Annotated in this window: 102 protein-coding genes and 2 riboswitches (1 of these 104 only partly in view); of the genes, 49 read left to right on the top strand and 53 right to left on the bottom strand. The window is 67.1% G+C overall.

Annotated elements, in window-relative coordinates:
• Positions 1–94, bottom strand: a riboswitch (cobalamin riboswitch); it reaches 68 nt to the left of the window's first position.
• Between the two features lie 76 nt (positions 95–170).
• Genes cobT through cobO form a run of 3 tightly spaced genes read left to right on the top strand, consistent with a single transcriptional unit; the run spans position 171 to position 2,425 of the window.
• A complete protein-coding gene (gene cobT / locus L1087_RS09510) occupies positions 171–1,181 on the top strand; it encodes a nicotinate-nucleotide--dimethylbenzimidazole phosphoribosyltransferase (protein WP_234558680.1) in 1,011 nt (336 codons plus the stop codon).
• Positions 1,182–1,184: 3 nt separating this feature from the next.
• Entirely contained in the window at positions 1,185–1,883 is a 699-nt protein-coding gene (locus L1087_RS09505) for an adenosylcobinamide-GDP ribazoletransferase (RefSeq protein ID WP_234558679.1), read from the top strand.
• Positions 1,862–2,425, top strand: a complete 564-nt coding sequence (gene cobO, locus L1087_RS09500) for a cob(I)yrinic acid a,c-diamide adenosyltransferase (protein ID WP_234558677.1) — start codon at positions 1,862–1,864, stop codon at positions 2,423–2,425. Before L1087_RS09505 ends, cobO begins: the two co-directional genes overlap by 22 nt.
• Here cobO and L1087_RS09495 read toward each other — a convergent pair.
• From L1087_RS09495 to L1087_RS09480, 4 genes are all read right to left on the bottom strand, one after another.
• A complete protein-coding gene (locus L1087_RS09495) occupies positions 2,422–4,332 on the bottom strand; it encodes a cobyric acid synthase (protein ID WP_135261090.1) in 1,911 nt (636 codons plus the stop codon). The two genes, cobO and L1087_RS09495, sit on opposite strands and share 4 nt — an antisense overlap.
• Before the next feature lie 270 nt (positions 4,333–4,602).
• Positions 4,603–5,595 (bottom strand): pyridoxal phosphate-dependent aminotransferase, encoded by a 993-nt coding sequence (locus tag L1087_RS09490; protein ID WP_038042524.1) that lies wholly within the window; start codon positions 5,593–5,595, stop codon positions 4,603–4,605.
• 464 nt (positions 5,596–6,059) lie between these two features.
• Positions 6,060–6,194: a hypothetical protein gene (locus L1087_RS09485; RefSeq protein ID WP_234558675.1), complete on the bottom strand. Its 135-nt coding sequence runs from the start codon at positions 6,192–6,194 to the stop codon at positions 6,060–6,062.
• A gap of 318 nt (positions 6,195–6,512) precedes the next feature.
• Positions 6,513–8,018 (bottom strand): alkaline phosphatase, encoded by a 1,506-nt coding sequence (locus tag L1087_RS09480; protein WP_234558673.1) that lies wholly within the window; start codon positions 8,016–8,018, stop codon positions 6,513–6,515.
• A 122-nt stretch (positions 8,019–8,140) separates the two neighbouring features.
• Here L1087_RS09480 and L1087_RS09475 point away from each other — a divergent pair, with 122 nt between their 5' ends.
• Genes L1087_RS09475 through L1087_RS09465 form a run of 3 tightly spaced genes read left to right on the top strand, consistent with a single transcriptional unit; the run spans position 8,141 to position 11,134 of the window.
• Positions 8,141–8,740 (top strand): protoglobin domain-containing protein, encoded by a 600-nt coding sequence (locus L1087_RS09475; protein WP_234558670.1) that lies wholly within the window; start codon positions 8,141–8,143, stop codon positions 8,738–8,740.
• Positions 8,741–8,744: 4 nt separating this feature from the next.
• The gene (locus tag L1087_RS09470) at positions 8,745–10,073 is read left to right on the top strand and encodes a cobyrinate a,c-diamide synthase (protein WP_234558668.1); all 1,329 of its coding nucleotides are present in this window, start codon (positions 8,745–8,747) and stop codon (positions 10,071–10,073) included.
• A 29-nt stretch (positions 10,074–10,102) separates the two neighbouring features.
• Complete coding sequence (locus L1087_RS09465) at positions 10,103–11,134, top strand: LLM class flavin-dependent oxidoreductase (RefSeq protein ID WP_234558666.1); 1,032 nt, start codon at positions 10,103–10,105, stop codon at positions 11,132–11,134.
• Between the two features lie 114 nt (positions 11,135–11,248).
• On the opposite strand, the gene sat is transcribed toward L1087_RS09465, so the two are convergent.
• The 7 genes from sat to L1087_RS09430 are packed head-to-tail and all read right to left on the bottom strand — an operon-like array spanning position 11,249 to position 17,565.
• On the bottom strand, positions 11,249–12,301 hold the full coding sequence (gene sat / locus L1087_RS09460; protein WP_038042518.1) for a sulfate adenylyltransferase: 1,053 nt from the start codon (positions 12,299–12,301) through the stop codon (positions 11,249–11,251).
• Positions 12,302–13,024 carry a uroporphyrinogen-III C-methyltransferase gene (gene cobA, locus L1087_RS09455; RefSeq protein ID WP_135343900.1) on the bottom strand — a complete coding sequence of 241 codons (723 nt, stop codon included), beginning with the start codon at positions 13,022–13,024 and terminating at the stop codon, positions 12,302–12,304.
• Complete coding sequence (locus L1087_RS09450; protein ID WP_038043582.1) at positions 13,017–13,757, bottom strand: sulfite exporter TauE/SafE family protein; 741 nt, start codon at positions 13,755–13,757, stop codon at positions 13,017–13,019. Before L1087_RS09450 ends, cobA begins: the two co-directional genes overlap by 8 nt.
• 3 nt (positions 13,758–13,760) lie before the next feature.
• Positions 13,761–14,429, bottom strand: a complete 669-nt coding sequence (locus tag L1087_RS09445; protein ID WP_234558664.1) for a phosphoadenylyl-sulfate reductase — start codon at positions 14,427–14,429, stop codon at positions 13,761–13,763.
• Complete coding sequence (locus L1087_RS09440; protein ID WP_234558662.1) at positions 14,417–15,067, bottom strand: precorrin-2 dehydrogenase/sirohydrochlorin ferrochelatase family protein; 651 nt, start codon at positions 15,065–15,067, stop codon at positions 14,417–14,419. The genes L1087_RS09445 and L1087_RS09440 overlap by 13 nt, the downstream gene beginning before the upstream one ends.
• Entirely contained in the window at positions 15,064–15,822 is a 759-nt protein-coding gene (locus L1087_RS09435) for a uroporphyrinogen-III synthase (protein ID WP_234558660.1), read from the bottom strand. The genes L1087_RS09440 and L1087_RS09435 overlap by 4 nt, the downstream gene beginning before the upstream one ends.
• Before the next feature lie 12 nt (positions 15,823–15,834).
• On the bottom strand, positions 15,835–17,565 hold the full coding sequence (locus L1087_RS09430; protein ID WP_234558658.1) for a nitrite/sulfite reductase: 1,731 nt from the start codon (positions 17,563–17,565) through the stop codon (positions 15,835–15,837).
• Positions 17,566–17,688: 123 nt separating this feature from the next.
• Positions 17,689–17,798: riboswitch (TPP riboswitch) on the top strand.
• Between the two features lie 94 nt (positions 17,799–17,892).
• On the opposite strand from L1087_RS09430, the gene thiE reads away from it, so the two are divergent.
• The 5 genes from thiE to thiC are packed head-to-tail and all read left to right on the top strand — an operon-like array spanning position 17,893 to position 21,758.
• The gene (gene thiE / locus L1087_RS09425) at positions 17,893–18,513 is read left to right on the top strand and encodes a thiamine phosphate synthase (RefSeq protein ID WP_038043581.1); all 621 of its coding nucleotides are present in this window, start codon (positions 17,893–17,895) and stop codon (positions 18,511–18,513) included.
• Positions 18,500–18,694, top strand: a complete 195-nt coding sequence (gene thiS / locus L1087_RS09420; protein WP_015717078.1) for a sulfur carrier protein ThiS — start codon at positions 18,500–18,502, stop codon at positions 18,692–18,694. The genes thiE and thiS overlap by 14 nt, the downstream gene beginning before the upstream one ends.
• Positions 18,695–19,480 (top strand): thiazole synthase, encoded by a 786-nt coding sequence (locus tag L1087_RS09415; RefSeq protein WP_038042504.1) that lies wholly within the window; start codon positions 18,695–18,697, stop codon positions 19,478–19,480.
• Complete coding sequence (locus L1087_RS09410) at positions 19,477–20,430, top strand: NAD(P)/FAD-dependent oxidoreductase (RefSeq protein ID WP_234558656.1); 954 nt, start codon at positions 19,477–19,479, stop codon at positions 20,428–20,430. The genes L1087_RS09415 and L1087_RS09410 overlap by 4 nt, the downstream gene beginning before the upstream one ends.
• A complete protein-coding gene (gene thiC, locus L1087_RS09405) occupies positions 20,427–21,758 on the top strand; it encodes a phosphomethylpyrimidine synthase ThiC (protein WP_234558654.1) in 1,332 nt (443 codons plus the stop codon). Before L1087_RS09410 ends, thiC begins: the two co-directional genes overlap by 4 nt.
• Here thiC and L1087_RS09400 read toward each other — a convergent pair.
• A complete protein-coding gene (locus tag L1087_RS09400; protein WP_234558652.1) occupies positions 21,755–21,922 on the bottom strand; it encodes a hypothetical protein in 168 nt (55 codons plus the stop codon). The genes thiC and L1087_RS09400 overlap by 4 nt on opposite strands.
• A gap of 17 nt (positions 21,923–21,939) precedes the next feature.
• Between L1087_RS09400 and thiD the strand changes: the two genes are divergently transcribed.
• Entirely contained in the window at positions 21,940–22,716 is a 777-nt protein-coding gene (thiD, locus tag L1087_RS09395) for a bifunctional hydroxymethylpyrimidine kinase/phosphomethylpyrimidine kinase (protein ID WP_038042499.1), read from the top strand.
• Positions 22,717–22,819: 103 nt separating this feature from the next.
• Here the strand turns inward: thiD and L1087_RS09390 are convergent, their stop codons facing one another.
• From L1087_RS09390 to L1087_RS09355, 8 genes are read right to left on the bottom strand one after another with little or no spacing between them, the layout of a single operon-like run.
• On the bottom strand, positions 22,820–23,578 hold the full coding sequence (locus L1087_RS09390; RefSeq protein ID WP_234558651.1) for an SDR family oxidoreductase: 759 nt from the start codon (positions 23,576–23,578) through the stop codon (positions 22,820–22,822).
• A complete protein-coding gene (locus tag L1087_RS09385; protein WP_234558650.1) occupies positions 23,578–25,185 on the bottom strand; it encodes a long-chain fatty acid--CoA ligase in 1,608 nt (535 codons plus the stop codon). Before L1087_RS09385 ends, L1087_RS09390 begins: the two co-directional genes overlap by 1 nt.
• 24 nt (positions 25,186–25,209) lie before the next feature.
• On the bottom strand, positions 25,210–25,569 hold the full coding sequence (locus L1087_RS09380) for a PaaI family thioesterase (RefSeq protein WP_038042497.1): 360 nt from the start codon (positions 25,567–25,569) through the stop codon (positions 25,210–25,212).
• Positions 25,566–26,009 carry a MaoC family dehydratase gene (locus L1087_RS09375; RefSeq protein WP_234558690.1) on the bottom strand — a complete coding sequence of 148 codons (444 nt, stop codon included), beginning with the start codon at positions 26,007–26,009 and terminating at the stop codon, positions 25,566–25,568. The genes L1087_RS09380 and L1087_RS09375 overlap by 4 nt, the downstream gene beginning before the upstream one ends.
• Complete coding sequence (locus tag L1087_RS09370; RefSeq protein ID WP_038042495.1) at positions 26,009–26,779, bottom strand: SDR family NAD(P)-dependent oxidoreductase; 771 nt, start codon at positions 26,777–26,779, stop codon at positions 26,009–26,011. Before L1087_RS09370 ends, L1087_RS09375 begins: the two co-directional genes overlap by 1 nt.
• Positions 26,779–28,032, bottom strand: a complete 1,254-nt coding sequence (locus L1087_RS09365; protein WP_234558649.1) for a serine hydrolase domain-containing protein — start codon at positions 28,030–28,032, stop codon at positions 26,779–26,781. The genes L1087_RS09370 and L1087_RS09365 overlap by 1 nt, the downstream gene beginning before the upstream one ends.
• 13 nt (positions 28,033–28,045) lie before the next feature.
• Positions 28,046–29,182 carry an acyl-CoA dehydrogenase family protein gene (locus L1087_RS09360; RefSeq protein WP_234558648.1) on the bottom strand — a complete coding sequence of 379 codons (1,137 nt, stop codon included), beginning with the start codon at positions 29,180–29,182 and terminating at the stop codon, positions 28,046–28,048.
• Entirely contained in the window at positions 29,169–29,744 is a 576-nt protein-coding gene (locus tag L1087_RS09355; protein ID WP_135260972.1) for a TetR/AcrR family transcriptional regulator, read from the bottom strand. Before L1087_RS09355 ends, L1087_RS09360 begins: the two co-directional genes overlap by 14 nt.
• Before the next feature lie 164 nt (positions 29,745–29,908).
• On the opposite strand from L1087_RS09355, the gene fbp reads away from it, so the two are divergent.
• Both fbp and L1087_RS09345 read left to right on the top strand, forming a co-directional pair.
• Positions 29,909–31,000 carry a fructose-1,6-bisphosphate aldolase/phosphatase gene (gene fbp / locus L1087_RS09350; protein WP_234558647.1) on the top strand — a complete coding sequence of 364 codons (1,092 nt, stop codon included), beginning with the start codon at positions 29,909–29,911 and terminating at the stop codon, positions 30,998–31,000.
• 88 nt (positions 31,001–31,088) lie between these two features.
• The gene (locus L1087_RS09345; RefSeq protein ID WP_234558646.1) at positions 31,089–32,672 is read left to right on the top strand and encodes a gamma-glutamyltransferase family protein; all 1,584 of its coding nucleotides are present in this window, start codon (positions 31,089–31,091) and stop codon (positions 32,670–32,672) included.
• An 11-nt stretch (positions 32,673–32,683) separates the two neighbouring features.
• Here L1087_RS09345 and L1087_RS09340 read toward each other — a convergent pair whose 3' ends face one another.
• Both L1087_RS09340 and L1087_RS09335 read right to left on the bottom strand, forming a co-directional pair.
• Positions 32,684–32,839, bottom strand: a complete 156-nt coding sequence (locus L1087_RS09340; protein ID WP_234558645.1) for a DUF1634 domain-containing protein — start codon at positions 32,837–32,839, stop codon at positions 32,684–32,686.
• A gap of 76 nt (positions 32,840–32,915) precedes the next feature.
• Positions 32,916–33,200 (bottom strand): hypothetical protein, encoded by a 285-nt coding sequence (locus tag L1087_RS09335; protein WP_234558644.1) that lies wholly within the window; start codon positions 33,198–33,200, stop codon positions 32,916–32,918.
• Between L1087_RS09335 and L1087_RS09330 the strand changes: the two genes are divergently transcribed.
• Positions 33,199–34,140, top strand: coding sequence for a tyrosine-type recombinase/integrase (locus tag L1087_RS09330; RefSeq protein ID WP_267964839.1), 942 nt, complete (start codon positions 33,199–33,201; stop codon positions 34,138–34,140). The genes L1087_RS09335 and L1087_RS09330 overlap by 2 nt on opposite strands.
• A gap of 20 nt (positions 34,141–34,160) precedes the next feature.
• Here the strand turns inward: L1087_RS09330 and L1087_RS09325 are convergent, their stop codons facing one another.
• On the bottom strand, positions 34,161–34,583 hold the full coding sequence (locus L1087_RS09325) for a PIN domain-containing protein (protein ID WP_234558640.1): 423 nt from the start codon (positions 34,581–34,583) through the stop codon (positions 34,161–34,163).
• Positions 34,562–34,807 carry an AbrB/MazE/SpoVT family DNA-binding domain-containing protein gene (locus L1087_RS09320; RefSeq protein ID WP_267964838.1) on the bottom strand — a complete coding sequence of 82 codons (246 nt, stop codon included), beginning with the start codon at positions 34,805–34,807 and terminating at the stop codon, positions 34,562–34,564. The genes L1087_RS09325 and L1087_RS09320 overlap by 22 nt, the downstream gene beginning before the upstream one ends.
• A 97-nt stretch (positions 34,808–34,904) precedes the next feature.
• On the opposite strand from L1087_RS09320, the gene L1087_RS09315 reads away from it, so the two are divergent.
• The 7 genes from L1087_RS09315 to L1087_RS09285 all read left to right on the top strand — a co-directional run bounded on the left by L1087_RS09315 (position 34,905) and on the right by L1087_RS09285 (position 40,642).
• Positions 34,905–35,492 carry a TetR/AcrR family transcriptional regulator gene (locus L1087_RS09315; RefSeq protein WP_135260456.1) on the top strand — a complete coding sequence of 196 codons (588 nt, stop codon included), beginning with the start codon at positions 34,905–34,907 and terminating at the stop codon, positions 35,490–35,492.
• The gene (paaA, locus tag L1087_RS09310) at positions 35,485–36,456 is read left to right on the top strand and encodes a 1,2-phenylacetyl-CoA epoxidase subunit PaaA (protein WP_038042444.1); all 972 of its coding nucleotides are present in this window, start codon (positions 35,485–35,487) and stop codon (positions 36,454–36,456) included. The genes L1087_RS09315 and paaA overlap by 8 nt, the downstream gene beginning before the upstream one ends.
• Positions 36,457–36,465: 9 nt before the next feature.
• Entirely contained in the window at positions 36,466–36,996 is a 531-nt protein-coding gene (locus L1087_RS09305; RefSeq protein ID WP_038042443.1) for a phenylacetic acid degradation protein, read from the top strand.
• Complete coding sequence (paaC, locus tag L1087_RS09300; protein WP_234558637.1) at positions 36,989–37,747, top strand: 1,2-phenylacetyl-CoA epoxidase subunit PaaC; 759 nt, start codon at positions 36,989–36,991, stop codon at positions 37,745–37,747. The genes L1087_RS09305 and paaC overlap by 8 nt, the downstream gene beginning before the upstream one ends.
• Positions 37,741–38,205: a 1,2-phenylacetyl-CoA epoxidase subunit PaaD gene (gene paaD, locus L1087_RS09295; protein WP_167764555.1), complete on the top strand. Its 465-nt coding sequence runs from the start codon at positions 37,741–37,743 to the stop codon at positions 38,203–38,205. Before paaC ends, paaD begins: the two co-directional genes overlap by 7 nt.
• Positions 38,206–38,271: 66 nt before the next feature.
• Positions 38,272–40,275, top strand: coding sequence for a phenylacetic acid degradation bifunctional protein PaaZ (paaZ, locus tag L1087_RS09290; RefSeq protein ID WP_234558636.1), 2,004 nt, complete (start codon positions 38,272–38,274; stop codon positions 40,273–40,275).
• 43 nt (positions 40,276–40,318) lie between these two features.
• Positions 40,319–40,642: a winged helix-turn-helix transcriptional regulator gene (locus tag L1087_RS09285; protein ID WP_038046472.1), complete on the top strand. Its 324-nt coding sequence runs from the start codon at positions 40,319–40,321 to the stop codon at positions 40,640–40,642.
• Between the two features lie 5 nt (positions 40,643–40,647).
• Here L1087_RS09285 and bfr read toward each other — a convergent pair whose 3' ends face one another.
• From bfr to nadC, 6 genes are read right to left on the bottom strand one after another with little or no spacing between them, the layout of a single operon-like run.
• Positions 40,648–41,124, bottom strand: a complete 477-nt coding sequence (gene bfr / locus L1087_RS09280; RefSeq protein WP_038046473.1) for a bacterioferritin — start codon at positions 41,122–41,124, stop codon at positions 40,648–40,650.
• 17 nt (positions 41,125–41,141) lie between these two features.
• Entirely contained in the window at positions 41,142–42,632 is a 1,491-nt protein-coding gene (gene nadB, locus L1087_RS09275) for an L-aspartate oxidase (protein ID WP_234558635.1), read from the bottom strand.
• A gap of 19 nt (positions 42,633–42,651) precedes the next feature.
• Positions 42,652–43,575: a quinolinate synthase NadA gene (nadA, locus tag L1087_RS09270; protein WP_038042436.1), complete on the bottom strand. Its 924-nt coding sequence runs from the start codon at positions 43,573–43,575 to the stop codon at positions 42,652–42,654.
• Positions 43,576–43,578: 3 nt separating this feature from the next.
• The gene (locus L1087_RS09265; RefSeq protein ID WP_038046481.1) at positions 43,579–43,980 is read right to left on the bottom strand and encodes a type II toxin-antitoxin system VapC family toxin; all 402 of its coding nucleotides are present in this window, start codon (positions 43,978–43,980) and stop codon (positions 43,579–43,581) included.
• On the bottom strand, positions 43,964–44,227 hold the full coding sequence (locus tag L1087_RS09260; protein WP_234553837.1) for a ribbon-helix-helix domain-containing protein: 264 nt from the start codon (positions 44,225–44,227) through the stop codon (positions 43,964–43,966). Before L1087_RS09260 ends, L1087_RS09265 begins: the two co-directional genes overlap by 17 nt.
• Before the next feature lie 25 nt (positions 44,228–44,252).
• On the bottom strand, positions 44,253–45,080 hold the full coding sequence (gene nadC / locus L1087_RS09255) for a carboxylating nicotinate-nucleotide diphosphorylase (protein ID WP_386082990.1): 828 nt from the start codon (positions 45,078–45,080) through the stop codon (positions 44,253–44,255).
• Positions 45,081–45,138: 58 nt separating this feature from the next.
• Here nadC and L1087_RS09250 point away from each other — a divergent pair, with 58 nt between their 5' ends.
• Positions 45,139–47,127 (top strand): thioredoxin domain-containing protein, encoded by a 1,989-nt coding sequence (locus L1087_RS09250; RefSeq protein ID WP_234558633.1) that lies wholly within the window; start codon positions 45,139–45,141, stop codon positions 47,125–47,127.
• A gap of 105 nt (positions 47,128–47,232) precedes the next feature.
• Positions 47,233–48,435, top strand: coding sequence for a thiolase family protein (locus tag L1087_RS09245; protein WP_234558632.1), 1,203 nt, complete (start codon positions 47,233–47,235; stop codon positions 48,433–48,435).
• A gap of 105 nt (positions 48,436–48,540) precedes the next feature.
• Here the strand turns inward: L1087_RS09245 and pxpB are convergent, their stop codons facing one another.
• Positions 48,541–50,091, bottom strand: coding sequence for a 5-oxoprolinase subunit PxpB (pxpB, locus tag L1087_RS09240; protein ID WP_234558631.1), 1,551 nt, complete (start codon positions 50,089–50,091; stop codon positions 48,541–48,543).
• 82 nt (positions 50,092–50,173) lie between these two features.
• Between pxpB and L1087_RS09235 the strand changes: the two genes are divergently transcribed.
• On the top strand, positions 50,174–51,721 hold the full coding sequence (locus L1087_RS09235; RefSeq protein ID WP_234558630.1) for an acyl-CoA dehydrogenase family protein: 1,548 nt from the start codon (positions 50,174–50,176) through the stop codon (positions 51,719–51,721).
• Here the strand turns inward: L1087_RS09235 and L1087_RS09230 are convergent.
• Genes L1087_RS09230 through L1087_RS09220 form a run of 3 tightly spaced genes read right to left on the bottom strand, consistent with a single transcriptional unit; the run spans position 51,694 to position 56,491 of the window.
• The gene (locus L1087_RS09230; protein WP_326490723.1) at positions 51,694–53,406 is read right to left on the bottom strand and encodes an aldehyde ferredoxin oxidoreductase C-terminal domain-containing protein; all 1,713 of its coding nucleotides are present in this window, start codon (positions 53,404–53,406) and stop codon (positions 51,694–51,696) included. The two genes, L1087_RS09235 and L1087_RS09230, sit on opposite strands and share 28 nt — an antisense overlap.
• 52 nt (positions 53,407–53,458) lie before the next feature.
• Complete coding sequence (locus tag L1087_RS09225; RefSeq protein WP_234558628.1) at positions 53,459–55,156, bottom strand: ABC-ATPase domain-containing protein; 1,698 nt, start codon at positions 55,154–55,156, stop codon at positions 53,459–53,461.
• A gap of 9 nt (positions 55,157–55,165) precedes the next feature.
• Positions 55,166–56,491, bottom strand: a complete 1,326-nt coding sequence (locus L1087_RS09220) for an aminotransferase class III-fold pyridoxal phosphate-dependent enzyme (protein ID WP_234558627.1) — start codon at positions 56,489–56,491, stop codon at positions 55,166–55,168.
• Between the two features lie 71 nt (positions 56,492–56,562).
• Between L1087_RS09220 and L1087_RS09215 the strand changes: the two genes are divergently transcribed.
• Genes L1087_RS09215 through fdhF form a run of 5 tightly spaced genes read left to right on the top strand, consistent with a single transcriptional unit; the run spans position 56,563 to position 62,616 of the window.
• Positions 56,563–57,426 (top strand): metal ABC transporter substrate-binding protein, encoded by an 864-nt coding sequence (locus L1087_RS09215; protein ID WP_234558625.1) that lies wholly within the window; start codon positions 56,563–56,565, stop codon positions 57,424–57,426.
• Between the two features lie 7 nt (positions 57,427–57,433).
• On the top strand, positions 57,434–58,477 hold the full coding sequence (gene galK, locus L1087_RS09210; protein WP_234558623.1) for a galactokinase: 1,044 nt from the start codon (positions 57,434–57,436) through the stop codon (positions 58,475–58,477).
• Between the two features lie 36 nt (positions 58,478–58,513).
• Positions 58,514–59,986, top strand: a complete 1,473-nt coding sequence (locus L1087_RS09205; RefSeq protein ID WP_234558622.1) for an NADH-ubiquinone oxidoreductase-F iron-sulfur binding region domain-containing protein — start codon at positions 58,514–58,516, stop codon at positions 59,984–59,986.
• Complete coding sequence (locus L1087_RS09200; RefSeq protein WP_234558621.1) at positions 59,976–60,575, top strand: 2Fe-2S iron-sulfur cluster-binding protein; 600 nt, start codon at positions 59,976–59,978, stop codon at positions 60,573–60,575. Before L1087_RS09205 ends, L1087_RS09200 begins: the two co-directional genes overlap by 11 nt.
• A gap of 1 nt (position 60,576) precedes the next feature.
• Entirely contained in the window at positions 60,577–62,616 is a 2,040-nt protein-coding gene (fdhF, locus tag L1087_RS09195) for a formate dehydrogenase subunit alpha (protein WP_234558620.1), read from the top strand.
• Positions 62,617–62,625: 9 nt separating this feature from the next.
• On the opposite strand, the gene L1087_RS09190 is transcribed toward fdhF, so the two are convergent.
• The 3 genes from L1087_RS09190 to L1087_RS09180 form a co-directional block, all read right to left on the bottom strand.
• Positions 62,626–63,702: a TRAP transporter substrate-binding protein gene (locus L1087_RS09190; RefSeq protein WP_234558619.1), complete on the bottom strand. Its 1,077-nt coding sequence runs from the start codon at positions 63,700–63,702 to the stop codon at positions 62,626–62,628.
• 63 nt (positions 63,703–63,765) lie between these two features.
• Positions 63,766–64,131, bottom strand: coding sequence for a response regulator transcription factor (locus tag L1087_RS09185; protein ID WP_234558618.1), 366 nt, complete (start codon positions 64,129–64,131; stop codon positions 63,766–63,768).
• The gene (locus L1087_RS09180) at positions 64,109–67,015 is read right to left on the bottom strand and encodes an ATP-binding protein (protein WP_135260432.1); all 2,907 of its coding nucleotides are present in this window, start codon (positions 67,013–67,015) and stop codon (positions 64,109–64,111) included. Before L1087_RS09180 ends, L1087_RS09185 begins: the two co-directional genes overlap by 23 nt.
• Before the next feature lie 113 nt (positions 67,016–67,128).
• On the opposite strand from L1087_RS09180, the gene L1087_RS09175 reads away from it, so the two are divergent.
• Genes L1087_RS09175 through L1087_RS09165 form a run of 3 tightly spaced genes read left to right on the top strand, consistent with a single transcriptional unit; the run spans position 67,129 to position 69,980 of the window.
• Positions 67,129–68,274, top strand: a complete 1,146-nt coding sequence (locus L1087_RS09175; RefSeq protein ID WP_135260431.1) for an acyl-CoA dehydrogenase family protein — start codon at positions 67,129–67,131, stop codon at positions 68,272–68,274.
• 10 nt (positions 68,275–68,284) lie between these two features.
• Positions 68,285–69,028 (top strand): electron transfer flavoprotein subunit beta/FixA family protein, encoded by a 744-nt coding sequence (locus tag L1087_RS09170; RefSeq protein ID WP_038042405.1) that lies wholly within the window; start codon positions 68,285–68,287, stop codon positions 69,026–69,028.
• A 10-nt stretch (positions 69,029–69,038) separates the two neighbouring features.
• Positions 69,039–69,980 carry an electron transfer flavoprotein subunit alpha/FixB family protein gene (locus L1087_RS09165; protein ID WP_234558617.1) on the top strand — a complete coding sequence of 314 codons (942 nt, stop codon included), beginning with the start codon at positions 69,039–69,041 and terminating at the stop codon, positions 69,978–69,980.
• Positions 69,981–70,047: 67 nt separating this feature from the next.
• Here L1087_RS09165 and L1087_RS09160 read toward each other — a convergent pair whose 3' ends face one another.
• The gene (locus L1087_RS09160; protein ID WP_038042403.1) at positions 70,048–70,473 is read right to left on the bottom strand and encodes a hypothetical protein; all 426 of its coding nucleotides are present in this window, start codon (positions 70,471–70,473) and stop codon (positions 70,048–70,050) included.
• A gap of 73 nt (positions 70,474–70,546) precedes the next feature.
• On the opposite strand from L1087_RS09160, the gene L1087_RS09155 reads away from it, so the two are divergent.
• The 5 genes from L1087_RS09155 to L1087_RS09135 all read left to right on the top strand — a co-directional run bounded on the left by L1087_RS09155 (position 70,547) and on the right by L1087_RS09135 (position 76,511).
• Positions 70,547–72,112 (top strand): acyl-CoA carboxylase subunit beta, encoded by a 1,566-nt coding sequence (locus tag L1087_RS09155; RefSeq protein WP_234558616.1) that lies wholly within the window; start codon positions 70,547–70,549, stop codon positions 72,110–72,112.
• A gap of 102 nt (positions 72,113–72,214) precedes the next feature.
• The gene (locus L1087_RS09150; RefSeq protein ID WP_234558614.1) at positions 72,215–73,699 is read left to right on the top strand and encodes a PxKF domain-containing protein; all 1,485 of its coding nucleotides are present in this window, start codon (positions 72,215–72,217) and stop codon (positions 73,697–73,699) included.
• Positions 73,700–73,738: 39 nt separating this feature from the next.
• Positions 73,739–74,257: a helix-turn-helix domain-containing protein gene (locus L1087_RS13320; protein WP_038042398.1), complete on the top strand. Its 519-nt coding sequence runs from the start codon at positions 73,739–73,741 to the stop codon at positions 74,255–74,257.
• A gap of 129 nt (positions 74,258–74,386) precedes the next feature.
• Positions 74,387–75,790, top strand: a complete 1,404-nt coding sequence (locus L1087_RS09140; RefSeq protein ID WP_135342965.1) for a hypothetical protein — start codon at positions 74,387–74,389, stop codon at positions 75,788–75,790.
• 58 nt (positions 75,791–75,848) lie between these two features.
• Positions 75,849–76,511, top strand: a complete 663-nt coding sequence (locus L1087_RS09135) for a uracil-DNA glycosylase (RefSeq protein ID WP_234558612.1) — start codon at positions 75,849–75,851, stop codon at positions 76,509–76,511.
• Here L1087_RS09135 and polX read toward each other — a convergent pair.
• The gene (polX, locus tag L1087_RS09130) at positions 76,489–78,216 is read right to left on the bottom strand and encodes a DNA polymerase/3'-5' exonuclease PolX (RefSeq protein ID WP_234558610.1); all 1,728 of its coding nucleotides are present in this window, start codon (positions 78,214–78,216) and stop codon (positions 76,489–76,491) included. The two genes, L1087_RS09135 and polX, sit on opposite strands and share 23 nt — an antisense overlap.
• A gap of 32 nt (positions 78,217–78,248) precedes the next feature.
• On the opposite strand from polX, the gene L1087_RS09125 reads away from it, so the two are divergent.
• Positions 78,249–78,497 carry a hypothetical protein gene (locus L1087_RS09125; RefSeq protein ID WP_015717202.1) on the top strand — a complete coding sequence of 83 codons (249 nt, stop codon included), beginning with the start codon at positions 78,249–78,251 and terminating at the stop codon, positions 78,495–78,497.
• On the opposite strand, the gene L1087_RS09120 is transcribed toward L1087_RS09125, so the two are convergent.
• Together L1087_RS09120 and nifJ are read right to left on the bottom strand one after the other, a co-directional pair.
• Complete coding sequence (locus tag L1087_RS09120; protein ID WP_234558608.1) at positions 78,463–79,461, bottom strand: dihydroorotate dehydrogenase-like protein; 999 nt, start codon at positions 79,459–79,461, stop codon at positions 78,463–78,465. The genes L1087_RS09125 and L1087_RS09120 overlap by 35 nt on opposite strands.
• 9 nt (positions 79,462–79,470) lie before the next feature.
• Positions 79,471–82,977 (bottom strand): pyruvate:ferredoxin (flavodoxin) oxidoreductase, encoded by a 3,507-nt coding sequence (gene nifJ / locus L1087_RS09115; protein ID WP_234558607.1) that lies wholly within the window; start codon positions 82,975–82,977, stop codon positions 79,471–79,473.
• 69 nt (positions 82,978–83,046) lie between these two features.
• Between nifJ and L1087_RS09110 the strand changes: the two genes are divergently transcribed.
• Together L1087_RS09110 and L1087_RS09105 are read left to right on the top strand one after the other, a co-directional pair.
• Positions 83,047–83,184, top strand: a complete 138-nt coding sequence (locus L1087_RS09110) for a hypothetical protein (protein WP_167764554.1) — start codon at positions 83,047–83,049, stop codon at positions 83,182–83,184.
• A 32-nt stretch (positions 83,185–83,216) separates the two neighbouring features.
• Positions 83,217–84,443 (top strand): aminopeptidase, encoded by a 1,227-nt coding sequence (locus tag L1087_RS09105; protein ID WP_234558605.1) that lies wholly within the window; start codon positions 83,217–83,219, stop codon positions 84,441–84,443.
• 147 nt (positions 84,444–84,590) lie between these two features.
• On the opposite strand, the gene L1087_RS09100 is transcribed toward L1087_RS09105, so the two are convergent.
• Genes L1087_RS09100 through hslO form a run of 4 tightly spaced genes read right to left on the bottom strand, consistent with a single transcriptional unit; the run spans position 84,591 to position 88,901 of the window.
• Entirely contained in the window at positions 84,591–85,829 is a 1,239-nt protein-coding gene (locus tag L1087_RS09100; RefSeq protein ID WP_234558603.1) for an O-acetylhomoserine aminocarboxypropyltransferase/cysteine synthase family protein, read from the bottom strand.
• A 57-nt stretch (positions 85,830–85,886) separates the two neighbouring features.
• Positions 85,887–87,416 (bottom strand): cation:proton antiporter family protein, encoded by a 1,530-nt coding sequence (locus tag L1087_RS09095; RefSeq protein WP_234558601.1) that lies wholly within the window; start codon positions 87,414–87,416, stop codon positions 85,887–85,889.
• Positions 87,417–87,449: 33 nt separating this feature from the next.
• The gene (locus L1087_RS09090; protein ID WP_038042387.1) at positions 87,450–87,863 is read right to left on the bottom strand and encodes a universal stress protein; all 414 of its coding nucleotides are present in this window, start codon (positions 87,861–87,863) and stop codon (positions 87,450–87,452) included.
• 12 nt (positions 87,864–87,875) lie between these two features.
• Positions 87,876–88,901: an Hsp33 family molecular chaperone HslO gene (hslO, locus tag L1087_RS09085; RefSeq protein ID WP_234558600.1), complete on the bottom strand. Its 1,026-nt coding sequence runs from the start codon at positions 88,899–88,901 to the stop codon at positions 87,876–87,878.
• 36 nt (positions 88,902–88,937) lie between these two features.
• Here hslO and cysS point away from each other — a divergent pair, with 36 nt between their 5' ends.
• Positions 88,938–90,383 (top strand): cysteine--tRNA ligase, encoded by a 1,446-nt coding sequence (gene cysS / locus L1087_RS09080; protein WP_234558599.1) that lies wholly within the window; start codon positions 88,938–88,940, stop codon positions 90,381–90,383.
• 55 nt (positions 90,384–90,438) lie between these two features.
• On the opposite strand, the gene L1087_RS09075 is transcribed toward cysS, so the two are convergent.
• From L1087_RS09075 to L1087_RS09065, 3 genes are read right to left on the bottom strand one after another with little or no spacing between them, the layout of a single operon-like run.
• On the bottom strand, positions 90,439–92,172 hold the full coding sequence (locus tag L1087_RS09075) for an acyl-CoA dehydrogenase family protein (RefSeq protein WP_234558597.1): 1,734 nt from the start codon (positions 92,170–92,172) through the stop codon (positions 90,439–90,441).
• A gap of 10 nt (positions 92,173–92,182) precedes the next feature.
• Positions 92,183–93,376, bottom strand: coding sequence for a thiolase family protein (locus L1087_RS09070; RefSeq protein WP_038042383.1), 1,194 nt, complete (start codon positions 93,374–93,376; stop codon positions 92,183–92,185).
• Between the two features lie 13 nt (positions 93,377–93,389).
• Entirely contained in the window at positions 93,390–95,681 is a 2,292-nt protein-coding gene (locus L1087_RS09065) for a 3-hydroxyacyl-CoA dehydrogenase/enoyl-CoA hydratase family protein (RefSeq protein WP_234558595.1), read from the bottom strand.
• Between the two features lie 112 nt (positions 95,682–95,793).
• Here L1087_RS09065 and L1087_RS09060 point away from each other — a divergent pair, with 112 nt between their 5' ends.
• Both L1087_RS09060 and L1087_RS09055 read left to right on the top strand, forming a co-directional pair.
• On the top strand, positions 95,794–97,140 hold the full coding sequence (locus tag L1087_RS09060) for a hypothetical protein (protein WP_234558593.1): 1,347 nt from the start codon (positions 95,794–95,796) through the stop codon (positions 97,138–97,140).
• Positions 97,141–97,152: 12 nt separating this feature from the next.
• Positions 97,153–97,707 carry a hypothetical protein gene (locus tag L1087_RS09055; RefSeq protein ID WP_234553799.1) on the top strand — a complete coding sequence of 185 codons (555 nt, stop codon included), beginning with the start codon at positions 97,153–97,155 and terminating at the stop codon, positions 97,705–97,707.
• Here L1087_RS09055 and mfd read toward each other — a convergent pair.
• Together mfd and L1087_RS09045 are read right to left on the bottom strand one after the other, a co-directional pair.
• Positions 97,704–100,640, bottom strand: a complete 2,937-nt coding sequence (gene mfd, locus L1087_RS09050) for a transcription-repair coupling factor (RefSeq protein ID WP_234558591.1) — start codon at positions 100,638–100,640, stop codon at positions 97,704–97,706. The genes L1087_RS09055 and mfd overlap by 4 nt on opposite strands.
• A gap of 25 nt (positions 100,641–100,665) precedes the next feature.
• On the bottom strand, positions 100,666–101,502 hold the full coding sequence (locus L1087_RS09045) for a DegV family protein (protein WP_234558589.1): 837 nt from the start codon (positions 101,500–101,502) through the stop codon (positions 100,666–100,668).
• A gap of 717 nt (positions 101,503–102,219) precedes the next feature.
• On the opposite strand from L1087_RS09045, the gene L1087_RS09040 reads away from it, so the two are divergent.
• Positions 102,220–103,293 carry a glycosyltransferase family 4 protein gene (locus tag L1087_RS09040; protein WP_234558587.1) on the top strand — a complete coding sequence of 358 codons (1,074 nt, stop codon included), beginning with the start codon at positions 102,220–102,222 and terminating at the stop codon, positions 103,291–103,293.
• On the opposite strand, the gene L1087_RS09035 is transcribed toward L1087_RS09040, so the two are convergent.
• The gene (locus L1087_RS09035; protein WP_326490721.1) at positions 103,286–104,431 is read right to left on the bottom strand and encodes a glycosyltransferase family 4 protein; all 1,146 of its coding nucleotides are present in this window, start codon (positions 104,429–104,431) and stop codon (positions 103,286–103,288) included. The genes L1087_RS09040 and L1087_RS09035 overlap by 8 nt on opposite strands.
• A gap of 48 nt (positions 104,432–104,479) precedes the next feature.
• On the opposite strand from L1087_RS09035, the gene L1087_RS09030 reads away from it, so the two are divergent.
• A complete protein-coding gene (locus L1087_RS09030) occupies positions 104,480–105,691 on the top strand; it encodes a glycosyltransferase family 4 protein (protein ID WP_234558586.1) in 1,212 nt (403 codons plus the stop codon).
• Here the strand turns inward: L1087_RS09030 and L1087_RS09025 are convergent.
• Entirely contained in the window at positions 105,630–106,313 is a 684-nt protein-coding gene (locus L1087_RS09025) for a glycosyltransferase family 2 protein (protein WP_234558584.1), read from the bottom strand. The genes L1087_RS09030 and L1087_RS09025 overlap by 62 nt on opposite strands.
• 14 nt (positions 106,314–106,327) lie before the next feature.
• Here L1087_RS09025 and L1087_RS09020 point away from each other — a divergent pair, with 14 nt between their 5' ends.
• Positions 106,328–107,494, top strand: coding sequence for an MFS transporter (locus L1087_RS09020; RefSeq protein ID WP_234558582.1), 1,167 nt, complete (start codon positions 106,328–106,330; stop codon positions 107,492–107,494).
• Positions 107,485–108,669 (top strand): polysaccharide deacetylase family protein, encoded by a 1,185-nt coding sequence (locus L1087_RS09015; protein WP_135260911.1) that lies wholly within the window; start codon positions 107,485–107,487, stop codon positions 108,667–108,669. The genes L1087_RS09020 and L1087_RS09015 overlap by 10 nt, the downstream gene beginning before the upstream one ends.
• Here L1087_RS09015 and mnmD read toward each other — a convergent pair.
• Positions 108,569–109,231, bottom strand: a complete 663-nt coding sequence (mnmD, locus tag L1087_RS09010) for a tRNA (5-methylaminomethyl-2-thiouridine)(34)-methyltransferase MnmD (protein ID WP_234558579.1) — start codon at positions 109,229–109,231, stop codon at positions 108,569–108,571. The two genes, L1087_RS09015 and mnmD, sit on opposite strands and share 101 nt — an antisense overlap.
• Positions 109,232–109,249: 18 nt before the next feature.
• On the opposite strand from mnmD, the gene L1087_RS09005 reads away from it, so the two are divergent.
• Positions 109,250–109,993, top strand: a complete 744-nt coding sequence (locus L1087_RS09005; RefSeq protein WP_234558578.1) for a DUF554 domain-containing protein — start codon at positions 109,250–109,252, stop codon at positions 109,991–109,993.
• The last annotated feature ends 173 nt before the right edge of the window (positions 109,994–110,166 follow it).

Raw genomic sequence — 110,166 nt, 5'->3', positions numbered from 1 at the left:
TACCGTTGCGGCACAGCGCCGGACTTTCACCGGTCTTCCCCCTTTTGCGCCCCAGGACATCCGGGTCCTAGGGCACCCCGGCCGCATGGGCCCTTGCCTGAGGGCCTGAGCCCATTGTGCTTCCGTGGGGTCTTGCTGTCAAGGGTGGCCGTCGCCTAAAGTTGGGGCGTATGAACCACGAAATCCTGCACGCAGCCCAAATGCGCTTGGAGCGCCTCACCAAGCCTCCCCGCTCCCTGGGCCGGCTGGAGGGGGTGGCCCTTAGGCTGGCCGCCCTCCAGGGAAGGGTCCAGCCGGAGCTGGGGCCCGGGGCGGTGGTGGTGGCCGCCGCCGACCACGGGGTGGTGGCGGAGGGGGTCTCCGCCTACCCCCAGGAGGTCACCCGCCAGATGGTCCTGAACTTCCTCCGGGGCGGGGCGGCCATCAACCAATTGGCGGCGGTGGCGGACTGCCGGGTCTACGTCCTGGACGTGGGGGTCAAGGGGGAGCTCCCCGACCACCCCGGGCTCCTGAGGCGCAAGGTGCGCCCCGGCACGGGAAACCTGGCCCGGGAGGCGGCCATGACCCTGGAGGAGGCGGAAAAGGCCCTGGAGGCGGGCCGGGAGGCCGCCCGTCTGGCCATCGCGGAAGGGGCCACCCTGCTGGCGGCGGGGGACATGGGCATCGGCAACACCACCGCGGCCAGCGCCCTCACCGCGGCCCTTCTGGGCCTCCCCCCGGAGAGGGTGGTGGGCCGGGGCACGGGGGTGGGGGAGGAGGGCCTAAAGCGCAAGCGGGAGGCGGTGGCGAAGGCCCTTGCCCGCCTGCGCCCGGGGATGGGACCCTTGGAGGTGGCCGCGGAGGTGGGGGGCTTGGAGCTTTTGGCCATCGCCGGGGTGTACCTGGAAGGGTACCGGGCGGGGCTTCCCCTGGTCCTGGACGGGTTTCCCGTTTCCGCGGGGGCCCTTTTGGCCTGGCGGCTGGAGCCTGGCCTAAAGGAAAACCTCTTTGCCGGGCACCTCTCCCGGGAGCCGGGGCACCGGCCCATCCTCGAGGCCCTGGGGCTGGAACCCCTCTTGGACCTGGACCTGGCCCTGGGGGAGGGGACGGGGGCGGTGCTGGCCATGCCCCTCCTCCGGGCTGCGGCCCGCATCCTGCACATGGCCACCTTTGAGGAGGCGGGGGTTTCCGACCGCCTTTAGCCCATGCGGCGGACCCTGCGCCTGGCCCTTGCCCTCCTCACCGTCTTTCCCCTGGCCCCCAAGGAGGCCCTTCCGGAGGAGTTCCGGCGGAGCACCGCCTTCTTCCCCGTGGCGGGCTACGCCCTGGGGCTTCCCCTCTCCCTCCTGGCCCTCCTCCCCCTCCCCGAGGGGCTCTTCGCCGCCTTGGCCCTGGCCCTCCTCCTGGGGCTCACGGGCTTCCTGCACCTGGACGGCCTCCTGGACGCCGCCGACGCCCTTCTCGGGGCCAGGCCCAGGGAGGAGCGGCTCCGCCTCCTCAAGGACCCCCACCTGGGGGCCTTCGCCTTCGGGGTGGGCGGGGTGTACCTCCTCCTCCTCTGGCAGGCCCTGGCCCTGGTGCGGGATCCCCTTTTCCTCCTCCTCCTTCCCGGCTTCGCCCGCTTTGCCATCCTGCCCTTCCTGAACCGCTACCCCCTCCTGCACCCGGGGATGGCGGGGCTGATCCGTGGCGGCCCGGTGCTTCCCCCCTTCCTCCTGGCCCTGCCCTTCCCCCTCCTCTACCCGGGGCCCGCCCTCCTGGCCCTCCTGGCGGCCTGGGGGGTCGCCCACCTGGCGGCGCGGAGGCTTGGGGGGGTGAACGGGGACGTGCTGGGGGCCATGATCGCCCTTTCGGAGCTGGGGGGCCTGGTAGGCTATGCCCTGTGGAGGAGCCTAAGCGGGTGAAGCCCTACGCCAAGCCGCAAGGGGAGAGGCGGGGCCTCCTTTTGGTCTACACGGGGGACGGCAAGGGCAAAAGCACCGCCGCCTTCGGCCTGGCCCTAAGGGCCCACGGCCGGGGGCTTAGGGTGCGCATCTTCCAGTTCCTCAAGCACCAGGGGGCCCGCTTCGGGGAGCACCGGGCCCTGGAGGCCTTGGGCATCCCCATTGAGGGCCTGGGGGACGGGTTTACCTGGAAGAGCCGGGACCTCGAGGCCTCCAAGGCCCTGGCCCTGGAGGGCTGGGAACGGGCCAAGGAGGCCCTCCTCTCGGGGGCGTGGGACCTGGTCGTCCTGGATGAGGCCACCTACCCCCTGCGCTACGGCTGGATATCCCTGGAGGAGTTCTTGGATACCCTGCGTAGCCGCCCCCGCCACGTGCACGTGGTGGTCACCGGGAGGGGGGCCCCTGAGCCCCTGCTGGCCCTGGCGGACACCGTCACCGAGATGCGCAAGGTGAAGCACGCCTTCGACCTGGGGGTGCCCGCCCAAAGGGGGATAGAGCATTAGAGCCTTAGGGCCCGGCCCGCCACCATGAGGTAGACCTCCTCCGCCGCCTGGGCGAAGAGGGCGTTTACCTCCCCCAAAATGTCCCGGTAGCGCCGGGCCAAGGGATGGGCGGGGACGATGCCCATGCCCACCTCGTTGGAGACGGCGATGACCCGTTTGCCGCTTCGGGGGATGGCCTCCAGGAACCGCTTGGCCTCCCATATGGGATCCAGGCTCCTTTCCAGCAGGTTGGCCACCCACAGGGTCAGGCAGTCCACCACCACCGTGGGGTGGCGGGCCTCGAGGAGGGCGCCGGCCAGGTCCACGGGCTCCTCCAGGGTCTCCCAGGTGGGGGGGCGCTCGGCCCGGTGGCGGGCGATCCTTTCCGCCATCTCGTCGTCCCTGGCCTCGGCGGTGGCGATGAGGGTGGCAAAGGGGCCGGCAAGCTCTTGGGCGCGGCGGCTTTTGCCGCTTCTCGCCCCTCCCAGGAGGAGGACGAGGCCGGGTCTAGGAGGGGGGTCTGGACTTTCCCGTCCGGGGGCCAAGGGCTGGGCCTCTTCCGCAAGCCCCAGGGCCCGGTGGAGGGGCCTCAGGTCCAGGTGCGCTTCCAGGGCGTCCGCCAGCTCCTCCAGGGCCTCCTCCAGCCCCTTGGCCTCCCGGCCAAAGAGGGCCCGTTGCACCCCGGGGTTTTCCATGAGGCCGTGGAGCCAGGTGGCCAGGAGGGGGCCCTCCTGGTGGAAGAGGGGGAGCCCCTGGCCATGGTGGATCTCGTACCCCTCCACCTCGAGGCCGTTCAGGCGGTCCCAGAAGCCCCCTAGGCCTTGGAGGAGGAGCCGCCTACGCGCCACGGTCTTGCGCCTTTCCATCCGCACCTGGAAGGGAAGGAGGCCGAGGCCTGGGAAGGTGCCCTTCCTTTCCACCCCTTCCTCGTCCAAGATAGCCTGTGACAGCATTTCCGCTCCCCCACAGACCGCCAGCGCGGGCCTGCCTTGGGCCAGGTGGTCGCGGATCAGGGGCAGGAAGTTCCTGAGCCAAGGGAGGTCCTCGGCGGGCAGGCGGCTTCCTGGAAGGATCAGGAGCCAGGCCCCCTCCGCCTCCTCCGGGGTGCGGGCCTGGACCAATTGGGCTAGCTCCCCCAAGGGCCAGAACTCGTCCAGGTTAGAGGCGTGGGGGTAGCGGAGGATGGCCACCTTTCCATGGCCCGCGGCCCGGGGCCGGTGCCGGAACCCATCCTCCTCGGGAAGCTCCAACCCCAGCATGGGTAGGGTTCCCAGGACGGGCACGCCGGTCCAGGCCTCCAGGAGCCCGTAGGCGGGCTTTAAGAGCTCCAGCTCCCCCCGGAACTTGTTGAACACAAACCCCAGAAGCCGCTGGCGGTGGTCCTGTAACAGCGCCCAGGTGCCGTAAAGGGCGGCCAGGGAGCCCCCTTGGTCCACGTCCGCCACCAGAAGGGCCTTGGCCTCTGCCCACTGGGCCACCTTCAGGTTGGGAAGGTCGGGCCAGAGGTTGCGCTCCACGGGGCTTCCCGCCCCCTCCATCACCACCAGGTCGTAGTCCCGGAGAAGCCCCTCCAGGGCCTCCCGCACCACCCCTTCCAGGTGGGGGCGCCGCTCCCTCCAGGAAAGCCGGGAGAGCTCCGGGCTCACCTGGCCCAGGAGGACCACCTGGGAGGACCGTTCCCCCATGGGCTTTAGGAGGATGGGGTTCATGCGGGGCTCGGGGGGGACGCCCGCCGCCAGGGCCTGGAGCCACTGGGCGCTGGCCATCTCCCCTCCCGCCACCACCCGGGCGTGGTTGGACATGTTCTGGGCCTTGAAGGGGGCTACCCGGAGGCCCAGGCGCTTGAAGTGGCGGAGAAGGCCTGCGGTAAGGAGGCTTTTCCCTACCCCGCTCCCCGTGCCCCAGACTGCAAGCGCCTTGGCCCTCATTGCGCTCCCGGACTCCCGTTGCCAGGGCCTGCCCTATCCCGCCCGAGGACCAAGCAAGGCTCCAAGGGCTCCCGGTCCAAGGGTTGGCGGGCATCGGGGCTGAAGGGGTAAGGCGCTTTCCACGGCCGCAACGTCCTCTTGGGGCAAGGGGCTAAGTACCCCGTCGTGGCTTGCGCCACCACGGGGGCCCCAAAGAGGCCATAAGCACGCTGCTTTGGCTTTGGTCGGTGGGGCAGCCTTTGCGTGCGGCTACTTAGGTCCGTCATCCCCTCAGTGTACCCGGGCCAAGACCTCCTTTAGGGCTTGCAAAAGGGCCTGAATGGCCTCCTCCCTTTGGGCGGAGAGCCTGAGCCATTCCCCGAGGCCAAAGCTGGTGGCGTCCCGCACCCGGATGCCCTGTTCCCGGAGGGCCTTGGCCACTTCCGTGGCCTTTCCCACCCGCACCAGGAGGAAGTTGGCAGGGCTTTCCCGCACCTCGAGGCCCATCCTCCTAAGCCCCTGGGCCAGGAGGCGCCTCAGGCGGTGGAGCTCCTTCCGGGTTTCCGCCAACCAGGACTCGGCCTCGGGGTCCAGATGCCCCTCCAAAAGCCCCTCACCGTACACGGAAACCGGCCAGGAGGGGGCCAGGTTCTGGAAGTGGCTGAGGTCCAAGGGAGCCACCAGGTACCCGGCCCGCACCCCCGTGAGGCCGTGGGCCTTGTTTGGGCTGAAGAGGAGCCAGGCCTCCCGGGGCAGGGGAGGGGGGTTTTCCAGCAGGGGGTAGTAGGCCAGGTCCAGGACCAAGGCTCCACCTGCCCTCTGCGCGGCCTCCTCCAGAAAGGGGTACACCTCCCCCGTGGGGTTGTTGGGGAGGCAGAGGAAGGCCAAGGAGCTCCTGGGCAACAGCCTGAGGAATGCCTCCGGGGTCTCCGCCTCCCAAAGGGGCAGGTCCAGGGCCCTGGCGGCCCGGGCGTACTCGCTGAAGGTGGGCTTAAGGAGAAGAATGGGGCCCCGCAGGTAGTTCCAGCGGGCCAGGCGGTGGATGAGCTCGCTGGTGCCCGTGCCCACCGCCACCTGCTCCGGCTGGACCCCGTGGGCCTCGGCCAGGAGGCGGCGCAGGCGGCGGTAGAGGGGGTCAGGGTAGCGGCTTGGGTCCTTGGCCCGGATGTACCGAAGGACCACGGGGTTAGGCCCTAGGGCGTTGGCGTTGGTGGAGAAATCGTAGAGGGGTTCGGGGCCATCGTCGGGCCCTCCATGGATGGGTTTCAAGATGTCGTCCAGCATAACCCCATGTTAGGGGGGGGTTCCTGGGGGCATCTTAGATGGGGCAACGATCTCGGGATAGGAAAAGGCGCTGGCTTGGGAATGGTGGACCCAGGTCCCTGGCCCCCCGCCGCGGGAATGGGTGCCTGGCGTTAAGCGATGGGCGGTGCGGATGGAGGTTTGGGCTAGCCAGCCCCCGGGGCTCACCTGAACCCGGCGGTGACCTTGGCCCTGGCGGCTTTTGGCCTCTATCCCTGGTGCGGGGCTTGTCGCCCAAGGGATGCCCAGTGACCCGGTCAAGGAGGGAGGCGAAGGCATAGGGGCCGCTGCTTTCCCTGTGAGCATGGCTTCCTCCCTAACCGTCTTCTCCACCGATGAGATTACCCACGGCCTTGGGTCTGCGGGTCTTCAGACCGTAGTCCGGGTTTACCCATAGGCGGCTTGGGAACAGGTGGCGGAGGTACCCCTCGAGGCGGGGGTTGGATCTATTCCACCGAGGCCCCCAAGGGGGAGTGGACATCAAAGGCACCGGGACCTATCTTCAGGGAAAGTTCGGCAAGGGCCTGCAGGAAATCCGGGTCCTGCCTGGCCCCCTCGAGGCTCACCATGTCCGGGTCCATGGTCTTCAGGAAGGGCCTTGATGCGGCGTAGTCTAGCGTAGCGGAGGTGGAGGCGCACCTGTATGGTTGAGGCTTGGGTCAACGGCGCCTGCGCCCTTGGGGAGGCTTGGGGAAAGGGGTGGGAAGGCCCAAATGGGTTTTGGATGCCCCACAGGGCACTTAAGCACCCGCACGCAAAGGTTGCCCCATCGCATCGGCCAAAGCCAAAGTGGCGTGCTCATGGCCTCTTTGGGGCCCCCGCCGTGGCGCAAGCCATGGCGGGGTACTTAAGCCGCCCCCTCAGGGGCGGCCCGAAAGGAAGGAGGGTCTGCCAAGCCCTTAGGCCCAGACGTCCTCGGGGTGGCGCATGCCCACGGGCCGGGACTTCAGGATCTCCAGGGCCTCCTCCTCGCTCATCACCGGGTTCTGGTAGCGGATCCCCAAAGCCTCCCCCATGAGCCGGAAGACGTGGGTGTTGTCCACCAGGCCCAGGTTCAGGAAGCGCAGCCCCTGCCCGTACAGGGCCAGCATCACCGGGCTCGCCGTGTGCTGCCCAGAGCTCCAGCCGATGTTGGGCCGTTCGGGCTTCTGGGCGTTCTTCTGCACCATGGCCCAGGACATGGTGTTGGCCGGCTGGATGCTGTACCGCACGGCGTCGGGCAGGTAGACCCGCTTGGTGATGGCCTCCACCACCATCTGCGCCTCCTGGTCCGTGATGGCCACCCCCTTCATGGCCCGGTAGGCCTCCTTCACCTGGCCCGCGTCGGGGTTCGTGCCCAAGACCCGGCCCATGTGCTCGAAGCTGGCCTTCTGCCCCTCCAGGAGGTCGATGCCTGCAGAGCTCTCCAGGTAGCTCCGGCCCGTCCCGTACAGGGCCCCCACCCCGGTGGCGTGGTCCGCGGCCAGGAGGAGGAGGGTGTCGGGGTTGCGGTCCACGAAGGCAGTGAGGGCCTCCAAGGCCTCGTCCGCCGCCAGCACGTCCCACAGGGTGGCCGCGGGGTCGTTGAGGTGGTTGCTGTGGTCGATGCGCCCTGCCTCCACCTGGAGGACAAAGCCGTTCCGGTGGGCCGCCAGCCGGGGCAGGGCCGCCTGGACCATCTCCTTGAGGCTCGGCACCCTCACCCCCTGGAAGCGGCGGTCCACCTCGTAGGGCACGTGGCTGTCGGAAAACACCCCAAGGAGCTTGGAGGCGTTGCTCCGCGCCAGCTCCTCCGGGGTCTTCACCACCCCGTAGCCCGCCTGGGCAAAGGCAGCGTACATGTCCTTTTTGTCCTGCCGCCTCTCCGGGTTGAAGAAGCGGTCCCCGCCTCCCAGGTAAACCTCCGCCCCGAAGGCCAAGTACTGTTCGGCGATCTGGGCCTCGGCGTTGCGGTCGGGGTTGGAGACCACGAAGCTGGCCGGGGTGGCGTGGGTGACGGTGGTGGTGGTCACCAGGCCCACCGCCTTCCCCATCTCCTTGGCGGCGGCGAAGAAGGGCTTGAGGGGGGTGCCGTCCGCGTGCACCGCCAGGCCCCCGTTCACCGTCTTCACCCCGCAGGACATGGCGTTGCCCGCGGCGCTGGACTCGGTGACGTAGCTGGTGAGGCTGTAGGTGTTCATGAGGCCGTTGGGGTAGCGGGCGAGGAGCCTCTCCAGGGCCAGCGCCCGCCCTAAGCGCCTCCTGGCGTAGGCCTGTGCGATGGCATAGTCCTCCCACGAGAAACCGTCGTAGACGAAGACGATCAGGTTCCGGTAGCGCCTGCCAAGGCTGGGTACGTTCTGGGGAGCGCCCTGGGCACCTCCCTTGGGGAGAAGGGCCAGGGCACCGGCGGCCAGACTGCCTTTTAGGATATCCCTCCGCTTCATCGCGCACCTCCGAAGGTAGGCTAGGTGCCCATTGTCATCCCCGGGTCAGGGCCTTGGGGTCCTGGGGGGTGCGCCTCGGGGAGGATGCACAGAGGTCTAGGGGAACGGCTAACATGGTACCCATGACCGACAAAAGCCTCGGCCGCTTCTACGCTCTGGCCCAGGAGTTCTGGTCCCAGCTTCCTCCCCAGGCCCGCTTCCGCCCCCTGGAGGATGCCAGGATCTTCGCCCGGCACCGGGAGGCCATGAAGGCCTGGGTGGACAGCCTGGTTCAGGGTTTCTACGACACCCTCTTCGCCCACCCCGCCACCCGGGCCGTCTTCCGGGAAGGGGAGAGGCCCGCCCGGGAAAAGACCCTGAGGGACTGGTACCTGCGCACGGTGGAGGGTCCCTTCAACGGCCAGTACTTCGCCTGGCAGACCCTGGTGGGCCTGGTGCATGTGCGCCGGGGGGTCACCAACGCCATGATGGCCGCCATGTGGAACTGGGTGGTGGAAACCGCAAGCCGCCTGGCCCGGGAACACCTCCCCAAGGATGAGGCCCAGGCCCTGGCGGATGCCTGGCGGAGGCTGGGCTTCACCGTCATGGCCTTGATCTCCGAAAGCTACCTCCACGCCTACCTCGAGGCCCTGGCCCAGGCGGAAGGGATGGAGGTGGGGGCGTTCCTCAGGCGGGCCCAGCAGGAGGCGGCCCGCCTCCTCAGAAGCCTCTCCCCCGGCTAAGGCCATGCGGCGGATTCCCCGGCTGGTCCTGGCCGCCCCCCATTCGGGGGCGGGGAAGACCACCCTCGCCCTGGCCCTCCTCCTGGCCCTTGGGGAACGGGGCCTTAGGGTGCAGCCCTTCAAGGTGGGGCCGGACTACGTGGACCCCACCCACCTCGAGGCGGCCTCCGGGCGAAGGGTCTACAACCTGGATGGTTTTTTCCTGGATCAAGAGGGCCTCCTCTCCCTCTTCCAGCACGGGGCCCGGGGGGCGGACCTGGCCCTGGTGGAGGGGGTGATGGGCCTGTTTGACGGCAAGGACCCCCTGGGCCGGGTGGGCTCCACCGCCCAGGTGGCCAGGCTCCTCGAGGCCCCCGTGGCCTTGGTGGTGGATGCCTCCGGCATGGCGGGCTCCATCGCTCCCCTGGTGCAGGGCTTCCGAAGCTTTGACCCTGGGGTCCAGGTGGTGGGGGTCTTCGCCAACCGGGTGGGTTCGGAGCGGCATGCGGCCCTTCTCCAGGAGGCGCTGGCCCAGGTGGGCCTGCCCCTTCTGGGTTGGCTTCCCCAAGATCCCACCCTGGAAATCCCGGAGCGCCATTTGGGTTTGGTGCTGGCCGGGGAGGTGCGCCCACCCCTGGCCGCCCTGCGCCAGGCCTTCCGGGTGGACTTAGATGGGGTCTTGCGCCTGGCCCAGGCCGCTTCCCCCTTGTCCGAGGCCCCCCCTTTCCTGCCGGAAAGGCGCCCCCCTCGGGTCCGGGTGGCCTACGCCTGGGACCAGGCCTTCCGCTTCTACTACCCCGAGGCCTTGGAGCTCCTGGAGGCTTTGGGGGCGGAGCTCATCCCCTTTAGCCCCTTGGAGGACGAAGCCCTCCCCGAGGCCCAGGCCCTCCTCCTGGGGGGCGGCTACCCGGAGCTCTTCGCCCGGGAACTCTCGGCAAACCGGGCCATGCGGGAGGCCGTGCGCCTCTTCCCAGGCCCCGTGGTGGCCGAGTGCGGGGGGTACATGTACCTCTCCCAAGGGCTTTGGGCCGGAGAGGACTTCTTCCCCATGGTGGGCCTGGTACCCGGGGAGGCCCGCATGGCGGAAAGGCCTGTCCTAGGCTATCGGGAGGTGGAAGCCCTGAGGGATAACCCCCTGGCCCGAAGGGGGGAGGCCTTCAAAGGGCACGAGTTCCACTACGCCCGGATGGGGTCCTCCCCCAGCCCCGCCTGGCGGCGGGTGGGGGGAGAGGAGGTGGAGGGGTACACGGACGGTCGGATCCTGGCCAGCTTCGTCCACCTCTACCTGCCCGCCCGGAGGGTGGGGGTGGAGCGCTTCCTGGCCCTGGCGGAAAGTGCGCCCGAGAACTTTTAAAAACAAAGCGCTTTGCTAACTTAAGCCACATGGAGATTGGCCTCTACACCTTCGGCGAGCGCACCCTGGACCCCGAGCTCGGCCGTCCCCCCACCCCCCAGGAGCGGCTGGAGCGGCTTTTGCAGGAGGCGGAGCTGGCGGACCAGGCGGGGCTTGCGGTCTATGCCGTGGGGGAGCACCACCGGGAGGAGTATGTGGTTTCGGCTCCGGCGGTGGTCCTCGCCGCCTTGGCCGCCCGCACCCGGAGGATCCGCCTGGCCAGCGCCGTGGTGGTCCTGGGCTCCGAGGACCCCATCCGGGTCTTCCAGCAGTTCGCCACCCTGGACCTCCTCTCGGGGGGGCGGGCGGAGCTTTGGGTGGGGCGGGGTTCTTTCACCGAGTCCTTCCCCCTCTTCGGCTACCGCCTTGAGGACTACGAGGCCCTCTTCGAGGAGAAGCTTGCCCTCCTCCTCAAGCTTCGCCGGGGGGAGCGGGTGGACTGGCCCGGAGGACGGTTCACCCGGCCCATCCCCGGCCTCGGGGTCTACCCCCGGCCCCTGCAGGACCCCCTGCCCGTCTGGGTGGCCGCGGGGGGCACCCCGGAGTCGGCGGTGCGGGCGGGGCGGCTGGGCCTGCCCCTGGTCCTGGCCATCATCGGGGGGGATCCCCGGCGGTTCGTGCCCTTCGCCCAGCTCTACCGGGAGACGGCCCGGGCCCACGGCCACACCCCGCGCCTGGCCCTGGCGGCCCACGGCTTCCTGGCGGAGGACGACGGGGAGGCCCTGCGCCTGGCCACCCCCGCCTTCTTGCAGGTGATGAACCGCATCGGCCGGGAGCGGGGCTGGCGGCCCCTGGCCCCCGACCACTTCGCCCGCTCCCGGGGTCTGGGAGGGGCGGACTTCATCGGCGACCCCGAGCGGGTGGCGGAGAAGGCCCTCTACTGGCAAGAGCTCTTCCAGCCCGAAAGGCTTCTCCTGCAGCTCACCGTGGGCACCCTGCCCCACCGCAAGGTGCTCCGGGCCATCGAACTTTTGGGGGCGGAGGTGCTTCCCCGGGTGCAAAAGGCCCTGGCCCCCTCCTAGGGGCTCGCGCGGCCAGCGGGGAGAGGGCATCGGCGGGGGGCCTTGGCCTTCCCGCGGCTTCGCGCCCCAGATGGGAACCCTGGGGGCATATCCTGGCCTGAGAAGGGTGGGACGCTACCGGACCCCTTCCCGCAGGATGGGCACGAGCTCGGGGCGCACCAGCTCGGGGGGCGGGGCCCGGCCCTCCCGCAAGAGGGCCCGCACCTGGGTCATGCTGACGCTTAGCCGCTTCTCCCGGTGCCCCTCGGGGCAGGTCTTTTCCGAGGCCATCCCCCCGCAGAGGGGGCAGAAGAAGACCGCTCCCACGCGCAGGACCTCTATGCCCAGAGGCGGGAGCTGGTCGAAGATGCGGTGGGCGGCGTAGGGGTCGTAGAAATCCCCCACCCCCGCGTGGTCCCGGCCCACCAAGAAGTGGGTGGCCCCGAAGTTCCTGCGCACCAGGGCGTGGAAGACTGCTTCCTTGGGACCCGCGTAACGCATGGGGGTGGCGAGGCCGAAGAGGACCACCCGGTCCTGGGGTAAGAATCCCTCGATGAGGGCTTGGTAAGCCTTCACGATGACCTCGGTGGGGAAGTCGTCCTCCTTTTTGGCCCCCAGGATGGGGTGGACCAGAACCCCGTCGGCCATCTCCAACCCCAGGCGGATTAGGTACTCGTGGGCCCGGTGGGGGGCGTTGCGGGTCTGGAAGGCCACCACCTTCCGCCAGCCCCGCTCCTGGAAGAACCCCCGCACCTCCTCCGGGGTCTTTTCCAGAGGCCCTCGAGGCCGCCACCTGAGGACCTCCACCCTGCCCCCCAGGGCATAGGGCCCTTTGGCCAAGAGCCTCCGCACCCCGGGGTGGGCGGGGCTTTCCGTGCCGAAGACGGCCCGGGCCAGGGCCTCGAGGTCCAGGGCGTAGGCTTCCTCCACCTGGAGCAGGGCCACCTTTTCCCCCCGGTGGACCAAGACCACCTGGTCCCCCCGGCCCACCCGGGGTTTCTCCGGGAGCTGGAGCAGGATGGGGATCGTCCATACCTCTCCCGAGGGCAGGCGCATGGCCTCCGCCACCGAGAGGGCCTCTTCCCGGGTCATGAACCCCCGCAGGGGGTGGAAGGCCCCTGTGGCCAGGTTCTCCAAGTCCAGCCGCTCGTCCTCGCCGATCTCCACCTGGGGTAGGGCGTCCGTCATCTAGACCTCCGCGGCCAACCTCTCCAACCTGTTCCCCGTCGTGCCAAAGGCCCGCACCACCTCCCCCACCACCCAGACCGCTGGAGGGCAGACCTGCACCTCGCCCTCCGCCACCGCCCCCAGGGTGGTCCGCACCCGCCGCTCCTTGGGGGTGGTGGCCCGTTCCACGAAGAGGGCGGGCTCCTCCGGCCTCCTCCCCAGCCGGATCAGCTCCTTGGCCAACCAGGTCCGCCGCTTTACCCCCATGAGGACCACCAGGGTGGGAACCTGGGCAAAGGGCTTAAGGTCCGGGTAGCCCCCTCCTTCCAAGACCCCCGAGACCACGGCGAACCCCGGGCTCAGGCCCCGATGGGTGAGGGGAAGCCCCAAGGCGAGGGGGCTCGTCACCCCGGGGACCACCTCCACAGGGATGCCGTGGGCCAGGAGGAAGAGGAGCTCCTCCCCGCCCCGGCCGAAGACGAAGGGATCCCCCCCCTTGAGGCGCACCACGAAGGGGTAGGCGCGGGCGTAGGCAAGGAGGAGGCGGTGGATCTCCTCCTGCTTGACGCTTTCTCCCTCTTCCTTCCCCACGTAGACCTTCCTCCCCGGGGCCAGGGAGAGGATCCTCTCGTCCACCAGCCGGTCGTGGAGGACCACCGGGGCTTCCCTTAGAAGCTGGTAGGCCTTGAGGGTAAGGAGCTCAGGGTCCCCAGGGCCCGCTCCTACCAGGAAGACCTTACCCATGGGCTACCCCCCGGTAGACCAGCTGTACCCCGATGAAGAGAAGCCACAGGTATAGCGCCAACCGTAAAGGCTTCGTGGGTACCCGGGTGGCCAAAAGGGCACCTAGGGCGGCGCCTAGCACCCCACCGACGCTCAGTAGGAGGAGGAGGCTGGGTTCCACCTGGCCGAAGTACAGGTGTACCCCGCCCCCCAGAAGGGCTAGGGCTAGACCGAAGAGGATATCCGTCCCCACCACCCGTTGGGGGGGAAGGCGGGTGGCGTGGAGGAGAAGGAGGGTGCCCAGGGCCCCGGCCCCGGCGGAGGAGAACCCCACCTCGAGGCCAATGCCGAAGCCTCCTAACGGCAAAAGGCGGGGCTTCTCCTGGCTTACCTGGAGACCGCGGAAGGTGCGGTAAAGGCTGAGTCCTGCTGAAAGGGCCACGGTGAGCCCCACCAGGAAGAGAACCATATCCCTGGCCTCCTTGAGGCGGACCAGGAGCAGGCTCCCCAGAAGCACACCAGGAAGTCCTCCCAGAAGAAGAAGGCCGAGGGCCCTTGCCGAGACCTGGCCCCGCCAGAGGTAGACCAGCCCGGCGGGGACCTTTACGAGAAAACCGAACAACAAGGCGGTGCCCACTGCTACCTCCGGAGACAGACCCAGGGCCAGGATGAGAAGGGGCGCAGTCAGGGTACCGGCCCCCACCCCGGTGACCCCGATCGCCAAGGCGATGAGGAAACCCAGGAAAAAGACCATCATCTACCCCTCCTTTCCGTGCAGGTGGATGCCGCACTCCAGCTTGCCCTTGCCCGCCCAGCGGCCGGAGCGGGGGTCCTCGGGGTTCAGGGGCTTTTGCGTGCAGGGGGCGCAGCCGATGGAGAGATAGCCCTCGTCGTAAAGGGGGAGGTGGGGGATTTCCGCCACCGCCAGGTAGGCGAAGACCTCCTTCAGGGTCCAGTCGTAGAGGGGGCTGACCTTGCGCAGGCGGTGGCCGCTGGGAAGGCGGGCCTCCTCCACCGGTTGCAGGCCGGCCCGGGTGGGGGACTGCTCCCGTCTAAGCCCGGTGAACCAGGTGTCGTAGTCCTCGAGGGCCCGGAATAGCGGGTCCACCTTGCGGATCTGGCAGCAACGGGTGGGGTCGGTCTCGTAGAGCTTCCCGTAGAGGCGTTCCTGCTCCTCTCGAGAAAGGCTTGGGGAGAGGTTTACGAGCTGGAAGCCGAGCTTCTCCTTTAGGGCATCCCGGTAGGCGTAGACCTCCGGGAAGTGGTAGCCGGTGTCCAGGAAGAGGACGGGGATTTCGGGTTTTTCCTCCAAGAGGAGATGGAGCACCACCACGTCTTCTGCTTGGAAACTGCACGTGAAGCAGGGTTTTTGGCCTTCCGCTAGGGCGTGCCGGATAAGGGCCTTGGCGCTTGTTACCTTGTCCATGGCTGAACCTCCGCAAGCACTTCCTCCACCTTTTCCTTGGCCCTGGCCAGGCTGGCTTCCGGATCCAGGTCGAGTTCCTCTAAGGCCAAATCCACAAGGCGGTACCAAAGCCGCTTACGCTCTTCGAAGCAGGGGATCTCCGCTATCCGTGGCCTAAGGTGGCGCAGGTAGGCTACAAGTTCCCCGTACTCTGGACCCAAAAGCCGGAGAAAACGCTCCTTTAGGCGCACTGCCAAGGCAGGGGCAGCCCCAGAGGTGGAAAGGGCCACCACCAACTCCCCCCTTCGCACCACGGCGGGGAGGATGGCGGTGGCGTTTTCCGGGTCATCCACCGCCACCAAAAACACCCTTCGCCTTTCCGCCTCTGCCTTTACCTGGGGATGGATCCCCTTGTCTTGGGGATGGCTTACCACCAGGAAGAAGCCCTCGAGGTCCCCTTGCCGATAACCGCGGGGAAGCCAGCGGATCCTTCCCTCCTTGGCCAAGCCCGCCAGATTCCAATGGTCCTCTTGGGCCAGGACGGTGACCTGGGCCTCGGCCTCCAAGAGGGCCTGGAGCTTGGCCCCCGTCTCCGGGCCGCCGGCGATTAGGAGAACCGGCCTGCCCCTCAGGTTCAGCATGAGGGGAAAGTAGGTCATGCCCCCTCCCGGTACAGGCGTAAGAAGCCCTGGAGCATGCTTCCTAGCCGCTCCTGCTCATCCACGTAGAAGGGCTGCACCCCCCACTCCCTTAAGGCATCCGCGGTAACCCGGCCCACGGCCAGAGCCTTTACCTCGTGCTGGAAGGTTCTCCTCAACTCCGAGGGGTTCCGGGCTCCCTCAAACAGGAACTCCACCTGGATGGCGGCTACAAAGGCTACCGCTTGCACCTCTTTGGCCAAAATGGTCTCCTCCAGAAGGCGGATCCCCTCAGGGTCCGGCAGGTGACGGTAAGGCATGAGGGGGAGAACCTCATAGCCCCTGTCCTCCAACGCCTGTTCCAGGAGGGGTAGGGGCTTGCCGTAAAGCTGGAGGGCGGCCACTCCGGGTCCCTGGGGTAGGAGAGGCAAAAGGCTTGGCGTGGTTCCGTCTCCTACCCCATGAGGGGCAAGCCCTAGGTCCCTGAGTACCCGGGCGGCCTTGGTCCCCCGGGCCAAGCGGAGGGCATTCTCCAGGCTCCCCTTCAGGTCTAGTTCCAAAACCCGCCCTCCTTCCAAAAGCTCCCTTACCCCTATCCCGGTGGTGGCCACGAAGAGATCCACCCCTTCTCCCAGCCGCCGGAGATGGTCCTGGTATTCGGGAACGGATACCTTTTCCGTGGCCTGAACAGGGAGAAGGAGGGGCATTAAGCCTAGCTTTGTCGCCAGAGATTTGAACTCTTCCCTCCTTCTGAGACCGGCATAGGCGATGCGCATCCCCAACCTCCCTTACACCGCGCACTCCCCACGGCCTAGCTGCACCCGGAAGGTTTCCCCTTCCGCCCCCAGGTCCTGGTAGTACTCTGGGGCTTCCTCATAGGAAGGAATGGTCTGGAGGTCCTCGAGAAGGGGCTTGAAGGAGGCGGCTCCCACCCGGTCCAAATAAGCCTGGAAACTTTCGCCCTGCTCCCGCTCCTCCTGGTAGCGCTTCAGGATCCTTTCCACCGCCTCAGGAGTGCGCCGGGCAGGAATCCGAGCCACTACCTGGCCAAAACGGGCCTCCCCCTCCCGGGTGCGGCCTCCCAGGAGGAGGACGTAGTGGGGTACCTCTCGTTCCCCCATCCTGCGGCTTGCCCCGTAGAAGCCGATGTCAGCGATGTGGTGCTGGCCGCAGGAGTTGGGGCACCCGGAGATCTTCAGGCTCAAGGAACGCACCCCCGGGTCGTGGACTAAGGGAAGCGAAGAGAGCTGGGCCTCCAGGGCCTGGGCCAGCCCGCGGGAGTGGGTGATGGCCAGGTTGCAGGTGTCGGCCCCGGGGCAGCGGGTGATGTCCAACACGGTGTGGGCGTAGGGGTGGGCCAGGCCCGCCTTAAGGAGGGCCTCGTAAAGCCCCCCTAGGGCCTCTTCCGGCACGAAGCGCAGGAGGAGGTTCTGGCTGATGGCGCTCCTTACCTCGGCGGCGTAGGTCTCGGCGATGTCGGCCAGGGCCCTCAGGCCCTCCGGGGCGATGTCCCCCAAGGGAAGGCGCACCAAAACCGTGTAGAAGCCTTCCTGTTTTTGCCGGAAGAGGTTGGTGCGGCGCCAGTCTTCAAAGCCTGGGGCGAAGCTGAAGGGCTTCCTGGGGGGGGAGGGGAGAGGAGGGAGCGGGGGGTCCTGGGGCGGTTGCCAGGCCCTCAGGTCCTCCCCGTTGGCGGTGAGCTTAACCAGCCGCCTTTCCTCCCGCACCGCCTCCCGGAAGGCGGCGATGCCCCACCGCTTCACCAGGAACTTAAGCCGGGCCTGGGTGAGGACCTTGCGGTTGCCGTAGCGGTCAAAGAGGCGGATGATGGCCAGCATGGTGGGGAGGAGGTCCTCCTCTGGGGTAAAGGGTTCCAAGAGCTCCGCGCTCATGGGAGCGGCTCCCAAGCCCCCGCCCACGTAAAGGCGGAAGCCCCTTTTGCCCCCCTCCACCGCGGCCACCACCCCGATGTCGTGAATGGGGGTATGGGCATGGTCGGTGGCGCACCCCTCAAAGGCAATCTTGAACTTGCGGGGCAGGTTCTGCCCCACGGGGTGGCGGAGGAAGTAGCGGTAGGCGGCCTCGGCGTAGGGAGTCACGTCAAAGGGCTCCTCAGGGGAAACTCCGGCGTACGGGCAGCAGGTGATGGCTCGGATGGAGTGGCCGCAGGCCTCGCGGGTGGTGAGGCCCACCCTGTTTACGGCTCGGAGGACGTGGGGTACGTCCCTTCGGTGCACGTGGTGGAGCTGCACCGCCTGCCGGGTGGTTACGTGGGTCAGCCGGTTTTCTGCATACCGCTCCGCCACGTCTGCCAGAACCCTTAGGGCCTCTGGGCTCACCCGGCCCACGGGGAGCTTGATGCGCACCATGTGGTGCTCGGGCCGTCCCCGGATGCCGTAGATGCCGTTTTTCAGGCGGAAGACGCGGAAGTCCTCCGGGTCTTCCGCCCCCGCCTCGAGGCGGGCGATCATGGCCTCCAGATGCTGGATCTCGGCCTCCACTTCGGCGCTCAGCCCTGCCATCCTGCCTCCTTTCCCCCCGGCCGGGGGTTGCCCGGAATGATATACCATTGAGTCTATGAAAGTCAAGGGTATATTCCCCGTGCCCCGGCCCACTTTTCCAAGCCCCCCACGTGGTATAGTGAGGGGGCAGGCTAGGGGTGCCCCAAGGGAGGGGCTGAGAGCTGGGTTTCTCCCAGCAACCCTTGGAACCTGATCCGGGTAATGCCGGCGGAGGGAAGCCTATGCGGAAGAATCCCCTTACAAACCGACCTCTCCCCAGGCCGCGTGGGCCCTGGATCTCCGCTTGAGGCTTTACCCGTAGGGCACATGCGCTGGGGAGGTGAAAGCTTGCTGGGAAGGCTCTACCTGGTGGTGACCCCGAGGCCCGGTTGGTCCATGGAGGAGGTACTGGATCGGACGGAACGGGCCCTGGCGGGTGGGGCGGAAGTTTTGCAGCTTCGGGCCAAGGACTGGGAGGCCCGGCCTACCCTGGCCCTGGGGGAGAGGATGCTCTCCCTGGCCCGGCGCTACGGGGTGCCCTTCTTCCTCAACGACCGGCCCGACCTGGCGGCCCTTTTGGGAGCGGATGGGGTGCACCTGGGGCAGGGCGACCTCACCCCGGGGGAGGCCCGGCGCTTCTTCGGGGGGATGGTGGGCCGCTCCACCCACGCTCCGGAGCAGGCCCTAAAGGCCCTCGAGGAGGGAGTGGACTACCTCTCCGTGGGCCCGGTCTGGGAGACCCCCACCAAGCCGGGCCGGCCGGCGGCGGGCCTGGATTATGTGCGCTGGGCCCGGGAGAACCTGGGGGAAAGGCCCTGGTACGCCATCGGCGGCATCACCCTGGAGAACCTGGGGGAGGTTTTGGAGGCTGGTGCGCGCCGGGTTGTGGTGGTGCGGGCCATCCTGGACGCGGAGGACCCGGAAAGGGCGGCCAGGGCCTTCAGGGAGCGGCTTTATGGTGTGGCTTAACGGGGAAGCTAAGCCCCTCGAGGGCAAAACGCTGAGGGAGGTTCTGGAGGAGCTGGACGTGGATCTTTCCCGGGTGGCGGTCCTCCTCAACGAGGAGGCCTACCCGGGGCGGGAGCTTCCTCACCACGTCCTGAAGGAAGGGGATGTGGTGGAGGTGGTCACCCTCATGCAAGGAGGCTAGATGGACACCTGGAAGGTAGGGGATGTGGAGCTAAGGAGCCGCCTCATCCTGGGCTCGGGCAAGTTCCGGGACTTCGGGGTAATGCGGGAGGCCATCCAGGCGGCGGGGGCGGAGGTGGTCACCGTGGCCATCCGCCGGGTGGAGGCCAGGATGCCCGGGCACGTGGGGCTTCTGGAGGCCCTGGAGGGGGTGCGGCTTCTTCCCAACACCGCCGGGGCCCGCACCGCGGAGGAGGCCCTGAGGATCGCCCGCCTGGGCCGGGCCCTCACCGGGGAGCGCTGGGTGAAGCTGGAGGTGATCCCCGACCCCACCTACCTCCTCCCCGACCCCGTGGAGACCCTGAAGGCGGCGGAGGCCCTGTTGGCGGAGGGCTTTTTGGTCCTGCCCTACATCGGCCCGGACCTGGTCCTGGCCCGAAGGCTGGCCCAGCTGGGCACGGCCACGGTGATGCCCCTGGCCGCCCCCATCGGCTCCGGCTGGGGGGTGAAGACCCGGGCCCTTTTGGAGCTCTTCGCCCGGGAGCGGGCCTCCTTGCCCCCGGTGGTGGTGGACGCGGGCCTGGGCCTCCCCTCCCACGCGGCTGAGGTCCTGGAGCTGGGCTTGGATGCGGTGCTGGTCAACACCGCCATCGCCGAGGCCAAGGACCCCGTGGCCATGGCCGAGGCCTTCCGCCTGGGGGTGGAGGCGGGGAGGAGGGCCTACCTGGCGGGGCCCATGCGGCCCAGGGAGGGGGCGAGCCCCAGCAGCCCCACGGAGGGGGTTCCCTTGGGAGGGCCCGGGCGGTGAAGGCGGACGTCATCGTGGTAGGGGCGGGGATCATCGGGGCCCTGGCCGCCTACGAGCTCAGGAAGCGGGGCCTCGAGGTCCTCCTCCTGGACGCGGGCAAGGAGGGGGCGGCCACCTCCGCCAGCGCGGGGATGCTGGCCCCCTACCCCGAGGGGCTCTCCGGGGAGGTTTTGGAGGCGGCCCTCTTCGGCCTGGAGCGCTATCCCGACCTCCTGGCGGAGCTTGGGGGTTTGGGCTTGCCGCTGGGGGCGGACTTCGCCGGGACCCAGGTGGTGGCCCTTTCCCCAAGGGAAGAGGAGGCCTGGGAAGCCCGGGAGCCCCTTGCCTACCCGGTGCGGGGGGGAAGGGGGGTGCGCACCTTCCCCGGGGGGTACGTGCACCCTAGGAGGTTGCGGCAAGCCCTGCTGCGGGCTTTGGAGGCCATGGGAACCCCCCTCCTCCACGCGGAGGTGGAGGAGGTGAGGGAAGGGGAGGTGCGGGGAAGGCGGCGGGGTGCTTCCCCTGAGGAGCCCTTGGCCGCCCGGGCCCGTTACCTTCTCCTGGCCGTGGGCGCCTGGGGCGGCCGGTTCGGCCTGGGGGTGCGCCCCTTGAAGGGGGAGGCCTTGCTCCTGGAGGGGACGCCGCCCCCCCTACCCCTCTTCGCCGGGGACGGCTACCTCCTGCCCCGGGAGGGCGGGGTGTACGTGGGGGCCACGGGGCGGGAGGGCTGGGCCCCGGGGGTGGACCTCTTCGGCCTCAGGTGGCTTGCGGACTACGCCCACGAGCGCTTTCCCTTACTTGAGGGGGCCCGGTTCCGGGAGGCCCTATGGGGCTACCGGCCGGTGGGGGAGCTTCTCGTGGGGGAGGTGCAGGAGGGCGTCTACGCGGCGGTGGGCCACGGGAGGAACGGCGTCCTCCTGGCCCCTTGGACGGCGGCAAGGATTCTGGAGCTTATGGGGGTAAAACCATGACCCAGCTGGAAGCGGCAAGGAAGGGCCTCATCACCGAGGAAATGGCCTACGTGGCGGAGAAGGAGGGGGTTTCCCCGGAGTTTGTGCGGGAAGGGGTGGCGGCGGGGCGGATCGTGATTCCCCGGAACCCCAACCACCGCACCCTTCGGGACTTCAAGGGGATCGGGGAGGGGCTTAGCGTAAAGGTGAACGCCAACCTGGGTACTTCCTACGACTACGTGGACCTCGAGGAGGAGGTGGCGAAGGCCCGGGTGGCCATCCAGTACGGGGCGGACACCATCATGGATCTCTCCACGGGGGGGGACTTGAAGGCCATCCGGGAAAGAATCCTGGAGGTGGCCACGGTTCCCCTGGGCACCGTGCCCATCTACGAGGCCGAGTTCCGCGCCGCCAAGAGGAAGAGCTTCTTCGACATGTCCGCGGACGAGCTTTTCGGGGTCATCGAGGAGCACGGGCGGCAGGGGGTGGACTACATCACCGTGCACGTGGGGGTTACCCTGAGGAACCTGGAGGTCTACCGGAATTCCTCCCGGACCACGGGGATCGTGAGCCGGGGAGGAGGCCTCATGGCCGCCTGGATGCTCCACCGGGGTGAGGAAAACCCCCTCTACGCCCGCTTTGACGACCTCCTGGAGATCGCCCGCACCTACGACATGACCCTCTCCCTGGGGGATGGCCTCAGGCCCGGCTCCCTGGCGGACAGCACCGACCGGGCTCAGATCGCCGAACTCCTCACCATCGGGGAGCTGGTGGAACGGGCGAGGCGGGCGGGGGTGCAGGCCATGGTGGAGGGACCGGGGCACATCCCCTTGAACGAGGTGGCCGCCAACGTCCAGATCCAGAAGAAGCTCACGGGCCACGCCCCCTTCTACATCCTGGGCATGCTCCCCGTGGACACCGCGGCCGGCTTCGACCACATCGCCGGGGCCATCGGGGGAGCCTTGGCGGGCTGGATGGGGGCGGACATGCTCTGCTACCTGACCCCGGCGGAGCACCTGGGCCTGCCCACCCCGGAGCACGTGAAGGAGGGGGTGATCGCCTTCAAGATCGCCGCCCACGCCGCGGACGTGGCCCGGGGGAACCCCAGGGCCTTGGAGCGGAACCGAAGGATGTCCGAGGCCCGCTACCGCCTGGACTGGGAGGGGCAGTTCGCCCTCTGCCTCTTTCCCGAGGAGGCCCGCCGCCTCAAGGAGGAGCGGGGCTCCAGGACCAAGGCCTGCAGCATGTGCGGCCCCTTCTGCCCCATGAACCTGGTGGAGGCGGTCTTACGGGGCAAGGCCCGGATGGAGCTTCGGGGTGCACCCTACGCCCACGACCCCGTGGGCTAGGGCGGGGGGTCGGGATGCTGACGAAAAGCTTCGGCCACGCTCCCCACCTCCTGACGGCACCGGGCGACCTCCAGCGCCAGGGTGAAGGCCTCCTCGTCGCTAAGGGTAAGCCGGAAACCGTAAAGGCGCAGGTGGATATCGGCCACGGCGAAGGCCGTCCGCATTATGCCCGAGGTGAGGCATGCAGGTAGCGCTTACCATCGCCGGCTCCGACTCCGGGGGCGGGGCCGGGGTGCAGGCGGACCTCAAGACCTTCTTCCGCTTCGGGGTCTACGGGGCCAGCGCCCTCACCCTGGTCACCGCCCAGAACACCCTGGGGGTGCAAAGGCTGGAGCTCCTTCCCCCAGAGCTGGTCTATGCCCAGATCCAGAGCGTGGCCGAAGACCTCCCCGTCCACGCCGCCAAGACCGGGGCCTTGGGGGACGCCGCCATCGTGGAGGCCGTGGCCGAGGCGGTGGCCCGCTTCCGCATCGCGCCCTTGGTGGTGGACCCGGTGATGGTGGCCAAGGGCGGGGACCCCCTCCTGGCCCCGGGGGCGGTGCAGGCCCTGAAGGCCAGGCTCTTCCCCCTGGCGACCCTCATCACCCCCAACCGCCTGGAGGCCGAGGCCCTCCTGCAACGGCCCATCCGCACCCTGCGGGAGGCGGAGGAGGCGGCCCGGGATCTCTTGGACTTGGGCCCCCGGGCCGTCCTCCTCAAGGGGGGGCACCTGGAAGGGGAGGAGGCGGTGGACCTCCTGGCCACCCCCGAAGGGGTCCTCGCCTTCCGCGCCCCTAGGGTGCCCACGCGGCACACCCACGGCACCGGGTGCACCCTCTCCGCGGCCATCGCCGCCCTCCTGGCCTTGGGCAAGCCCCTCGAGGGGGCGGTGGGGGAGGCCAAGGCCTACCTCACCCGGGCCCTGGAGACCGCCCCCGGCCTGGGGCACGGACACGGCCCTCTGAACCACTTCGCCTAAGTACCCCGTCGTGGCTTGCGCCCCGACGGGGGGCCCCAAGAGGCCATGAGCGCGCCGCTTTGGCTTTGGCCGGTGGGGCAGCCTTTGTGCGCGGGTGCTTAGCTCAAAGGGCCGTGGCCCCTCCGTCCACGGGCAATACCGCCCCGGTGATGTAGTCCGAGGCCGGGCTTGCCAGGAAGAGCACCGCCCCTCCCAGCTCTCCCGGCCTTCCCGGGCGCCCCAGGGGCAGGGTGGCCTGGAGGTGGGCCTCCACCCGGGGGAGGACCTTTTCCGTCATGCGGGTGGGGAAGAAGCCTGGGGCTAAGGCGTTCACCCGGATGCCGAAACGGCCCCACTTCACCGCCAGGTCCCGGGTGAGGGCCACGAGACCGCCCTTGGAGGCGGCGTAGCCCACCGCGTCCAGGACCTCTGGGGGCTCCCCCTTGAGCCCGGCCACGGAGGCGATGTGGAGGATCTTGCCGTAGCCCCGCTCCCGCATGCGCCGGGCGGCGGCGCGGCTGGCCAGGAAGGCTCCCACCAGGTTGACCTCCAGCACTTCCCGCACCTTCTCCACGGGCATCTCCCAGGAGGGGGCGCCCCAGCTGATGCCGGCGGCGTTGACCAGGATGGTGAGGGGCCCGAGCTCCCGCTCCACCTGGTCCACCACCTCAAGAAGCCGCCCTTCGTCCCGGACATCCCCTTCCAGGTAAAGGGCTTCCCCCAGGTGCTTTTTGGCTTCCTCGAAGAAGCTGGCCCTCCGGGCCAGGACCGCCACCTTAGCCCCGGCCTCCTTGAGGGCCAGGGCGGCCTCGAGGCCCAGCCCCCGGGACCCCCCGGTTACCAGGGCCACTTTGCCGTCCAGGCGAAACTGCTCCAGGAACATCAGCCACCCCCTTGGAAAAGGTCCTTGTACTGCTCCCTCAGGGCCCGCTTGAGGAACTTGCCCGCGCTGGTCCTGGGGATTTCCTCCACGAAGACGAAGGCATCCGGGAGCTGCCACTTGGCGAACCCTGCCCGCAGGAGGTGCTCCCTAAGCTCCTCTTCCGTAGGCTTTTCCCCCCGGGGCACCACCACCGCCAGGGGCCTTTCCTGCCATTTGGGGTGGGGGATGGCCACCACCGCCGCCTCCTTCACCTTGGGGTGGCCCATGAGGGCGTTTTCCAGGTCCACGCTGGAGATCCACTCCCCCCCGGACTTGATGAGGTCCTTGAGGCGGTCCTTGATCTCCAGGTAGCCCTCCTCGTCCCAGGTGGCTATGTCCCCGGTGCGGAACCAGCCGTCCGGGGTGAGGGCGCTTTGGCTCGCCTCCTCGTTCCGGTAATACCCCCCAGTGATCCAGGGTCCCTTCAGCTGGACCTCCCCCATGGCTTTCCCATCCCTGGGCACGGGGCGGCCCGCCTCGTCCGCCACCCGCAGGCGCACCAGGGGGATGGGGAGGCCAGTCTTGGCCTTGAGGCCGATCTTCTCTTCCCAGGGCAGGTCCTCCAGGTGGCTTTTCACGAAGTTCTGCACCACCACCGGGGAGGTTTCCGTGAGGCCGTAGCCCTGGCGCACCTCGATCCCCATGCGCTCAAACCGTTCCACCAGGCTTCTCGGGGCGGCGCTACCCCCCACCACCAGGCGCTTCAGGGTCTTGAGGCGGTGGCCGGTGCCCTCCAGGTGGTCGGCCAGGGCCAGCCAGACCGTGGGCACCCCGGCGGTGAAGGTCACCCCCTCCCCGTCGAAGAGCTCCACCAGGGAGGCGGGGTCCAGCCGCGGCCCCGGCAGGACCTGCTTGGCCCCCACCAGGGTGGCGGCGTAGGGCAGGCACCAGGCGTTCACATGGAACATGGGCACCACGGGGAGGACCACATCCCTTTCCGAAAGGCCGCTCCCATCGGGAAGGCCCGCGGCCAGGGTGTGGAGGACCAGGGCCCGGTGGCTGTAGACCACCCCCTTGGGCAGGCCAGTGGTCCCCGTGGTGTAGGCCATGCCGCAGGCGGCCCGCTCGGGCACCCGCACCGGGTCCACCTCCTCCCCCAGGACCTCCTCGTAGGCCAGATACCCTTCCGGCGCCTTCTCGTCCATCACCACCAGGTGGCGCACGGTCTTGAGCTCGGGCCTCAGGGTTTCCACCAAGGGGAGGAGCTGGGGGTCAAAGAGGAGCACCTTATCCTCCGCGTGGTTCAGGATGTAGGCGATCTCCTTGGGGGAGAGGCGGGGGTTGGCGGTGTGGAGCACCGCCCCCATCCCGGGGACGGCGAAGTAGGCCTCCAGGTGCCGGAAGTGGTTGAACCCCAAGGTGGCCACCCGGTCCCCCACCCCCACCCCCAGGGCCTTTAGGCCCCCCATGAGCCGCCGCGCCCGGCGGTAGACCTCAGCGTAGTCCGTGCGGTGGATCTCCCCCGTGGGGAGGCGGGAAACCACCTCCTTCCGAGGGAAAAGCTCCGCCGCCCGCTCCAGGAAGTCCCAAAGGTTCAGGTCCTCGTCCATCATGGTGCTGGGGAACATCCTTTGCCTCCTTTGGGGGCCAGTTTACCCCCCGTCCACCCGGTAGAAGGTGCCCTTGGCGAAGGCCACCCGCTCCCCCTCCAACCAGGCTTCTCCTGCAGCGTGAAAAAGCCTTTTTCCCGCGTGCACCACGAAGCCCCGGGCCAAAAGCACCCCCTCCCGCACCGGCCTCAGGTAGTTCACGGAGAGTTCGGCGGTGACCACCTTGACCCCCAGGCTCTCCACCGCCTGCCCAAGGGCGCTGTCCAGGAGGGCAGCCAGGATCCCCCCGTGCACCAGGCCTTGGCCCTGCAAGAACTCCTCCCGTACGGGCAGGAGGAGCTCGGCCTCCCCTCCTTCCCGCCTTCGGACCTCGGCTTGGAACCAACGGGCGAAGGGGCTCAAGGCCGCCTCCGGATCAGGGTCACGAACTCCCCCTCTTGCACCACCTCGTCCCGCTGGTTGAGGACCCGGACCCGCTGGACCACGATTCCCCGGTCGGGCTTGGAGGTCTCCCGCTTCTCCAGGATTTCCGTTTCCCCGCGGATGGTGTCGCCGATGAGGACGGGCTTGAGAAACTTGTAGTTGCGGATCTCCAGCCAGGCGATGAGGGTGCCGTCCGTGGCCCCGGTGCGCTGCCGCAGGCCGGTGAACATGGAAAGGACCAGAAGCCCATGGGCGATGCGCTGGCCGAAGGGGGTGCCCTTGGCGAACTCCGCGTCGGTGTGGATGGGGTTGTAGTCCCCGGACACTCCCGCGAAGTTCACCACGTCCGCCTCGGTAACCGTCCGCCCTGCCGTGGTGAAGCGCTGGCCGACCTCAAAGTCTTCAAAGTACAGGGGCATCATGCCACCTCCTTCCTTCCGAACCCTGGGGGCAGGCCCCCCGGCCCCACGAGGGACCGCCCCCCATCCACGTAGAGGGCCTGGCCGGTGATAAAGCTGGCCTCATCTGAAAGGAGGAAAAGGGCCGAGTAGGCCACCTCCTCCGGGCGCCCGGCCCGCTTGAGAGGGGAGGCCTCGATTTCCTGGTCCCGGGACCAGGCGGGCAGGCCCGCGGTCATCCGGGTTTCGATGAGGCCCGGCACCAGGAGGTTCACCCGGATGCCCTTGGGGGCAAGCTCCAGGGCTAGGGTCCGGGTAAGGCCCAAGAGGGCGGCCTTACTGGCGGCGTAGTGGGCGAGGCCAAAGGCCCCCAGGGCCGCCACCGAGCCGGTGAGGACCAGGCCCCCTCCCCGCATGATCTCCCCCGCCTTTTTGCCTATCAGGAAGCTCCCTGTGAGGTTGACCCGCAGGATCCGCTCCCAGTCGAATAGGGAGATATTCCAGGAAAGAGCCGCATGGGCGATGCCGGCGAAGTGGGCCACCCCGTGGAGCGCCCCGAACTCCTCCAAGGCCTCCCCAAAAGCCCTCTCCACCCCCTCGGGATCGGCCACGTCCGCGGGCACGGCCAAAGCTTCGCTTTCGAGGACGGCCACCGCTTCCGAGAGGGCTTCCTCTTCCCAATCCACCGCCACCAGCCTAGCCCCTTCCCGGGCGAAAACCTCCAGGGCCGCCCGGCCGATGCCGTGGGCCGCTCCCGTCACCAAGATGGTCTTGCCCTCTAGCCTTCCCATCAGCGAAGGCTGGCGTAGACGGCGCTCCGGAAGAGCTGGGCGTAGTAGGTGCGCCCGCCTGGATTCTGCATCATCCAAACCCCGATGAGCTTCTCTTTGGGGTCCACGAAGAAGTATGTTCCGAAAAGGCCTCCCCAGTAATAATCGCCAGCGGTTCCGGGGAGGGGGCTTCCGCCATCGGCCAGGCGCACCGCCACCCCGAGGCCGAACCCGTACCCCGGTCCGGGAAGGTAGGGTGCACCCCGTTGCAAGGAGGGCAGGTACAGGGGGCCCAGGTGGTCCTGGGTCATCAGGGCGACGCTTTTAGGGGAAAGAATGCGCCTTCCTCCCAGCTCTCCCCCGTTGAGGAGGGCTTGCAGGAAGCGGTAGTAGTCTAGGGCAGTAGCCACGGCGCCCGCACCCCCCGAGTGGCGCTTTGGGGATCGGCGCACGTCCAGGGCTGGAGGCGTGGGTTGCCTAGTGAAGGGGTCGATGGCAAAGGGTTCCGCGATCCGACTTTGCTTTTCCTGGGGCACGAGGAAACCCGCGTCTGCCATGCCCAAGGGTTTGAAGATCCTTTCCTCTAGAAGCTGCGCCAGGCTCTTGCCTGTCAGGCGCTCCATGAGGTGACCCAGGAGGTCGGTGGAGTTGCCGTACTCCCAGATCGTGCCCGGCTGGAACTGGAGGGGAAGGCGCGACAGCTTGCCCAGAAATTCCTCTGGGGTCTGGTCCACCGCGTCGGCCCCCATCCTGCGGTACTCCTGCTTCACCAGGGAGTCAAAGAAGATGCCGTAAGTGATCCCCGAGGTGTGGCGGAGGAGGTCGTAGACGGTGATGGGACGGGAAGCGGGTACGAGTTCCAAGGTAGGCTGACCGCCTGGCCCTGGTTTTTCCACCCCTACCTTCGCCTCGCGGAACTCCGGAAGGTAAAGGGGGATGGGATCAGTGAGGCTGAGCCGCCCCTCTTCAGCCAAGGCTAGAGCCAAGGCTGAGGTCAGGGGTTTGGTCATGGAATATATGCGAAAAATGGCCTCCCGGGTCATGGGGCTGCGGGTCTGGGGATCGAGGTAGCCCACGGCCTCGTGATAGACCACTTGCCCGTGCCGTGCCACCAGAAACACGGCTCCAGGAAGCCTTCCTTGGGCCACCTCGCCCTCCAAGCGGGCCTTGAAGGCGTTGAGAGCGCCGAGGTCCAGCCCTTCCCGCACTTGGGCCCAAGCCAGGGACAGGAGGATAAGGCCTACCGCCCAAAGCCACCTGCTCGCGCCTTGCATGCCGTTCACCTCCTTAGCTGAAGGCCCTTACCCCCGTGAGGTGGGCCCCGATCACCAGCCTTTGGATCTCGCTCGTGCCCTCGTAGAGGGTGAGGATGCGGGCGTCCCGATAGAGCCTTGCCACCTCATACTCTTCGAAAAAGCCATAGCCCCCGTGGACCTGGATGGCCCGGTAGGCCACGCGGTTGGCGGCCTCGGAGGCGAAGAGCTTGGCCATGCTTGCCTCCAAGGTGTACCTCTCCCCCCGTAGCTTCTTGGCCACCGCCTGGTAGGTGAGGAGGCGGCTGGCTTCCAGGTCCAGCTTCATCTGGGCCAGGTGGGCCTGGACCAGCTGGAAGCTGGCGATGGGCCGTCCGAACTGGTGCCTTTCCTTGGCGTAGCCTAGGGACAGGTCCAAGGCCCGTTGCATCAGCCCCACCGCTCCTGCCGCTAGGGAGATGCGCCCCGTGTCCAGGGTGGCCATGGCGATTTTGAAGCCCTCCCCTTCCTTCCCCAGAACCCGGTCCTGGGGCACCCGCACCCCTTCCAGGAAGACCATCCCCGTATCCGCCGCCTTCAGGCCCAGCTTGCCCTTGAGGGGGGTGGTGCGCACGCCGTCTTTCCGCTCCACCAAAAAGGCGGTGATGCCCTTATTGCCCTTTTCGGGGTCGGTTTTAGCAAAAATGAGAAAGACCTCCGCCACGTTGGCGTGGGAGATGAAGGTCTTCTGCCCTTCCAGCACATAGTGGTCCCCGTCCCGGTAGGCCCGGGTCCGTAGGCTTCCCGCGTCCGACCCGGCCTCGGGCTCCGTGAGCCCGTAGGCGCCAAGGACCTCTCCCCGCGCTAACCTGGGCACATACCGTTCCTTCTGGTCCTGGGTACCGTAGGCCAAGAGAGGGGTGAGGACCAGGCTTTGTTGCACGGAGAGGATGGAGCGTAAGGAGGCGTAGCCTCCCAGCTCCTCCAGGAGGGCGATGTAGGCCCAGAAGTCCAACCCGGCTCCCCCGAGCTCTTCGGGCACGAAGACCCCCAGGAAGCCCAGCTCCCCCATGCGCCGCACCAGGGGCCAAGGGAAGGCTTCCCTCGCCTCGTATTCCGCCAAGGCGGGGCCTGCCTCTTCCAGGAAGCGCCGGGCCAGCTGACGGATTTCCTTGTGTTCAGGAACGTCCATCTTCTAACCCCTTTAGGACAAGCTCAAAGTAGAACCGAGCCACCTCCTCGGCCCGCAATGGTCCTCCCGGGCGGAACCAGCGGATCATCCAGTTGAGCATGGAGAGGATGGCCCGTCCGGCCAGGGCCACGTCCACCTGGCGGAAGGCCCCTTCCTCCATTCCCCAGCGCAGGATCCGGCGCAGGTTGCCCTCGTGCCGGTCGCGCAGGGCCACCGTCTGGGCCCGCCGCTCGGGGGAGAGGCTTTGGATGCCCTGGAGCATGGTGACGAAGAAGGGGTAGTTCTCCTCAAAGAAGCGGGCGTGGCCCTGCATGAAGGCGAGGAGGGCCCTTTTGGGGTCGGGCTCCCCGAGGGCCCTTTCCCCGGCTTCCACCAGGCCCCGCAGGGCCAGGAGGCTCACCTCGTAGAGGATCTCCTCCTTGCTGCGAAAGTGGTGGTAGAGGGCGGCCTTGGAAAGCCCCAGGGCCTCGGCCAGGTCCTGGACGCTGGTGGCCTCGTAGCCTTTTTGCGTGAAGAGCCTTGCGGCTTCCTCCAGGATGCGGTCCTTCGTGGTGGTCACCATAGCTCACCGACCGGTCGGTAAGTCCACTTTATCCCTGGGCGGGTGGGGTGTCAAGATCCCCGCTGGCTTCCATCCACGTTTCCAAGCTTTTCCTGCCTCGTGGCGGAAGCAGGCTTGCCAAAGTGCCCATTAGCGTGGAAGGATGGAAACGAAAGGAGGGGCTTATGAAGGTCACGCTCAGCGTCCTCAAGGCCGACATTGGTTCCGTGGGAGGCCACACCCTACCGAGCCGCAGGGTCCTGGCCAGGGTAGAGGAGGTGGTGCGGGAGGAGGTGGGCCGCCTCCTTCAGGATGCCCATGTGTTTCATATCGGGGACGATATCGTCCTCCTCCTCTCGCACACCCACGGGGTTCGGCACCCCTCCATCCACGAGCTAGCGTGGAAGGCCTTCCGGGAAGGTACCCAGGTGGCCAAGGAGGAGGGGCTTTATGGAGCGGGACAGGACCTTTTGAAGGACGCCTTCACCGGTAACCTCCACGGCCTGGGGCCCCAGGTGGCGGAGATGGAGTTTGAGGAACGCCCCGCCGAGCCCTTCATGGTTCTGGCCGCCGATAAGACCGAGCCCGGGGCCTTCAACCTGCCCCTTTACCTGGCCTTTGCCGATCCCATGTACTCTTCGGGCCTCCTGCTCTCCTCGGAGTTGCGCCCGGGTTTCCGCTTCCGCATCATGGACCTGGCCCAGACAGAGAGGGATAGCTACATTGAGCTGGACGCCCCGGAAAGGCTCTATGACATCGCCGCTTTGCTCCGGGATTCCCACCGCTTTGGGATAGAGTCCATCTGGTCCCGGCGCTACGGGGAGATCGCCGCGGTGGTGAGCACCACCCGCTTGCGCAACATCGCCGGGCGCTACGTGGGTAAGGACGATCCCGTGGCTATCGTTCGCACCCAGAAGATCTTCCCCGCCACGGAGGAGTTCGGCCCCCCCTTTGCCCTGGCCCCCTTTGTGGCGGGGGACACCCGGGGAAGCCACCATCTGCCCCTCATGCCGGTCAAGGCCAACACCCCTGCCTCCAGCTTTTTCTGCGTGCCCATGGTGTGCGGGCTTGTCTTTTCCCTCAGGGAGGGAAGGCTCTCCGAGCCTGTGGATCTCTTTGGGGACCCCGTCTGGGATGCGGTGCGGGCTAGGGTGGTGGAGAAGGCCCAGGAGATGCGCCGCCAGGGCTTTTACGGCCCGGCCATGCTGCCCATGGAGGAGCTGGAGTACACGGGGATCGCCGAGCGGCTTAGGGAGTTGGAACGGGAGTTTTCCTAACGGCAAAGGAAAGACGGAAAGCACAAGCACTTTAATCGTGAAGCTTAGCACATAACTACAGGCCCAAGGCCGCTGTACAGTAAGCCCCATGGACCTCACCCACTATCCCTACCCCTCCCGCCGCCATGTGGTGCTGGGTCGGCGGGGCGCGGTGGCCACCAGCCAGCCCTTAGCGGCCCTGGCGGGGATGGAGATGCTTCTCAAGGGGGGAAGCGCGGTGGACGCGGCCATCGCCATGGCCGCCTGCCTCACGGTGGTGGAACCCACCTCCAACGGCATCGGGGGGGACCTCTTCGCCCAGGTGTGGGACGGGAAGCTGCACGGCCTGAACGCCTCGGGGAAAAGCCCTTTGGCCCTCACCCCGGAAAGGGTGCCGGAGGGGGGGATGCCGGAGCGGGGCTGGCTCCCGGTGACGGTGCCGGGGGCGGTTTCGGGGTGGCGGGCCCTGCATGAGCGCTGGGGGAGGCTTCCCTTTGCCGAGGTGCTGGCCCCGGCCATCCGCTATGCGGAGGAGGGGTTTCCCGTGGGCCCGGAGACGGCACGTGCCTGGCAGCGGGCGGAGGGGGTTTACCTTCCCCTCAAGGGTCCCGAGTTCCGCCCCTTCCAGGAGGTCTTCTTTCCCGGAGGCCGGGCTCCCCGGGCGGGGGAGGTGTGGCATAGCCCCCTCCACGCCCGCACCCTGCGGGAGATTGCGGAAAGCTACGGGGAAAGCCTCTACCGGGGCCCCTTGGCGGAAGCCATCGCCGGGTTCAGCGAGGCCACCGGGGGTCTTCTGACGCGGGAGGATCTGGCGGCCCACAGCCCGGAATGGGTGGAACCCCTGGCCTACACCTACCGGGGGCTTACGGTGCACGAGCTTCCCCCCAACGGCCAAGGCCTCGCCGCCCTCCTGGCCCTGGCCCTCCTGGAGGGGTTCGACCTCAGGCCCGAGGACCCTCTCAGCTACCACCTGCAGATCGAGGCCATGCGCCTGGCCCTGGCGGACGCCTTCCGCCACGTGGCCGACCCCAGGTTCTTGGAGCTTCCTCCCCAGGCCCTCCTGGCCGCAGACTATGTGGCCGAACGCCGGAAGCTCATCGGGGAGCGGGCCCTGCCCCAGGTCCTCCCGGGGCTCAGGCCTGAGGGAACCGTGTACCTTGCGGCGGCGGACGGGGAGGTGATGGTGTCCCTCATCCAGTCCAACTACCAGGGTTTCGGCTCGGGAATCCTCATCCCGGGTACGGGCATCGCCCTGCAGAACCGGGGGCTGGGCTTCTCCCTGGAAGCGGGGCACCCCAACCGGGTGGGACCGGGGAAACGGCCCTACCACACCATCATCCCCGGCTTCCTCACCCGGGAGGGGAGGCCGCTGGGGCCCTTTGGGGTCATGGGGGGGTTCATGCAGCCCCAGGGGCACGTGCAGGTGGTCCTGGCCCTGGCCCAGGGCCTGAACCCCCAGGCCGCCTTGGACCGGCCCCGCTGGCAGGTGGTGCCGGGGCGGGGTGGGGACGAGGTGCTCTTGGAGCCCGGCATCCCTCAGGCCACGGCCCACTTCCTCAAGGACCTAGGGCACCGGGTGCGTTATGAGGTGGAGTACGGCTTCTTCGGGCGGGGCCAGGTGATTCTCCGGGAGAAGGGGGCCTTGGTGGCAGCCTCTGACCCCAGGGCCGAAGGGTTGGCCTTGGGGTGGTAGGGTTAGAGCCATCATAAGAGGCTCGCCAGGAGGATGAGGAGCACCCAGAGGGTGATGAGGGCAAAGCCGTAGTCCTTCTCTTCTAGGAAGAGAAAAACGGAAAGGGCAACCCGGGCTCGAGGGACCCACCCCTGCCGGGGTACCCCCGTGGGCCGCCAGATACCCAAGCCCGCCGAGGAGGACCATAAGCGGAGAGCAAGACTCCTACCCGCAGGGTCCAAGAAATCCGGAGGTCCATCCGTTTCATCCGCCCGCCCCCTGAGCCACCATCTGGACCCCCAGGAAGGCGATCACCAGGGCAAAGACGAGACGGAGCCTAGGGGTGGGGCTCACCGGAAGGATTTTGGCCCCGAGAAAGCCTCGAGGAGGACCCCTAGCATTACCGGGAAACTGATCACCGGATCGATGTAGCCTTGCCTTCGCCTCCTCGCCCTCGAGGCAGCCGTAAAGGGCCGCCCCGGCCAGGGCAGCCACCGTAACCCCGGGGTAACTGCCCCCTTGTGTTCGCGAAAGGTACATTTCGCGCATGTATAATGCCCCCGTGAGCCCAGACCGCCCTCAGTCCGCTATTTGGAAAAGCCTCGGCATTAAAAAGCCCGATAGGGCCCTCGAGGACCTGGCCCCCTATGCGGAGTACCTCCTTTTGGAGCGGGGCTACTCCCCCCGGGGAGTGCGGCGCTACCTCCAGGACCTGGCCTTCTGGTTCCGCTTCCTACAAGCCCACTCCCTCCCGCCGGGCCCCGAGGCGGTCCGGACCCTCTTGCTCCAGGAGCGCTGGGCAGCCCGGCGGGTTCAGGGCTTTTTGGCCGCCCTGAGGAGCTACTACCGCTACCTGGCCCAGGTGCGGGGCGAGGCGGTAGAAGACCCCACCGAGGGCATCGGCCGCCCCAAGGCGGGCCGGAGGCTTCCCCTGCACCCGAGCCCCGAGGAACTCCGGCGCTTCCTCGAGGCCTTCCAGGACGCCAAGGAAGCCAAAATGCTGAGCGCCTTGGCCCGCTTTCTTTACGGCACGGGCCTGCGCATCTCCGAGGCCCTTTCCCTGAAAGGCCGCAACCTGGTTCTGGAAAAGGGCGCTCCCGTGGCGGTACGGGTGGTGGGCAAGGGCAATAAGGAGCGGCTGGTGCCCCTTTCCAAGACCGCCCGGGAGGCGCTCCGGGAGCTGGGCCCGCCCCAGGGGAATGTGCCAGTTTTCACTTTCCTCCAGGGGAAGCGCCGGGGGCGGGTGCCCTCTGCCCGGTACGTGGAAGCCCAGTTCCGGGAGGCGGCCCTGAGGGCGGGCCTGGACCCCCGCCGCTTCACCCCCCACAAGCTCCGCCACGCCTACGCCACCTTGCTGGTGGAAAACGGCGTGGAGCTGGATGCCGTGAAGGACCTCCTGGGCCACGAGTCCATCGCCACCACCCAGATCTACCTGCACGCCTCGCGGGAAAGGCTTAAGGAGGCGGCCTCGAGGCTCCCCGAACTCTGAAACGGCATCCTGTGGGAGCTTCAAGAAGGATCCTGGGGCAGCACCCCTTGCGCCCGGCGGGCTAGGGCCCGGTCCAAGGTGGCTAGGCCCTCGAGGCCCGCCCGGTTCAGGAGAAAAGCGTCCACGAAGCTTAGGGACCCGCGCCCCGCCTCCTCCAAGGCCAGGCGGCAAGCCTCTCCTTCCACCACCTCCACCCCCTCCCGGTCCAAAAGCGCCCAGAGGGCCTGGGCCGCCTCTGCCTTGGGAACCCGGTAGAAGGAAACCAAGGTATAGAAGGCCTCCGCCACCACCAGGGGGTGAACCAGGAGGCGGTAAGCCCCGCCCTCCGCCCCCGCGAAGACCGAAAGGGCCTTCTCCGCCAGGTGGGGAGGTTCCCCGGTGAGGAGGCGCAGGAGAAGGCTCGTGTCCGCCCAGTAGCGCTTCAGGGGTCCCTTGGGCTCCACGCCGCCTCCCGCGCCCTGCGCTCCTCCTCCTCCCCTGGGTAGGCCACCTGGCCCCGGAGCCGCCCCAGGAGGGCCTCCAGGGGTACCCGTTTGCGGGCCCGGAGCACCACCTCCCCTTCCCTTACCTCAAAGGCCACCTCCTCCCCCGGACCCACACCCAGGATTTCCCGCACTCGCTTGGGTAAAGTGATCTGTCCTTTACTGCTCACCCTACTCTTTACCATCCCAGCTTCACTTTACCACGGAGCCCCACCCGCATGGTGATTTGGGACACTTGTCCCTTACGTCTGGGTATGCTACCCTAACAAACGACCGTTAGCCATGGAGCGGCGCGAGCAAATCCTCACCATAGCAGGCCACCTCTTCAGCCAGCGGGGCTACCACGCCACCAGCATGCGGGAGCTGGCTAAGCACTTGAACCTCCAGGGGGGAAGCCTGTACGCCCACATCACCTCCAAGGAGGAGCTCCTCATCGAGGTGGTCCGCCAGGCCGCCGAGCGCTTCCTTAAAGTTCTGGAGGGACTTAAGGGCGATCCTGTGGCCAAGCTGAAAGGCTTGGTACGGGGCCACCTCGGGGTCATCGCCCAGGAGCTGCCCCGGGCCACGGTGTTCTTCCACGAGTGGAAACACCTCTCCCCTCCCCTTCTTGAGGAGGCCAAGGCCTTAAGGCGCCGCTACGAGGAAGGCGTCCAGGCGGTGATCCAGGAGGGAATGGAACAAGGGGTTTTCCGGGTGGATAACCTCCGCCTGGCCACCCTCTTTGTCCTTTCCGCCCTGAACTGGACCTACCAGTGGTACCGGCCCGATGGGCCCCTTTCCTTGGAAGAACTTTCAGAAGCCTATGCCACCCTCATCCTGAGGGCCTTGGGCGTGGAGGCGAGAGAGGAGAAAGGAGGCGAGGATGGTTAAGCTTAAGCTCGGCTACCCAGAGGATCCCGACTACGGGGAAAGGCTTGAGGAGTTTGAAGCCCGCATCGCTCGGGGCGAGAAGATCGAGCCCGGGGACTGGATGCCTGCCGAGTACCGGCGCCAGCTCATCCGCATGATCTCCCAACACGCCCACAGCGAGTGGGTGGGGATGCTCCCCGAGGGCGCCTGGATCACCCGGGCTCCCTCCTTGAGGCGCAAGCTCATCCTCCTGGCCAAGGTCCAGGACGAGGCCGGGCACGGGCAGTACCTCTACCACGCCGCCGAAACCTTAGGGATCACCCGGGAGGAGATGGTGGAGGCCCTTCTTTCCGGCAAGGCCAAGTACTCCAACATCTTCAACTACCCCACCCTCACCTGGGCGGATGTGGGCATCATCGGCTGGCTGGTGGACGGGATGGCCATCAAGAACCAGACCATGCTGGCCCAGTGCTCCTACGGGCCCTACTCCCGGGCCATGGTGCGCATCTGCGCTGAGGAAACCTTCCACCACAAGCAGGGAAAGGAGGCGGTCCTCCTCTACGCCAAGGGCTCGAAGAAGCAGCGCCAGATGGTCCAGGACGCCCTGAACCGCTGGTGGTGGCCCACCCTCATGATGGCCGGGCCCCACGACACCGACTCCCCCCACACCCCCCTTCTCCTCCGCTGGGGCATCAAGACCAAGACCAACGACCAGGTGCGCCAGGAGTTCCTGAACGAGCATGTCCCCGAGCTCCTGGACGCTGGGCTCACCATCCCCGACCCCGACCTCCGCTACGACGAGAAGACGGGCAACTGGATCCACGGCCCCATCCCCTGGGACGACTTCTGGAAGGTGATTGGCGGGGAAGGCCCCATGAACCGGCACCGCCTTGCGGCCCGGAGGAAGGCCCACGAGGAGGGGCGCTGGGTGCGGGAGGCCCTCGAGGCCTACGGCAAGCGCCACCTGGCCCAGGCCGCGGACTAGGGGGGCACCATGTGGGGAACCGAGTGGCCCCGGTTTGAGGTGATGAAGCAGGACACCCCCAGGTCCCCCGTGCAGATGGTGGGCTCGGTACACGCCGCAGACCCCGAGCACGCCCTCCTCGTGGCCCGGCACGTGTTCGTGCGGCGCCCCGCCGCCTACGCCCTCTTCGTGGCCCCAGCCGAGGCCTTCTTTCACGTTTCCCAGGAGGGCCTAAAGGATCTGAAGCCCACCAGAAGGGAGGGAGGAAGCGAAGAACCTTATTGGGTCTTCGCCAAGCGGAGCCACCGCCGGAGCATGGTCTACGGGGACCTGGTGGGCCGTTTCCTGGCGCAAGGCCCCGAGGACGCCATCGCCCAAGCCCTCCTGCAGACCCAGGGGGTGGCCTTCTGGGCGGTTCCCGAGCGCCTGGTGGTGGGGACCGAACCCAAGGAGGAAGTGGTGGAAAGCTGGTTCGCCCCGGCCAAGGAGAAGACCTACCGGCTGCAAAGCTACTACGGGCTCATCACCGCCAAGGGGGTGGAGGTGAACCGGGATGCTTGAGGCCTACCTGAAGGATGCCTTGGTGGCCCGGCTCACCGCCTGGGCTGACGATGAGGCGGTCCTGGCCCAGCGGCTTTCCGAGTGGGTGGGGCATGCCCCCATCCTCGAGGAGGACATCGCCATCGCCAACCTGGCCCAGGACGAGTTGGGCCACGCCAAGCTCTGGCTGGAGCTAAGGCAGGAGCTGGACGGCTCCGACCCCGACCGCCTGGTCTACTTCCGCGATCCCCTGGAGTTCCAAAACGCCATCCTGGTGGAGCTTCCCAAGGGGGACTGGGCCTTCACCATGGTGCGGCAGTACCTCTTTGATGCCTACGAGAACCTCTGGCTCAAGGAGGCGGCGAAGAGCGCCTACCCTCCCCTGGCCGAGGCGGCAAGCCGCATCCTGAAGGAAGAAAGGTTCCACCTGAAGCACTCTTCCCTCTGGGTGGAGCGCCTGGGCCAGGGCACGGAGGAATCCCACCGCCGGACGCAAGAGGCCTTAGAAACCCTCTTCCCCTACGTCCGCCAGCTCTTCCAGCCTCTCCCTGGGGACGAGGCCCTGGTGGAGGCAGGGGTGGTGCCGGACCTCAAGGCCCTCGAGGCCCCCTACCTGGAGGAGGTGACCGCCCACCTGGTGCGTTCGGGCCTAAGGCCCCCTGAGGGAGGGTACGTGCCCAAAAGCCGCCGGGAGCACACGGAATACCTCTGGTCCCTCCTGGCGGAGATGCAGTCCGTGGCCCGCTGGGATCCGGAGGCCAAGGCATGGTAGAGCGGTACTGGGAAGCCCTAAAAGGGGTCAGGGATCCGGAGATTCCCGTCCTCAACATCGTGGAGATGGGGATGGTCCTGGGGGTAGAAGCGGAAGGGGAAAAGGTTAGGGTCCGCTTCCGCCCCACCTTTTCCGGCTGCCCCGCCCTACGGCTCATCCGCGAAGAGATGGAAAAGGCCCTGCGGGGGGCAGGAGCCAAGGAGGTGGAGGTGGTGGAGGCCCGCACCCCCTGGAGCACGGAGGCCATGGCGGCCGAGGCCAAGGAGAAGCTACGCGCTTACGGCATCGCTCCACCCCTGCCCCTGCCCATGGCCGAGGTAGCCCAGGAAGACCCCCCTTGCCCCCGGTGCGGCAGCGGCCAAGTGGTTCTCAAGAACGCCTTTGGGGCCACCTTGTGCAAGATGCTCTACCAGTGCCAGGCTTGCGGGGAGGTGTTTGAAGCCTTCAAGGCCGTCTAGGCCAAGCCCCAGGGAAGGGCCCCGGTCCCTCCGGGGCCCAACACGTCACCACGGGAGGGTAGGTTGATGAAGATCAAGAGCTACTTATTGGGAGAGTGGCGCGAGGGCATGGGCGAGGGCGTGGCGGTGCGGGACGCCGCCACGGGGGAGGTGCTGGGCTTCGTCACCTCCGAGGGCTTGCCCCTGCGGGAGGCCGTGGAGTGGGGGCGGGAGATAGGGGGGAAGGCCCTCCTGGCCCTGGACTTTAGGGAGCGGGGGCAGCGGCTACGGGCCTTGGCCCAGTACCTTTCCGAGCGGAAGGAAGAGCTCTACCGCCTCTACGCCACCACCGGGGGGACGAGGCGGGACGCCTGGTACGACGTGGACGGGGGGATTGGGGTACTTTTCGCCTATAGCTCCCTGGCCCGGCAGCTCCCCGAAGGCAACTTCCTCCCCGAGGAGGAAAACCTTCCCCTGAGCAAGGACTTCTCCTTCCAGGGGCGCCACCTCCTGGGGCCCAAGGGCGGGATCACGGTGCAGATCAACGCCTTCAACTTCCCCGTCTGGGGCCTTTTGGAGAAGTTCGCCCCCGCCTTCCTAGCAGGGGTGCCCACCCTGGCCAAGGCCGCCACCCCCACGGCCCACGTGGCCGAGGGGTTGGTGCGCCTCATGCTGGAGTCCGGGCTTCTGCCGGAGGGAAGCCTCCAGTTCGTGGCGGGCGGCCTGGGGGAGGCCCTGGAGGCCCTGGACCACCGGGATAGCGTCTACTTCACGGGCTCCAAGGCCACCGCCGACCGCCTCCGCCGCCATCCCGCCTTTCTAGAAAGAGGAGCCCTCTTCAACGCGGAAACCGACTCCCTCAACGCCGCCCTTTTAGGGGAAGAAGCGGGCGAGGAAGAGCTACAGCGGCTGGCCCAGGAGATCGCCCAGGAACTTGCCATCAAAACGGGGCAGCGCTGCACCGCCATCCGCCGGGTCTTCGCCCCCAAGGACCGCCTCGAGGCCCTCCTCGAGGCCACCCGCAGGCACCTGGAAGGCCTCCGGCTGGGCGACCCCCGGGAGGAGGGGGTGGACCTGGGCCCCCTGGCCTCCCTGGAGCAGAAGGAGGAGGTGGCGCGGGCGGTGGAAGCCCTTCTGGCAGGAGGGGCCCGCATCCATTGGCAACACCCGGGAAGGCGGGATGGGGCCTTCTTCCCCCCCACCCTGCTCCTGGCGGAGGAGCCCCACGGGGAGGCCTTGCACCGGGTGGAGCCCTTTGGTCCGGTGGCCACCTTCTTCCCCTATGGAAACCGGGAAGAGGCCCTGCGCCTCCTCTGCCTGGGCGGGGGGATGCTGGCCGCCACCCTGGCCACCCCCGACCCCGAGGAGGCCCGCTTCTACCTCCTGGGGCTTTCCGGGGAGGTGGGCCGGCTCCACGTCCTGAACCAGAGGGATGCCCACAGCTCCACCGGCCACGGCTCCCCCTTGCCCCGCCTCCTCCACGGGGGACCCGGACGGGCAGGAGGCGGGGAGGAGCTGGGGGGGCTCCTTTCCGTCAAGCGCCACCTGGCCCGCCTGGCCCTCCAGGCGGACCCCCACACCCTGCAGGCCCTCACCGGGGAGTACGCCAGGGGGGCGGAGCGTCCCACCCAGGTGCACCCCTTCCGCAAGCACTACGAGGAGCTGGAAGTGGGGGAAACCCTCCTCACCCACCGCCGCACGGTGACGGAGGCGGACATCGCCCTCTTCGCCCACCTCTCCTGGGACCACTTCTACGCCCACACCGACGAGGTGGCGGCCAAGGAGAGCCTCTTCGGGAAGCGGGTGGCCCACGGATACTTCGTCCTCTCCGCCGCCGCCGGGCTCTTCGTGGACCCAGCCCCGGGGCCGGTGCTGGCCAACTACGGCCTCGAGGGCCTGCGCTTCACCGAACCCGTGGGCATCGGGGATACCTTGCAAGCCCGGCTCACGGTGAAGGCCAAGCGCCCCCGGGACGAGAGGACCGGGGTGGTGGAGTGGGCGGTGGAGGTCCTGAACCAGGAGGGCAAGACCGTGGCCAGCTATACCGTCCTCACCCTGGTGGCCAGAAAGGCGCAGGGGAATAGGCCCTGAGGAAAAGCCAGGGGAAGGGTGCCCCCTGTGCTACCATGGGGGTATGGCCGAGCCCGAGGCCTTCTGCCCGGTGTACGAGGCCCTCAACCTCCTCCAGGAGAAGTGGACCCTGCACATCATCAGGGCCCTCCTGGAAGGCCCCAAGGGCTTCAACGAGCTCTCCCGGGCCATCGGGGGGGTGAACCCCGCCACCTTGTCCCAACGCCTGGAGCACCTGGTGGGCCTGGGCGTGGTGGAGAAGCGGGTGGAGTCCTACATGCCCCCCCGCACCCGCTACAGCCTCACCGAGGCCGGGCGGGAACTGGAGGCGGTCATCGCCGCCATCGAGCGCTGGGCCCGCAAGCACCTCAAGGCCCCCGTGGGCTAGGGACCCTACCCGGCCTCTCCCGCCAGGTACTGCAGGTAGTTGGCTAGGCCCATCTGCTCCTTAAGCTCCCGCTGGGTCTCCAGCCAGTCCACATGGGCCTCCTCGTCCTTGAGGATCTCCGCCACCAGGTCCCGGGTGCCGTTGTCCCCCAGGGATTGGGCCAGGTTCATGGTCTCGTTGTAGCCCTTCACCGCCTGGAGCTCTCCCTCGTAGTCCTTGAAGAGGATTTCCTCCACGTTCTTGCCGATCCGGATCTCCCCGATGCGGCTCACCTCGGGGAAGCCCTCCAGGAAGAGGATGCGCTCGATGTGCTTCTCCGCGTGGCGCATCTCGGTGATGGCGTGGGCCTTGAGGTGGCGGGCCAGGGCCTTGAAACCCCAGTTCTCCGCCATCTCCGCGTGGACCATGTACTGCAAGATGGCGGCAAGCTCCTCGGAAAGCCTCTCCTGTAGGCTCTGGATCACGTCCGGATGACCTTTCATAGCCACCTCCAGGGCCATTATACCCCCGCGGGCACCCGGCTTAGGGTGAAGCCCTGGGCCTCGAGGTGGTAGGCCTCCTGGGCTTCCTGGGGAAAGTCCTCCCGGAAGTGGGCCCCGCGGCTTTCCTCCCTAAGGAGGGCCATCCGCAGGAGGAGGCGGGCCAAAAGGGCCAGGCTCCCCGCCTCCAGGGCGGGCCTTGTGGCCCGGTCCGGGGGGGCTTCTTCCAGGGGAAGGCCCTCGGCAAAGGCCAGGGCCTCCTCCAGGCCCTCCCGCCGCCGCACCACCCCGGCCCCCCTTTCCATCCACCGCCGGAGCTCGGGGAGAAGGCTTGGGTCCAGGGTGAGGGCAGGCAGGGCCTCGGGAGCCCTTGGAAAGGAGAGGCCCTCCAGCGCCGCCCGCGCGGCCCGCTCCCCCATGACCAGGCCCTCGAGGAGGCTGTTGGAAGCCAGGCGGTTGGCCCCGTGCAGCCCGGTGGAGGCCACCTCCCCTGCGGCGTAGAGCCCTTCTACCCCGGTGAAGCCCCGAAGGTCCGTCTTCACCCCGCCCATGGCGTAGTGGGCGGCGGGGGCTACGGGGATGGGTTCCTTCAAGGGGTCCAGGCCTAGGGCGCGGGCCGAGGCCACCACCGTGGGGAAGCGCTCCTCCAGGCGGGGGATGGGCCTCAGGTCCAAAAAGACCCCGCCGGTGCGCTCCCTCTCCCGGAAGACCGCCCGGGCCACCACGTCCCGGGGGGCCAGCTCCCCCAGGGGGTCGTAGCGGGGCATGAAGCGCTCTCCAAGGGCATTCAGCAAGATGGCCCCCTCTCCCCGGCAGGCCTCGCTCACCAAGGCGCCATCCGGCAGGGCCGTGGGGTGGAACTGGACGAACTCCAGGTCCCTAAGGACGGCCCCTGCCCGGTGGGCCAGGGCCATGCCGTCCCCCGTGGCCCCAGGGGGGTTGGTGGTCACGGGGAAAAGCCGCCCGAAGCCCCCGGTGGCTAGGAGGACCGCCCCGGCCCGGACCTCCACCGGCCCTTCCGGACCGAGGACCCAGGCCCCGGCCACCCGCTTTCCCTCCACCAGGAGGTTCACCGCCAGGTGCCCCTCCAACACCGGGCTCTGCAGGCGGGCGAGGAGCCCCCGGAGGAGGAGGAGGCCGCTTCGGTCCCCACCCAGGTGGCGCACCCGGGCCCGGGAGTGCCCGCCCTCCCGGGTGGGCTCGGGGTGGAAGGGAAGGCCCCAGGCGAGGAGGCGCTCCAGGTGCCTGGGCGCTTCCTCTAGGATGGAGCGGGCCACCCCTTCCTCCACCAAGCCCCGCCCGGCCCGCAAGGTATCCTTCAGGTGGGTTTCTAAGTCCTTGTCGTCTAAGGGGAAAGCTATCCCGCCCTGGGCCCAAGGGGTAGAACCCGAGGGCAGGGGGTCCTTGCTGAGGAGGAGGACCCTGGCCCCTTCCGCCTCCGCGGCCAAGGCGGCGTACACCCCCGCCACCCCCGCGCCCAGGATCAGGAGGTCTACGCTCCGGCTGTGCATAAGGCGCGGAGGCCAGGCGCTAGCCCACGGCTACCATGGCCTCGAGGGCCCGCCGGGCCCTAAGGGCCACCTCCTCGGGTACCCGCACCACGTGGCGCATCTCCCTGAGGGAGAGGTAGACCTTCTCCAGGGTGATCTTTTTCATGTACTCGCAAACCGCTTCCGGCTTCACCGGGATGAAGGTCTTCCCCGGGGCCTCCTTGGCGAGGCGGTAGAGGATCCCCACCTCCGTGGCCACCACGAACTCCTTGGCCTCCGAGCGCTTGGCGTGGCGCACCATGCCCTCGGTGGAGAGCATCTTGGCGTCCGGCTTGAGGTAAAGGCAGCTGGAACCGCAACCGCACTCGGGATGGATCATGAACTCCGCTCCCGGGTGGGCTTCCAGGAGGGCCTGGATGTGCTCCTCGCGGATGCCCGCGTGCACGTGGCACTCCCCAGGGAATAGGTCCAGCTTCCTGCCCGTGACCCGGGCCACGTGGGCCCCCAGGAACATGTCGGGCACGAAGAAGATGGGCCGGTCCTCCGGCAGGCGGGAGACCACCTCCACGGCGTTGGCGCTGGTGACGCACACGTCCGCCAGGGCCTTCACCTCGGCCTTGGTGTTCACGTAGGCCACCACGATGCCCTCCGGGTGGGCCTCCTTCCAGGCCAGGACGTCCTCAGGGCGGATGCTGTCCGCCAGGGAGCAGCCCGCTTCCAGGTCCGGCAGGAGCACGGTCTTGTCGGGGTTGAGGATGGCGGCTGTTTCCGCCATGAAGTGCACCCCGGCGAAGACGATCACCTTGGCCCGGGTTCGCTGGGCCTCCCGGGCCAGGCCCAAGGAGTCCCCCACGAAGTCCGCCACCTCCTGCACCTCGGGGAGCTGGTAGGAGTGGGCCAGGATCACCGCCTGCCGCTCCGCTTTCAGGCGGAGCACCTCTTGCGTAAGGAGTTCCTTGTCCATGGTCTAAGCGTCCACCGGGCTAAAGCCCTGTTCCCAAAAGTGTTCGTCAAAGGCCAAGGCCTTCCTTAAACCCCTTCGTTGCATGAAGAAAAAACTGGTCCAGTCCACCAGGCTGATCTCCCTCCTCCCGGAGGCCAGGAGGGCGGTCAGGGCCACCTGGTGCAGGTCCTCGTCCACAGGAACGGTATGGACCACCTCCAACAGGCCGTGGCAAAGGGCCCGCACCGCCTCGAGGCCCAACCTTCTCTGAACCAAGGCCACGCTTTCCACCACCACGTAGCTGTGGGTTACCAACCGCTCCCGGGCCGCCAAGAGGCGGCGAAACCTTTCCGCCGCCTCCGGGTGCCGGGCATCGTCCCGGTCCAGGAGGGCGTAAAGGGCCGAGGTGTCAACGAAGACGGCCAAGGTGGTCCTCACCCATCGCCAGGTAGCGGTCGTGCTCCTGGCTCACATCGGTAAGGCCCGAGGCAAAGCGGCCCACCACGGCCAAGGCCCGCTCTGCCCGCTCGGAAAAACCCCCGTTCTCCCTCTCCAGGAGATAGCTCTCCACCGCCCGGCGCACCAGCTCCGCCAGGGATACCCCTTCCTCCTGGGCCAGGGCCTTTAGGCGCTGGGCCTGTTCCTCGGGAAGCTGCACCTGGGTCCGCACCATGCCCTCATGGTAGCACAGCATGCCATCATGGCTTCACCACCAGGAGGGAAAGGTCCAGGGCCTTGGCCGAGTGGGTGAGGGCCCCCACGCTCACGTAGTCCACCCCGGCCTCCGCCGCCTGGCGGGCGCGCTCCAGGGTCATGTTGCCGCTGGCCTCGAGGGGCACCCGCCCCCCCACGCGGCGCACCGCTTCCCGCAGGTCTTCCACGGAGAAGTTGTCCAGGAGGATCAGGTCCGCCCCCGCCTCCAGGGCCTCCCCCAGCTCGGCCAGGCTCGTCACCTCCACCTCCACCTTCAGGTAGTGGGGCGCCCCGGCCTTGGCCCGGCGCACCGCCTGGGCCACGCCCCCCGCTGCCCGGAGGTGGTTCTCCTTGAGGAGAATCCCGTCAAAGAGGCCGAAGCGGTGGTTCTTTCCCCCGCCCACCCGCACCGCGTACTTCTCCAGGGCCCGGAGGCCCGGGGTGGTCTTGCGGGTGTCCAGCACCTGGGCCTTGGTCCCCTTGAGGGCTTCCACGTAGGCCCGGGTGAGGGTGGCGATGCCGGATAGGCGCTGGAGGAGGTTGAGGGCCAGCCGCTCCCCCGCCAGGATGCCCCTGAGGGGCCCCTCGAGGCGGGCCACCTCCTGTCCAGGCTCCACCCTCTCCCCTTCGGCCACGAGCCCGGTGAAGGCAATGCGGGGTTCGGCCAGGGCGAAGACCGCCTGGGCCACGGGAAGCCCGGCGATAACCCCTTCCGCCTTGGCCAAGATCACCGCTTGACCCCATAGGTCCTCGGGCACCACCAGCTGGCTGGTGAGGTCCCCATGGCCCAGGTCCTCCCAAAGCCACGCCCTGAGGGTCTCCTCCGACACCATGCCCTCCATTGTAAGGAAAGCGCCCCGGGGCGTTCCGTCTGCGGGCTAGGCTAGGGCCATGGGGAATCGCCTCAAGCACGCCCGCAGCCCCTACCTCCTGGCCCACGCCGACGACCCGGTGGACTGGTATCCCTTTGGCGAGGAAGCTTTCCAAAAAGCGCGGGCCGAGGATAAGCCCCTCTTCCTCTCCGTGGGGTACCACGCCTGCCACTGGTGCCATGTCATGCACCGGGAGTCCTTCCAGGACCCAGAGGTGGCGGAGCTTCTGAACCGCCACTTCGTCCCGGTGAAGGTGGACCGGGAGGAGCGCCCCGACGTGGACGCCGCCTACATGCGGGCCCTGGTGAGCCTCACGGGCCAGGGGGGCTGGCCCATGAGCCTCTTTCTGACCCCGGAGGGCAAGCCCTTCTTCGGGGGGACCTACTTCCCCAAGGAGGACCGGGGAGGGCTTCCGGGTTTCCGGCGGGTCCTCCTGGCGGTGGCCCGGGCCTGGCGGGAGGAGCGGGAGGCCCTGCTTAAGGAAGCGGAAGAGCTGTCCCAGGCCCTTTGGCGAAGCCTAACTCCCCCTCCTGGACCCGTGCCCCAGGACGTGGAGGGAAAGGCCTTGCGGTATCTGATTTACGCCTTCGACCCGGAGTGGGGCGGGTTTCTCCCCGCGCCTAAGTTTCCCCAAGGGAACCTGCTCCTTTACCTCCTGGCCCTGGCCTGGCGGGGGGAAGGGGAGGCGCGGCGGATCCTCCGGAAAACCCTAAGGGCCATGGCCCTAGGCGGGGTCTACGACCAGGTGGGCGGGGGGTTTCACCGCTACGCCGTGGACCGGTTTTGGTACCTTCCCCACTTTGAGAAGATGCTCTACGACAACGCCCTTCTCGCCCGGGTGTATCTGGGGGCCTATCGGGTCTTCGGCGAGGACCTTTTCCTGCGGGTGGCCCAAGAGACCTTGGACTGGCTTCGTGGCATGCAGGGACCCGAGGGGGGTTTTTACACCGCCCTGAGCGCCGAGAGCGAGGGGGAGGAGGGGCGCTACTACACCTGGACCGCAGAGGAGTTGGAGAAGGCCCTGGGTGAGGACTTCCCCTTGGCCCGCCGCTACTTCCGCCTGGAAACCACCCCCCTGGTGGGGGAAGGAGGGAGGAGGGTCCTCACCGCCTGGGGCGAGGAGGAGCTCCGGGAGGAGCTGGGGGAGGCCTTTGCCGCATGGCGGGCGCGGGTGCGCTTCCGCCTCCTGGCCTGGCGGCGCCGCCGGGTTCCCCCAGACCTGGACGACAAGGTCCTGGCGGATGGGTCGGCCTTGGCGGTGCGGGCCTTGGCGGAGGCGGGTAGGCTCCTTGGCCACGAGGGCTACCTGGCGGCTGCCTACAAGGGGGCCCGCTTTCTCCTGGGCACCCTGGGCAGGGACGGCCTGGTGCGCCACGCCTGGCGCGCGGGGGCCCTGGGGGAAGAAGCCTTCCTCCAGGATCAGAGCCTCACCGCCTTGGCCCTGCTGGAGCTTTACGCTGCCACTGGGGAGTGGCCCTATCTGGAGCGGGCAAGGTCCTTGGCGGAGGCGGCTTGGGAGGTTTTTCGGGGAGGGGACCTCGAGGGTAGCCCATCCAGCCCAAAGCCCCTACCCCTCCCCGCTAAGGAGGTAGAGGAGACCACCGTTCCCTCGGGTGCAAGCGCCCTGGCGGAAGCCTTTTGGCGGCTTGAAGCTGCCTTTGGAGGGGACTACCGGAAACGGGCCCAGACGCTTATGGAGGGCGTAGCCCTGTGGTTGGAGCGCCACCCCCAGGCCCTGCCTGGATTTCTCATGGTCCACCGCCTGCTGCAGGAAGGGACCGCCCTCGCCCTTCCCTTGCCCTCTTCCCTTTGGGAAGAGGCGAAAAGGCTGTACCTTCCCCTTACCCAACTGGTCGTGGGCCCTGCCGATGCCCTTCCGGGGCTTGTGGGACGGGAGCCTGGAAGGGCCTACCTCTGCCACGCGGAGAGTTGCCGCATGCCTGCGGGGGATGTGGAAGCCTTGTGGGTGGAGATTCGGGAGGTCTACCGGGGAGCGCATTTAGTGTAGTCTGTCACGATTTCACACGCTCGTGCACTATCTCTCACCGATGCATCGTTGACATCCATCTCCAATCGCCTTAAGCTGTTACCAACCGTTCGGTAAGGAGGCCCCATGCCCGAAGCCTGGATCGTCCAAGCCCTAAGAACCCCCATCGGCAAGCACGGGGGTGCCCTGGCCAGCGTGCGCCCCGACGACCTCCTGGCCCATGTCCTTTCCGCCCTCATGGAGCGCTCCGGCGTGCCCAAGGAGGAGGTGGAGGACGTCTACGCCGGCTGCGCCAACCAAGCGGGGGAGGACAACCGCAACGTGGCCCGCATGGCCCTCCTCCTGGCGGGTTTCCCCGTGGAGGTGGCGGGCTGCACCGTGAACCGCCTTTGCGGCTCTGGGCTTGAGGCCGTGGCCCAGGCGGCCCGGGCCATCTGGGCCGGGGAGGGCCAGGTCTACATCGGAAGCGGCGTGGAGTCCATGTCCCGGGCTCCCTTTGTGGTGCCCAAGGCGGAAAGGCCCTTCCCCACTGGCAACCAGGTGATGTACGACACCACCCTGGGCTGGCGGCTGGTGAATCCCAGGATGCAGGCCCTCTACGGCACGGAGAGCATGGGGGAAACCGCCGAGAACCTGGCGGAGATGTACCGCATCCCCCGGGAGGAGCAGGACCGCTTCGCCTTCCTCTCCCACCAGAAGGCCCTCCGCGCCTGGGACGAGGGCCGCTTCCAAGAGGAGGTGGTCCCCGTACCGGTGAAGCGGGGCAAGGAGGAAGCCCTGGTGGCGGTGGACGAGGGTCCCAGGCGGGACACCTCCTTGGAGCGGCTGGCCCAGCTCCGGCCCGTGTTCCGGGAAGGAGGCACGGTGACCGCGGGCAACTCCAGCCCCTTAAACGACGGGGCGGCAGCGGTCCTCCTGGTCTCCGACGGCTACGCCAAGGCCCACGGCCTCACCCCCCTGGCCCGAGTGCGGAGCATCGCCGTGGCCGGGGTTCCCCCCAGAATCATGGGCATCGGGCCAGTGCCCGCCACGAAAAAGGCCCTGGAGCGGGCCGGGCTTACCTTAAGGGATATCGGCCTTATCGAGCTCAACGAGGCCTTCGCCGCCCAAAGCCTGGCGGTGCTCAGGGAGTGGGGCCTAGACATGGAGGACCCCCGCCTGAACCCCAACGGGGGGGCCATCGCCCTGGGCCACCCCCTGGGGGCCTCGGGGGCCCGGATCCTCACCACCCTGGTCCACGAGATGAGGCGGCGGGACGTGCAATTCGGCCTAGCCACCATGTGCATCGGCGTGGGGCAGGGGATTGCGGTGGTGGTGGAGCGGGTCTAGCCATCCCGTCGGGGCTTGCCCCAGGCTGGGAGCCCCAGAAGGGTAATGGGTAAAGGACGCTAGCCCCCATGGGGCGGTTTCCGTGCGGGCGCTTTAGTCTACAGGCTAGCGGAGGCGTTGGGGGTTTACTCTCTCCCAGGGCAACCGGATGGGCATTTTGTGCTTCTGTTCACGATTAAACCCGCTTGTGAACTTCAGCTCTGCACCCGGCCACACCTGCCCTAGCAGCCAAAGGTCCTCTGGATGTACCCTCACCGGCTTGGCGTACCCCCCGAGGCTCCCCTTGTCCGCCAGGAGCACCAGGGGCCTGCCGGAAGGGGGAACCTGCACCCCACCCAAAGGAGTGGCCTCGGAAAGCCCCTCCCCTCCCGGCACCTCCGGGCCCAGGAGCTCCACCCCCATGCGGTCCGCCCGCACCACGCGGAAGGCCCCGGAGAGGAACGCCCTCCAGGCCTCCTCGGTGAACTGGGGCCCGGGGAGGAGGCGCAAGCTCAAGGGTAGCGGCAGGGAAAGCTGGGGAAAGGCCATGCCCGGACGCGCAGGCCGGTCCTCCCCCAAGCCCAACACGTCCCCAGCCCTGAGGGCCCGGCCCACCCGGCCCCGGAGGTCTGGGGAAGCGGAGCCCAAAAAGCTTTGGACCTCGAGGCCCCCCGCCACCGCCAGGTAAACCCTCACCCCCCGGCCTCGAGGCCGGAAGGAAAGGGTCTTGCCCTTTGGCCAAAGAAAGCTCTGGCCTGGCCCGATCTCCTCCCCATCCAGAAGGGCCACAAGGCCGTATCCCGCCAAGCCCACCACCAAATCCCTAAGGGCGGTGAGGACCGGACCCCGGTAGGCCACCTCCAAAAGGGGCGCGCCCGGGGGGTTACCCACCAGGCGGTTCGCCAGCCCCGCCGACCGGGGGTCCAGGGGGCCGGAGCGGGCCAGGCCCAGGTGCCCCACCCGAAACCGTCCCCCGTCCACCACCAGGTCCAGAAGGCCGGGTTCCTCCACCCGGAAGGCGGGAAGCCTGGGGTCTTGCGGCAAAAGCTCCAGGGGCTCGGGCTCGGGAGGCGTGGGGCCCTCCGCTTCCCGGAAACGCACCCGGTCCCCCGGGCGGAGAAGGAAGGGCTCCTCCCGGTGGGGGTCATACACGGCTACCAAAGCGGTGCCCAAAAGGTGCCAGCCCCCGGGGGAAGGCAGGGGGTAGATGCCCGTCTGCGGCCCCGCCATGGCCACGGCATGGGCGGGCACCCGGGGCCTGGGGTGCGCCCTGCGGGGCAGGCGCAGGGCCTCGTCCACCGGGGCCATGAAGGGAAACCCTGGGGTGAAGCCCAGGGCGTAGACCCGGTAGAGGGGGGCTTGGTGGCGGCGCTTCACCTCCTCGAGGGCGAGGCCGGTGCGGGCCGCCACCTCTGGGAGGTCTTCCCCATCGTAGCGGAGGGGAACCTCCACCACCCGCTCCTCAAGCCCTTCCTCCTCCGGAAGGCGAAGGAGCCGGAGAAGACGCCTCCGGGAGAGGCGCCGGGGGTCGTACTCCAGGTAGAGGGTGCCGTAAGCGGGCACGGCCTCCAGAAGGCCTTGGGGCGGGGCCTTCAGCAGGGCCCGGGCCAGGGCCTGCGCCCAGCGGTTGGCCTCCTCGGAAAGCCCCTCCCCGAAGACCAGGTAAAACCCCTCCACGCCCCCACTTTAAGCCCCCCCAGACCCTCGGGATCCCTTGACCCCTGCCCCGGAAGGGGGTAGCCTCGGAGCGGAGGCCGCCATGAAGGAACGCTTCTACAGCCAAGGCGAGAACCACTACGCCCTAGACCCCGACCTGAAAGCGATCCTGGACACCTTCGCTCCCGGCCTTCCCCAGGAGGAGCTTTCCGCCTTCGGGAGGCTGGTGGGGGAGGAGGTCTTGGAGGTGGCCCACCACGTGGACCAAGACGCCCCGCCCCGCCTGCAGATGCACGACCTGGACGGCAACCGCATCGACCGGGCCCTCCTCTCCCCCGCCCAGGCCGCCCTTCTGGAAAAGCTCCGCCCCATGATCCGTCCCGCCTACGAGGGCCGGGGCTGGCCCCTTCATTACGCCCTGGGCTACCTCCTGGCGGACGGAGGGCTTTACTGCATCCTTACCATCACCCACCAGGTGGCCTACGCCCTCCACAAGTACGCCCCGGAGCACGAGGCGGTGAAGCGGGAGCTCCTTTACGGCCCGGCCTTCGGGGCCACCTGGATGACGGAGATCCAGGGGGGAAGCGACCTGGGGGCCAACCGCACCCTGGCCCGGAAGGAAGGTGGGGCCTGGCGGCTCTACGGGGGGGACAAGTACTTCGCCTCGGGAGCGGGCCTGGCGGACTACGCCATCGTCACCGCCAGGCCGGAAGGGGCTCCCGAAGGGCCCAAGGGCCTGGCCCTCTTCCTCCTGCCCCGGGAGGTGGAAGGGCGGCTCAACTTCACCGTGCGCCGCTTCAAGGAGAAGCTGGCCACCCGGGCGGTGCCCTCGGGGGAGGTGGAGCTGGAAGGGAGCCTGGCTCATCTCATCGGCAAGGCTGAGGAGGGCATCTACTACACCTTGGAGAACCTCACGGTGAGCCGGCTGGCCAACGCGGCCGCCGCCATGGGCATCGCCAAGAAGGCTCACCTCGAGGTCCTCTTCCGGGTGAGGCGGCGGACTGCCTTCGGCAAGAGGCTCCTGGACCACGACCTGGTCCAGCACGACCTCCTCACCATGCGCCTACGGCAGGTGGGGGGCACGGCCTTGGCCTTCCTGGCCATCCAAGCCTTTGACCGGGCCTGGGAGGAGCGGCCACCCTACAGCGAGGCCTACCACCTGGCCAGGCTCCTTTCCCACCTGGCCAAGGGGCGCACCGCCGAGCACGCCAGCGCCATCACCCAGCTGGCCATGGAGCTCTTTGGGGGCCTGGGCTTTTTGGAGGAGTACGGGGTGGCCCGCTGGCACCGGGAGGCCCTCATCACCCCCATCTGGGAGGGCCCCGCCAACATCCAGGCCCTGGACATGGCGGAGGCCATCGCCAAGAAGCGGGCCCACGAGCCCTTCCTGGAGCTCCTCAAAGCAAGCCCAGAGGCCCTGGCCCACGCGGAGAAGGCCCTAAGGCGCCTGGCGGAGGAAGGCCCCTGGTACGCCAAGGAGGCCCTGCGGAACCTGGCGGACGCCGCCGCGGTCCACGCCCTGGAGCAGGTGGGCGAGGACCCCTTCCCCGAACTGGCCCGGCTCTACGCCCGGGCCTTCCTGGAAGGGGAAGCCCTGCCCCCCTCCGCCCGGCGGCCCGAGCTTTACGACCCCTGGTGGAGCCTCTCGTAAAGGGGCGCCAGGTCCTCGGGGCGGAAGCGGGCGGTGTAGCCCTTGGGGGGCACGGGCTCCTCGTAGAAGAAGGCGGGGAGGCGGTCGTCCTCGTGGCTGAAGCCCGCCAGGTGGTTGAAGCGGTGCTCCAGGCGAAGCACCCCCTCCCCCAGCTCCCGCCAAAAGGCCGGGGTGAGGGCGGTGCCCAAGGCGGCGTTCACGCTTTCCGTGATGAACGCCACCTGCTTGTTGGTGACGCTTCCCCCGAAGACGCATAGCCCCAGGCTGTCGTTGGCGGCGGCGTTCACCTGGGCTTGGTAACTGGCCTCGAGGATCTCCTCCACGGGCATGGCCCGGGTTTCCAACCTGGGAGCGTTTCCCGCGGTGTGGTCCGCCCCCTGGGCGGTGGTCATCATGGTGATGCCCGTGGCCTCCACCACCCGGGGATCGTAGGCGGAGATGGCCTGGCGCTTGATCACGGGAACCCGCTTCAGGCCCAAAGCCTCCCCCACCCGGGCCGTGCCCTGGGCCAGGAAGCGGGCCTCCTCGCTTGTGGTGTAAAGGGCCTTAAGCCTGGCCTCCATGAAGGCGTAGTCCCCCCAAGGCCCCTCCCCCTTCTCCATGAGGAGGGCCAAGGTGGCCCCGGTTTCGATGGTGTCGATGCCCAGGTCGTTGGCCAGGCGGTTCAAGCGGGCGAGGGCATCCGGGTCGGTGAGGCCGCAGTTGGTGCCCAGAAGGCCGATGGTCTCGTACTCCAAGGGGGAGACCACCTCCTCCCCCTTCTCGTCCACGATTACGTTGGAGCACTGGATCACGCACCCCGGCATGCAGGCGTGGGTGTGCTTGCCGCCCCGCGCCCGGTTCAAAGGGGCGATGTACTGCCCGCCCATGCGGAAGGCCTCGGGCGGGGCCAGCCTCCCCTCGCGGAAGTTGCGGACGGGAAGGCCGCCGAAGGCGTTTTGGAAGTCGGCCATGCCCATGGTGCCGATGGCGTTGTAGAACTGCATGACCAGGGGGTCTTCCCGTAGGAGCCCCGCGTAGCGGCGGACGCTCTCTGCCACCTTGGGCTTGTCCCAGACCTCCGCCTTCCCCGGGACCTCCAGCACGATGGCCTTCACCCGCTTAGCCCCCATCACCGCCCCCACGCCCCCCCGGGCGGCCAGACGGGAAGGGCGGCCGTCCGTGTCCGAGAAGGCGATGCCGGAAAGAAGGCCCAAGTACTCCCCCACGGGGCCCAGGAGGGCGAAGGCGATCTTCCGGCCGTAGGCGGCGAAAAGCCTCCGCGCGGCCTCAAAGTTCCCTAAGCCGAGGAGGTCCTCCGCCGGGTCAAAGAAGACCTGGCCCTCCCGGGTGATGCGGAGGACCACCCAGTCGGGGCTTGCCCCCTGAAGGACCAGGTGGGCGAGCTTCATCTGCCCCAAGGCGTAGCCGAAGGTGCCCCCGCCATTGGCCTCCTTGATGCCCAGGGTGAGGGGGCTACGGGTGCCCACGCTGGTGCGGTTGGCGTTGGAAAAGCCCGTGCCCGCCAAAGGACCGATGGCGAAGACCAAGGGGTTTTCCGGGGAAAGGGGGTCAAAGCGCCAGGCCTCCTGTTCCAGGAGGAGCTGGCCCGTGCGGTACCGCCCGCCAAAGGCCACCTCCTCCGGGGCCACCTCTTGCCAGTACGCCTTACGCGCCGAAAGGTCAAGCTTCAAAGACCGCCACACCGTCCACCACCCCTTGACCCCCAGGATAATCCCGAGGCGCAGGAGGAAAGGTTCAGTCCCCCACCCGCAAAACCTCTAGGGCCCTGAGCCGGTTCACCGCCGCCCCCAGCTCCAGAGGGCGCACCTCCGCCACCTCAGGGGCCTCCTCGAGGGCAAAAAGGTCCTCCACACCCTCCAAGGCGGTTTCCACCAGGGTCCTTAAGGGGAGCCGACCATCCGCCAGCCGCCAAAGCCTCTGGAACCAAGCCCCCAGGGCCCGCACCTGGGCGTTTTCAAACAGGTCCAAGGCGGACAGGTCCACCACCTCCTCGCCGTAGACCAGCTCCCTGAGCCCCCGGCCCTTCACCCGGGTCTTCCGGCCCCGCCTGGGATCAAAGCTCTCGGGCAGGGGGGCCCGGGAAGCCACGGCAAGGGGATACCGAGGCTCGCCAAAAGCCCGCCCCGTGGGATGGGCTTGGGCAATGGCCTTGGCCTCCAAGGTGACCTCCCTCGGCCGGTACTCCTCCAGAAGCAAGACCGTGTCCGCCAGGTCCAGGTAGTCCCCCACCCCACCCACCACCAGGACCAGGCTCACCCCCCTGGCCTTAAAGTCCTGAACCCGGTCCAGAAGGGGGGTGAGGGTTTCCCGGCGCACCAGGGCCTGCATGCGGGCATCCCGCACCAGGAGGTTGGTGGCGGAGGTGTCCTCGTCCAAGAGAAGCACCCGCGCACCCAGCTCCAAGGCCTCCAGGATGGCCGCCGCCAGGCTGGTGGAGCCGGAGGCATCCTCCGTGGAGAAGAAAGAGGTGTCCTGGCCCAGGGGCAGATCGTGCACGAAGGGCCTTAGGTCCACGCCCTTCACGCTTCGGCCATCCTCCGACTGGACCCTTTGGGCCAGGGCATGGGTTACCACCCACTCCCGCCCGTCCCCGGGCACGTGGGGATAGACCCCGTGGACCAGGGCCTCGAGGAGGGTGGTTTTCCCATGGAAGCCTCCGCCGGTGATCAGGGTGAGGCCCTGGGGGATACCCATGCCGAAGACCTCCCCCGCGTGGGGCACCCGGAAGGCCACCCGCAAGGCGGAAGGGCTTTGGAAGGGGACGGCCCCCTTGAGGGGCCTCTGGCTCACCCCGCTTTCCCGAGGGAGGATAGCCCCATCCCCCACGAACGCCACCAGGCCCCGCTCGGTAAGGCGCTCCTGGAGGAAGGCGAAGTCCTCCACCTGGCGCACGTGGCGAAGGAGCGCCGCCCGGTCCAGCTCCGGAAGAAGCCCGCGGAGATGGTCCACCAAGGTGCGGAAAAGCCTCTCCGCCTCCTTGCCCAGGATGCGCCGCCCGGCAGCGGGCAGGCCCACCCGGAAGCGAAGGAAAAGCCCGCCCTCCCCCTGGGGCCGGCCCTCCGGACCCGGGACGAGGAGGTGAGCCCCGGCGCGCTTCAGCACCTTGGGGCTTTCCACCTCCACCCGCACCTCTCCCGAGTGGCCGCTACCCCCGGCGCGCAGGCCGCGGAGGCGGGCCTTGAGGGCGCGCAGGAGAAAGTCCTCCACCGCCACCTTTCCCTCAGGCCGGGTGTAGACCCGAAGGGGCCCCAAGGCCTGGGGAGGGTAGCGGACCTCGAGGACGCTGGGGGTAGCAAAAGGATCCCCTTGGACGTACACGAAGCGCAGGTCCAACTCCTCCCCGCGCCACACGCCCTTAAGGTCCCTGTAAAAGGGGTAAGGCCTCCCCTCTAAGGAGGCCAGGAAGGGGAAGAGCTCCGCAAGCCGCCGCACGCCCTCAGGTTAGCCCAAGGCCTCCACCTCCACCCGCCTTAGGGCGCGGGCGAGGCGCTCCACCCCCTCCAAAAACTCCTCCTCGCGGATGGTGAGGGGCGGGGCCACGATGAGGACGTTGTGCTTGGCCAACACATAGACCCCTTCCCGCAGAAGCTCCTTGAGGAGGGCCTGCATGGGGGGGCTAAAGGGCGCGTGCCAGGGGGAAAGGGGTTCCCGGCTCTCCCGGTCCCTGACGAGCTCCAGGGCGTAGAAGGCCCCCAGGCCCCGCACCTCCCCCACCAAGGGGTGCTCCCGCGCCAAGCCCTCCAGGGCTTCTCGGAAAAACCCTTCCAAGGCGCGGACCCGCTCGAAGATCCCCTCTTCCCGGTAGGCCTGAAGGGCGGCCAGCCCCGCCGCCACCGCCAGGGGGTGCCCGGCGTAGGTGTGTCCCGTGGGGAGGGGCACCTGGTCAAAGTGGCGGGCCAGGCCCTCCCGCACCAAGACCCCACCCAGGGGCACGTAGGCGGAGGTGACCCCCTTGGCGAAGGTGATGAGGTCGGGCACCACGCGGAAGCGCTCCGCGGCGAAGGCCGCCCCCACACGGCCGAAGCCCGTCATCACCTCGTCAAAGACCAGGAGGATGCCGTGCCGGTCGCAAAGGGCCCGCACCCCTTCCAGGTACCCTTCCGGGTAGACGATGACCCCGTTGGAACCCACCACCGGCTCCAGGAAAATGGCCGCTACTCGGCTCGGGTCCTCGTGGAGGAGAACCCTTTCCAGATGCTCCAGGGCCCGGCGGGTTTCCTCCTGGGGATCCTCGGTGAAGAAGGGGCTCCGGTAGGGGTAAGGAGCGAAGAAGTGCACCACCCCCGGGGCCGTGCCTGGCTCTGCGGGCCAACGGCGGTTCTCCCCGGTGAGGCTGGCCGAGGCGTGGGTGGCCCCGTGGAAGGAGCGGTAGGCGGCCAGCACCTTGAAGCGCCCAGTGAGCTGGCGGACGAACTTCACCGCGTCCTCGTTGGCTTCCGTGCCCGAAGGGGTGAAGAAGACCCGGGCGCCCTCCTCCCAGGGGGCGAGGTCGGAAAGGGCCTTGGCCAGGAGGGCCCGCCCGTCGTGGAAGAGGCTGGGGGCAGCGTAGGCCAGCCTCGCCGCCTGCTCGGCGATGGCCCCCACCAGCCTGGGGTGGGCGTGGCCCAGGTTCACCGCCACCAGCCCCGCGGAGAAGTCCAGGTAGCGGTGCCCCTCCTCGTCGTAGAGCCAGACCCCTTCTCCGCGCACCAGAAGGGGAGGGTTGAGGCCAGCCTGCGCTACCCAGGGGGTGAGGACGTGCTTCTTGTGCAGGGCTTTCAGGTCCATTTGCCCGGATTATACGCCCATTCCCCATCCCCACCTTGACAAATATATGAAAATGGCTTATCACTATTGCCATGAGGCCTTGGTTTCTCCTCCTCTTCCTGGGCCCTGCCCTGGCCCAGGTGCCGGTAGCCGCCACCACGCCCATCCTGGCCGACCTGGTGCGCCAGGTGGGAGGTAGCCGGGTGCAGGTGGTGAGCGTGGTCCCTCCAGGGGCTGACCCCCATACCTTTGACCCCAGCCCGGCCACGGCCAAGGCTCTAGCGCAAAGCCGCCTTCTCTTCGCCAATGGGCTGGGCCTCGAGGCCTACCTGCCCAAGCTGCAAAGCCTCCTCCCCACAGGGGCCCGGGTGGTGAAGCTGGGAGAAGGGCAACCCGGCCTCATCTGCGCGGGGGAAACCCACGAAGAAGCCCGCGGCGAAGAAGACCATCACCACGGCCCCTGCAACCCTCACCTCTGGCTGGACCCCACCTACGCGGTGCGCTACGCGGAGCGCATCGCCCAGGAGCTCAGCCGCCTGGACCCCCAGGGCCAGGCCCAGTACCGGGCCAACCTGAACCGCTTCCGCCAGGAGGTAGCTAGGCGGGACCAAGCCTTCCAGGCCTGCGGCCTCAAGGGGAAAAAGGTGGTGGTACAGCACGACGCCTACGCCTACTTCGCCCGGCGCTACGGTCTGGTGGTAGTGGGAGCCCTGATGAACCAACAAGCCGAAGCCCAGGAGGTGGGCAGCAAGAGCTTTTTGGCACTCCTGGAAAGGGCCAAGCGGGAAGGAGTGAAGCTGGTCCTGGCCGAGCCCCAGTTTCGGGGCACTGCCCTTAAGACCTTGGCGGAGGCCTTGGGGGCTAGGCTCGTGGTGATGTACACCGATACCCTGGACCAGAAGGTGAATGGCTACCTGGCCCTCTTGGACCACAACCTCAAGGCCCTATGCCCATAATGGAGGCATGGGGTTTAAAGAGGTCTTCGGCACCCTGCCCGAGGCCAGCGCCCAGGCCCCGGGGCGGGTGAACCTGCTGGGGGAGCACACCGACTACCAAGAGGGCTATGTCCTCCCCACCTCCCTCCCCTACCTCACCCGGGTGGAGGCGGGCCGGGCGGAGGGACGGGTGGAGGCCTACAGCGAAACCCTGAGGGAGCTTAGGGCCAGGCCCTTAGAAAGCCCCCCCCAGGGGGACTTCCTGGACTACCTCCTGGGGGTGGTCTGGGCGCTGAGGGAGGCCGGGCATCCCGTGCCGGGGGCCCGTTTGTACATCCGGAGCGACCTGCCCATGGGGGCCGGCCTCTCCAGCTCCGCCGCCCTGGAGGTGGCCGCCCTCAAGGCCCTCCGCGCCCTCTTCCGCCTGCCCCTAAGCGACCTGGAGGTGGCTCTCCTGGCCCAGAAGGCCGAGGTGGAGTACGTGGGGGTGCGCTGCGGCATCATGGATCAGATGGCCGCCAGCCTCGGGGAGGTGGGCAAAGCCCTTTTCCTGGATACCCGCACCCTGGCCCACGAAAACCTTCCCCTGCCCCCTGGGGTGCGGGTGGTGGTCTTAGACCTGGGGCTTGGGCGCCGCCTGGCGGAGGCGGGGTACAACGAGAGGCGGCAGGAGGCGGAGGAGGCCGCCAGAAGGCTTGGGGTACGTTCATTGCGGGACGTGGCCGACCTCTGCCTGGTGGAAAGCCTGCCCTCCCCCTTGGACAAACGGGCCCGGCACATCGTGGGGGAAAACCTCCGGGTGCTAAGGGGGGTAGAGGCGCTCCGAAGAGGGGATGTCAAGGCCTTCGGCGAGCTCATGACTCAAAGCCACCGCTCCCTTTCCCAGGACTACGAGGTGAGCCTTCCCGAGCTGGACGCCCTGGTGGAGGCGGCCTTGGAGGCCGGGGCCTACGGGGCCAAGCTCACGGGGGCAGGGTTCGGCGGGGCGGTGGTGGCCCTGGTGCCCGAGGGGCGGGTGGAGGATTTTCAGAGGGCCCTCCACGCCGGTTTCCCCCAGCTGCGCATCCTCTGAACGGAGCAGCCCCCTTCGGCCGGGTAAGCTAAGGGCATGGGAAAGCCCAGCCTCCTCCCCCTCCTGGACGAACGCCTGCCCCTCACGGAGGAGAAGGTGGCGGAGGCCGCCCGCCTGGCGGGGGTGCCCCTGGCCCAGGCCTGGGGGGTGGTCCGCTACTACCCCCGGTACCGGGGCCTACCCCAAGGCAGGCTTTTGGTGGACGACCCCGTGGCCCGGGCGCGGGGGTTCGCCCTGCTGCGGGAAAAAGCCGACGGGACCTACCCCCCCTTGGGCCTCGAGGCCCTGGCCCCCAGCTACCTGCGCTTCACGCCCGAGGGGCGCTTCGTGGAGTGGGAGGGGCGCCTGGTCCCCTTCGCCGAGTTCCGGCTCCCCTTCGCCCTAGGCCACGGGGAGCGGCTTCTGCCCCCAGAGCCCGTGGAAAGCCTGGCCCAGTACCGGTCCCTAGGGGGGCTAAAGGCCCTGGAGGCCCTGCAAAAGGGGCACCTGACGCCGGAAGCCCTCTTCCAGGCGGTGGAGGAGGCAGGGCTCCTGGGCCGGGGCGGGGCCGCCTTCCCCACCCACATCAAGATGCGGGCCGTGGCCCGGGGGGAGCCCCCCCGGTACCTGGTGGTGAACGCCGACGAGTCCGAACCCGGGAACTTCAAGGACCGCTTCCTCCTGGAGCACCACCCCTTTTTGGTCCTGGAGGGCGCCCTCTTGGCCGCTTGGGCCATCGGGGCAGAGCGGGCCTACCTCTACGTGCGGGAGGAGTTCGAGGCCGCCATCCGGGGGCTGGAGAAGGCCATCGGGGAGCTGGAGGTGGCCGGGCTTGCGCCGGTGCCCCTCGAGGTCTTTCGCAGCGGCGGCCTCTACATCTGCGGCGAGGAAACCGCCCTTTTAGAGTCCATGGAGGGCCGGCGGGCCGAGCCCCGCCTCAAGCCCCCCTTCCCGGTGGAGCGGGGCCTTTGGGGTAGGCCCACCCTGGTGCAGAACGTGGAAACCCTGGCCAACCTCCCCCTCATCCTGCGGGAAGGCCCCGCAGCCTGGCGGGCCCGGGAGCCCAAGCTCTTCTCCGTCAGCGGGGATGTGGAAAGGCCAGGCCTCTACGAGCTCCCCCTGGGCACCCCCTTAGGGGAGGCCTTGCGGCGGGCGGGCGGGGAGCCCGAGGCGCTCCAAGCGGTCCTCCTGGGAGGGGCGGCGGGGGTCTTCACCCGGGACTGGGCCTTCCCCTTGCGCTACCGGGAGAGGCTTCCCCTGGGAGCGGGCGCCTTGGTGGCCTTCGGCGAGGGCGTGGACCTGTGGGAGGTGCTCTTGGGCCTCGCCCACTTCTTCCAGGAGGAGTCCTGCGGCAAGTGCTTCCCCTGCCCCCTGGGCACCGCGGTGCAGGTGGAGATGGTGAAGCGGCGGGAGCGAAACCCCAGCCTGGTGGCCGACCTGGCCGCCACCCTGAAAGGAAGCCTCTGCGGCCTCGGCCAGTCGGCCTTCTGGGCATACCAAAGCCTTTTGGAGGTGGAAGGTGCGGCTTAGGGTGAACGGCAAGGAAGTGGAGGCGCATCCCGGGACGCTCCTTTTGGAGGTGGCCGAGGTCCCCACCCTCTGCCACCACCCCCACACGGAAACCCGGGGGCTTTGCCGGCTGTGCCTGGTGGAGGCCGATGGCCGCCTCGTCCCCGCCTGCGCCACCGAGGCCCGGGAGGGGATGGAGCTACGGACGGAAACAGAGGGGCTCAGAACCCTCCGGAAAACCCTTCTGGAGTGGCTAGCCCTTACCACCGACCTCGCCCAAGCCCCAGACCTCCTAGCCCTCATGGAGCGGTACGGAGCGGAGCCCGAACGCTGGGGGGAGGTTCCCGGGAGGCGGGGACGGGAGGTCTTGAAGGATAACCCCTTTTACCTCCGGGACTACGCCAAATGCGTGAACTGCCGCCGCTGTGTGGACGCCTGCGGGGATGGGATCATGGGGGTCTACGCCCTCACCCTGGAGGGCAGGGGCCTCCTGGCCCACCCCACCACTCCCCTGGACCGGCCCCTTCCGGAAACCCCTTGCGTCTTCTGCGGCAACTGCATCCAGGTATGCCCCACAGGGGCCCTCAGGCCCCTAAGCATGGAGGTGTAGCGTGCGCACCACCTGTCCCTATTGCGGCGTGGGTTGCCAGGTGGAACCCCGGCTCAAGGAGGGCCGCATCGTGGAGGTGCGGGGCGCGGAGATCCCTCCCAACCACGGGGCCCTCTGCGTGAAGGGCCGCTTTGGCCTGGACTTCCCCTTCTCGGGAAAACGCCTCCTCTACCCCATGGTGCGGGAGCGGAAGGGTGCCCCTTTGCGTCGGGCCACCTGGGAGGAGGCCTTGGACTTCGCGGCAAGAAGGCTACTAGAGGTGCTTGGGCGCCGAGGGCCGGAGGCCCTGGCCGTCTTCCCCTCCGCCAAAACCACCAACGAGGAGGTCTACCTGGCCCAGAAGCTGGCCCGGGCCCTTCTTGGAACCAACCATGTGGACCACTGCTCCAGGCTGTGCCATTCCTCCTCCACCGCCGCTCTTTCCCGCTCCCTAGGTGGGGCCAGCATGACCAACCCCCTGGAGGACATCTGGAAAACCGACCTCTTCCTGGTGGTGGGCTCCAACACCACGGAAACCCACCCGGTCATCGGAGCTATGATCAAGAAACGCGTTCGCCAAGGGGCCCAGATGATCGTGGTGGACCCCCGGTACACGGGGATGGCGGAGGCCAGCACCCTTTGGCTCCGGGTGCGCCCCGGCACCGACCTCTTTCTCCTCAACGCCATGGCCCGGTTCATCCTGGAGGAGGGCCTTTGGGACCGGGCCTACGTGGAAGCGCGCACCGAGGGCTTCGCCGAGTGGCGGGCTTCCCTGGAGGCCTACACCCTCGAGGAGGCCGAGCGCATCACCGGGGTGGAAAGGGGAAAGATCGCCCTGGCCGCCCGGCTCTACGCCACCACGGAAAGGGCCGGGACCTACTGGGCCATGGGTCTCACCCAGCACACCAAGGGAACGGCCACCGTTCAGGCCCTGGTGAACCTGGCCCTGCTCACAGGCAAGGTGGGGAAGGAGGGGGCGGGCCTGAACCCCTTGCGGGGCCAGAACAACGTGCAAGGGGCCGGGGACATGGGGGCTTTGCCCGATGTCCTCCCAGGGTATTGGAAGGTGGCGGACCAGGAGGTCAGAAGGCGCTTTGAAGCCCTTTGGGCAACCCCCTTGAACCCCGACCCCGGCCTGCGCATGACCGAGGTCTTCGAGAGAATCCCCGAGGTGGAGGCCATCTACCTCATCGGGGAGGATCCTGTGACCAGCGAGCCTTACCAAGACCATCTGAAGGCCCAGCTGGAAGCCCTCCCCTTCCTCATCGTCCAGGACATCCTGGAAAACGAGACCACTCCCTTTGCCCACGTGGTCCTGCCGGCGGCCAGCTTCCTGGAGAAGGACGGCACCTTCACCAACACCGACCGCCGGGTCCAACGGGTGCGGAAAATCCTGGATCCCCCAGGCGAGGCCCGTCCCGACTGGTGGATCACCCGGGAACTGGGGAAACGCCTGGCCCAGGCCCTGGGCCGCCCCTGGACCCTCCACCCGGGCCCCGAGGCCATCTGGGAGGAGATCCGCCAGGCGGTTCCGGAAATGGTGGGCGGGATCACCTATCGGCGCCTAGAGGGGGAAGGCGTGCGTTGGCCCTGCCCCCAGGAGGACCACCCAGGCGAGGCGGTGCTCTTCCGAGAGCGCTTCAACACCCCCTCGGGGAAGGCCCGCTTTATCCCAGTCCACTTCACCCCGCCGGCGGAAACCCCCTCGGAGGAGTACCCCCTTGTCCTCTCCACCGGCCGGGTGCTCTACCACTGGCACGGGGGCACCCTAAGCCGCAACAGCCGGCTCCAGGAAGCGTATCCAGAGCTCAAGGTGGAGGTGAACCCCAAGGACGCCGGACGGCTAGGGATCCACGACGGGGAGATCATCCAGGTGGTGAGCCGCCGGGGCCGCATCCGGGCCCGGGCCTGGGTCACGGACCGCACCCCCGAAGGGGTGGTCTATGCCCCCTTCCACTTCGCCGAGGCCCCCGCCAACCGCTTGACCTTGGACGCCCTGGATCCCACAAGCCGCATCCCCGAGTACAAGGTGGCGGCGGTGCGCCTGGAGAAACTGGACTGACAAGCCCCCTTAGACGGTGGGGAAGGCGAAGCTTTCATAGCCCAGCTCGGCCACGGCGAACCAGCGGTACTGTTCGTTGCGGAAGGCCCAGTAAGCGGAGTACACCTTGCGGTAGGTGGCGTCCTTGGCCGCCTGTTCCTCGTAAAGGGCCCGGGCTTCCTCGAGGGCCTTCCTCATGATCTCCGCGGGCCAGCGGCGCAACCGCACCCCCGCCTTGAGAAGGCGGTTCAGGGCCGGGGGGTTCTGGGCGTCGTACTTGGCCATCATGGTGAGGTTGACCTCGGCAGCTGCCACCTGGAAGGCCTCCTGGAACTCCTTGGGAAGGCGTTGCCACTCCCTTTGGGAAACCAGGAAGGAAAGCTGGGCGCTGGGTTCCCAGAAGGAGGGGTAGTAGTAGTAGCGGGCCACCTTGTAAAAGCCCAGCTTCTCGTCGTCGTAGGGGCCAGAAAACTCGGTGGCGTCGATGGTACCCCGCTCCAAGGCCGGGTAGATATCCCCAGCGGCCAGGGTCTGGGGCACCACCCCAAGCCGCCCCATCACCAGGCCGCCAAGGCCAGGAATGCGCATGCGCAAGCCCTTGAGGTCGGCTAAAGTCCGGATCTCCTTGCGGAACCATCCCCCCATCTGGGCCCCGGTGTTGCCTCCCGGGAACTGAAGCACGCCAAAGTCGGCGTAGACCTGGCGCAACAGCTCCAGCCCTCCGCCGTAGCGCATCCAGGCGTTGTGCTGGCGGTAGGTCATGCCAAAGGGCACGCCCCCGTCAAAGGCCAGGGTGGGGTTCTTTCCCACATAGAAAGGGCCATAGGTGTGGCCCGCCTCCACCGTGCCCTGCTGGACCGCATCCAGCACCTGGCCTCCAGGAACGATCTCCCCCGCCTGGTAGACCCGGATCTGAAAACGGTCCCCGGTGAGCTCTGCCACCCGCTTGGCCAGATCCTCGGCACCGCCATAGAGGGTATCCAGGCTCCTCGGGTAACTGGAAACAAGCCGCCAGCGCACCTGCGGGGCGGCCTGGGCAAAGGCCCCGTAGGAAAGGCTTGCTGCTAGACCCACCCCTACCCCTTTGAGAAACTGCCTTCGCCTCATACCTTCCTCCCTTATAAGTATACACCAACCCGCCCTGGGTCATTTAGGCCATCCAAAGCTCCGTTACCCGTCCTCCCGGGTCAACAGGCGGTCCACCTGGGCCAACAGGGTCTGGGTTTCAAAGGGTTTGCCCAGGAAGGCTTGCGCCCCCGCCTCGAGGGCCTCCCGCCGGCTTTTCTCGGAAACGCTGGCGGAAAGGGCCAGGATGGGGGTAAAGAGGCCCAAGGCCCGTATCCTTTGAATCACCTCGAGGCCCGATACCCCGGGCATCACCAGATCGCACACCACGAGATCGTAGGATTCCGAAAGCTTGTCCAAGGCCGCCTGGCCGGAAGAGGCCCAGTCCACCTGGTGCCCGGCCCGCTCCAGGATGCGGCGCACCAGGTGGGCCACCAAGGGTTCGTCCTCAACCAGAAGGATGCGGGCCATATACAGGCAGGATAACCCTAAAGAGGCTTCCTTTTCCCTCCTCGCTTTCCACCTCAATCTGGCCCCCATGGGCCTCCACGATGTGCTTGGAAATGAAAAGGCCAAGCCCCGTGCCCGAAACCCCCCGGGTCTGGGCGTTCTTGGCCCGGGCGTAGCGTTGGAAGAGCTTGGGAAGCTCCTCCTTGGGAATGCCGGGACCCGTGTCCTCCACCTCCAGGAGCACCCTATCCCCTTCCTGCCGGGCCCGAAGACAGACTTGCCCGCCCGGCGGGGTGAACTTGAAGGCGTTGGAAAGCAGGTTGCCCACCACCTGCACCAGGCGGTCAGGGTCAGCCTCCATCACGGGCAGCTCGGCCACCTCCACGCGGAACTCCACCCCCGAAAGCCGGGCCACCCCCTGGAAGCTCCTGGCCAGGTCCTGAAGAAGGGGCCTCAGGTTCACGGGTCTTCGGCTCACCTCAAAGCGGCCGGCCTCGAGGCGGCTGGTGTCCAGGAGGTTATCCACCATGGTCTTGAGCCGGAAGGCGCTTTCCAGGATAAGGTCCACCGACTCCCGGGCCGAGGGAGAAAGCCCCTCTTCGCGAAGAAGCTCGGCCAGGCCCATGATCACCGCCAAAGGGGTGCGGAGCTCGTGGCTTACGGCGGCGATGAACTCCCCCTTAAGCCGCTCGGCCTCCAGCCTGGGACGGAGGTCGTGCAGGTCCACCACCACCCCTTGCACCCGGGGGTCAGCCAGGAGGTTCCGCCCCCAGGCCTCCACGGGAATCGCGGTGCCGTCCGCGTGAAGGACCCGGAACTCCCCGGTGAGGACCTCCCCCGGGTGGCTCAAAAGCTCGTAGAACAGGGCCTCCGCCAGCGCTCGGTCCTCAGGGTGGACGAAATCCAGGGCCCTTAAGGGAGCGCTTTTGTACCCTTCGGGGTCATAGCCCAGCACCGGGCCCACGCTGGGGCTCACATAACGGATAAACCCTTCCCCATCCAGCACGTAGACCACGCCCTGGGAGTGCTCTAAAAGCGCCTTGAGGCGCTCCTCCTCGGCCTCCAGCAGTTCCAAAAAGCGGGCCTTTTCCAGCACCAAAGCCAGCAGGGTCCCCACCTGATCCAGCCGGGAGAGGAGCCTATCGGAAAAACGCCTCTCCCGCTGAAAGCCCAGCAAGAGTCCACCCCGGAACCCCCCCGCCCGGAAGGGAACCACCAAGGCGCTCTGAAGGCCCAGCGTCTGCGCCACCCCGCAATCCTGTACCTCCAGGACCCCTGCCCCCAGGGGCTTTCCCTCCATAAGGGCTTTTTCCAGAAGATTGGGCCGGGGAAGGGGTCCAGGAAGGGCACAAGTGCTGTAAAGCACCCTTTGGCTACCCCCCTCCTCCGCCAAGAGCAACCCCTCATCCGCGCCAAAGAGGGCTTGCAGACGCTTGACGATGGCGCCGGTCAACGGAGCGAGACCCGGCTGGCGCAAGGCTTCCTTGGCCAGGTCCACCAAGGTCTGGGTGAAGGCCACCTGCTCCCTCAGGGCCCTTTCCATACGGGTGCGCTCAGTGATGTCGTGGAGAACCAAGACCCGCATCTCCCCCACCTGTTTTCCCCGGACGCTATACGTAGCCCCTCTCAGGCTGAACTCCAGCCTTCCTCCTTCCAAGGCAGGCCCTAGGGCTGCGGGCAGGTCCTCGAGGGACACCGTGGACCCCACGGCAAGCGCCTGGCGGGCCTTTCCGTTGGCAAAACCCTCGGAACCAAAAAGCACCACCACGCCGTCGGGAAGCTCCTCCAGAACCTGGAAAAGCCGCCCCCGCTCCGCAGCCAAGGCCAGGGAAAGCTCCTTCTTTTCCCGGTAAAGCTGGGCATTCCTGAGGGCCACCCCCGCCACGCCCGCAAGGAGCTCCACGTAACGCACCTCCGCCTCGCTCACCCCTGGCCCCCCAGGCCCGTGGTCCACGGACACCGCCCCCAAGGCCTCTTCCTCAGCCAGGATGGGGACAAAGGCCACGCTGGGACCCATCTCCTGGGCCACTTCCGGGGGCAGGCTCTCCCTTGCCACAACCAGGGTCCTCCGTTCCCGCACCGCCTTGGCCAGGGGATCCGGAGAAGAAGCCAGGGACAGGCGGATGCGGCTGATGCCCTCCGTCCAGTACACGTCTTTTCCCCGCACCGTGAGGTAGCCCTCCAGGTAGTCCTTGCCCTTCTCCCCCTTCACCAGGGCCACGGTCACCCGGAAGAAACCAAAGCGCCCTGAAAGGGCCTGGGCCAGGGTTTCCAGCACGGCAGCGGGCTCCAGGGCCCTGACCACCTCCCGGGCCAAGGCGCTCACGTGGGATAAGGCCTCCGCATGGCGGGAAAGCTCGGCCAAAGCCCGGTTTCGTTCCGACAGGAGCTCTCCGTTTTTCAAGGCCAGGGCCGTAAGCTGGGCCAGAAGGGGCAGAAGAGGCCTCAGGATCTGGGGGACTCCTTCCAGGCTCAACACCCCCTTGGGCGCAAAGTAAGGGCAACTGGGACAGACCAGGAAGCGGGTTTCCCAGGTGGCCCGGGGGCGGACCGTACAGCGGGCCTCGGGATCGGCCCAGCAGTAGGAGGCCTCCTCCCCCACCACCGGCAAAAGCCATTCCTCTCCCCGCCGCACAGGGCCCTCAGCGAAAAAGGCCTCCTGCACAGGCCCCTTTGCGTATAGGGGAAGGGCGATGGCGGAAACCGTATAGTGGCGGCCCCGGCCCGAGGCCACCTCTCCCATAAGCTCCCGGGTTTCCCGGCGGTAGAGGAAGAGGGCTGCCCGCTCCACCCCTTCCTCCGTGGCCACCTCGAGGAGGTTGCGAAGTATTTGCACGGGCTCCAAATCTCTTAATAAGGCTCTCTGGAAGCGTCCAAGGATCTCCAGCTGGCCCGAGGCTCTCATCTGCCTCCAATGGTAGCATGGGGGCGGGGTTGCAAGGGGGTGGGCAAAATCTTAGACTGGGTCAAAGAGCGGGCCCTAGGCCCCACCCCTGGCAGGCCGCCAAGGAGGAGGTTATGCCCATAGACTTCAGCCTCACCGAGGAACAACGGCAGCTCCAGGCCCTGGCCCGGCGCTTCGCCAAGGAGGTGATCCTCCCCGTGGCCCAGGAGTACGACGAGAAGGAAGAGGTGCCCTGGCCGGTCATAGAAAAGCTCCACGAGGTAGGCCTCCTGAACGCCATCATCCCCGAGGAGTACGGGGGGATGGGCCTCAGGATGCTGGACGAGGTCATCGTGGGGGAAGAGTTGGCCTACGCCTGCATGGGCATCTACACCATCCCCATGGCCAGCGACCTGGGAATCACCCCTGTGCTCTTGGCCGGCACCGAGGAGCAAAAGCGTAGGTTCCTCAAGCCCCTTACCGAGAAACCCGCCTTGGCCGCCTTCGCCCTCAGCGAGCCGGGAAACGGCTCGGATGCCGCCGCCCTCAAGACCAGGGCGGTGCGCCAGGGGGATTACTACATCCTCAACGGCACCAAGATGTGGATCTCCAACGGGGGCGAGGCCGAGTGGGTGGTGGTCTTCGCCACCCTGAACCCCGAGCTCCGCCACAAGGGGGTGGTGGCCCTGGTGGTGGAAAAGGGTACCCCGGGCTTTAGCGCCGTAAAGATCCACGGCAAGATGGGCCAAAGGGCCTCCGGCACCTACGAGCTGGTGTTTGAGGACGTGAAGGTGCCCGTGGCCAACCGCCTGGGGGAGGAGGGCGAGGGCTTCAAGATCGCCATGAACACCCTCAACAAAACCCGCATCCCCGTGGCGGCGGGCAGCGTGGGGGTGGCTCGGCGGGCCCTGGACGAGGCCAAGAAGTACGCCAAGGAGCGGGAGGCCTTCGGCCAGCCCATTGCCAACTTCCAGGCCATCCAGTTCAAGCTGGCGGATATGCTGATCGGCATCGAAACCGCCCGCATGTACACCTACTACGCCGCCTGGCTTGCCGACCAGGGCCTTCCCCACGCCCACGCCAGCGCCATCGCCAAGGCCTACGCCTCGGAGATCGCCTTTGAAGCCGCCAACCAGGCCATCCAGATCCACGGGGGCTATGGGTACGTGCGGGAGTTCCCGGTGGAGAAGCTCTTGAGGGACGTGAAGCTCAACCAGATCTACGAGGGCACCAACGAGATCCAGAGGCTCATCATCGCCAGGCACATCCTGGCGGAATAGGAGGTGAGGGATGAAGTTCGTGGCGGTCATCAGGCAGGTACCCGATGGGGAAAGCAGGCTCAGGATCCAGGGGGATCGGGTGGACCTTTCCGGGGCCACCTTGATCCTGGACCAAATGGACGAGTACGGGGTGGAGGAAGCCCTTCGCCTAAAGGAGAAGCACGGGGGCGAGGCCATCGTGGTGGGCTTTGGCCCGGAGCGCACGGAGGAGGCCATCCGCACCGCCTTGGCCATGGGGATGGATCGGGGCATCCACGTGGTTTACGAGGGCTATGCGGATCCCGTGACCGTGGCCGAGGCCCTGGCCCCTATCCTGAAGGAGGAATCCCCAACCCTCATCCTCACGGGCGGGCAACAGGCGGACTGGGATAGCCAGGCCCTAGGCGGGGCCCTGGCGGAAGCCCTGGGCGTGCCGGTGGTGGCCTGGACCACGGCCCTCGAGCTGGAAGGGGAAACCGCCAAGGCCAAGCACGACCTGGACGAAGGGGCCGAGTGGGTGAGGGTCCGGCTTCCTGCCGTCTTCACCACGCAACAAGGCCTGAACGAGCCCCGCTACCCCACCCTGCCCGGCATCATGAAGGCCAAGAAGAAGGAGATCCGCAAGGTGGCCTTCCAGGGTGGGGCCAGGGTGGAGATCCTGGAGGAGAGCATCCAGGAAAAGGCCCGTTTGGGGAAGATCCTGGACGGCAAGGACCCGGCGGCAGCGGCGGAGGAGCTGGTGCGGCTTCTCCACGAGGAAGCCAAGGTCATCTAGGAGGTAGCCCATGATCCTGGTGGTGCTGGACCACGACGGCAGCAGGCTGAGGAAGGCGAGCCTCGAGGCCCTCACCCGGGCCCGGAAGCTGGCCGAGGCCTTTGGAGAAGGGGTGGCCGGGGTGCTTTTGGCGGAAGGCCAAGCCCCCGTGGAAGAGGCCCGAGGCTACGTGGAAACCCTTTACGTGGCCGAGCTCGGCCCCTACACTGCCGAGCGGTGGGCGGCTGGGGTGCTGGAAGCGGCCAAGGCAGGGGCCAAGGCCATCCTGGCGCCCTCCTCGAGGCAGAGCCGGGCCTACCTGGGCCGGGTGGCCTATGCCCTCAAAGCGGGGCTTCTGGAGGACACCCTGGAGTCCTGGGCGGAAGGGGAATGGGTCTACGCCACCCGTTACGCCTACCTGAACCGGGTGACCCAGAAGGTGAAAAGCGCTCCCCCGGTGGTCCTCACGGTGAAACCCAACACCACTCCCCTGGCGGAACCCCTGGGCCAGGTGGGCCAGGTGGTGGCGCTTTCCATCCCCTCGGTTCCCACCGTGGAGGTGCTGGAGAGGGTGCAGGAGGAGAAAAAGGGTGTTTCCCTCACCGAGGCAAATGTGGTGGTCACGGGCGGCCGGGGTATGGGTAGCCCCGAGGCCTTCAAGCAAGTGGAGGAGCTTGCCGCCCTTCTGGGCGGGGCCGTGGGAGCCACCCGGGCGGTGGTGGATGCCGGCTGGCGGCCCTACAGCGAACAGGTGGGCCAGACGGGGAAAACCGTGCAACCCTCCCTGTACATCGCCCTGGGAGTTTCCGGGGCGGTCCAGCATCTTGCGGGAATGAACAAGAGCAAGTACATCGTGGCGGTGAACAAAGACCCCGAGGCCCCCATCTTCAAGCACGCCGACTACGGCATCGTGGGGGACGTACACCAGGTCCTCCCCGCCTTGATCCAGGCGGTGAAAAGGCTAAAGGATTAGGCTTGGCCGGTAAAAAAGGGTGGGCAGGGGTACTCCTCCACCCCGCCCACCCGGAGGCCGGGCCCTGCTACCCCTTCCTGGGGGGAGGGGCTCCTTCGTCCTCCATGCGGGAGGCCTCGAGGCTCTCCTGGGAAGGGGGTTCTTGCCCCCTGGCCTCCTCCTGCCGCCGATTGTCCCGAAGAAGCTGCAACAGGAAGAAAAGGAGCACTGCGGCCACCACCACCCCCACCGCGTAGGGCCAAGCAGGAGCACCAGGCGCGGGAGGCACCTCGGGCAGGGAAAGAGGAGGAGCCGGGGCCTTGAAGACCTCACCTTCCAACTTGCCCACCCGCTCCGCCAAGGCTTTGAGGGCCTCTTCCTGAGACTGAACCCGGGTTTCCAAGGCAGCCACCCGGCCCTCGAGGGCCCGGAGGCGGGCATAGCCCTGGTACCCAGCCCAGACCACAAGAAGTGCCACCGCCAGCAACAAGACCAGGCCTAACCAGCGCTTCACTCCTCTCACCTCCCCTGCCGGGCCCCCTTACTGTGGAAGCAAACCCGGCTTCTCAGTTTATCATGCAAGCAGTATGGCCGATAACGCTAAGCTTATCCTGGATGAGCTACTGGCCGAGCTGGAGGAAAGGCGAAAAAGGGTCCTCCTCGGGGGAGGAGAGGAGCGCATCCGCAAGCAACACCAGCAGGGGAAGCTCACCGCCCGGGAGCGAATAGACTACCTCCTGGACGAGGGAAGTTTCGTGGAGCTCATGCCCTTCGCCGAGCACCTGGAAACCGGGCTCATGGAGGGCCTCGAGGCCCCGGCCGACGGGGTGGTGACGGGCTACGGCACCATCGGGGGCCGCCTGGTCTTCGTCTTCAGCCAGGACTTCACCGTCTTGGGAGGGTCCTTGGGCAAGATGCACGGGCGTAAAATCGCCAGCCTCATGGACCTGGCGGCCAAGGTGGGGGCCCCCATCATCGGCCTCAACGACTCCGCCGGGGCCCGCATCCAAGAAGGGGTGGACAGCCTCTCCGGGTACGGGGAGGTCTTCTACCGCAACGCCATCTACTCCGGGGTGGTGCCGCAGATCTCCGCCATCCTGGGGCCCTGCGCCGGGGGAGCGGTCTACAGCCCGGCCATGACCGACTTCATCCTCATGAGCCGGGGGACCAGCTACATGTTCATCACCGGCCCCGAGGTGATCCGGAGCGTGACCCGGGAGGAGGTGAGCTTTGAGGAGCTGGGCGGGGCGGAGGTGCACATGGAAAGGAGCGGGGTGGCCCACCTGGAGGGCAAGGACGACCAGGAGGTCCTGGACCTCATCAAAAAGCTCCTCTCCTACCTGCCGCAAAACAGCCGGGAAAAACCCCCGGTCCTGGAGCCCAAGGACGACCCCCACCGCCCCACTCCGGAGCTCCTGGAGATCGTCCATCCGGATGCCAAAAGGCCCTACAACATGCACCAGGTCATCAGGACCCTCCTGGACGAGGGGGAGTTTTTGGAGATCCAGCCGGGCTTCGCCCGGAACATCATCGTGGGCCTGGGAAGGCTTGGCGGCTACCCCGTGGGGGTCATCGCCAACAACCCCCGCTTCATGGCCGGGGCCCTGGACATCAACGCCTCCGACAAGGCCGCCCGCTTCATCCGCACCATGGATGCCTTCAACATCCCCCTCCTCACCCTGGTGGACGTGACCGGGTTCCTGCCCGGGGTGGCCCAGGAGCACGGGGGCATCATCCGCCACGGGGCCAAGATGCTCTTCGCCTACGCCGAGGCCACGGTGCCCAAGATCACCCTCATCGCCCGCAAGGCCTACGGGGGGGCCTACCTGGCCATGAACTCCAAGGACATGGGGGCGGACGTGGTCCTGGCTTGGCCCACGGCGGCGGTGGCGGTGATGGGGGCCGAGGGGGCGGCCAACATCATCTACCGCAAGGAGATCCAGTCCTCCCCCAACCCCGAGGAAACCCGCCGCCGGAAAATCGAGGAGTACAAGCGGGCCTTCGACAACCCCTGGGTGGCGGCGGCCCGGGGCTACATCGACGACGTCATCGACCCCACCCACACCCGGCGCATCCTTTACCGGCACCTGCGGATGCTCTGGGACAAAAAGGAGGAACGGCCCTTCAAGAAGCACGACAACATCCCCCTCTGAAACCCGAGGGCGCCGGGGTCGGCCCAAAGTCCTAGGACTTTGGGCCGTTTTCTTGGGGCGGCGGAGGACCTAGCCTGGACATGAAGGGGAGGTGAAGCCGAGATGAAACCCTATGCCAAGGCCCTTATCGGCGGGCTGGCCCTTCTTCTCCTCGCCGCCTGCTCCGGGCCACAGGGGGAGGTAGGGCCGCAGGAGATCGTGGTGACGGAAGGGATCCCTGCCCCCAGCGCCAAGGGGGTGGCGGTCCGGCCCCAGGGGAACCTCGAGGGCCAGCTGGCCTCCTTGGTGGGCTCCCAAACCACCCCCCTGGCGGTGGACGGGTGCGCCTACGGGGCCCCAAGCACGGTGCAGGTGAGCTACGCCATCAAGACACCGCCCGGACAGGCCTACCCCGCCTCCTTCAAGGTCTACACCACCTGGACCCACGAGGCAGGGGCATGGGTGGGGTCGGATGAGGCCACCGTCACCTTCCAAAGCGCCAGCGACCAGCCCAAAACGGTGATGCTCACCGTGCGGAATGGGGGTTCCCCTGCCACGGGCACCAGCGCCTTTACGGTGGAGCCCCGGGATCCCCAGCCCAGCTCCGGTCCCGGAAGGCTCCAGACACCTCCTGGGCAGTCCGAGGTCACCGTCCACGTGAGCTTCAACCCCTGCCCTGCCACCGACCCCCCTCCCCCCAACACGCCCCCTACCCTCACCGTGCCCAACTTCGTCCTGGCAGAGGCCACCGGCCCCGCCGGGGCCCAGGTGGCCTTCTCGGTCACGGCCACGGACCTCGAGGACGGGGACCTCACGGGGAGCGTGGTCTGCACCCCAGCAAGCGGCTCCCTCTTCCCCATCGGCGAAACCACGGTGACCTGCTCCGTAACCGACTCCGGGGGACTTTCCGCCAGCGCGAGCTTCCCCGTGTACGTGGAGGACTCCACCCCGCCCGTCTTCTCTGGCCTGCCGAGCGGCACCGTGACCCGGGTCGCCCAGAACCTCCAGGGGTGGCTCCTTAGCCTTGCCGACCTCGGCATCTCCGCCAGCGACCCCAACGGGGTGTCGGAGCCCGTAACCGTGACCTGCACCCCTGCGGAAGGGAGCCACATCCCCATCGGGGCCACCCAGACCGTGGTCTGCACTGCTAGGGACAGCGCCACCTACCGCGCCCCCGTAAGCGCCGCACCCCCTACCCCCAACGAGAGCCAGGCCAGCTTCCAGGTCTTCGTGACCCTGAACGTGAACCCTGCAGGCTTCTTACCCCCCTTGCGCATGGCCGCCCCGTATAGCGCCCACAAGCGGGGCTCCGCCATCCCCCACAAGTTCTACCCGCCCACCTACGCCGACGGCACCCCCGCCACGGACCTGGCCGACGGCCTGCGCCTTGTCCTCCACTACACCGGCAGCTGCAACTCCACAAGCGGGGAGGCAATCGAGGGCAACGACTACCCCACCGGCTCCACCGCCTGGCGCTACGATCCCGACAGCGGCCACTACATCTTCAACCTGAAGACCCAGGCTGGCTGGAACCTGGGCTGCTACCGCACCACGGTCTCCTACGCGGGCATCCCCCTGGCGGAGACCTACTTCAACCTCACCCGCTAGGGGTAAAGCCAGGGGATATGGGTAAACTGGGGCCAGGCCATGGTGAAGGTCTGGCTCCAGCTTCCCATCTACGCCGAGCAGGAAGCCTTGGCAGAGGCCCTGAAGGCCCGGGGCTTCGAGGTGGTGGAGCACCCCCTCCTGGCCCAGGTGGGCCTGGTGGAGGCCGACCGGGAGGTCCCCGCCCCGCCGCCGGTGCCCACGGTGATTCTCCTCAAGGACCCGGGCCAATCAACCCAAGCCCTGAAGAAGGGGTACAGGGGCTACCTCTACCCGGACCAGGGCCTCGAGGTCCTGGAAAAGGCCTTGAGGGCCGTGGCCCAGGGGGAGGTCTGGGCGGAAAGGCGGGTGGTGGCGGCCCTGGTGGGGGAGCCACTTCCCCACCTCACACAGCGGGAGAAGGAGGTGGCGGCCCTGGCCGCCCTTGGGCTCAGCAACGAGGAGATCGCCAAGGAGCTTGGCATCTCGGTGAAGACGGTGAAGGCCCACCTCTCCATCATCTTTCAGAAGCTGGGCGTGAAGAAGCGGAACCAGCTGGCCCACGTGCGCTTCCTGAGCTGATCTATCCCGCTAAAGGCCTAGGCCTCCTGGTGCAAAAGCCTTAAGACTTTTTGCTTAAAAAGACCTAGACCAAAAGCCCGTTGCTTGCCTTCGCCCCTGCCCCCATGCTGAGGGTGAAAGGAGGTCTTTATGAGGTCCACTAGAGCGTTTTGGTTCCTGGCTGGGGCCGCCCTGGCCTTGGTCCTGGCGGCCTGCGGCGGGCAGACGGGCTCCCTGGGAGCCAGCAGCTCCAGCCTGCAGGCGGCCAACGCTCCCCTCACCGGGGCCATCTACACCACCTTGGGGGACGGCTCCCTGGTGAACGGCAACGTCTACGACGCCAAGGAGGACGTCTACCTGAATGGTGGCCCGCCCCCCAACGCCCCCTGCACCGCCGCCGGCCTGCCGGACGGGGAGTACTACTTCCAGGTGACCGACCCCTCGGGGAGCACCCTCCTCACCACCGACCCCATCGACCACCGCCGGGTGCGGGTCCAGGGCGGGGTCTTCGTGGCGTACACGGGGGCCCTTTACGGAGGCACCCGCCAGGTGGGCGCGGGCAAGTGCCCCGGGGCTATCAGCGTGCAGCTCTTCCCCTACGCCGACACCCCTAACCCCGGTGGCGAGTACAAGGTCTGGGTCACCCGGGTGGCGGACTACGCTCCAGAAAGCGGGGTTCACGGGTTCCTGCCTGCCAAGAGCAAGACGGACAACTTCAAGGTGCGGATGCGGGGTGAGGAGCCTGCGGACGTGGTCATCTGGGGCTACAAGTGGTACGACGCTAACACCAACGGCATCTGGGATCCGGGGGAACCCGCCATCCCCGGCTGGCGCGTCGAGAAGGAACCCCCCACCCCCTCCGAGGTGACCTACACCTCCGCCAGCGGCCAGTACAGCTTCCTGGTGCCTAAGAACTCCGGCAGCTACACCCTCACCGAGGTGCCCCCGCCCCCCGGCTGGTGGCCCGCGGGCCGCTGGCTCAACACCACCCCCACCTCGGGCACGGTCACGGTAGGCACCGCCGATGTCCACGGCCCCGACTTCGGCAACGTCTGCCTGGGCGCAGGGGGCGGCCGGACCCTGGGCTTCTGGAGCAACCGCAACGGCCAGAACACCATGAACGGCCTGGGGATGAACACGGTCTTAGCGGAGCTTAGGAACCTCCACCTGGTGGGGGCGAACGGAAACCCCTTTGACCCCACGAGCTACAGCGAGTTCCGCTCCTGGCTCCTCGGGGCCAATGCCACCAACATGGCCTACATGCTCTCCGCCCAGATGGCGGCCATGTACCTGAACGTGCGGGCGGGGTTCGTGGAGGGAAGCGCCCTGGTCTACGCCCCAGGGACCCAGAGCGCTAACGCGGCGGGCTTCGCTCAGGTGAGCGCCCTTCTGGCCGAGGCCGACGCCGAGCTGGCCCTTCACCCCACGGCCTTTGCCGGCGATCCCTGGCGCACCTACCAGGAGGCCCTGAAGAACGCCCTGGACTGGGCCAACAACAACCAGACCTTTGTCCAGCCGGGCCCTGAGGCCTGCCCCTTCGATTCCCCCTATTGAGGGAAGGGATCGCTTAGCCCCCGCCCCTTTGGGGCGGGGGTTTGCTACCCTTAGGGGCGTGGACCTGGTCCGCTTCCGGGAGGAGCTCACCGCCTGCCGCCTCTGCCCCCGGCTGGTGGCCTGGCGGGAGGAGGTGGGACGAACCAAGCGCCGGGCCTACCGGGACTGGCACTACTGGGCCAAGCCCGTCCCCGGCTTCGGGGACCCCCAGGCCCGGCTGGTCCTCTTCGGCCTGGCCCCCGGGGCCCACGGCTCCAACCGCACGGGCCGCCCCTTCACCGGGGACGCCTCCGGGACCTTCCTCTATCCCCTCCTCTACGAGGCGGGGCTCGCCAGTAAGCCCACCAGTGAGCCCGGGGATGACCTCCGGCTCTTTGGGGTCTACCTCACCGCCGCGGTGCGCTGCGCCCCGCCGGGGAACAAGCCCACCCGGGAAGAGCTCCTGGCCTGTAGCGCCTGGACCCGGGTGGAGCTTGGGCTTCTGCCGGAGGCCCGGGTCTACCTCGCCCTGGGAAGGGTGGCCCTCGAGGCCCTCCTGGACCACTTCGGCCTGAAGAAGTCGGCCCACCCCTTCTTCCACGGGGCCCACTACCCCCTGCCCCAGGGCAAGCACCTCCTCGCCAGCTATCACGTCTCCCGGCAGAACACCCAGACGGGGCGGCTCACCCGGGAGATGTTCCTGGAAGTCCTGCTAAGGGCTAAAGCCCTCGCCGGGCTTTGAGCCAAGCCATAAGGTCTTCGTAGGAGAGGGTGTTCAGCACCCTCTCGGGTCCGATCCAGGCCCTTTGCGCCGTGCCCACCGCCAGCTCCATGAAGCGCAGGTGATCCGCTTGGTGGGCGTCGGTGGAGAGGCTGATCCAAAGCCCCATCCCGTAGGCCATCCGGGCCAGGTCGTCGGGGAGGTCCATGCGGTCGTAGTAGCCGTCGATCTCCACCGCCACCCCCCGCTCCTTGGCCTTGCGGAAGATGGCCTCCCAGTCGGCTTCGATGGGGGGCCTCCGGCCGATCAAGCGGGCCGTGGGGTGGGCCAGCACGTGTACGAAGGGGTTCTCCAGGGCCCGTAGGATCCTCTTGGTCTGCTCGGCCTTGGAAAGCTTAAAGCTTGAGTGGATGGAAATGAGGACCAGATCCAGCTCCCGCAAAACCCAGTCCGGGTAGTCCAGGGAACCATCGGGCCGGATGTCCACCTCGGCCCCCGCCAGCAGGTAGGGGGGGCCGTGGCCCTCGTTGAAGCGGCGGATGGCCTCGATGCGCTTCAGGGCCTCTTCCGGGGAAGGCCCCCCCGCCACCCGCACCGCCGGGGAGTGGTCGGTGACCCCCAGGTACTCGTAGCCCAGAGCCCTGGCCGCCTCCCAGAGCTCCTCCAACGAGTTTTGCCCATCGGAGTAGGTGGAGTGGACCTGGAGGTCCCCCTTCACCTGGGAAAGCTCCAGAAGGGTAGGAAGACGGCCCTCGAGGGCCGCCTCGATCTCCCCGTGGTCCTCCCTAAGGGGTGGGGGGATGAAGGGGAGGCCCAGGGCTTCATAAATCCCTTCCTCCGTCTCCCCAGCCAGGCGCTCCTCCCCGCGGAAAAGCCCGTACTCGGAAAGCTTCAAACCCCTTTCCTGGGCAAGGCCCCGGAGCCGGATGGAGTGCTCCTTGCTCCCCGTGAGGTACTGGAGCCCGGAGCCCCAACTCTCGGGCGGCACCACCCTCAGGTCCACCTGGAGGCCGTTTTTCAAAAACACCGTGGCCCGCTCCTTGCCCTGGGCGTACACCTCCTTCACCTGAGGAAGCTTCACGAACGCCTTCACCACCTCCTCGCTTCTTTCGCTGGCCACCAGGTAGTCCAGGTCCCCCACCGTGTCCTTATACCGTCGGGCGGACCCGCAAAGTTCCGCCCTCTCCACCCCGGGCAGATCCCGGATGGCAGCAAGGAGGTTTCTCGCCAAGGAAAGCGCCGCTCCCAAGGGCCTTCGCTTGCCCGCCACCTGCACCAGGGCCAGGCCCTCTCGGATGCGCTCGGCCTTCTTCTGGCCAAAGCCCTTCAGGCGAAGGAGATCGCCCCTATCCAGGGCTTCCCTTAGTTTTTCCAGGGAGTCGATGCCCAGCTCGTCGTAGAGCTGCCGGGCAGTCTTGGGCCCCACCCCGGGCACCTCCATCACCGCCAAAACCCCCTTTGGCACCCGCTCTGCAAGCTCCCGGTGCTTCCTAATCTCCCCGGTTTTGATAAACTCCAAGATCTTTTCCGCCAGATCGGGCCCAATCCCGGGAAGGGCCAGCAGGGCTTCCCTTCCTCCCTTGGCCACCTCCTCAATGGGAGTATCCAGGTCATACAGGGTGCGAGCCGCCTGGTAATAGGCCCGCACCCTGAAGGGGTTGTCCCCCAAGAACTCGCTCATGAGCCCGATCTCCTCAAAGAGGCGGGCCAGCTCCTGGTTCCTCATGCCCTCACTATACGGGTATACTGGGCCTGCCCATGCCTCCACCGGACCGGTTCCGCAAGGCGGTTTTGGAGATGCTGAAACAGGAGGGCCGCCCTCTTCACTACACCGAGGTGGGCCGCCGCTTGAAGGAAGCGGGGCTCTGGGCCGAGGTGAAGGAGCCGGAAAAAATCGCCAAGATCCGGCTTTCCGCCTTAGCCCGTTGGTCCAGAAGCCCGGTGGTGGCCCTGGGAAAGGGGTTTTACGCCCTCAGGGAAGAAGGCGATACGAGCCCAGAACCTTAAGGTAGTTGGACCTCTCTAGGGCGGCGGGTTCCGCCACCTTAAGGTAGCTCATCACCCCCCGCATCTCCCCCACGCTTGCGTACTCTTTTTCCTCCATAAAGGTCTTGAGTTCCTCCAGTACGGTACGGAAGTGCCCGGGCCCCTTTTCCAGGACGGCCGAGGTCATCATCACCACCTGCGCCCCAGCCAAAAGCCCCTTGGCCGCCTCCTTTCCCGAATGCACACCCCCCGTCAAGGCCAGCTCCAGGCCGACCCGGCCGTAGAGGAGGGCGATCCAGTGGATGCGCAAAAGGGCCTCGTAGGGGCGGGAAAGGCTCAGGGTGGGCACCACCGAAAGGGTCTCCAGGTCGAAGTCGGGTTGGTAGAAGCGGTTGAAGAGGACCAGGGCCCGGGCCCCTGTGGCTTCCACCTGTTTGGCGAAGTGGGCGAAGGCGGTGAAGGCGTGCCCCACCTTAACCGCCACGGGGATGCGCACGCTTTCCACCACCGCCCGGATGGTATCCAGGTACATGGCCTCCACTTCCGCCCCGGAAAGGGTGGGGTCGGTGGGAATGTAGTAGAGGTTGAGCTCTATAGCGTCTGCCCCTGCGTCTTCCAGAAGCTTGGCGTACTCCACCCAGCCCCCCCGGCTCACCCCGTTGATGCTGGCGATGATGGGGACGGACACCCGCTCCTTGGCCCGGGCGAGGAGGTCCAGGTGCCGCTCGGGGGTCAGGCGGTACTCGTGGGCCTTGGGGAAGTAGCTTAGGGCCTCGGCGTAGCTCTCGTGGCCGTAGTGGAGGTAGTGGTCCAGCATCTCCTCCTCGAGGGTCACCTGCTCCTCAAAAAGGGAGTGCATGACGATGGCCGCCGCCCCCCCGTCCTCCAGGCGCAAGAACCCGTCCAGCTTTTCGGTCAGGGGTGAAGCGGAGGCCACCAGGGGGTGCTCCAAGGCCAAGCCCAGGTACGTGGTCCTCAGGTCCATACATCCTCCTCAGCTTGCCACGGCCTCCTTGGAGGCCGCCATGCGGGAAAGCCTTTCCCACCTGGCCCTCACCGCCTCCTCCGCTGCCTTGAGGAAGGCCTCGGCCTCCTCGGGGTGGGTCTGGAGTAGGAGGCGGTAGCGGTTTTCCGCGTAGAGGTACTCCCTGAGGGGCAGGGTGGGGGGCTTGGAGTCCAGGAAGAGGCCTTGGCCGGGGAGGTAGCGGAAAAGCGGCCAGTAGCCGGAGCGCTCCGCCAGCTTCTGGTGGTCCATGCCCTTGGCCATGTCGATGCCGTGGGCGATGCAGTGGCTGTAGGCGATGAGGAGGGCGGGGCCTTGGTGGGCTTCGGCCTCGAGGAAGGCCTTCACCGTGTGGGCATCGTTCGCCCCCATGGCGATCTGGGCCACGTACACATGCCCGTAGCTCATGGCCATGAAGGCCAGGTCCTTCTTGGGCGTGGCCTTGCCCGCCGTGGCGAACTTGGCCACCGCCCCGAGCCCCGTGGCCTTGGAGGCCTGCCCGCCGGTGTTGGAGTAGACCTCGGTGTCCAGGACCAGGACCTTCACGTTGGCCCCGCTGGAGAGCACGTGGTCCAGGCCGCCGTAGCCGATGTCGTAGGCCCAGCCGTCCCCGCCCACAATCCAGACCGAGTGGGGGATGAGGGCATCGGCGACGGCCAGGAGGTCCCGGGCCCTGGGGTCCTCCAGGCCCCCAAGCCGCTCCCGCAAGAGGGCCACATCCTGGCGCCTCGCCTCCACCTCCTCTGGCCCCACGGGCTTAAGGAGCCTCGCCAAAAGCTCCTCCCCCAGCACCTCACGGAACCTGGGCAAAAGCTTCCTGGCGTACTCTGCCTTCTTGTCCAGGGCGAGGCGCATCCCCAAGCCAAACTCGGCGTTGTCCTCAAAGAGGGAGTTGGCCCAGGCGGGGCCCCGGCCCTCCTTGTTCTTGCTCCAGGGGGTGGTGGGCAGGTTCCCCCCGTAGATGGAGCTGCACCCGGTGGCGTTGGCCACGACCAGGCGGTCCCCGAAGAGCTGGGAGAGGAGCCTCAGGTAGGGGGTTTCCCCGCAGCCCGCGCAGGCCCCAGGGAACTCAAACAAAGGCTCCAGAAGTTGCACATCCTTCACGGTGTGGAGCTTAAGGCCGGCCCTGGGGGTTTCCGGAAGGGAGAGGAAGAAGTCCCAGTGCCGGTTCATCTCTTCCCGCACCTCGAGGCGCGGTGCCATGTTCAGCGCCTTGCGACTGGGGTTCTGCTTGTCCTTGGCCGGGCAGGCCTCCACGCAGAGGGTGCACCCCGTGCAGTCGTCCGGGCTGATGGCCAGGGTAAACTCCCCGGAAAGCTCCTTCCACATGGCCTTGCGGTGGGGGAAGCCCTCAGGGGCACCCGCCAAGGCCCCCTCGGGCACCACCTTGGCCCGGATCACCGCATGGGGGCAGACCAAGACGCACTTCCCGCACTGCACGCACACCTTCGGGTCCCAGGTGGGCACGAACTCGGCGATGCCCCGCTTCTCGTACCTGGCCGTCCCCGTGGGGTAGGTTCCATCCGGGGGAAAGGCGGAAACCGGCAAGGCGTCGCCGAGCCCCAGGGCAATGGGCCCAAGCACCTCCCGCACAAAGGCAGGCGGGTGGTCCACCATAGGGGGCACCAGTTCCTTTTCCGAGGTGATCCTTCCGGGTATGGGCAGGGGTTCCACTGCCTCAAAACCCAGCTCCACCGCCTGGAAGTTCCTTTCCAGCACCGATCGGCCCCGCTTGCCGTAGGTTTTCTCAATGCCCTTCTTGATGCGGGCCTTGGCCTCTTCCTCAGGGAGCACTCCGGAAAGCTTGAAGAAGGCGGCCTGCATGATGGTGTTGATGCGCCCCGGCAACCCCACCTGGCGGGCCAGGTCGTAAGCGTTCACTACGTAGACCTTGAGCTTCTTTCTGAGGATTTCCTCCTGCACGGGCTTGGGCAGGCGGTCCCAGACCTCCTCCTTGGGGTAAGGGCTGTTGATGAGGACCGTGGCCCCCTCCTCCGCCACGTCCAGCATGGGCAGGCGCTCCAGGAAACCCCATTGGTGGATGCCCACGAAGTTCGCCCGCCGCACCAGGTAGGGCTTGTTCAGGGGATTGGGACCGAAGCGCAGGTGGCTCACCGTACGGGAGCCCGATTTCTTGGAGTCGTAGACGAAGTACCCTTGGGCGTAAAGGGGCGTCTCCTCCCCGATGATCTTGATGGTGCTCTTGTTGGCGCTCACGGTGCCGTCCGCCCCCAGGGCAAAGAAGACCGCCCGCACCGAGGCCGGGTCTTCAAAGTCCACCTCGGGATAAGGGAGGCTCGTGCCCGTCACGTCGTCCACGATGCCCACGGTGAAGCCGTGACGGGGGCGCTCTTTGGCAAGCTCCTCAAAAACCCCCAGGGCCATGGCCGGGGTGAACTCCTTGGAGGAAAGCCCGTAGCGCCCGCCCACGAGAACAGGCACCTCCCCGCCCCTGAGGGCAAAGGCCGCCGCCACCTCCTGGAAGAGGGGCTCCCCCACCGCCCCCGGTTCCTTGCCCCGGTCCAGAACCGCCACCTTGCGGACCGTCTTGGGAATGGCGGCGAGGAAACCCTCCACGTGGAAGGGCCGGTAGAGCCTTACGCGAACCATCCCCACCTTCTCCCCGCGCCGGAGGAGGTACTCCACCGCCTCCTCCACCGCCCAGGAGGCCGAGCCCATGACCACCACCACCCTTTCCGCCTCCGGGTGGCCGAAGTACTCGTAGGGGAGGTAGCGGCGCCCGGTGATCTCCCCGAAGCGGGCCATGGTCTCGGCCACCACCTGGGGAAAGCGGCGGTAGAAGGGGTTGATGGCCTCGCGGTTTTGGAAGTAGTGGTCGGGGTTTTGCGCCGTGCCCCGGATGGCCGGAGCCTCGGGGGTAAGGGCGCGCTTACGGAAGGCCTCGAGGGCCTCAAAGGGGAAGAGGGCCCTGAGCTCCCGGTCGGAAAGGGGCAGGATCTTCTGCACCTCGTGGGAGGTGCGGAACCCATCCATGGCGTGGAGGACGGGAAGGCTGGCCTGCAAGGCGGAGGCGTGGGCGATGGCCGCTAGGTCCTGGGCCGCCTGCACCGAGTCCGAAACCAGGAGGCCCCACCCCGTGGGCCTGACCGCGTAGAGGTCCTGGTGGTCCCCGAAGATGGAAAGCGCATGGGTGGCTAGGGAGCGGGCGGCCACGTGAATAACCCCTGGAAGGGCCTGGCCGGCGATCTTGTACATGTCGGGGATCATGAGGAGAAGGCCCTGGCTGGCGGTGAAGGTGGTGGCCAAAACCCCTTCCTGCAGGGCCCCGTGAAGCGCCCCCGCCGCCCCGCCTTCGGACTGCATCTCCACCACCTTGGGGACCAGCCCGAAGAGGTTGGGCTCCCCCCTGGCCGCCCACTCGTCGGAAAGCTCCGCCATGGGGCTGGACGGGGTTATGGGATAAATGGCGATCACCTCGCTTAGGCGGTAGGCCACCCGGGCCACCGCCTCATTGCCGTCCACGGTGATGGGACGCATAGGCTTCACCTCTTCCCCACCTTAACCCTCCCGCGGGTGAAAAATGTCCCCTTGTAGTAGCATGGCCACATGTCCGCCTGGCGGTACCTCCTCGCCCTCTTCCTGGTGGCGGCGGCTTTCCTCTGGGAAAGCTACCGGCCTTTCCTCCTGCTTTTGGCCGGCCTTGCCCTCCTCCTGGGAAGGCCCCGAAGCTGTCCCAAGGCTTGACGGAAGCTCCCCGGGAGGCAAGACTTGGGGGCGTGAGCGCCTTTCAGGAAAACCTAGAGAAGCTGGCCGAGCTGGCCATCCGCGTGGGGCTAAACCTGGAGAAGGGGCAGGAGGTCATCGCCACCGCCCCCATCGAGGCGGTGGACTTTGTCCGCCTTCTAGCGGAAAAAGCATATGGACACGGGGCCAGCCTCTTCACGGTCATCTACGGGGACAACGCGATAGCCCGTAAGCGGCTCTCCCTGGCGCCCGAGGAAGGCCTGGACAAAGCCCCAGCCTGGCTCTACGAGGGCATGGCCAAGGCCTTCCGCGAAGGGGCGGCCCGTCTGGCGGTTTCCGGCAACGACCCCAAGGCCTTGGAGGGCCTGCCCCCCGAGCGCATCGGCCGGGCGCAACAGGCGCAGAGCCGAGCCTACAAACCCGCGCTGGAGGCCATCAGCCAGTTCGTCACCAACTGGACCATCGTGCCCTACGCCCACCCTGGCTGGGCCAAAGCGGTCTTCCCCGGCCTTCCCGAGGAGGAAGCAGTGGCCAGGCTCTGGCAGGCCATCTTCCAGGCCACCCGGGCGGATGCCGAAGACCCCGTGGCCGCCTGGGAGGCCCACAACCGCAACCTCCACCAAAAGGTGGCCTACTTGAACGAGCGGCGCTTCCACGCCCTCCACTTCCGGGGCCCGGGCACGGACCTGGTGGTGGGCTTGGCGGAGGGCCACCTCTGGCAAGGCGGGGCCACCCCCACCAAAAAGGGCCTCCTCTGCAACCCCAACCTGCCCACGGAGGAGGTCTTCACCGCCCCCCACCGGGAGCGGGTGGAGGGGGTGGTGCGCTCCACCCGGCCCCTGGCCCTAGGGGGGCAACTGGTGGAGGGCCTCTGGGCCCGGTTTGAAAAGGGGTACGCGGTGGAGGTGGGGGCGGAAAAGGGCGAGGAGGTGCTTCTCAAGGTCCTGGCCACCGACGAGGGGGCCAGGCGCCTGGGGGAGGTGGCCCTGGTGGCGGCGGACAACCCCATCGCCCAAACGGGTTTGGTCTTCTTCGACACCCTTTTTGACGAAAACGCCGCCAGCCACATCGCCTTCGGCCAGGCCTATGCCGAGAACCTCGAGGGCCGCCCCAGCGGCGAGGCCTTCCGCAGCCGTGGAGGCAACGAGAGCCTGGTGCACATCGACTGGATGATCGGCTCGGAAGAGGTGGACGTGGACGGGCTCTACCCGGACGGCACCCGGGTACCCCTCATGCGCCAGGGGCTTTGGGTGATCTGATCCCACCCCATGGAGGGGGCATGGCCCTCAGGGGAAAGCCCAGCGCAAAAGGGCACCAAGCCGATACCGGGGCCCTCCGCCAATGCGGAGGGCCCGTCTTCATGCGCATTATTTCACGATTTCACGGACTTGTGCTTTATCTCCCCGCTAAGCGGCGGCCAAAGCCTCCTGGAACCAGGCCACGAGGTCTTCAGGGGCCTCGAGGCCTACAGAAACCCGCACAAGCCCCGGGGTCACCCCCGCTTGCAGCCTTCCCTCCTCCGGAAGCCGGCTGTGGGTGGTGGTCCAGGGGTGGACCAGGAGGGTGCGGGCATCCCCCAGGTTGGCGGCCTTGGGGAGGGGTATGGCCTTCAGGAAACGGCTCGCTGCTTCCTGGCTTCCCAGGTCCAGGGTGAGCATGGGCCCCCCTGAGGCCAGGTACTTCCGGGCCATGGGGTGGGCGGGGTCCTCGGGCAAACCGGGGTAACGCAGGGCCTTCACCTTGGGGTGCCCCCGCAAGGCCTCGGCCAGGCGAAGGGCGGTTTCGCTCATGCGCCGCACCCGGAGGGCCACGGTTTCCAAACCCTGAAAGAGAAGGTAGACGTTGAAGGGGGAAAGGGCCATGCCCATAAGGGATAGCCCCAAGGTCCGCACCCGCTCCGGATAACACCGGGGTCCCAGGGCCTCCCAAGGCACCTGGCCCCGGGCATCCTTTTCCAGGAACTGGGGATAGTTTTGCCAGATGCGGCTTTCCCTCACCACCACAGCCCCGCCCAGCACGGAGCCGTGCCCCGAGGCCCATTTGGTGAGGCTTTCCACCACCACGTGGGCCCCCCACTGGAGGGGTTTGGCCAAGGCTCCCGTGGCGCCAAAGGTGTTGTCCACCACCAGGGCGAGGCCCCTTTCCTCCGCCAAGGAGGCTAGCTCCTCGAGGTCCGGCACCACCAGGGCGGGGTTGGCCATGGTCTCCACGAAGATGGCCCGGGTCCTCCCCGTGAGGGCCTCCCGCACCCGGTCGGGCTCGGGCTCCACGTAGCGGACCCCTATGCCCATGGGGGCTAAAACCTGCTGGAAAAGGCCGATGGTCTGGCCGAAAAGCCCCTTGGCCGCCACCACCTCGTCCCCCGGGCGCAGGAGGGAAAAGAGGGCGGCGAAGGTGGCCGCCTGGCCTGAGGCAAAGACCAAGGCCTCCATGCCCCCTTCCAAAGCCTTTAACCGCTCCTCCAGGGCTTTGCCGGTGGGGTCCTTCTGCCTCGCGTAAACGTAACCCTCCCCGGTGGCAAAGCGCTCCGCCCCTTCCTCCAAGGTCTTAAAGCCGTAGGCGGCCACCGCGTAGATGGGGAGGCCCAAAGCCCCGTGGGGGTCCTGGGGAAGCCCTGAAAGCACCGCCAGGGTCTCGTACTCCATACCCCCTAGTGTACCCTGCGCACCACGGGAAAGGAGGCGGCTCGTAACCCCTTATCCCTAGGCCTCGCCTTCTTGCAAAACCCGCTCGGCAAGGCGCTCACCCGCTTCCAGCAAGGGGTGGAAAATCACGTCCACCCCGGCCTCCTTAAGGGGGGCGTCCTCCTCCCGGGCATAGCTAACCGCCCCCACCACCCCACGGAAGCCCCTCTGCCGAAGGGCGCGGGTGGCCCGCAGGCGGGCCTCCAGGTCGGGGAGGGCCAGGATCACCCCCCGGACCCCCGTGAGGTCCAGCCCCTCCCAAAGGGCCGGGTCCTCCGCGTCCCCGTAGAGAACCCGCCGCCCCTTGGCCGTGTGGTACTCCACCTTGGAGGGGTCGCTGTCCAGGCCCAACACCGCTTCTCCCCTTTCCACTAAGAAGCGGTAGGCCGCAGCCCCGGTGCGCCCCATGCCCACCACCAGCCACCTCGCCCCCAAGGCCCCCTGGGGCTCCTCGTCGGGGTGAAGGCCGGGGCGCTCCAGGCGGGCAAGCCAGGGCTTCCAGGCCTCGTAGAGGCGGTGGGCCCGCTGCAACAAGGGGGCAGCCAGGAGGAAGGAGCCCCCCACCGCCAGGGCCACCGCCCCCACCCCTTGCTCCGTCATATAGCCCAAGGCCTGAAGAACCCCCGCGGCCACCAGGGCGAACTCGGAGTAGGTGGCGAGGCCCAGCCCCACCAAGAAAGCCGTGCGGGCCCGGAAGCCCTGGCGCACCAGGGGCAGAAAGAGGGAAAGGGGCTTGAGGAGGAGAAAGAGAAGGAGGAGGAGGCCGGCGAACACCCCGTCCGGCCCCACCACCATCCCCGCCTTGACGAAAAAGCCCAGCAGAAAGATCTCCCGCAAGGCCCAAAGCCTCTCCGCCACCTCCCCCGCCCCGGGATGACGGGCGAGGCCCAAGCCCATGAAGAGGGCCCCCAGGGCCTCCGGAGCCCCCAGGAGGCGAGCCGCCTCCGCCCCCAGCAGGGCCAGGGCTACCCCCAAGAGAAGCTTCAGCTCGGCCCCCTGGGCCAAGGCGAACAGGCGGACCAAAAGGGGCCTCAGCAGGGGAAAGAGAAGGACCAAAAACCCGGATGGCCCCGCCCCCTGGAACCCCACCAGGATCAAAAGGGCCAGGGAGGCCACGTCCAGGAAGACGGAGATCCCCAGGGCCATCTGCCCGTGAAGGGCGGCAAGCTCCCCCCTGCCCTGGAGCACCCGGGCCAGGAGCACGGTGCTGGGGTTGATAAGGGCCACGGTCAGGACCAGGAGGGCCAGGGGGTTTTGGGCCAGGCCCAGGAGGTAGAGAAGGAGGAGGAAGGGGGGGAGGAGGAGGAGCTGGAGGGCCCCGGTGCCCAGAACCTCCCTGCGGAAAAGGCGCTCCAACCGCAGGCCCAGGCCCACGGTGAAGAGGAGGAGGTAGACCCCCAAATCGGCGAAGAGGTCCAAGAGCCGGTCTCCCGGGAAGCCCCCAAGCCCCAGGAGAACCCCCACCGCCAGGTAGCCCAAAAAGGCCGGCAGGCCCAGGCGCACCGCCAGGACCCCGGAGACAAAGGCCAGGAGGAAGACCCCTGCCAAGCGCAACCTCTCTAAGGTGCCGGGGCAGGCCCCTTAGCGCACCAGTAGGACAGGGCAGGGGGCTTCCGCCACCACCTTTTGGCTTTGGCTACCCAGGAAGAGGCTCCCGATGGCCCCCAGGCCCCGGGTACCCATGACGATGAGGTCGGCCTTCTCCCCAATGGCGGCTTCCAGGATGGCCTCCGCCGGGCGGCCCTCGAGGAGAAGGGCATCCTCCCTGGGGACCTCGGTAAGGGCCACCGCCTCGGCCAGGACCTTTTCCGCCCGCTCCAACCGCCGCTTCAAGGCCTCCTGGAAGAAGGGCTCCCCCAGGTAGTCGGGCACGGGCTCGTAGACGTGAACCACCACCAGCCTGGCCCCATGGGCCAGAGCCTCTGCCTTGGCCACTTCTGCCGCCCGCTTGGCGTGGTCCGATCCATCGTAGGCCAAAAGGATGGTCTTGAACATGCCTCAAGCTTATCAGGCCTGGGCCCTTTTTTCCGAAGGAATTTCCACCTTACGCCCACAGCGGCAGGTGTCCCCTTCGATGCGGAAGAGGGTGCCATCCGCCCGTGGGTAAAGCCAGAGGGTACCGCAGTCGGGGCAACGCACCTCGGCCACCAAGGAGCGGATCTCCTCCGGGGAAAAGCGGTAGACCTCGCCGCACCAGTGGCAGACCACCTCCGCCCCGCCGTCTTTGACGATCATGTCCTCCCGCTCCTCGGGGGTGAAGAAGACCAGGGCCTCGAGGGCCTTCTCCCGGCTGCAACGGCAGCGGAAGCGGGCAGGGATCTCGTTCAGGGCGTAGCCCAGGGCCCGGAGGTCCGTGCGCTCAAACCCAAGCCCCGCTAGGAGCACCTCCAGGGTGCCCTCCAAACCCCTTTCCTTGAGGAGGGGCGTGAGGCCCGCCAGGCCCGAAAGGTTGGCCTCCAGGCGATGCAGCACCTCTTCCGGGGCCTCCGGCATCACCTGGACCGCCACGCCCCCCGCCACCTCCACCTCCCCTTCCCCCTTCACCCGCACCCCCAGGAGGACCGCGGAGGGGATCTGCTCCGACTGCCAGAGGTAGTGGGCCAGGTCCTCGGCGATCTCCCCGGAGACCAGGGGCACCGTGCTGGAGTAGATCTCCCCGTTCGGGAGGCTCCGGTCCACCCGCAAGACCCCGGCGCCCACCAACTCGCCCACGTTGAGCTTGCCGTCAGGGCGCAGGGGCACCTCGGCCTGAGGGTTCTGCACGTAACCCCGCACGTTTCCCTGGGGGTCCGCCTCCGCCAGAAGCCCCCCCAGGGGCCCGGTGCCCTCGAGGCGCAGGGTAATCCGCTCCTTGGGCGTCTTCAGGAGAAGCTGGGCCAGCAGCAAGGCCCCGGTCATGGCCCGGCCCAGGGCGGCGGTGGCCGTGGGGGAAAGGCCGTGCCGCCTGCGGGCCTCTTCCGCCACATCCGAAGTTTCCGCCGCCACTACCCGCAGGTGGCCCTCCCCCGCCAGGCCCCTCAGGATCCTTCCCATACCCTGCCATTATGCCACGGGGCCTATAATCGCCCTATGGGCCTGCGCATCTACGATACCCTGCAGCGCGCGAAGGTGGACTTCATCCCCGCCACCCCGGGGCACGTGGGCATCTACGTGTGCGGCCCCACCGTCTACTCCGACCCCCACTTGGGCCACGCCCGGGGGCCCATCGTTTACGATGTCCTGCGCCGCTACTTCCTGCACATGGGTTACAAGGTGCGCTTCGTTTCCAACATCACCGACGTGGGCCACCTCACTGACGACGCCGACCAAGGGGAGGACAAGATCCTCAAACGGGCCAAGCTGGAGCAGCTGGAGCCCATGGAGGTAGCGGAGAAGTACACCTGGAGCTACTTCGACGCCATCACCGCCCTGAACGTCCTGAGGCCTTCCATCGCCCCCCGCGCCTCGGGCCACATCCCCGAGCAGATTGAGCTCACGGAAAGGCTTTTAAAGCTTGGCTTCGCCTACGAGCGCAAGGGTAGCGTCTACTTCCGGGTGCGGGCCTTCCCCGAGTACGGGAAGCTTTCCGGCAAGCGCCTGGAGGAGCTTAGGGCGGGGGCCCGGGTGGAGGTGCGGGAGGAGAAGGAAGACCCCCTGGACTTCGCCCTCTGGAAGGCTGCCGAACCCGGCCACCTCATGCGCTGGAAGAGCCCCTGGGGGGAGGGCTACCCCGGCTGGCACATCGAGTGCACCGCCATGAGCCTCAAGTACCTGGGGGAAGGGTTTGACATCCACGCCGGGGGCATCGACCTGCAGTTCCCCCACCACGAGTGCGAGATCGCCCAGGCGGAGGCCGCGGGCTACCGCTTCGCCCGCCACTGGATGCACCACAACCACGTGCTTCTGGAAGGGGAAAAGATGGCCAAGAGCACGGGGAACCTGGTCCTCCTCCACGACCTCCTTAAGGCCCACGAGCCCATGGCCCTCCGCTTTTACCTCCTCCAGACCCACTACCGGAGCCCCATGGACTTCACCTGGGAGGGCCTCGAGGCGGCCAAGCGGGGGTATACCCGGCTTCTTACCGCCTACCGCGAGGTCCGAACCCATCTGAAGACGGCAAGCCCGGGCACCACCCCGGAGCTGGAAAGGGCGCTGGACGCTCTGGAAAAGGACTTCCTGGAGGCCATAGAGAACGACCTCAGCACCCCGGAGGCCCTAGCCGCCTTTTTCACCTTCCTCCCCGAGCTGAACAGGCTCCTCCCCGAGGCCAAGGGGGACACCCTAAGGCGCACCGCCCAGGTCTTCCACACCCTGGGGGAAGGCATCCTGGGGCTCTTCCCGGAAAGGGTTCTGGAGGAGAAGGTTTCCGGACCCCTTCTGGAGGGGTTAGTGACTCTTCTACTGGAACTCCGGGAAGAGGCCCGGCGGGCCAAGGATTACGCCAAAAGCGACCTGATCCGGGAAAGGCTCAAATCCTTGGGCATCATCGTGGAGGACACCAAGGAAGGTCCTAAGTGGCGTCTAGAGATGGCCTAGACGCCCAACCAAGAAAAGACCCCCGGGACGCCCTGGGGGTCCTGCCATTTACCCTCTAGCGGGGGATGGGGTAGCCCTCGGCCTCGAGGACCGCCTCCGCCACCTCCCGCCTCAAGGCCACCAGGTCGGCGGGCTCGTGCTTGGTGAGCCTGCGGGCCGCGGAGTAGACCACCCGGGCCTCGTCCCCCTCCACCAGCCGGGGAAGCACGGAAAGCGCCCCCACCTGGGCCCGGTCCAGGGCCTGGAGCAGGTAGAGCCGGGCCATGGCCTGGGCCACGCTCCCAAGCCTCCGGGCGCGGAGGAGGGCGCTTTCCGCGGCGTAGGCGTCGATGAGGATATCCGCCGCCGCCGCCAGGACCTCCTGCTCCTCCTCCACCTTTTGCCCGTACTTCTGGGCCGCCAGGCCCGCCACCATGAGGGCGAGCTTCTTAAGGCCCGCGATCTGGTGGAGCTCGAGGTCCTCGGGCTCCTCAAAGGAGGGCTCCAAAAGCTCCTTCTGGAGCCGCATGGCCGCCTGGAAGAGGGGAAGCTGCCCCTTGAGGGCCCGCCTGAGGAGCATGCCGGGGATGAGGAGGCGGTTGATCTCGTTGGTGCCCTCAAAGATGCGGTTGATGCGGGCGTCCCGGTAGGCCCGCTCGATGGGGTATTCCTGGGAGTAGCCGTAGCCCCCGTGGATCTGCACCCCCTCGTCCACCACATAGGAGAGGACCTCGGAGCCCAGCACCTTGATGATGCTGGCCTCCACCGCGTACTCCTCAATGCCCGCCATCACCGCCTCAGGGCCCTTCTTGCCCACCAAGGCCTCGTCGATCAGGCCCACGGTGCGGTAGACGGCGCTTTCGGCGGCGTAGATGCGGGAGGCCATCTCCCCGAGCTTCTGCTTGATGAGGCCGAAGCTTCCGATGGGGCGGCCGAACTGGTGGCGCTCCTTGGCGTACTTGGCGGAAAGCTCCAAGGCCCTTTTGGCCCCGCCCACCGCCCCCGCCCCCAGCTTGTAGCGGCCCACGTTGAGGACGTTGAAGGCGATCTTGTGCCCCTTGCCGATCTCCCCCAGGACGTTCTCCACGGGCACTTTCACATCCTCCAGGATCACCTGGCGGGTGCTGGAGGCCTTGATGCCCATCTTCTTCTCCTCGGGACCAAAGGAGAGCCCGGGGGTATCCCGCTCCACCAGGAAGGCGGTGAAGTGCTCCCCATCCACCTTGGCGAAGACGGTGAAGAGGTGGGCGAAGCCGGCGTTAGAGATCCACTGCTTGACCCCGTTCAGGATGTAGTGCCGGCCGTCCTCCGAAAGGGTGGCCCGGGTCTTGGCGGAAAGGGCGTCCGAGCCCGAACCCGGCTCCGTGAGGCAGTAGGCGGCGATCCACTCCCCGCTGGCCAGCTTGGGGAGGTACTTCCGCTTCTGCTCCTCGGTGCCGAAGTAGACCAAAGGCAGCGTGCCGATGGAGGTGTGGGCCCCGTAGGTGACGGAAAAACCCCCCGAGCCGGAAAGCTCCTCCGCCACCACCGTGGAGATCACCTTGGGCAGGTCCAGGCCCCCGTATTCCTCGGGGACGTCGATGCCAAGAAGCCCAAGCTCCCCTGCCTTGCGCATGAGGGGCACGTTCAGCTCCAGCTCCCCGTGCTCCATGCGCTCCAGGAGGGGAAGCACCTCCTTCTCCACGAAGGTGCGGGTGGTGCGGGCGATCTCCTTGACGCTCTCGTCGAAGTCCTCGGGGGTGTAGACCCGCTCCGGTGCCTCCAAAAGCCAGCCGCCACCCTTTTGCCAAAGCTTTTTCTCCTCGGTCATCTTGGCCTCCTTACGCCGGATACACCTCAAACACACCCGCGGCCCCCATGCCGCCGCCGATGCACATGGTTACCAAGCCATACCCTCCGCCCCGCCGCCCCAGCTCCGAAATGAGCTGGGCGGTGAGCTTGGCCCCGGTGGCCCCCAAGGGGTGGCCCAGGGCGATGGCCCCGCCGTTCACGTTGGTCTTCTCCTCGGGCAGGCCCAGGGTGCGCATCACCGCCAGCACCTGGGCGGCGAAGGCCTCGTTGAACTCGATAAGGTCGATCTGGTCCAGGGTAAGGCCCGCCCGCTCCAAGGCCTTGGGCACCGCCTTGACGGGGCCGATGCCCATCACGTCGGGCTCCACGCCGGCCACGGCGAAGCTCACGAAGCGGGCGAGGGGCTTAAGGCCCAAAGCCTCCGCCTTCTCCCGGCTCATGACCACCACCGCCGCCGCCCCGTCGGAGTAGGGGCTGGCGTTCCCCGCGGTTACCGTGCCCCCCTTCTTGAAGGCGGGCCGGAGCTTGGCCAAAGCCTCCAAGGAGGTCTCGGGCCGCACGGTCTCGTCCCGCTCAAAAAGGGCTTCCTCCACCACCTTCTTGGTGCCCTGGTAGCGCACCTTGGGCACCCGGATGGGCACCACCTCGGTAAAGCGCCCTTCCGCCCAGGCCTTTGCTGCCCGCTGGTGGCTCCTTAAGGCCCAGCGGTCCTGGTCCTCCCGGCTGATGCCGAAGCGCTCCGCCACCCTTTCCGCGGTGAAGCCCATGCCGATGTAGGTGGAGTAGGCTTCCGGGCTCCACTCCGTGGGGGTGAGGTCGGGGTGGAGGCGGGTGTGGAAGCCGGACATGGGCACCTGGCTCATCATCTCCACCCCCCCCGCCAAGACCGCGTCCGCCATCCCGGTCATCACCGCCTGAGCGGCCATGGCGATGGTCTGGAGGCCGCTGGAGCAAAAGCGGTTAATAGTGGCTCCCGCCACTTCCACAGGAAAGCCCGCCCGCAAGAGGGCCAGCCGGGCGATGTTGAGCCCCTGCGCCGCCTCGGGCATGGCGCAACCCCAAAGGACGTCCTCAAGCTCCCGAGGGTCCAGGCCGATGCGCTCCACCGCTCCCCGCATCACCTGGGCCGAGAGGTCCACGGGGTGGAGGCCCGCCAAGGCCCCATCCTTCTTGCCCCGGGCCACGGGGCTACGAACCGCACTGACGATTACCGCTTCCCGCATGGTTTCACCTCATTCAGTTCCTCAGGGGCTTGCCCGTCTTCAAGGTGTAGGCAATCCGCTCCTGGGTCTTCCGGGTGCCGAGGAGCTTCAAGAAGGCCTCCCGTTCTAGGTCTAGAAGGTCCCACTCGGAGACCTCCCTGGGCGCCCCTTCCCCACCCGAGAGGACGTAGGCGATCTCCAGGCCGATGCGCATGTCGTGGTCCGTAATCTCCCCCGCCTCGCGGAAGGCCCAGACCGCGTAGCGCAGGTTGCCCAAGGCCTCGCTCCCCAGCACGCGGATTTTGGGAGGCAGGGGCGGGCGGTAATCAGGGGCGAGCTCCAGGACGCGGCGCTTGGCGTCGGCGATGAGGAAGTCCCGGTTCATGCTGATCCGGTCCCGGTCGCGGAGGAAGCCCAGCTTCTTGGCCTCGAGGGCGCTGGTGGAGGTCTTGGCCAAGGCGATGAGGTTAAAGGCCCGCTTCACCCCCTCGAAGGGATCGGCCTCCTCGTAGGGGGCAAGCTCCCCGGTGAAGCGGAGGAGCATCTCCTTGGTGCCGCCTCCCGCCGGGAGGAGCCCCACCCCCGCCTCCACCAGGCCCATGTAGAGCTCGGCGTGGGCCTGGACGGCATCGGCATGCAGGGTGAACTCGGCGCCGCCCCCCAAAGTGAGGCCGAAGGGGGCCACCACCACGGGGAAGGGGCTATAGCGAAGGGACATGGAGGCCTTCTGGAACTGCCGCACCGCCAAGGAAAGCTCGTCCCAGTCCCCCTCCTGGGCCAGGGAGAGGATGAGGGCCAGGTTGGCCCCGGCGGAGAAGGCCCTGGGGTCCTCGTTGCCGAGGACCAGGCCCACATAGCCCTTCTCCTCCACGTACTCCAGGCTCTTCTGGAGCATGCGGATCACGCCCTCCCCGATGGCGTTCATCTTGGTGCGGAACTCCAGGAGGGCCACCCCGTCCCCGAGGTCCAGAAGGGCCGCCTCCTTCCCCTCCAGGAGGGTCTTGCCCTCGGACTTGAGGGCTTTCAGGGAAATAACCCCTTCCCGCTTGGGCAGGGGGTGGTAGCCCCCGTCAAAGCCCAGGTAGGTACCGTTGCGGTAGAAGGCCCCCTGGGCCTTGCCCAAAAGCTCGGGCTTGGAAAGGCCGTGCTCTGCGAAAAGGGCCTCGAGGCGCCCGTGGCCCAGGGCGTCCATGTTCTTGAAAGGACCTTCTTCCCAGCCAAAACCCCACTCCAGGGCCTGGTCCACCGCCACCAGGTCGTAGGCGATCTCAGGGGCCTTCTCCAGGGTGTAGTGGGCGGTGCGGGCAAAGAGCTCGCTGAGGAAGGCCCCGTACTTGCCGGGAAGCTCCAGAACCTTGGGAAGCCTCTCGGCCAGGGGCAGATCCCGAAGGGCCTTAAGCTCAGGGAGGTCCACCTTGGCCCGGGGCACGTACTCCAGGGTGCGGTAATCCAAGGTGTAGATCTCCCCGTCCACCCGCTTGTAGAACCCCGCCCCCGCCTTCTCCCCCAGGCGCCCCTCCGCCACCAGGCGCAACACCCATTCGGGCAGGGTGAAGTCCTCCCCCGTGGCCTGGGCCAGCTCCTCGGTGACCAGCTTGAGCACATCCAGCCCCGTGAGGTCGGCGGTGCGGAAGGTGGCGGAGTTGGGCCGGCCCAGAAGGGGCCCGGTGAGGGCGTCCACCTCGTCGATGGTGAGGCCGTGCTTTTCCATAAGCCGCACCGCCTGCACCATCCCGTAGACCCCCAGGCGGTTGGCGATGAAGCCGGGGCGGTCCTTGGCCAGCACCGTGCCCTTCCCCAGGATGCGCTCCCCAAAGCGCCGGATTTCCTTTAGAACCTCCGGGTCGGTCTCAGGGGTGGGGATCAGCTCCAGGAGGTGCAGGTACCGGGGGGGGTTGAAGAAGTGGGTGCCCAGGAAGCGCCGGCGGAAAGCCTCGGAGCGCCCCTCGAGGAGCACCGCCATGGGGATGCCGCTGGTGTTGGAGCTCACGATGGCCGTGGGCTTCAGGAGGCTTTCCAGCCTTTCGTAGAGGGCCCGCTTGGGCTCCGGCTTCTCGATGATGGCCTCCACCACCCAGTCGCAGTCCTTGAGCTTCTCCAGGTGGTCCTCGGTGTTGCCGATCTCCACATACCGGGCCAGGTCGGGGTCCATGAAGGCCGCGGGCTTGGCCTTTAGGGCCCGCTCCAGGCCCCGCTTGGCCAGCTCGTTCCGGTCCTCCTGGCCGGGAATGTCCAGGAGGACCACGGGGATCCCGGCGCTGGCCACCAGGGCGGCGATGCCGCTGCCCATGGTTCCCGCGCCCACCACGCCCACCTTCTTGATCATGGCCACCTCCTTATACTGAGTCAAAGTTTACGCCAGCCCCCCTTGGGTGTCAAAGGGGGTCTTGGACATCCCGATTGACGCGGGGACGGCCCCGAGGTAGATTGCGGGTGCTATGAAAAAGCTCGCGGTCCTTTTGACGCTTAGCCTTCTAGGAGCCGGGCTGGCGCAGGGCGTGCGCAGTCTGGGCATGGGCGGGGTCGCCCTGCCGGGCCCCTCGTTTGCCGGCAGCAACCCCGCTTACGCCGCTTTTCCCGACACGTGGGGGCGCGAAGGGTTTGCCCTCCCGGTGGGGCTCTTGCGGTTCCTGCCCGCCTTCAGCGACACCAGCCCCTTCACCTACTTCACCGATCCCAACGCCTTTCGCACCTCCTTCGACCTCCTGAGCTTCTACGACCAGGCCTCCCACCTGGGAAGCTTCCTCCTGAACCCAGCCCGTAGCCCCGATGAGGTGGTCTTCCGGGTGAAGGCGGATGGGCTGGCCATCACCGATGGGCGAGGCAATCCCCTCCTCCCCTCTTTCCAGGTGGGGGGCACCCCGGAAAAGCCCACCGCGCTCATCCCCGCTCCCCTCTTTTCCCTGGGCATGGACCTGGGGCCTGGAACCTACCTCTCCGTGGGTCCTTTTGCGGGAACCCAGGGCGTCCGGGTGCGCCCGAGTCCCGAGCTGGCCCAAGCCCTAGTCGGCGGATCCCTCGATCCTTGTAAAGCCAGCACCCCCTCGCCGTGCCATCTGGAAGCTGGGGGCGCCTTCGCCTCGGGGATCAGCTTGGCCCTGGGGTTCGCTACCCCCCTTCCGGAGGTGCCCGGCCTGGGTCGGGTGTACCTGGGAGTGAGGGGCGAGGGCTTTTACGGCCTGGGGTACGTGGAGGCCTCAGGTCTAGCCCGGCCCACCTTTGACCCGGACGGCAACGTGAACGGGGTGAGCTACGAAACCCGCTACTTCCTGAGCTACCCCGAGTACCTGGAAAGCTCCCTCGGCTTGGGCGGAAGCGGCTTGGGCTATGGGGTACGGGCCGACCTGGGGGTGGCCGTGGACGGAGGGCAGTACGCCTTTGGCCTCGGGGTGCGGAACCTCCTGGGCTTCAGCCAGTGGAGCGGGGTAGAAGTAGAGGTGAAAGACGGCCACGAAACCCGCACCCCCACTACCCGGCGCTCGGGCTTTTCCGCACCCGCCTTCTTCCTAAACGGCGCCTACCGCCTGCCCCTCGAGGTGGGCGAGCTTCTGTTGGCCGCCGACGCCAGCTTCGGGGCCACCGCCCCCGCCTTCCACCTGGGCCTGGAGTACGCCCTGGGCCCCGTGGCCCTGCGCACCGGCCTGGGAGTGGAGGGCGGCCTCCGCTTCGGCCTAGGGGCGGGCTTGAACCTGGAAGCCGTGACCCTGGACCTGGCCCTCACCACCCACCAGGCGCCTTTGGTGGGGGGAACCGTCTACGGCCTGGCCTTGGCCGTAGGTTTCTAAAGGGAGGAGATCATGAAGCGCTTCCTGATGCTCACCACGCTCCTTCTGGCCCTGGCCGCCTGCAGCGGCCACACCGTCCACCGCATCGAGGTGGACTTCCTGAGCTTCGTGCCCGAGGCCAACCGCTCCGGCACCCTGGACCTCACCACCGCTGAGGTACAGGTCCCCGATGACCCCGCGGGCCAGCTCGTTCCCGTTCCTGGGGCGGAGGCCCTGCTGGAGGGGACGGTCAGGGTCAAGGCGGAGGTCGCCAACACGGGCACCCTTCCCGCGCAGGTGGACCTCGAGGTGCGCATGGGCCCGGAAGGGGACACCAACCTCTACGATGGCGTGGACGGGGACCTGGAGGCCAAAAGGGTAAGCCTCACCCTCGACCCCGGGACCACGGGAACCCTGGACCTTTCCCTGGACCTGGCCCCCGGCAACCCCGCCTTTGACCTGGTGAAGGCGGGGAGCTTCCGCATCGGGGCCCGCTTGAACCTGAGCGGGGAGAAGGTGGACTACACCCTCACGCAAGGGGAGGTGGTCCTGCGCCTGAAGCTTTTCAACCTCATCCCCAACCCCTAGCGGTCGGCGAAGAGGTAGAGCGCCTGCAGGAGGGCCTCGGGGTACTCCCGGGGCTTTAACCCCTTCTTCTCCAGGCGGAAGCCGGGGGGGTACTGGGTGAGCTCCACCCGGAAGGGCAGTTGGCGCAAGGCCTTGGCGTCGTAGTCCAGGGGCCAGCGGGGGAAGACCGCCTGGAGGTGGGTGAGGTCCTCGGTGAGGGAGAGCACCCCTTTCCTCTGGGCCACCAGGCGGAGCCGGGTGAGCTGGACGAAGTTCTCCGCCTCCTCGGGAAGGGGCCCGTAACGCTCCTTGAGCTCCCGCACCAACCGGGCGACCTCGGCCAGGCTCTTGGCCTCGGCGAAGCGGCTGTAGTAGCGGCTTCGGGCCTCGAGGCTCGGCACGTACTCCGCGGGAAGCCGGGCGGAGAGGGCCAGGTCTATCGTCACCTGGGGCCTTTCCTCCTTCACCTCCCCCTTGAGCTTGCGGATGGCCTCCTCCAGTAGCTCGGTGTAGACCTCCAGGGAAAGCGCCCGGATGTGCCCGTGCTGCTCGGGCCCGAGGAGGTTCCCCACGCCCCTGATCTCCATGTCCTTTTCCGCCAGGAGGTGGCCGCTTCCCAAGTCGGAGAGGTCGGCGATGGCCGAAAGGCGCTTCTCCGCCGCCTCGGTGAGCCTGGGCGGGTGGAAGAGGTAGGCGTAGGCCTCCTGCTCCCGCCGCCCCACCCGGCCCCGGAGCTGGTACAAGGTGGCCAGGCCCAGGCGGTCGGCCCGCTCAATGAGGATGGTATTGGCCTCGCCCACGTCCAAGCCCGACTCGATGATGGTGGTGGCCAAAAGGACGTCGTAGGCCCCCTCGGCGAAGAGGAGCATGGTCTCCTCCACAAGCCCTTCTGGCATCTGGCCGTGCACCACCCCAATGCGGGCCTCGGGCACCAGGTTTTCCAGGTAACGCCTCCTCGCCTCTATGGAGGCCACCCGATCGTGCACGTAAAAGACCTTGCCCCCCCTTTCCAGTTCCAGGAGGATGGCCTCCCGTACCAATAGGGGATCAAAGGGAGCGAGGAAGGTGCGGATGGGCTTCCGGCCCGGGGGAGGGGTCTTGATGCTGGAAAGATCCTTAAGGCCCACCAGGGCGGAATAGAGGGTACGGGGAATGGGGGTGGCGGAGAGGTAGAGGGTGTCCACCTCGGCCTTCAGCTCCCGGATCCTTTCCTTCTGGGCCACCCCGAAGCGGTGCTCCTCGTCCACGATGAGGAGGCCGAGGTCCTTGAAGCCCACGTCCGGCTGGAGGAGGCGGTGGGTGCCGATGACGATGTCCACGCTGCCCTCCCGCAGGCCCTTCAGGATGGCCTCCTCCTCCTTGGGGGGGGTGAAGCGGGAAAGCACCCCGATGCGCACGGGAAGCCCGGCGAAGCGCTCGCGGAAGGTCTTCCCGTGCTGCTCGGCCAGGAGGGTGGTGGGCACCAAGAGGGCCACCTGGGCCCCATGCCCCACCACCCGGTGGGCGGCCCTTAGGGCCACCTCGGTCTTGCCGAAGCCCACGTCCCCGGAAACCAGGCGGTCCATGGGGTAGGGGGCCTCGAGGTCCCGCAAAACCTCCTCCAGGGCCTGCCGCTGGTCGGGGGTGAGCTCATAGGGGAAGCCCCTCTCCACCAAGGGGTCCCAATCGGGCAAGGGGGGAAAGGCCCGGCCCGGGGTGGCCTTGCGCTTGGCCTGGAGGACGAGAAGCCGTGCCGCCAACTCCTCCACATCCTTCCTGGCCTTCTCCCTAAGCCGCTGCCACTCCCCTTTGCCCAGGGAAGAAAGTTCCGGAGGGTCATCCGTGGTGCCGGGGTGGCGCTTGAGAAGGGGCAGCTGCTCCACCGGCAGGTATAGCTTCCCTTCCCCCTTGTAGCGCAGCACCAGGTAGTCCCGCTTGGCCCCCAGGACCTCCCGGGTTTCCAGGCCCAGGTACTGGCCGATGCCGTGATCGGGGTGGATGAGGAAGTCCCCAGGGGCGAGGGCCCCAGGGTCGGAAAGCCCCTCCCCCACCCTAAGCCGCCCCCGCACGCTTCCCGTGGCGAAGACCAGGGCCTCGGTGAGGAGGACCTCCTCCCCCCACTCCGCCCCTCCCTCAAAAGGGCCGGGTACCAGGGAAAGCCTCCCCTTGGGTCCGGGGAAGCGCTCCAGCACCAGGGGGTCAAAGGCGGCGAGGCGCCTTCTAAGGTACTCCAGGGTGCGGGCATGGCCCACGAAGAGGTGGACCCGCTTGCCCTCGGAAAGCCAGCGCCCCAGGTCCTTCTCCAGGGCCTTGAGGCTCCCCCGGTAGGGAGCGAGGGGCCGCACGCCCAGGTCCAAAGGGGGAAGCTCCACCCCGCCCCCCAGGGCCACCCAGGGGCGCCCCTCGAGGAGGGGCCAAAGGTCCTTGGGGACCAGGGCGGGGGTGTCCAGGTAGACGGGCCCGGGAAAGTGCCGGAGTTTCTTGGAGGTGAAGCCCTCCGCCTTCCCCGGCTTGGGCAGGAGGACGTGGCGCCGCCTCGCCTCTCCCGCCACCAAAAGCCTTTCCAGCTCCTCCCCGAAAAACTCCAGGCGCACCTCCCCTAGCTCCAAAACCTCCCCCAGCACCCGGTAGTCCTCGTCCCGGGCATAGCCCATCCTCAGGAAGCGGTCCAAAAGCTCCGTCCTAGGGTAGCTCCGACCCACCTCCAGGACCAGGCGCCAGGCCGTGGGGTCCTCGGGGAAGGGAGCCAGGGCCTCCTCGTAGGAGAAGACGAAAAGGGCCCTTTCCTCCAGGGCCTCGAGGCCCGGGTTCACGTACACCGGCACCCCAAAGGCGGAAAGGTCCCGGTAGCGGCGGAGCCGGTCCTCCGGGGCCAGGAGGACCGCCGGGGGCCGCTCTTGGGCAAAGAGCCTGGCCGCCACCACCTGCGGCAGGGCCAGGCGGTGGCCGTAAAGCCTCTCCAGGGCGACTTCCATGGGCTAAAGGCCCGAAGGCCAAAGGCTATTCTACCGCGTAGGCGTGGACCGCCAAAGCCCCCAGGCCCACGTTGGCGGCGATGGTGGCCCCGGAGCGGGTGATGCGGCCCCTTTCCAAACGCAAAGCGCTTTCCAGGCCCTTTTTGAGCTCTTCCAGCCACTCGCTCTTGGCGTCAGTGTGGGCGATGGTGATGCGGGCCGAACGCCCTTGAAACTCCTCCAGCACCAGCCGGGCCAAAGCCTCGGGCACGGCGCTCTCCCGGGCTACCCGTAAAAAGCGAATATGCCCCTTCTCGATGCGCAGGATGGGCCTCAGGCCCAGGAGGTTCCCCACCACCTCCCCAAAGCGGGGCAGGCGGCCGTTCCTGGCGAGGTGGGAGAGGTCCGCCACGCTGAAGAAGAGGCTGGAGCGGCGCATCCTCTCCATCTCCCGCACGATGGCCTCCTCCTCCGCCCCTCGCCTAAGCATCTCCACCGCCCGGAGGACCATGGCCCCCAGGCCCGCGGAGACCATGCCCGAGTCCACCACCCGGATACGGGTGGGCGCCACCTTCAAGGCCGCTTCCCGCGCCCTTTCCACCGTCTTGGAGAGCTCGCCCGAAACATGGATGGACAGCAAGCGGTCGTAGACCTGGAGGTAGCGCTCGTAGATCTCGGCGAAGTCCTCCACCCCCGGGGGCTCGGTCACCGGCTCCGCCCCCGCCCGCATGGCCTGGTAGAGGGCGTCGGGGGTGAGTTCCTGCCAATCCTTGTAGCGGCGCCCCATGAGGTGAACGTAGATGGGCACGAGCCCCACCGCCTCCTCCTGGAGCACCTTGGGGGAGAGGTCCGCGGCGGTGTCGGTCACGAGGCCAAGTTCCACGCCTCCCATCTTATACCGAGTCAAGTGAGGATGGTTTATACCCCCCTTTCGGATATTCACCCGCATACCCAGCTCACGCCACCGCCCGCAACACTCGGGTGATGGGTAGACCCGCCTCCCCAAGAAGCTGGGCCACCAGACTCCAGGCCATCACCCACACCCCCACCTGCCCCACCACCTTCAGCCTCCGTCTCCTCGCCAGCCGAAAGGGTAGTCGTGGGAAGGAAAACAGGGGTCACCTGCAGGACCAGCAATTGGGCAGGAAGGAGGGTGGAGTCCATGGCTAGCCCACGCCTTTTCCGGCCCACCCGCTTCCCTACCCGCAGGTGGTGCCAGGGTAGCCTCCGGCTCCCTCAAGGTGGAGGCGGAGAGAACGCGTCTTAGGACCAGGCGCCTGCGGAGGCCGGGGTTGCGGGCCAGTTCCCGGCGCAGGCGCTCGGTGGAGAAGCCCAGGAGGGCGCGGACCAGGTGGAAGAGGAGAAGGCTGAGATCGGAGAAGGTTCTGGGCCTGCCGGGTTTTCTCTCCGGTGCTGGCAGGCGAGCTTGGAACCAAAGGTAGGAGCAGGGAGACCAGCTCCTCCAGGGGCAGCGGTAGGATGAAAGGGGGCATCTGGTGTTCTTCCACACATCACCAAACACCCCCTTTTCCTTTGGCTCGTCAAGGGGGTATACGTTGAATATCCGAAAAGGGGAATTAGGCCTATACTAAAGAGTGTTATGAAGGGGATTTTTATAGCTACCGATACACCTCTCATCGGGGGTGTTCTTACCTATCTACGAGACATCGCCCTTCGTCTGTCTGCAAGCGGCATCTCAGTTGCAGTCGGTCTTAGGAACTTGCCGCACTTAATCCCCATTATCGACGAGCTCAGGCAACATAGCATCCACGTGACTCACCCATTTGACGTCACCTTCTTTCAACATGGCTACTTGCCGCTCATAACGGGTTATGGGCCCTTCAGCTATCGCCGCTTTTTCTCAACTTTTGGCAAAAAGAATTTAGTTCTGCTCGTTCACGATCAAGTCGACATTTATTACCCACAGCCGTTTCAATTTTTGTACCGCCTAGGTTACCGCTACCTCCAGGTGCCGAACCTACAAAATGCGCGTGCAATTATCACAGTTTCTCACTGGGCAAAGTCATTTTTGCAGGACTTTTATGGCTTAGCTCAGGTTTACGCAGTACCTAATGCCGTAGATGTACACCGTTTCCGCCCAGAGCTTTCAAAAGAAAATCGCCGAGAAAGAAAGGAATCTTTGGGCTTAAGGCCCGAAAAAGACCTCATACTTATACCTGGTCGGCTCAGTCCTGAAAAGAACCCCTTTCTCCCCCTGAGGGTAGCGCAACTTCTTCCAGAAATAGACTTTGCCTATGTAGGCACCGGTGAACTAGAAGGCCCGGTACGCCTTGCCCAAAAAGCTCTTAGGCTAGGCAACGTGTTTTTTCTAGGCAAACGGTACGATATGCCAAATGTTTATGCGGCAGCGGATGCTGTTCTGCAACCTACATTAGGCGAGAATCAGTCGCTATCGACTCTCGAGGCGATGGCATGCGGCCTACCCGTGATTACTTCAGATATACCAGCTCAGCGTGAAATCATAAATCACAGGCAGACCGGTGTCCTATCACCACCAGAACCTAAGCACATGGCTAAGTGGATCTTATATGCCTTAGAAAACAGAGAAGAGCTTGGCAACAACGCAAGGGCCTATGTGGTTTTGCACCACAACCTGGATTTCTATCTGCCTCGGCTTTTGTCTACCTTGAACGAAATCGCAGCGCTTATTTAGATATCCTGTCACATAACTTCTCCATGTCTTGATATAAGAGACGCCGTATCCGGTCTTCCCAATTTTCAAGAGAATAGCGCATTGAAAGTTCTCTTAGGGCAGACTTAAGTTCCCTAACCAAAGGCTTATCGCTTAATACAGAAAGAATCTGTTGCCAACTTTCACTAGCAGTCATGCGGCCGTGTGGTGGCAAAGGCAATATCAGACGCGCAAGAAGCGGATCCTTGCTAAACTCCCATCCTAAACCCACAGGCGTCAGAAAAGGCAATGTTCCGACAGCGGCAGCTTCTAACGCGACATAAGGAAACGATTCGTACTTGCTTGGTAAGATTAAAAAATCCGCATCCCGCATTAAAGCCAATACTTCCTCCCTCGAAAGGGGATACTCCACCCATGTCACTCGCGGATGCGTCAATGGCGGCCATCTCAATAGACCCAACCTCTTTCTTAGGGCAAAAAGCCCATCTGGCGTTGATCGCACGATGAGGCGCACGTTCTCCGGCGTTGACCTAGCTATTTTTACAATACCCTCGGGGTTTTTTGTGTAGTCCCACCGGGAAACAATCAATCCAAGCCACTTTCCAGCCGCTAGATTCCCCCTTTTCTTTTGAATTGAGTCAAGCAGTCCGCGCACTCGACTTGATTCCTCGAAAACCAAGTTCCCCACACCATTGGGAATATACTCCGGCTCAGTGCCAAACCACTCTTTTAAATGAAGGGCATTTTGTTGGCCTACCGCAATAAGTGTAACGCGGCGCCCTCTATGACGTGTCCAATACTTGAAAGCCAAGGGCAGGATACCCGCAACAATCTCATCTAGTAAACGTCCAGGATAGATTCCCAACATATTGATTTCTTGCCTCAGCGCCTCATGAGGAATTACCCAAACCCACTTAGATCGCTCTATCCAGCGGCGAGCCCACAGCAAGCCTGTTCCCTGTGCTCCATTTAGCACAAGCAAATCTATTTGGCTTGGCACCCGTCCCAAAGGACGGGCGAACTCCACATTCCATCCCTCTTTTTGAAGCACATCTCCTAAAAGCAGAGCAAACTTTTCCCCCCCGCCCTCAAATGTCACAGGCTTGGGATTTATGATTACCGCTAGACAGTTCTTGGACACAACTTCCCCCTCAAGCAACTACCTTATCCAAGGTAGCATGACCAAAAGTACCTTACAATACTCCGGATGCGCCTCTACCGCGTAGGCCTCTTCACCGACGTCTACTTCCCCAACCCCAACGGGGTTACCACCAGCGTTTACCTGCTTTTGCGGGAGCTCCGCCGCATGGGCCACGAGGCCTGGGTCATCGCCCCCCGCCATCCCGAGGCCCCCGAGGGCGAGGAAGGGGTGATCCGGGTGCCCTCCGTGGCCTACCCCTTCTACGAAGGGCAGCAGATCGCCCTGCCCTCCGCCCGCTACCTGCCCACGAAGTTTGAGCTCATCCACACCCACACCCCCCTCACCCTGGGGGTCTGGGGCCTCAGGATCGCCCGGAACAAAGGCCTGCCCCACGTCTCCACCTTCCACACCCACTACGAGAAGTACGCCCACTACGTCCCGGGATTGGCCATCCTGGACAAGTACACGGGCATCGTACCCCGCCTGGCCAAGGCCTTCTACAACCGGGTGGAGGTGGTCATCGCCCCCACCGAGCCCGTGAGGCGCCTGGCAGAAAGCTACGGCATCGAGCGCCCCATCCGGGTCATCCCCACCGGGATCGACAACCGCCTCCTGGAGGAAGCCCCCCTCCCCTCCCCTTCCCCCTGGCCGGAGGGCAAGCGCCGCCTCATCACCGTGGGGCGCCTGGGGAAGGAAAAGTCCTTTGACGTGGTGCTGAAAGCGGTGGCTGAGCTGGCCAAAAAGGTGGACGTCTTCTTGGTGCACATCGGGGAAGGCCCGGAGCTCCACGCCCTAAAGCACCTGGCCAAAGCACTCGGCATCGCCGAGCGGGTGCGCTTTTTGGGCCCCGTGCCCTACGGGAAGATCGGCGGCTACTACCGTATGGCCGAGCTCTTCCTCTTCGCCAGCGAGACGGAAACCCAGGGCCTCGTGGTCTGGGAAGCCCAGGCCATGGGGGTGCCGGTGGTGGCCGTGGGGGCGGAGGGGGTGCTGGAGGGAGTGGAGGAGGGGAAGACGGGATACCTGGTGCCCCCAGGGGACTTCCAGGCCCTGGCGGAAAGGGCTTTGGAGCTCCTTATGGACGAGGAAAAGCGGCGGCGCTTCAGCCTCCAAGCCCGTGCCTGGGCCTTGGAGCGCTCGGCGGAGCGCATCGCGGAAAGAATCGTGGCGGTCTACGACGAAGCGGGCGAGATCCTGCGGGTGGAGCCCAAAAGGCTTATCTTTCCCTTTCCCCGCCTTCCCCGAAGTACCCTCGAGGATCGCCCAGGAAGTTTCTAGCCTGCCGGAGGAGGAAGCGGCCCCAGCCGCCTTTCAGCCTGCGGGCCGAGGTGAGGACCAGGGCTTGGGGTACGTAGCGCACCGGGCCTAGGTGCCTGAGCTTCCAGCCCAGGAGGACGTCCTCCCGGGCCTCCACCTCGGGAAACCCGCCCGCCTTCAAGGCCGCCTCCTTCAGGACCATCATGTTGGCCCCCGCCAGGTTGGGCCGCTCCAAAAGGGCCATGAGGCGCAAGAAGGCCCGGTAGCCCCATTCGGAAAGGGCGGCTTCCCAAGCCGAAACCCCGTAAAAGCGCAAGGGGCCGTAGAGGGCCACCGCCCCGGGGGCGCGCTCCGCCAGGGCCTGGAGCCAGGTGGGGGTAGGCAGGGAGTCGGCGTCGGTCATGGCCACCCACTCCCCCCGGGCGGCCAAAAGCCCCGCCTGACGGGCGTGGGCCACGCCCTTCTTGGCGCAGTACACCACCCGCACGCCAAAGGCCTCCGCCACCTCCCGGGTGCGGTCGGTGGAAGCGTTGTCCACCACGATCACCTCAAAGGGGGGCAGGCTTTGGGCCAGCACCGCCTCGAGGCACTGGGGCAAGTAGGCCTCCTCGTTGTGGGCGGGGATCACCACGCTGATGCGCACGGGTATACTTTAGCGTGTTTCGCTATCTGCCGTGGGCCAAAGAAGGGCTCTTTGTCTTCCTTCGCCTCCTACTTGCGGTAGGTCTCATGGAGGGTGTACGCACCGGCTTTTTCGCTGGTCTACTGCCTTTTTACGCCCCTGAACACTTGGGACTTGCCCCCGCCGTTTTCACCCTGGCTTTCACCTTCCACCAACTTGCCGAAAACTTCTCCAAGACTTTCGGGGGACTAATGGCCGAAAAGTTGGGCTTTGGTCGTACCATCACCATAGCGGCCTTCACAGGTCTAGTAACGCTTCTTCTCACCCCCAAGGCCAACGTGGGCTGGCTGCTTTGGGGCCTTGCCATCCTCTGGGGCCTCACCATGTCCACCCTCTACCCTGGACTCATGACCCTGGCCAGCCGCATCGCCATACCTGGGCGGGAGGCCAGAGCTTTGTCCTATACTTCCGTCCTGTTGGTCCCATGGACAGGTGTTGGTTTAGTGGGCATCGGCCAGGTGGCCCAAAGAGAACCTGAGGTTGCTCTGACCTTGCTCATCACAGCCCAGGTGATAATCTTTCTCCTAGCTGTAAGTCTTTTCTCTTTCCACATCCCCATGCCCAAAAGAACAAGGGAAACCTATCCCCTCAAGCGCCTTTTCCTCTTTCTACCTGCTGCTTTCGGCCAGACCTTCGCCCCCGCGTTGGTTTCCCTCTTCATCTTGCGGTTCGCCAAGGAGGAGCTCGGCCTCGAGCCCATCGCCTTTGGAGGGCTCCTCCTTTTGGGAGGAAGCTTAGCCTTTGGCCTTTTGCCCTTTACTGGTCGCCACGTTGACAAAACGGGCTACCATGTTGCTCTGGTAGGCGGATTTTTCCTTTCGGCCCTATTAATGGCCCGCCTAGCCTTTAACCCCAGCTTAGGGGAACTCATCCTATTAGCAGCCTTTGGGGGCCTAGGCTTCAGCTTTTCCCTATCTGGATGGAATGGTTTTTTGGCAAAGAACCTACCTCATGTAAACCGTGCAGTCATATTGGGAGGCCTAATGACCGTGGAAGGGCTGGGGATAACTTTAGGACCTGCGGTAGGAGGTTTTTTGTGGCAAACCTTCGGCATCAAGGCACCCTTTCTGGCGGGTAGCATCATCTTCCTCTCCCTTAGCCTCATTTACGCTTTCCTTTTCTGGAGGAAGCGATGGAAATAATCCTGGGCCTGATTTTCCTGCTCTACGGGGTCTCGGACCTTCTCTTCCGCTTTTTGGGCCTTGGGGCCTACGCCCACGCCTCGAGGCGCACCCCCAAGGTGGCCCTCACCTTTGACGACGGCCCTTCAGAACGCACCGAGGCCCTCCTGGAACTTCTCAGGCGCCATGGGGTGAAGGCCACCTTCTTCCTCACAGGGGAGAAGGCCAGAGCCCGGCCGGACTTGGTGGAGGCCCTGAGGCGCGAGGGCCACCAGGTGGAGGACCACGGGGAGTGGCACCAAGCCTGGAAGCTCCTCCTGCCTTGGCTGGAATGGGAGCACATGCGCCGGAACCCAGGGCGCTACTACCGCCCCCCCCACGGCCTCCACACCCCCTTCACCCGCCTCTTCGCCCGCCTCCTGGGCAAGCGCATCGCCCTATGGGATTTGGAAAGCAAGGACTGGCTGGATCTTCCCCCCGAGGCCTTGGCGGAAAGGCTCCTCTACTACCTGCGCCCCGGGTCCATCGTCCTTCTCCACGACGGACCCCAGCGCACCCTCGAGCTCCTGGAACGAGTCCTCGGAAAGCTACATGAGCTGGGGTACCAGCCAGTCACCCTAGACGAGCTTCAGCCCACGCCCCTCGGTCCCAGGCAAGCCCTAATCCGGGGGTTGCAGGGGTTCAACGAGCGCTACGACCGAGCCCACCGGCTACAGCGGGTAGCATACGGACCCTTTGATTATCTGAAGTACGAACGCAAGTCATTTCCCTTTGCCCCCTTCAAAGGGGTGATCTCCTGGGAACTGCACATAGATTCAGAGCGGGTCATAGAGCTTAGCCCCTTTGAGGTTCTGCGGTACACCCGGAGAAACTTCCGCGAACTTTCCGAAAGGATAAGCAAGAACCCAGGGGAAGCACCTGAAATCATCTACGGCTTTAGCTACCAAGCCGAGGCCATGCGGGTCTTGGGATTTAAGCCCTATCCCTATCCCCTTCCCCGCTACCTCACGTGGATAGCCGGCATCACCACTACATGGCAGTTGTGGCTTTACCGGGGCGACCTGCCTCAGCTTAGGCGCAGAGCCTTGGCCAGCCTCATGTACCTAACCCGGGAGGAGTTCCTAGAGCGATTCCCACCGTCCACTCCCGCTTCCCCACCCCGGGCACCCGGTGAAGGGCAAACCCCGCCTCCTTGAGGGCAAGGCGGAAGGCCCCTTGGGCGGAGTAGGTGGCGAGCCGGCCCCCAAGCCGCAAGGCCCCGCGGAGCCTCTGGAGAACAGGGAGGCTCCAGGGCTCGGGGTTCACCCTCGGGCTGAAGGGGTCCAGGTACACCGCCGTGGCCCAGCCCCGGGGCAAGGGGGCATCACGCACGTCCCCGAAGACCACCCTCAGCTCGCCCCAAGGGCCAGAAAAACGCTCCCCTGGCCAGCCCCTTAGCAGTTCCTCAAACACCTCCTCCGCACGGCTCAGGGGCAGGCGCACCTGGGCCAAAAGCTCCGGGGGCAGGGGCTCCCGCTCCACCGCCAGGTACCTTAGGCGCACGCCCCGCCTGAGGGCGCTCTCCAAGGTTACCCGGAAGTTCACCAAAAGCCCTAGGCCCACCTCGAGGACCCTAGGAGCGGGATGGAGATGGGTGAGGGTCTTCTCCAGGTAAAGCCGCCTGGCCTGGAGCAAGGCTCCTTGCCGGGGATGGTAGGCCTCCCCGTAGACCGGATGGAAAAGGGTGGGGGTTCCGTCCTGGGTGAGGATGGGCTCCACTCCCGTAGAATAGCCCCCATGGAGCTCAGCCTTCTGGACAAGCTCTCGGGAACCCTGGCCAACGCCGCCACCGTGACCCTGGGCACAGGGCTTGGTCTGCTGCTTCAGGGCCGGCTCCCCGAACGCATGGCCCGCATCATGGTCCAGGGGGTGGGACTCACCACCCTTTTTATCGGGTTCTCCATGGCCGACGCCCTGGGGAAAGCCAAGGGCGGAGCCATAGACGGGGTGGTCCTGGGGCTCATCGCTCTGGTACTGGGAGGGCTTCTTGGGGAGTGGTGGCGGATTGAGGAAACCCTCGAGGGCATCGGAGAGAAGATCAAGCGGGCCGTAAGGGGCGGGGGAAGCTTCACCGAGGGCTTCGTGGCGGCCAGCCTCCTCTTCTGCGTGGGCCCCATGACCCTTTTGGGGTCCATCCAAAATGGCCTCACGGGCGACCCCAGCCTTCTCCTCCTCAAGGCCACCTTGGACGGCCTATCCGCCATCGCCCTCACCAGCTCCTTTGGGGTGGGGGTGGGCTTTAGCGTTCTGGTCATCCTGCTTTACCAAGGGGGCGTGGCCCTCTTGGCCGGCACCTTGAGCCAGGCCCTGCCCGACCCCGCCGCCGACCCCCGGGTGCTCTTGGTCACGGGGGTGGGGGGGCTCATGGTGCTGGGCGTGGGCATCAACCTCCTGGGGCTCACCCGGGTGCGGGTGGGCTCCTTTTTGCCCGCCCTTCTCCTTGCCCCCCTGGTGTGGTGGCTGGCAGGCCTCCTCTCCTAAGTAGCCATGCATAGACTTTGCCCCACTTCCCTCTCCAGGCGCTCCTGCAGTTTCCTCAACGCCTCCTCCACCCCTCGCCTCAGCTCCTCCACGCTCCCGTAGTACCGCCGCGGCAGCAACCACCCCTTCACTCGCCGCCACACCGTCTCCACCGGGTTGTACTGCGGACTGTA

It is taken from the genome of Thermus tengchongensis (assembly GCF_021462405.1).
GTDB classification, from domain to species: Bacteria; Deinococcota; Deinococci; order Deinococcales; family Thermaceae; genus Thermus; species Thermus tengchongensis.
This window is presented reverse-complemented; position numbering and strand designations above follow the sequence as displayed.

What these genes read in the sequence shown, in the direction of transcription:
- cobT (WP_234558680.1), top strand. Translation starts at nt 171, where the DNA reads ATGAACCACGAAATCCTGCACGCAGCCCAAATGCGCTTGGAGCGCCTC.
- L1087_RS09505 (WP_234558679.1), top strand. Translation starts at nt 1,185, where the DNA reads ATGCGGCGGACCCTGCGCCTGGCCCTTGCCCTCCTCACCGTCTTTCCC.
- L1087_RS09495 (WP_135261090.1), bottom strand. Translation starts at nt 4,332, where the DNA reads ATGAGGGCCAAGGCGCTTGCAGTCTGGGGCACGGGGAGCGGGGTAGGG.
- L1087_RS09490 (WP_038042524.1), bottom strand. Translation starts at nt 5,595, where the DNA reads ATGCTGGACGACATCTTGAAACCCATCCATGGAGGGCCCGACGATGGC.
- L1087_RS09485 (WP_234558675.1), bottom strand. Translation starts at nt 6,194, where the DNA reads ATGGACCCGGACATGGTGAGCCTCGAGGGGGCCAGGCAGGACCCGGAT.
- L1087_RS09480 (WP_234558673.1), bottom strand. Translation starts at nt 8,018, where the DNA reads ATGAAGCGGAGGGATATCCTAAAAGGCAGTCTGGCCGCCGGTGCCCTG.
- L1087_RS09475 (WP_234558670.1), top strand. Translation starts at nt 8,141, where the DNA reads ATGACCGACAAAAGCCTCGGCCGCTTCTACGCTCTGGCCCAGGAGTTC.
- L1087_RS09470 (WP_234558668.1), top strand. Translation starts at nt 8,745, where the DNA reads ATGCGGCGGATTCCCCGGCTGGTCCTGGCCGCCCCCCATTCGGGGGCG.
- L1087_RS09465 (WP_234558666.1), top strand. Translation starts at nt 10,103, where the DNA reads ATGGAGATTGGCCTCTACACCTTCGGCGAGCGCACCCTGGACCCCGAG.
- sat (WP_038042518.1), bottom strand. Translation starts at nt 12,301, where the DNA reads ATGACGGACGCCCTACCCCAGGTGGAGATCGGCGAGGACGAGCGGCTG.
- cobA (WP_135343900.1), bottom strand. Translation starts at nt 13,024, where the DNA reads ATGGGTAAGGTCTTCCTGGTAGGAGCGGGCCCTGGGGACCCTGAGCTC.
- L1087_RS09450 (WP_038043582.1), bottom strand. Translation starts at nt 13,757, where the DNA reads ATGGTCTTTTTCCTGGGTTTCCTCATCGCCTTGGCGATCGGGGTCACC.
- L1087_RS09445 (WP_234558664.1), bottom strand. Translation starts at nt 14,429, where the DNA reads ATGGACAAGGTAACAAGCGCCAAGGCCCTTATCCGGCACGCCCTAGCG.
- L1087_RS09440 (WP_234558662.1), bottom strand. Translation starts at nt 15,067, where the DNA reads ATGACCTACTTTCCCCTCATGCTGAACCTGAGGGGCAGGCCGGTTCTC.
- L1087_RS09435 (WP_234558660.1), bottom strand. Translation starts at nt 15,822, where the DNA reads ATGCGCATCGCCTATGCCGGTCTCAGAAGGAGGGAAGAGTTCAAATCT.
- L1087_RS09430 (WP_234558658.1), bottom strand. Translation starts at nt 17,565, where the DNA reads ATGGCAGGGCTGAGCGCCGAAGTGGAGGCCGAGATCCAGCATCTGGAG.
- thiS (WP_015717078.1), top strand. Translation starts at nt 18,500, where the DNA reads ATGGTGTGGCTTAACGGGGAAGCTAAGCCCCTCGAGGGCAAAACGCTG.
- L1087_RS09415 (WP_038042504.1), top strand. Translation starts at nt 18,695, where the DNA reads ATGGACACCTGGAAGGTAGGGGATGTGGAGCTAAGGAGCCGCCTCATC.
- thiC (WP_234558654.1), top strand. Translation starts at nt 20,427, where the DNA reads ATGACCCAGCTGGAAGCGGCAAGGAAGGGCCTCATCACCGAGGAAATG.
- L1087_RS09400 (WP_234558652.1), bottom strand. Translation starts at nt 21,922, where the DNA reads ATGCGGACGGCCTTCGCCGTGGCCGATATCCACCTGCGCCTTTACGGT.
- thiD (WP_038042499.1), top strand. Translation starts at nt 21,940, where the DNA reads ATGCAGGTAGCGCTTACCATCGCCGGCTCCGACTCCGGGGGCGGGGCC.
- L1087_RS09390 (WP_234558651.1), bottom strand. Translation starts at nt 23,578, where the DNA reads ATGTTCCTGGAGCAGTTTCGCCTGGACGGCAAAGTGGCCCTGGTAACC.
- L1087_RS09385 (WP_234558650.1), bottom strand. Translation starts at nt 25,185, where the DNA reads ATGTTCCCCAGCACCATGATGGACGAGGACCTGAACCTTTGGGACTTC.
- L1087_RS09375 (WP_234558690.1), bottom strand. Translation starts at nt 26,009, where the DNA reads ATGCCCCTGTACTTTGAAGACTTTGAGGTCGGCCAGCGCTTCACCACG.
- L1087_RS09370 (WP_038042495.1), bottom strand. Translation starts at nt 26,779, where the DNA reads ATGGGAAGGCTAGAGGGCAAGACCATCTTGGTGACGGGAGCGGCCCAC.
- L1087_RS09365 (WP_234558649.1), bottom strand. Translation starts at nt 28,032, where the DNA reads ATGCAAGGCGCGAGCAGGTGGCTTTGGGCGGTAGGCCTTATCCTCCTG.
- L1087_RS09360 (WP_234558648.1), bottom strand. Translation starts at nt 29,182, where the DNA reads ATGGACGTTCCTGAACACAAGGAAATCCGTCAGCTGGCCCGGCGCTTC.
- L1087_RS09355 (WP_135260972.1), bottom strand. Translation starts at nt 29,744, where the DNA reads ATGGTGACCACCACGAAGGACCGCATCCTGGAGGAAGCCGCAAGGCTC.
- fbp (WP_234558647.1), top strand. Translation starts at nt 29,909, where the DNA reads ATGAAGGTCACGCTCAGCGTCCTCAAGGCCGACATTGGTTCCGTGGGA.
- L1087_RS09345 (WP_234558646.1), top strand. Translation starts at nt 31,089, where the DNA reads ATGGACCTCACCCACTATCCCTACCCCTCCCGCCGCCATGTGGTGCTG.
- L1087_RS09330 (WP_267964839.1), top strand. Translation starts at nt 33,199, where the DNA reads ATGTATAATGCCCCCGTGAGCCCAGACCGCCCTCAGTCCGCTATTTGG.
- L1087_RS09335 (WP_234558644.1), bottom strand. Translation starts at nt 33,200, where the DNA reads ATGCGCGAAATGTACCTTTCGCGAACACAAGGGGGCAGTTACCCCGGG.
- L1087_RS09320 (WP_267964838.1), bottom strand. Translation starts at nt 34,807, where the DNA reads ATGGTAAAGAGTAGGGTGAGCAGTAAAGGACAGATCACTTTACCCAAG.
- L1087_RS09315 (WP_135260456.1), top strand. Translation starts at nt 34,905, where the DNA reads ATGGAGCGGCGCGAGCAAATCCTCACCATAGCAGGCCACCTCTTCAGC.
- paaA (WP_038042444.1), top strand. Translation starts at nt 35,485, where the DNA reads ATGGTTAAGCTTAAGCTCGGCTACCCAGAGGATCCCGACTACGGGGAA.
- L1087_RS09305 (WP_038042443.1), top strand. Translation starts at nt 36,466, where the DNA reads ATGTGGGGAACCGAGTGGCCCCGGTTTGAGGTGATGAAGCAGGACACC.
- paaC (WP_234558637.1), top strand. Translation starts at nt 36,989, where the DNA reads ATGCTTGAGGCCTACCTGAAGGATGCCTTGGTGGCCCGGCTCACCGCC.
- paaD (WP_167764555.1), top strand. Translation starts at nt 37,741, where the DNA reads ATGGTAGAGCGGTACTGGGAAGCCCTAAAAGGGGTCAGGGATCCGGAG.
- paaZ (WP_234558636.1), top strand. Translation starts at nt 38,272, where the DNA reads ATGAAGATCAAGAGCTACTTATTGGGAGAGTGGCGCGAGGGCATGGGC.
- L1087_RS09285 (WP_038046472.1), top strand. Translation starts at nt 40,319, where the DNA reads ATGGCCGAGCCCGAGGCCTTCTGCCCGGTGTACGAGGCCCTCAACCTC.
- bfr (WP_038046473.1), bottom strand. Translation starts at nt 41,124, where the DNA reads ATGAAAGGTCATCCGGACGTGATCCAGAGCCTACAGGAGAGGCTTTCC.
- nadB (WP_234558635.1), bottom strand. Translation starts at nt 42,632, where the DNA reads ATGCACAGCCGGAGCGTAGACCTCCTGATCCTGGGCGCGGGGGTGGCG.
- nadA (WP_038042436.1), bottom strand. Translation starts at nt 43,575, where the DNA reads ATGGACAAGGAACTCCTTACGCAAGAGGTGCTCCGCCTGAAAGCGGAG.
- L1087_RS09260 (WP_234553837.1), bottom strand. Translation starts at nt 44,227, where the DNA reads ATGGTGCGGACCCAGGTGCAGCTTCCCGAGGAACAGGCCCAGCGCCTA.
- nadC (WP_386082990.1), bottom strand. Translation starts at nt 45,080, where the DNA reads ATGGTGTCGGAGGAGACCCTCAGGGCGTGGCTTTGGGAGGACCTGGGC.
- L1087_RS09250 (WP_234558633.1), top strand. Translation starts at nt 45,139, where the DNA reads ATGGGGAATCGCCTCAAGCACGCCCGCAGCCCCTACCTCCTGGCCCAC.
- L1087_RS09245 (WP_234558632.1), top strand. Translation starts at nt 47,233, where the DNA reads ATGCCCGAAGCCTGGATCGTCCAAGCCCTAAGAACCCCCATCGGCAAG.
- L1087_RS09235 (WP_234558630.1), top strand. Translation starts at nt 50,174, where the DNA reads ATGAAGGAACGCTTCTACAGCCAAGGCGAGAACCACTACGCCCTAGAC.
- L1087_RS09220 (WP_234558627.1), bottom strand. Translation starts at nt 56,491, where the DNA reads ATGGACCTGAAAGCCCTGCACAAGAAGCACGTCCTCACCCCCTGGGTA.
- L1087_RS09215 (WP_234558625.1), top strand. Translation starts at nt 56,563, where the DNA reads ATGAGGCCTTGGTTTCTCCTCCTCTTCCTGGGCCCTGCCCTGGCCCAG.
- galK (WP_234558623.1), top strand. Translation starts at nt 57,434, where the DNA reads ATGGGGTTTAAAGAGGTCTTCGGCACCCTGCCCGAGGCCAGCGCCCAG.
- L1087_RS09205 (WP_234558622.1), top strand. Translation starts at nt 58,514, where the DNA reads ATGGGAAAGCCCAGCCTCCTCCCCCTCCTGGACGAACGCCTGCCCCTC.
- L1087_RS09190 (WP_234558619.1), bottom strand. Translation starts at nt 63,702, where the DNA reads ATGAGGCGAAGGCAGTTTCTCAAAGGGGTAGGGGTGGGTCTAGCAGCA.
- L1087_RS09185 (WP_234558618.1), bottom strand. Translation starts at nt 64,131, where the DNA reads ATGGCCCGCATCCTTCTGGTTGAGGACGAACCCTTGGTGGCCCACCTG.
- L1087_RS09180 (WP_135260432.1), bottom strand. Translation starts at nt 67,015, where the DNA reads ATGAGAGCCTCGGGCCAGCTGGAGATCCTTGGACGCTTCCAGAGAGCC.
- L1087_RS09175 (WP_135260431.1), top strand. Translation starts at nt 67,129, where the DNA reads ATGCCCATAGACTTCAGCCTCACCGAGGAACAACGGCAGCTCCAGGCC.
- L1087_RS09170 (WP_038042405.1), top strand. Translation starts at nt 68,285, where the DNA reads ATGAAGTTCGTGGCGGTCATCAGGCAGGTACCCGATGGGGAAAGCAGG.
- L1087_RS09165 (WP_234558617.1), top strand. Translation starts at nt 69,039, where the DNA reads ATGATCCTGGTGGTGCTGGACCACGACGGCAGCAGGCTGAGGAAGGCG.
- L1087_RS09155 (WP_234558616.1), top strand. Translation starts at nt 70,547, where the DNA reads ATGGCCGATAACGCTAAGCTTATCCTGGATGAGCTACTGGCCGAGCTG.
- L1087_RS09150 (WP_234558614.1), top strand. Translation starts at nt 72,215, where the DNA reads ATGAAACCCTATGCCAAGGCCCTTATCGGCGGGCTGGCCCTTCTTCTC.
- L1087_RS13320 (WP_038042398.1), top strand. Translation starts at nt 73,739, where the DNA reads ATGGTGAAGGTCTGGCTCCAGCTTCCCATCTACGCCGAGCAGGAAGCC.
- L1087_RS09140 (WP_135342965.1), top strand. Translation starts at nt 74,387, where the DNA reads ATGAGGTCCACTAGAGCGTTTTGGTTCCTGGCTGGGGCCGCCCTGGCC.
- polX (WP_234558610.1), bottom strand. Translation starts at nt 78,216, where the DNA reads ATGAGGAACCAGGAGCTGGCCCGCCTCTTTGAGGAGATCGGGCTCATG.
- L1087_RS09125 (WP_015717202.1), top strand. Translation starts at nt 78,249, where the DNA reads ATGCCTCCACCGGACCGGTTCCGCAAGGCGGTTTTGGAGATGCTGAAA.
- L1087_RS09120 (WP_234558608.1), bottom strand. Translation starts at nt 79,461, where the DNA reads ATGGACCTGAGGACCACGTACCTGGGCTTGGCCTTGGAGCACCCCCTG.
- nifJ (WP_234558607.1), bottom strand. Translation starts at nt 82,977, where the DNA reads ATGCGTCCCATCACCGTGGACGGCAATGAGGCGGTGGCCCGGGTGGCC.
- L1087_RS09110 (WP_167764554.1), top strand. Translation starts at nt 83,047, where the DNA reads ATGTCCGCCTGGCGGTACCTCCTCGCCCTCTTCCTGGTGGCGGCGGCT.
- L1087_RS09100 (WP_234558603.1), bottom strand. Translation starts at nt 85,829, where the DNA reads ATGGAGTACGAGACCCTGGCGGTGCTTTCAGGGCTTCCCCAGGACCCC.
- L1087_RS09090 (WP_038042387.1), bottom strand. Translation starts at nt 87,863, where the DNA reads ATGTTCAAGACCATCCTTTTGGCCTACGATGGATCGGACCACGCCAAG.
- hslO (WP_234558600.1), bottom strand. Translation starts at nt 88,901, where the DNA reads ATGGGAAGGATCCTGAGGGGCCTGGCGGGGGAGGGCCACCTGCGGGTA.
- cysS (WP_234558599.1), top strand. Translation starts at nt 88,938, where the DNA reads ATGGGCCTGCGCATCTACGATACCCTGCAGCGCGCGAAGGTGGACTTC.
- L1087_RS09075 (WP_234558597.1), bottom strand. Translation starts at nt 92,172, where the DNA reads ATGACCGAGGAGAAAAAGCTTTGGCAAAAGGGTGGCGGCTGGCTTTTG.
- L1087_RS09070 (WP_038042383.1), bottom strand. Translation starts at nt 93,376, where the DNA reads ATGCGGGAAGCGGTAATCGTCAGTGCGGTTCGTAGCCCCGTGGCCCGG.
- L1087_RS09065 (WP_234558595.1), bottom strand. Translation starts at nt 95,681, where the DNA reads ATGATCAAGAAGGTGGGCGTGGTGGGCGCGGGAACCATGGGCAGCGGC.
- L1087_RS09060 (WP_234558593.1), top strand. Translation starts at nt 95,794, where the DNA reads ATGAAAAAGCTCGCGGTCCTTTTGACGCTTAGCCTTCTAGGAGCCGGG.
- L1087_RS09055 (WP_234553799.1), top strand. Translation starts at nt 97,153, where the DNA reads ATGAAGCGCTTCCTGATGCTCACCACGCTCCTTCTGGCCCTGGCCGCC.
- mfd (WP_234558591.1), bottom strand. Translation starts at nt 100,640, where the DNA reads ATGGAAGTCGCCCTGGAGAGGCTTTACGGCCACCGCCTGGCCCTGCCG.
- L1087_RS09040 (WP_234558587.1), top strand. Translation starts at nt 102,220, where the DNA reads ATGAAGGGGATTTTTATAGCTACCGATACACCTCTCATCGGGGGTGTT.
- L1087_RS09030 (WP_234558586.1), top strand. Translation starts at nt 104,480, where the DNA reads ATGCGCCTCTACCGCGTAGGCCTCTTCACCGACGTCTACTTCCCCAAC.
- L1087_RS09015 (WP_135260911.1), top strand. Translation starts at nt 107,485, where the DNA reads ATGGAAATAATCCTGGGCCTGATTTTCCTGCTCTACGGGGTCTCGGAC.
- L1087_RS09005 (WP_234558578.1), top strand. Translation starts at nt 109,250, where the DNA reads ATGGAGCTCAGCCTTCTGGACAAGCTCTCGGGAACCCTGGCCAACGCC.